This window comes from Polyangium mundeleinium, from assembly GCF_028369105.1.
Classification (GTDB): Bacteria; Myxococcota_A; Polyangia; order Polyangiales; family Polyangiaceae; genus Polyangium; species Polyangium mundeleinium.
In genome coordinates this window covers 8,249,286-8,364,628 of the sequence record NZ_JAQNDO010000001.1, presented here as the reverse complement: position 1 = coordinate 8,364,628, position 115,343 = coordinate 8,249,286, and the positions used below count along the sequence as shown (strand labels likewise).

The following is a 115,343-nucleotide window of genomic DNA, read 5'->3' as shown; positions in this document are numbered from 1 at the left end:
AGCAAGGCTCGAACCCTTCGAGCGAGTGCACGACGGGGCAGACCGACCCCACCACGCCCGACGATTGCGTTCGCAAGGAATGCCAGGGGGGGAAGTTCGTCTCGGTCCCGAACGACATGGAGGTGCCGGACGACGCGAATCCCTGCACGCAGGACACCTGCTCGGCAGGCGCGCCCCAGCACACCGCGGTGAACGGGACGACGTGCAAGCTCGGCGACGGCATGGGCGAGTGTGTGTCCGGGCAATGCGAGATCCCGTGTACGAAGTCGGAAGAATGCGACGACAAGAACCGGTGCACGGTGGATTCGTGCGTCGGCGAGGTCTGCATGTTCGCGGTGACCGGCGACGCCGATCCCGACGACATGAACCCGTGTACGGTCGACGCCTGCGAGGGCGGCAAGGAGACCCACACGCCGGCGAACGGGGCGCCGTGCGGGATGAACGGCACGTGCAACGACATGGGCGTCTGCATCGGCTGCGGCAGCGAAACGGATTGCCCCGTCGACGATTTCTGCAGCGATTGGACGTGCACGAACAAGCAATGCGTCGTGACGCCGCTCAATGAAGGCGTGCAACTGCCCTCGAGCGACCAGTCGAGCGGAGACTGCAAGGCCAAGGTTTGCCAGAGCGGGAAGGTCGCGACGATCGCGGACGCGGCGGACCCCTTCAATGACGGCAACTCTTGCACGGCCGATCAGTGCAACGAGATGGCCCCCGTGAACCCGCCGCTCCCGACGCTCTCGCAATGCGCGACGTCGAACAACCCGACGGGGATGGGCAAGTGCGACGGCGTCGGCGTTTGCCTCGGATGCTCGCAGACGGCCGACTGCGGAGGGGGACCTCCGTGGCATACGTGCGACGTGACCGTCAACACTTGCTTTAGCTGCAGCGACAACACGCAGAATGGCACCGAGACGGACGTGGACTGCGGCGGCGAATGTATCGAGCGGTGCGAGCTCGGCGAGAAGTGCGTCGTAACCTCCGACTGCGAGGGGGAGTGCGACAACAAGGTCTGCGTGGATTGCTTCGACAACGTCAAGAACGGCACGGAAGGGGACAAGGATTGCGGTGGCGTTTGCGTGCTGAAGTGCGCGACCGACGCCTCGTGCAATGTGAACGCCGATTGCTTCAACGGCGTTTGCAAAAATGGCACGTGCGCCGCGGCTTCCTGCAGCGACCTGGTCCAGAACGGCAGCGAGACGGATGTCGATTGCGGCGGCTCGTGCCCCGACTGCGGACCCGGAAAGAAGTGCATGGGGAACGGGGACTGCACCAACGACTGCGTCAACAATATTTGCAACTGACGTCACCTGCTCCGAAAGAGATCCGTCATGCCCCGCCCTCGCTTTTTATCCGCCCTCCTCGCCACGGCGTTCGTGGCGTCCGCGCTCGTGCAGGCTTCCTCCTGCGCGCTCGACACGAACGGCTCGGAGCCTGTGAAGACCCAGGAGCCTTGCGAGTCTGCCGCCAACTGCAACGACAATAGCTCGTGCACCGTCGATACGTGCAGCGACGAAAAGATCTGCGTCTACACGCCGATCGAAGACGGGCCGAACCCGGCGCAGACCGTCGGCGATTGCCAGCGGATTGATTGCGCGGTCGGCAAGGAAGTCACCGTCACCGACAACGCGGACATCCCCGACGACAACGAGCCCTGCACGAACGACGTCTGCACGGCCGGCATGCCGAGCAATGCACACGCGCCTGAAGGCGAGGCGTGCCAGCGCGGCAACCAGAGCGGCACGTGCGAGATGGGCGTCTGCCAGATCTCGTGCGACGCGCAGAACCCGTGCAACGATGGCAACCCCTGCACGGACGACTTCTGCAACATTGCCACGAGCAAGTGCGTCTTCACGAACATCGACGGCTTGCCCACCCCGGGCGCCACGCAGAACCCGGGGGATTGCAAGCAGAAGCTCTGCGTCGGGGGCAAGGACACGGACGTCACCGACGACACGGACGTGCCCGTCGACGTGAATCCCTGCACGGAGAACATCTGCACGAGCGGCGCCCCGTCGAACCCGCCCACGACCACGGGGACGCCGTGCACGCCCGAGGACACGGACGTGTGCGACGGCGCGAGCCACTGCGTCCAGTGCACCCAGCCCAGCCATTGCATCGGCATCATCACCGAGGACGAGTGCACGAAGGCTGATTGCGTGAACAATGCCTGTGTCGAGAAGTACATGGGTACCGACACGCCGGCGAGCCCGGCCCTCCAGACCGCGGGCAACTGCAAGATGATCGTCTGCAATGGCAACGGCGGCACGACGGAGGTCGTGGACGACACCGATAAGCCGAACGACGGCAAAGCATGCACGACGGATACCTGCTCGAACGGCGTGGGGAGTTCCACGCCCGTCTCGCAAGGCACGGCCTGTGGCATGGCCCAGGTCTGCAATGCGACCGGCGCTTGCGTCGGTTGCAACACGGCCGCCGATTGCGAGGGCACGGACGATTTCTGCAAGAAGCGCACGTGCATCAACAACGTGTGCGGCGTCGACTACACGGCGAACAACACGGCGCTCCCGAGCGGACAGACCGAGGACGACTGCAAGCGCCTCGTCTGCGACGGCGCGGGCAACACGGTCACCGTCGCGGATTCCACGGATCCCAAGGTCGACGGCAACGACTGCACGCAGGATACGTGCAATGGGACCACGCCGTCGAACCCGAACCAGCCCGCCGGCGCGGCGTGCAACCAGAACGGCGGCGACGTCTGCAACAGCGGTGGGCAGTGCAAGAAGTCGCCCGGCAAGAGCTGCGCGGCCAACGGCGATTGCGCGAGCACCTTCTGCGTCGACGCCGTCTGCTGCTCCTCGAACTGCACCGGGACGTGCCGCGCGTGCAACCTCGCCGGGAGCCTGGGCACGTGCAACCCCGTCCCGAAGGGGCAGGAGGACGCGCCTTCGTGCACGGGCGCGAGCTCGTGCGACGGCACGAACAACGGCAACACCGCCTGCAAGAAGGACGACGGGCAGGGGTGCGGCGGCACGAGCGAGTGCGTGAGCAACTTCTGCGTCGACGGCCGGTGCTGCGAGTCGTCGTGCACCACGACCTGCCAGGCGTGCAACGTCTCGGCGAACGAGGGCAAGTGCGTCAACATCCCCTCCGGTCAGCCCGACGTCAGCGCGAGCATGACGTGCACGAACGGCAGCGTGTGCAATGGCTCCGGCGGCTGCAAGGGCTCCAACGGGACGAACTGCAACGGGGCGGGGGATTGCCTCAGCAACTTCTGCGTCGATGGGGTCTGTTGCGGCTCGTCGAGCTGCGGGGCCTGCCAGGCGTGCAACGTCCCGGGGATGCTGGGCTCGTGCTCGAACGTCCCGTCGGGGCAGGATGACGGCCCCTGCTCGGGCGATCAATCGTGCGACGGCAACGGCGCCTGCAAGACGGACCTCGGGAAGACGTGCATGATGGGGACGCAGTGCCTCTCCACGAACTGCGTGGATGGCGTTTGCTGCAACAGCACCTGCACCGGGACGTGCCAGGCGTGCAACGTCTCGGGGAACGTCGGCACGTGCTCGAACATCCCGCCGGGCAACGACGATAACTTCCCGGCGAATGCGTGCGTCGGCAGCGACAAATCGTGCGATGGCATGGGCGAGTGCAAGAGCGACCTGGGCACGCCCTGCGGAGCCGCGGTAGATTGTATGAGTGGCCATTGTGTCGACGGCGTGTGCTGCGAGAACGCGTGCAACACGACGTGCATGCAGTGCAACGCGTCCGGCTCCTGCATGGCCGTCCTGAAATACTCCGAGGACACCTTCCCCGCGAATGCATGCGTCGGAAACAAGAGCTGCGATGGCACGAACGACGGCGCCAATGCGTGCAAGCTCGACGACGGCCAGGACTGCGACAGCGACAGCGACTGCGTGAGCAACAAGTGCCCGGGCGGCAACAACTGTATGCCGTGACATCGCAGAGGCCGCCGTCCTGCGGGGGATGACGGCGGCCTCGTCCCCCTCGAAGACCGATTGCAGAACGAACAGAACACCCGACCGATGCCCAACCGCCCCCGCATCCTCGCCTCTCTCCTCACCACGCTCCTCTCCGCCGCCCTCGTCTCGCCGATTGCCTCGTGTGGGCTCGATACCAATGGGTCCCGACCCATCGAGGATACGAAGGCCTGCCTCGTCAACGAGAACTGCGACGACCAGAACCCCTGCACGGTCGACGTCTGCGGGAACGACGGGACGTGTGTCCTCGTGCCGGTCGACGACGGGCCGATGCCGGGACAAATCGCCGGGGATTGCCAGCGGGTCGATTGCGTGGCCGGCGCCGTCGTCACGACGAACGACGACGCCGACATCGAGAACGACGGCGAGAGCTGTACGAACGATGCGTGCGCGATGGGCGCTTCGGTCCACACGCCGGCGCAGAACGGGACGAGCTGTCTCTTCGGCACGGCGCAGGGGACGTGCCAAGGCGGGGCGTGTTCGGTCGAGTGCAGCGCGCAAAAGCCGTGTGACGACGGCAATGCCTGCACCGAGGACACCTGCAATGCGGGCGCGGGCACCTGCCTCTTCACGGATCTCGACGGATTGCCGACGCCGGGGTACGTGCCCGTGTCCGGCGATTGCTTGCAGCACATCTGCGTCGCGGGCGAGGACACGGCCGTCGTCGACGACACGGACATCCCCGTCGACATGAACACCTGCACGCTCGACGTGTGCACGATGGGCGCGGCGATGAACCCGCCCGTGAGCGCGGGCGAGCCCTGCGAGCCGGGCAAGCCCGAGGTCTGCGACGGCGCGTCGGGCTGCGTCGAATGCAACGAGCCCGCCGATTGTGGCCACCTGCCGCCGGATGACGTCTGCCAGCAGCGCACGTGCGAGAACCACATCTGCGGGCAGACGTTCGCGCCGGACGGCACCATGTTCTCCAGCCAGGCGGCCGGCGATTGCATGCGGGTCGTGTGTGACGGCGCGGGCGCGACGAAAGAGATCGTCGACGATACCGACCTGCCGAACGACGACAACGCCTGCACGAAGAACGTCTGCACGAACGGCGCGCCGTCGTTCCCGAGCGAGGCGCTCAACACGGCGTGCGGCGCCGGGCTCTACTGCGACGGCGGCGGGACATGCGTCGGCTGCAACGAGGCCACGCAATGCGACGGCACCGACGATTTCTGCAAGGTCCGCACGTGCATCAACAACCAGTGCGGCGTGAGCTACACGCCCGAGGGCACGGCTCTGCCGGACGACCAGACGGCCCTCGATTGCAAGGTCGTCGAATGTGACGGCCAGGGCCACATCGTCACGTCGCCCGACACGGCCGACAAACCCGTCGATGGCAACGAGTGCACCGACGACGTGTGCAGCGCGGCCGGCGTGCCCTCGAACCCGGACCGGCCCCTCAACGCCGCGTGTGATCAGGACGGCGGCACCGTGTGCAACGGCGCCGGCGTGTGCAAGAAGGGGCCCGCGCAGACGTGCGGCGGGGCCGTCGAGTGCTTGAGCGGCCATTGCGTGGACGGCGTCTGCTGCGACGCGGCCTGCAGCGACACGTGCAAGGCGTGCAACGTCGCGGGCAGCGTCGGCACGTGCACGAACGTGCCCGTCGCGACCGAGGACGCGCCGACCTGCACGGGCGCGAACGCCTGCGACGGCGCGGGCACGTGCAAGAAGGACAGCGGCCAGACGTGCGCGGGCGCAGTCGATTGCGTCAGCGGCTTCTGCGTGGACGGCGTCTGCTGCGGCAGCGCTTGTGACACCGCGTGTTTCGCCTGCAACCTCATGGGCAGCGTCGGCACGTGCACGCCGCTCGTCTCCGCGGAGGACACGAATCCCACGAACGCGTGCGCGGGATCGCGGTCCTGCGATGCGACCGGCGCCTGCAAATCGAAGGACGGCGGCCTTTGCCTGGCCGCCGGCGATTGCCTCAGCGGGCATTGCGCCGACGGCGTCTGCTGCGACACGGATTGCACCGACTCGTGCAAGTCCTGCAACCTCGCGGGTTCGGCCGGCGTCTGCTCGTTCGTCGCGGATGGGCAGGACGACATGGGGACGTGCGCAGGGGCCACCCAATCCTGCGACGGCGCGGGCATCTGCAAGAAGGTCGCGGGCGAAACGTGCGCCGGGGCCGTGGAGTGCCTGAGCGGGTTCTGCGCCGACGGCGTCTGCTGCAATGCGGCCTGTGGCGAGACGTGCAAGGCGTGCAACGTCGCGGGCAACGTCGGCACCTGCACGAACGTGCCGATCACGACGAACGACGCGCCGGGGTGCGTCGGGACGAGCTCCTGCGACGGCGCGGGCGCGTGCAAGAAGGATCCGGGCGAGCCCTGCCAGGACGGCGGGGAGTGCGTGCTCGGGTTCTGCACCGACGAGAACGTCTGCTGCACGAGCGCGTGCGCCGGCACGTGCCAGACGTGCAACCTCGCGGGCTCGGCGGGCACCTGCACGAACGTCCCCGCGGGGCAGGACGACGCGGCCACGTGCGCGGGGATGAACCAGTCGTGCGACGGCGCGGGCGCTTGCAAAAAAGAGAGCGCGGCTGCGTGCGTCGCCGACGCGGAGTGCATGAGCGGCCATTGCGTGGACGGCGTCTGCTGCGACACGGCGTGCGCGGGCACGTGTTTGGCGTGCAACCTCGCGGGCTCGGCGGGCGTCTGCTCGTTCGTCGCGAATGGCCAGGACGACCCGATCACGTGCACGGGCATGAACCAGTCCTGCGACGGCGCGGGCGCGTGCAAGAAAGAAAACGCGGCCACGTGCGTCGCCGACGCCGAGTGCTTCAGCGGCACCTGCGTGGACGGCGTCTGCTGCGACACGGCGTGCGCGGGCACGTGTTTGGCTTGCAACCTCGCGGGCTCGGCGGGCGTCTGCTCGTTCGTCGCGAGTGGTCAAAACGACGCCGGCACGTGCGCCGGGGCGGACGAGACCTGCGACGGCGCCGGCGCGTGCAAGACCTTGCAGGGCAAGCTCTGCGGCGTGGATGCGGAATGCCTGAGCGGCCATTGCACGGACGGCGTCTGCTGCGACGACGCCTGCACGGGCATCTGCGAGGCGTGCTCGGCGGGGAAGAAGGGCAGCGGCGTCGACGGCGTCTGCGCGCCCATCACGAAGGGCACCGATCCGGACATGGAGTGCACGATGCCGGGCACGTGCGACGGCGCGGGCATGTGCATCGGCGACCTCGGCGACACGTGCACGGATGGCGCGGACTGCGCGAGCGGCCATTGCGCGGACAACGTCTGCTGCAACATGGCCTGCGCCGACGATTGCTTCTCGTGCGGGCTCGGCGGCATGGAGGGCCAATGCATGCCGGTCGCGGCGGGCACGACCGACGGGACGTGCGTCGCGGCGGACCTCGAGGTCTGCGACGGCGCGGGCGTGTGCCTCGGCGACACGGGCTTCGCGTGCAACGACAACGCGCAGTGCTTCTCGAACAACTGCGTGAACGACGTGTGTGAGCCGTGAGCGACGATTTTCCCGAAAAAGCGCCCGCCCGCCCGTCCGCCTCCCCGTAACCTGACCCACCCTCCCACGCAGTCCCCTCGCCAAGACGTTGCCCGAGGCGCGCGTTCGTCCTAAGCAGCGCCGAACCTCCTCGATGTCCCCGCGCGCGCGTCCCTCCCGAAGGCCAGCGCTCCTCGCCCTGCTGCTCGCTCTCCCGAGCTGCGGTAACGTCGAGGATCCGCCGGGGCGCGTCCTCGATCGGGCCCCCCCGGGCGCGACGCTCAAGCGCCCCGACAAGCTCGAAGGCACCCCCGCCGCGGACAAACGCGCCGAGGAGGACACCGAGCCGGGCCGCGGCGCCAAGATCGGCAGCATCGCGATGCGGACCTGGATCTACGTCGCGCCCGACGATCGCTCGACCAAGCTCGGTTACCTGCGCGCCGGCGCCGTCGTCGACCGCGCCGAGACATCCGCCGGCACCCGGCGCTGCGAGGGCGGCTGGTACCGCATCGTCCCGCGCGGCTACGTGTGCGTCGGCAAAGGCGCGACGCTCGCGCTCGATCACCAGGTCATCCAGGCCGCCCTGCGAGGCCCCGACCGCGCGGCCACGTTGCCCTACGCCTACGTGATGTCGCGCTCGCCTGCACCCCACCTCTACTTCCGTCTGCCGACCGACAAGGACCAGCGCCGCGTCGAGGGGCCCACCGTGCGTGAGCACGTCCGCCTCGCGATCACGCCGAACGTCCCGCTCGACACCGTGCCCGCGTTCCTCGGCGAGGGCCGTGATCTGCCGAAGCCCTACGGCGCCGTCGAGCCGCTCCGCTACACCGTGCACGCCGGCCGCGCGAAGGAAGAGTCGGCCTTCGGGCTGATCACGGCCTTCGAATGGACGAGCCGCAAGTTCGGCCTCACGACCGAGCTCGATCTCATCCCGCTCGATCGCACGAAGCCCGCGAAGATCAGCGCGCACCACGGCGTGGTCGTCGACAAACCCGGCCTGCCGGGCATCGTCGTCAGCCACGGCGCGTCGAAGCTCGTCGAGGGGGCCGACGGCCGGATGCGCGAGCAGGGGATCGCGCCCTGGCGATCGGGCTGGATCCTGACGGGCAACACGAAGGGCGGCGAGCGCGGGTTGTGGGAGACGACCGAGGGCTTCTGGCTGCCCGCCGAGACGATGCTGATCGGCACGCCGCGCGAGGATCCCGTCGGGCACGCGCGCGCCGGCAAGAAGTGGATCGACGTGTCGATCAAGAAGCAGCTCCTCGTGGCGTACGAGGGGACGCGGCCGGTGTTCGCGACGCTCGTGTCCACCGGGCGCGGCGGGATGAGTGATCCCGAGAAGACGACCGCCACCATGCGCGGGGTCTTTTACGTGCACGCGAAGCACGTCTCCGGGACGATGGACGGCGAGGAGGGCTCGGACTCGTTCGATCTACGCGACGTGCCCTACATCCAGTACTTCCACGAGGGCTACGCGCTGCACGGCGCGTACTGGCACGACGAGTTCGGCAAGCCGCGCAGCCACGGCTGCGTGAACCTCGCCCCGGCCGACGCGAAATGGCTCTTCGACTGGACCGACCCCGTCGTCCCCCCCGAATGGCACGGCGCCGTCAACCTCGAAGGAGGGACGCTCGTCTGGACCCACGGCGGTTGATGCAGGGTTCTAGAACGTAAAACGCGCGGACGCGCCAAACGGCCCGAGCGAGACGACGGCGGCGGGTTCGCGGGAACGTTCGACCTGCCCGAGGACGAACACGGGGATGCCCGCGACGAACATGGCGCCGCCGATCCCCATGAGCACGGTCGGGAAGATCCAGGACGACTTCGCGCAGGGGACACACGCGGCGCGATCGGCGTTTTCGTTCGCTACGTAGAGCCCGGCGCCGAGGCCGGTGACGACCGCGCCGCTCACCATCAAGGCGATGCCGGAGGTGATCTTCGTGCGACCCGGCGGGGGTTCGAGCGCGTTCGCGTCGCGGGAAGGGAACGAGGCGGCGACGAACCCGAGCGCTGCAGCGAGGGCCACGCGACGCGCGCGCGGGCTCGCCTCCGCTGAAATGCGGGCTGCAGCGCTCGGGAAGCGCGGGCGTCTCACTTACAAGCTGCGGGTGCGCCGGCGCCCTTCAGCATGTTGCGGACCGCGGTGAGCGCCTGGCGGCCCTCCGGCGAGTTGACGAGCCCGTCGCACATGCCGGCGGCGGCCAGGTACGAGGCCTTCTGATCGAGCGGCGCCGAGTTCGCGTTCTGCCGGAGCGCGGAGCAACAGGCGCGGATGCCCGTCGAATCGCCCGTGCCGACGACCTTCTTGCCCGCGTCCGCGTCCTCGCCGGCGTCCGAGGCGTCCGAGCCTGCATCCTCCTCGACCACGAGCGGCGTCGGCGTCGGGGCCGGCGTCGGCGTCGGCGCGGGGATGGCCGAGGGCGCGGGCGGAACTTCTTCTTCCTTGTTGCCGCAGCCATTGGCCACGAGGGCCAGAGCGAGGGGCAGCACGGCGGCGCAGAGAGCGGTGATGTAGCGCGTTTGGTTCATGGTGTACCTGGAAGTATCCCGGTCGCTCGGACCTGGCGAACTTTCTTGGCGTCCGTCCGCCGAACGATGTTTGGACGAAACTCCAAGGGACCGCAAGAGCTAGGTGAGTCCCGAACGTGCCCGACGTACCAGCGTCGTGGACGATCTGTCCCACGCATCGCAGCGGAGGCGCACGTGCGGGCCAAAGTCAAGCGCGCGCGACGTAGGGGAGCCCGCTGGGTACGGCCTCTCCCGGACGAAGACGGCCCCGCGACAGCGCAACGGACCCTGCACCCCGTTCGCAGCGAGGCGTGTTTATCATCGAACGAGCCCCGTTCACCGCGTCGCATTTTCTATCACCAAACACTCGCCAAGGAGCCCCATGGCACGCTTGAACCTGTTCGACCCCGCGTACCGCAAGAACCCGTATCCGTACTTCGCCGAGCTGCGCCGGTCGGCGCCGGTGACGCAGGTCGATCCCGGCGGGATGTGGGCCGTGAGCCGCTACGACGACATCGTGGAGGTCTTCAAGCAACCCACGCGCTTCTCGTCCTATGGCCAGCGCGCCGCGGCCATTCAGCCATGGATCGAGCGCAACCCGCTGGCCGACTCGATCGCCATGATGGACCCTCCGCAGCACGGCAAGTACCGCGCGTTCGCCACCGACGCCTTCAAGGTGCGCGTCCTCCCTCGCATCGAGCCGCTGGCCCGCGCCGTGGCCCGTGATTTCGTCGTCCGTGCCCGCGAGGGCGGCGAGATCGACGTGTGCGACGACATCGCCTCGGCGATGCCCATGGGCGTCATCGCCAACCTCCTCGGCATCGAGAGCGCGCACCGCCAGCGCGTCCGCGCATGGAACGACGATATCATCGCCATCAATCCCGGTACGCCCCCCGAGGCCCAGCCGCGCATCCGCGCTTCCATCGCGGAGCAGGAGCGCTACCTGCTGGAGGTGATCGAGGAGCGGCGGCGCGCGCGTCGTGATGATCTGGTGAGCGACCTGCTCGACGTCCAGATCGATGGGCACCACCTCACCGACGACGAGATCTTGAGCTTCCTCTTCGTCATCATCGTCGCGGGCTACGAGACCTCGTCCCACATGCTCACCTACGCGCTGCGTATCCTCGCCACGTACCCCTCGCTGCTCGACCGCCTGCGCGCCAATCCCACCGAGATTCCGAACTTCATCGAGGAGCTTTTGCGCTTCGAGTCGCCGGTGCAACTGGCGGTGCGCCTCTCGGTCGCGGAGGAGGAAATCGCCGGGGTACGTGTCCCCGCGGGCGCGATTCTGCTCTTGCTCGTGGCCTCGGCCTGCCGCGACGAGCGCTACTTCGAGGACCCGGACCGCTTCGACATGGACCGCAAGCAGCGCGCGACCATCTCCTTCGGCCACGGCATTCACTATTGCCTCGGAGCCGCGCTGGCGCGGGCCGAGGCGCGCTTCGCGCTCGAGGAGATCCTGCCGCACATCCGCGGCGTGCACATCACGCGTGAACCCACCTGGAACATGTCGTTGACCGCGCGCGGACCGCTCACTTGCTGGATGAAGTTCGATCCGGCCCAGGAGCGCTAGCCCAGCGCCCTACCTCCTCGCCCCTCTCGCATCGACGTCCCCCGACACCGCCCTCGCCGATCTCCACCTCAGGGTTTCGCCGGCTCCTGCGTCGGCAGGTCTTGTTCGATCTCGCCCGTCTCCGGGTTCACGTCCTCGATGGGCTTGCGCTCGCGCAGATAACGGCGAATCGCTTCATTCTGCACGAGAATGGGCTCGAGCAGCGCGCCGCGCGCCGTCCGATCGGCCTCGCTGTCGGAGGGGTATTTGCCCAGGATCATCGCCACGGCTTGCAGCAGGAGGGATTGCCCTTTGGCGCGCGCGTCCTTCACCTTGGCGAAGGTCAACGCGCCGCCCGGCCCCTCGATGGCCGCACGATATTGCTCTTCGAGATCCCTGAGCCGCGCCACCTGCCGCGTGAGGCCGAGCTCCGCCACGAGCGGTTTGTAATCGGGCTCGTCGACGCGCGACAGGATTCGCTGGACCTCCGCCAGCTCCTCCACGAACGGGAGGGAGGTGATGGCGCCCGCGCCCTTCGGGAGCAGGACCGCGATCATCTTTTGCGCCGCGTCCGCGAGCGGATCGCCCGGCGCGGAGGCCCGGATCTGCGCGTCGGCGCCGTCGCGGAATGCCGTGATCGCGGCGTCCACGTAAATGTCGATTTGCCTCGCCTCCGGCGAATAGGTCGTGAGCTTGCGGCCCGCCCACTTCGCCTCGAGCGCGCGCGTCTCGGTGTCGTGCATGATGGCGTGGGCCGCGTGCGCAGCGAGATCCACGTGCGACGCGGCCACAGCAGCCTTCCGCACCTGGAAGAGGGCGAAGAGGCGTCGGCCGGTCGAGAATGCATAGAAGTTGAAGAGGGACGCGAGGAGGGGCTCCATGCGGGCAATCCTTTCGGAGGTCGAGCCTCCGCCTGGGTGGTGGTGAGGCGGGTCGCATGCTGCACGAGGCGCGGTGAGAAAAGCAAGGGGGTTCCGTAGGCGGGACCCCAGCGTGAGCGAGGGAAGGGGTGGGGCTCGTGGGCTGGGGCGTCGACCGCGAGGAAGGAGGGCGCGGGGGTCCTCGTTTGGAACATGCGCGCGGACCGAAGTGGGCGCGGAGGTCGTCACGTCCTGCTCGACCCGCGCGCGAGGAGGCCCGGGGGCTCTCGGAGCACGACGCGAGCGCCGATCGAGGAGGCTCGTGCCCTCCTGCCTTGCCGCGCGCGTCGCGATGAAAGCGCCCTTCGCCCTCCTACGCTCGCATCGAACCGCGAGGGGAAGAGGGGCACGGGCGTTTCGATCGGGATCCGTGGTGCAAGGTTCGAGCGTGGCGGGCAGCGGTCGTCGGGTTCGGGTCGGCGCGTTCGAGGGGGGAGAGCTCCGAGGTTCGCGCGTGAGAACGAGGCGGCGAGGGGCGCAGGCGTCTCGGCTGGGGGTCGAACGGGATTCGGGGTGGGGTCGAGGGTCGGCGGAGGGGGGTCGACGGGGGAGCTGAGCATGGGTCTCATCTTGGGGGCGCTGCGCTGGGGCTTTGCCCCAGACCCCACCGGGGCTATCCGCCCCTGGACCTGGACCAGCGCAAGCGCTGGACCCGGGGTCGATGAACTGCGCAACGCGCAGTTCATCGAACAGGCCAGGTCAAGACCCGCGACGACCCTGCCCATCAAGACCGCGGCGGTGACGATTCAACAGGCAACGTGCCCGTCGCCAGCGTGCAACGCACCTTGGCGCGGCGTTACTGCGTCTGCGTATTCTGCACGATCGTGCATCCATTCGCGCTGCAGTTCAGCAGTGCGTAGCTGGCACGACGCCCGCATCCCGTCGCGCCGAACGTGTCCTGGCCGAGCCGCGTCAATTCGATCGTATCGTCGCACTTGAGATCGAAGCCAGCTTGGCGCCGCAGATCGCGCGAGACGACGACGTGCGTCTCGCCGACACACAACCCGTTCGGATTGCACTGGGCCACGTACCGGACGATCTCGCCGCAGCCACTTGCATAGATGAGACCGGTTTCGCCCATGCGCTCGTAGGTCAGCTTCTCTCGAGGGCATGAGAGCTCGCTCGCCGGGTGTTCCTGCACGTACACCAGCGGCCCCGCGCCACAGGCAGCGAGGACGAGCGCGAACAGGGGCAGCGTGGGCAGCACGCGTTTGGACTGTACCATTGGGCGTTCACTAGCCGGTTCTACGCGGCGTTGTCAATGGCGCCTCCACCGAGCACGATGCTCAGAAGGCGCGCGGGTGCGACTGCCGTGCGGGTACGGGGGAGGGCACGCGCGGGGGGCCGGCGGCGATGCTGCTGCTGCGCGGGGCGATTGTGGTGCGGCGGGGGCGGCGCTCCGGGACGCGGCCGCTCAGATATTGATGCTCTGCGGGATCAGCGGAGGGTCCAGGTACGGATAGGGCCCCAGCCGGCTCGCGTTGCGGTCCTGGATCACCGCGCTGATCTTCTTCAGCTCCTCCTGGAACGCGAGAAGGTGTGGCAAGACGCGCAGGTCACGGAAGTGCAGCGGCCCGTAATCCCCGAGCTTCGTGTAATGGACCGAGCCGAGGAGCGTGAGGAAATCGAGCTGCGTGGCTCCCATGTCCAGCGGCGGGAACTGATCCAGCAAGGGGTTTTGCGCCGCGTCCTCGCGTGACACCAGGGCGGCCCGGTAGCCCGCGCCCGGGGCGAGCGGGGTGAAGGTCATCAGCCCTCCCTGCGCGAAGTTCACGGCCGCGTGCTGCGCGCTGCCCGTGAACACCAGCATCGTCAGCGCCTCTACCAGGTACGAGACCGTCGTCAGCTTGCCGGCGACCCCACCCTCGCCAAACCCTTTCACCCGACCCCCGTCGTTGGCCACCAGCTCCGCGCTCCACGCTTGCAGGGCCGCGTCCGCCTGCACATCCGCATCCGAGTGATAGTGCACGCCCACGTAGCTGCGTACCCACTTCTCGATGGCGCCCCACACCAGCAGCGCGTCGTCCCGGTAGGGATACTCCAGCGCGGGATCGTTCACGTCGCGGCGGGCGAGGTCCTGCGGGAGCATGCCTTTGTTGAAATCGAAATCCGGGTCCGCGATCAGCGAGGCCACGGCCACCGCGCGGCTCGCCTGGATGGTGCCGCCCAGCAGCTTGTCCACCTGATAGCCCGGCGCGATGAGCGTGGACTGCGCCGCGTTGTTGATGAACAGCGTGCCCTCGAAATGCGGGCGCAAGAGCTGGCTCACCGGGTGGTCGTCGGGGAGGTTCCGGTGGGTGGCGACGACGAAGGGCTCCACCAGGAGGTGCGTGTGCCCCAGGTGGGCGACCATCTCGTGATCATTAAACGCCGCCACCTCCACGGCCGTCTTGGCCTGCAGCCAGGCCTCGCCGTCGGCGGGCGTGAAGAGGGGGAAGAGCGCGTCGTCCTGGCCCCAGCGGATACCGAGCGGCACGAGCCTGCGCCGCCCCTTGCCCTGGGGCAGACCGAAGAGCGCCCGGGGCGCGAAGCAGTACTTGGGCCCATCGGGGAAATTGCCGTTGACCACGCGCGCGAGCCGCGCATAGTCCGCGATGTAAAGCCGCCCCTCCGCGAGCGCCGCCTGCACCGCATCCCCATCGCCCAGCGAGGCCGCGAGCTGCGCGTCGGAAATGCCGAGCGTGCTCCGGGGATCCGTGACCTTTTGGAGGACCAGGGGATTGAACCCTGCCACCTGCATCCACGCGAACGTCGCGTCCTCTTGGAAGCTCTGGGCAGCCCACGGCAAGGGCAGCGTGACGAAGAGGTCCTGATACGCCTGCAGCGATTGGGGCCTGCCTTCGGGCTTGGCCAGCAGCGAATCCAGCACGAGCCTCAAGAGCTCCAGCGGATCCTTGATCTCCTGCTCGATGGCCTTGCGGGCGAGGCGCTTGCAGAACGTGATGGCATCGTCCGCGCTTTGCGCGTCTGCCTCCAGCCCCCCCGCGTTCGGGCTGAGCTTGTCGATGATGGAGTGATCGCTCGGGATGCGCGAGAGATCCACCTGCCCCAGGCCGAGGTGACCGAGATCGAGGATCGACGCGCGCTCTGCCTCCGTCGTGAAGGCCTGCACGCCGTTCGGCTGCTCGCTCAGGCCCTGCTTGACCTTCCAGGCGAGGCGGTTCTTCGCGATGAGCAGCACCTCCCAGGCGACCTTGATCCACCAAACGGGGGTAGGCTGTTGGCTCTTCGGCACGCTGTCGGCCATCGCCAGCGGCGGCACGTAGGTGTAGTTGTACTGGTAAGAAGCGCTGGACGCCGGAGAGCTCGGTTCCATGGACATGACGGCTCCTCGGGGTGTGCGCGCGAAATGCGCGGCGGTCCCCCCCGCGCCATCATCGCCGAAGCGCGCGCCCGAAGCTACAGGCTCGTCCATCCCTGTCGCAACCACGCGAACGGGAAGCGCAAAATCGCGACCGGCGCGGCGCCCTCGCAGGTGTACGAGCACGATCCACAGGTGCCGCGCGGGTCACCTGACGGTTCGACGCACGTGCCCGTTGCAAGCGCGCCTGCGACCCGATGCGCAATGCGCTCGACACCTGGTACGCCTGTCGCGCTCCTTCTTTCTTACGTCATCCACCACGACCCAAGAGCTTTCCTCATGAACATTCTGTCGAAGATTGCGCTCGTGCTTGTCCCGGCGATCGTCCTCGGCTGCGGCAGCAGCAACCCACCGGGCACGGGCGGCACGGGCGGCGCGGGCGGCACAGGGAGCACGAGCAGCGCGAGCACCGGCAGCGGTCCTGGCAGCGTCTGTGAGGCGCTCTGTCAGCACCTCGCCGCGTGCGAGGTGAACATCACCCCTGAGGAATGTGCCGCGAGCTGCGCGGACGCGGACGAGGCGTACCTCTCTTGCGTCACCGGCTGCGATCAGGAGGTCTGCTCGGAATGGATGAACTGTTCGACGTTGTGCCACAACGGCGGCAACCCCGGCGGAGATCCTTATGGCTCTTGTGAGGTCTCCGTCGAGGTCGACTGTCCGCCCGGGGTGGTCATCTGCATGGCCACCCAGAGCCCAGCGGGCGACGAGCAGCAGTCGGTCTGCGCGCCGTATTGCTCGGCCGACAAAACATGCCCCATCCCGGCGACGGGCAACGCCGTGCCGACGTGCGGCACCGAGGACCATCCGCCGCTCTGCACCCTCGACTGCAGCGGGGGCAAGACCTGTCCGGATGGCATGATCTGCTCTTTGGCCAACGACCGCTGCATGTGGGCGGCGCCCTGAGGCGGGAGCGGGAGCGGCAATTCAGTCGCGCGCGGCCCGCAGCCCTGAAGGGACGGGGATCTCCGGTCGTCCTTCCATCACGGAGCCTTTGCGCTCGGCGATCCGCACGCATCGAGCGCACGCTGGGTGAGCTCGCGAAGCGGTCGCGGCAGCGACGATAGCTTCGAGGTCGCAGGCAGTGGCCAGACGTCGCTGACCGCCGTCGCGCGCAAGCCCGTGCGTTGAACTCTCGACATCGTGGCTGCTACCATGCTTCGGTACCTCGGATGAGCCGCGCGAATCGAGCGGAAAGCATGGACGGTAGCGCTCGCACAGCGTGAAACGGAGCTTTGGAGAGACGATGAGCGCGAGGGATGGAAGGAAACCCGACGACAGGCGTGGGCACGGCGCGATGGCCCTCGAGAGCGCATGGGCGGAGGCTGAACAGTTCAATCAAAAAGTCAATCAACTGTACGGCGAGGGTAAGTTCGACGCAGCCATTCCGTTCGCCGAGCGCGCGCTCGCCATCGCGGAGGACGCGTTCGGGTCGCACCACCCGATGGTGGCCACCACGCTGAACAACCTCGCGTCATTACACGAGGCGAAAGGGGACTATGTCAAGGCAGAGCCGATCCTTCGGCGCGCGCTGACCATCTTCGAGGAAACGCTGGGGCCAGAGGACCACAATGTGGCCACCGCGCTCAACAACCTCGCGAGGGTGTACCATTCGAAGGGGGACTCTTCCAAGAGCGAGTCGCTCCACCGGCGCGCGCTCGCCATCCAAGAGAGGGTTCTGGGGCCAGACCACGTCGACGTGGGCGAATCCCTCAACAACCTCGCGACGATCTGTTTGGCGAAGAAGGACCACGCGACGGCGGAGCGATACATTCAGCGCGCGCTCACCATCTGGGAGAAGGCGCTGGGGCCGGCGCATCCCTACGTAGCCCTCGCGCTTCGCCACCTCGCCTTGGTGTACAAAGCGAGGGGGGACTACACCGAGGCAGAGCCGCTCTATCAGCGCGTGCTTTCCATCGAGGAGCGAGTGCTGGGACCCCATCACCCCCGCCTTTCGGGCTCGCTCCTCGGTTTCGCGACGCTTCGAAGCCAAAGAGGAGACCACGTAGCGGCAGAGCCGCTTCAGCAGCGGGCATTGGCGATCAGAGAAAAGGCGCTCGGGCCGGACCACCCTGACGTGGCGGACGCGCTCGCGCAGCTCGCCAGGGTGTATCAGGCGCTCGGTCAACACGAGAAGGCCGTGGACAAGCTCGGCCGCGCGGTCGCCATCCAAGATCGCAATGCCGCGATGTTGCTGAACACGGGCTCGGACGAGCAGAAGCAGGCGTACATGTCCACGCTGCGCGGCCGCACCGATCAGGCGATCTCTTCGCATGTGCAGGCCGCGCCTCATGCCGAGGAGGCAAAACGCCTTGCGCTCGCCGTGATTCTGAACCGCAAAGGACGGGTGCTCGACGCCATGACGGACAGCTTCGCGGCGATGCGCCATAGCCTTGCCCCGTCGGATCGGGGGCGACTCGAAGAGCTGAGGTCCATCAGCGCCGAGTACAGCGCGCTCGTGTACCGAAAGCCGGCGCGGATGACCCGTGGTGAGTATCGCGCGAGGTTGGAGCGCCTCGCGGCGGAGCGCCATGAGCTCGAGGCCGACATCAGCCGTCGTAGCGCCGAGCTCCGCGGCGATTTGCGGCCCCTCACGGTCGACGAGGTGCGCGCTGCCATCCCGGAAGGAGCCACGCTCGTAGAGTTTTTTATATACGCTCCATTCGACACGGACACGTGGAGCTATCGCGTGGGCGAGCCACGTTATGTGGCGTATGTATTGCATCGGAGTGGCGAGATCGCCTGGGCCGATCTCGGCCCCGCCGCGCCCATCCATGCGGCGGTCACTCGCTTGCGGCAGGCGCTCTCGCGGAAGGCCGCCGGACCGGGCCCCATCGGCGCCCATGGTACGGCCCGCGAATTCCTCTCGCATGCCGAGCCGTTCGTCGACCCGCGGCCCGCTGCCCGTGACCTGGACGCGCTGGTGATGCAACCGATCCGCCGTCTCCTCGGTCCGGGCCGCCGGATCCTGCTCAGTCCGGATGGTGTTCTCAACCTCGTACCCTTTGGCGTCCTCGTGGACGAGGATGGGCATTACCTCGTCGAGCGCTACGCATTGACGTATCTGGCGAGCGGTCGAGATCTCTTGCGCCTCGGGACCAGCGTGCCCTCGCAGCAAGGTCCGGTCGTCGTCGCGGCGCCGGACTATGACACCGCGCGAGGTGCCACGCCCGCGGGCCAAGCCGGCACCCGCAGGCAGCGCTCTGCGGACGCAAGAGGAATGCGGTTTTCCCCGCTTCACTTTGCCGCAAACGAAGGCCGCGCCATTTCGACGAAGCTACCCGGCTCCAGGTATCTGACGGGCGTTGCAGCGACCACGGATGCCGTGAAAGCTCTCGCAGGGCCGCGCGTGCTGCACATCGCGACACACGGGTTTTTTCTCCCGGACTTGCCTGGGCTTCACCTATCCCCTTCCAGTGACCTCGAACCTCTACCCAAGCTGGATATCATGGAGAACGCCCTTTTGCGCTCGGGTATCGCGCTCGCCGGCGCAAATCGCGGCCATGAGGAAGAGGGCGATGGCCTCCTGACCGCGCTGGAGGTTTCGCAGCTCGACCTGGTTGGAACGAAGCTCGTGGTGCTCTCCGCGTGCATGACCGGGGTAGGCAAGGTTCGTATCGGAGACGGCGTCTACGGCCTGCGGCGCGCCATGGTCATGGCAGGCGCGGAGACCCAGGTGATGAGCTTGTGGAGCGTCGACGATGCAGCGACGCGCGAGCTGATGGAGGCCTACTACGACAGGCTCCTTGCCGGGTGCGGCCGGAGTGAAGCGATGCGCCTCGGGCAGCTCGAGATGCTCGACCGGCCCGACCGCGCGCACCCCTACTACTGGGCAAGCTTCATCGTCTCCGGCAGCGATGCCCCCCTCGGATCGACCTGAGCCCGCCGGGCGCGAGAGGCCGTTCGCGCGCCGCAGGTGCCGCGCGGTGACGCCGAGCGGGCGAGAACGGAAGCGGGAGCGGGAGCAGGAGCAGGGGCGGGGGCGGAACGGCAGGCGCGGAAAAACGCGCGTACGTCGTCGCCGTCGCTGACGCGCGGCCCCCGGCAGGCTAGGGTCACGGCGCCGTGACCATCGTCCAGATCCGCAAGAGCGCCCATGCGTCGGGGCGTGATCTCCGTCGTTTCCTGCCCACGACCCGCGCCGAGATGGAGGCGCGTGGTTGGGACGAGCTCGACGTGCTCCTCGTGAACGGCGACGCGTACGTCGATCACCCCGCGTTCGGCGCCGCCCTGATCGGCCGCTTCCTCGAAGCGCGCGGCTTCCGCGTCGGGGTCATCTCGCAGCCGGACTGGCGCACGACGGACGACCTCCTGCGCATGGGGCAGCCGCGGCTCTTCGTGGGCATCACGGCCGGCAACATGGACAGCATGTTGAACAAGCTCACGGCGCAGAAGAAGGTCCGGAGCGAGGACCAGTACTCGCCGGGCGGGCGCACGGGGCTCCGGCCGAACCGCGCGACGATCGTGTACGGCAACCTCTGCCGCCGCGCCTTCCCGGGCGTGCCGCTCGTGCTCGGCGGGATCGAGGCGTCGCTGCGGCGGATCGCCCACTACGACTACTGGTCGGACCAGGTGCGCCGGAGCGTGCTGCTCGACGCCAAGGCGGATCTGCTCATTTTCGGGATGGGCGAGCGGCCGGTCTGGGAGGTCGCCGAGCGGCTGCGGCGGGGCGAGACGATCCGTGACCTCCGCGACGTGCGGGGCACGGCCCTCGTGCTGCGCAAGGGCGAATGGGAGGACATCGAACCGAGCCGGTTCGTCAGCGACGGCAAGACCGTGATCCTGCCGAGCTACGAGGAGGTCGTCCGGGACAAGGAGGCGTTCGCCGAGATGAGCCGGCGCTTCCAGTACGAGACGAACCCGGGCAACGGGCGGCCGCTCGTGCAGCCGCACGGCGAGGAGGCGGTGTATTTCAATCCGCCCGCCATCCCGCTCGAGACGAAGGACATGGACGAGCTCTACGACCTGCCCTTCGCGCGCGCGGCCCATTTCACGTATTCGGAGCCGATCCCGGCGTTCGAGACGGTGAAGCATTCGATCGTGACGATGCGCGGCTGCTTCGGGGGCTGCACGTTCTGCTCGATCACGGAGCACGAGGGTCGGGTGATCCAGTCGCGCTCGGCCGAGAGCATCCTGAAGGAGATCCGCGCGCTTCGCCGGATGGGTGATTTCCGCGGATCCATCTCGGACCTCGGCGGCCCCACGGCCAACATGTACATGATGAAATGCAAGGACCCCGCGATCGAGAGCAAATGCCGCAGGCTCTCGTGCGTGCACCCCGGGGTCTGCGAGAACCTGGAGACGGATCACGAGCCGCTGCTCGATCTGATGCGGGCCGTGCGCGAGAGCGAGGGCGTGAAGAAGGTCTTCATCGCGTCGGGCATCCGGTACGACCTCGCCGAGCGCTCGCCCGAATTCATCGAGGAGCTCGCGAAATGGCACGTGGGCGGTCAGCTCTCGGTCGCGCCCGAGCACTCGAAGAAGGACGTGCTCGACAAGATGAAGAAGCCGGGCATCGAGAGCTACGAGCGCTTCGCCGAGCAATTCCAGTGCGCGAGCGAGGACGCGGGGAAGAACCAGTTCCTCGTGCCGTACTTCATCTCGGGCCACCCGGGATCGGCGCTGAAGGACATGGTGGACCTCGCGCTCTGGCTCAAGAAAAAGGGAATGCGGCCGAGGCAGGTGCAGGATTTCATTCCGACGCCGATGTCGATGGCGACGTGCATGTATTACACGGGCCTCGATCCCTTCACGAAGGCGCCGGTGTACACGGCCAAGGAGATGCACGAAAAGCGGCTCCAGAAGGCGCTCTTGCTCTACTGGGATGCGGCCCACCACGACGAGGCGCGCGAGGCCTTGATCAAGGCCGGGCGCGCGGATCTCATCGGGTCGAAGCCGCATTGCCTGGTGCCGCCCGCGTCGGGGAAGGGCTCGATGCCCATCGCGATGAAGCGCGCCCGCGCCGAGCGTGGCAAGTGCAACAACAAGGGGCGGAAGCCGCACGAGGTGCGTCGCTAGCAGCCTGGATTCGCGAGGGACCCCTTGCAGATCCGTTCGTTCAAGCTGCGCGTCGCGGATCGCCACGTGCGCGTGGTGCCGAAGACGGATGCCGAGGGGTGCCCCTTCGCGGGTCCCGGGGTCGATCTCCGCGGGGAGCGGGCCGAGCAGGCCCTCGCCGCGGCGGGGCCGCTCTTCGAGGCGCTCGCGTCGTTCGAGCCCGGCGTCGTCCTCCGTTCGCTCTCCTTCGACTTCGAGCGGGAGCGGCTCCTCGCGACGCTGGAGTCAACCACCCCGGACACAGATCCGCGGCCGCGCGTGGTACGCATCGACGGGGGGCCGGCATTACGAACCTTCTTGCCCCTGGCGGCCACGCTCGCGACATCGCTCGCCGCGCTCGCGGCGCCGGTGCTGGCGGAGCGCCCGAAGGATCCCGTCGAGGAATAGGGTGGAGTGATGACGGAGGCGCTGGCGACGACGCCCGAGAAGACGGCCGGAGAGCGCGCCTGGGGCGAGCTCGGGCGGCTCTTGCATCGGCGGCTGATCCTGATCTACCTCACCGCCTCCCTGGCCGCGACGGGCACCGGGGCGCTTTTTTTCCTGTTCGGCCTCGACTTCAGCGCCTACCAGAAGCAGCTCGTCCTCGGTCTGCTCGCGCCGCTGGCCTCGCTGCCGCAGATGATCGCCGACATCCTGGTGATCGGGCGGCACGTCGCGCCGATCCGCGCGTTCTTCGCGGCGCTGCCGGGGCCTTCGGCGACGTCGCTCGCGGCGCCGGCGCTCGCGCGCGCCCTGAACCTGCCGCTCTACACGGCCGCGCGTGTGCTCTTCCTGCACGCGCCGGTCCTCGCCATGGGTCTGACGGTGGCCTGCTTGCTCGCGAACGCGCGGCTCGGGCTCGGCCTCGCGCCGTGGCAGTTCGCCCTCGTCTACGCGACGGTCGTGGTCTTCGCCTCGGGCCACGCGATCTACGAGTACCTCGCGGTGAAGTCGGCCGTGAAGCCCGTGCTCCCGCACATCCGCGCGCACGTGGACGAGGCGGTGCGCGACGCGGTGCCCAAGGTGCTGCCGCTCAAGATGCGCTCGCAGCTCCTCTTCGTGTTCGCGTTCGTCGCGTGCGTGCCGCTCGCGGCGCTCGGGTACACGGTGCTGCTCAAGCTCGATCGCCTGCTCGCGAAGGCGCAGATGTTCGACTTCGGGTGGATCGAGGATCCGCTCGAAGTGTGGGTGCTCCTGCTCGTGATCGGCGGATCGAGCTTGGCGCTCTTCCTCGCGACGATGCTCTCGCGCGACATCGCGTCGTCGGCCGGGGATCTCGTCGAGGCGATGCGGCGCGTCGAGCGAGGCGAGGTGTCGGCGGAGCTCGTGGTGGCCTCGACGGACGAGTTCGCCGAGGCGTACCGGGGCTTCAACCGGATGACGCACGGGCTCGTGGAGCGCGAGCGGCTGCGCGACGCGTTCGGCCGGTACGTGGCGCCCGAGCTCGCCGAGCAGGTGATGAAGCACGGCGTGTCCATGGGCGGGAGCCTCGTGCGCGCGACCGTGATCTTCGCCGACATCCGCGGCTTCACGTCGCTCTCGGAGGCGATGTCACCCGTGGAGGTCGTGAGCCTGCTCAACCGGTACTTCGCCGCGGTGAGCCCGCCGATCCGCGCCGAGGGGGGGTTCATCAACAAGTTCGGCGGTGACAGCCTGCTGGCGGTGTTCGGCGCGCCCGTGCCGGCGTCCGATCACGCCGAACGCGCGGCCCGCGCGGCGCTCGGGGTGCGCGCGGCGCTCGCCCGGTTCAACGAGCGCGAGGTGGCCGAGGGACGCGCGGCGGTGCGCATCGGGATCGGGTTGCACACGGGCGAGATGGTGGCCGGGAGCGTGGGGAGCCCCGATCGGATGGAGTACACGGTGATCGGCGACGTCGTGAACGTGGCGGCGCGGATCGAGGGGCTCACCAAGGAGCTCGGGACGGACATCCTCCTCAGCGAGGCAGCCCACGAGCGGGTGAAGGACATCGTGACGGCGCGGCCGATGCCGCCCGTGACGGTGCGCGGCAAGGCCGAGCCGATCGTGGTGTACGCGGTCGTCGATCCGGCCTGAGCTTCGAAACGGATCGGCGCGCGTCGGAATGGAGCGCGGCGCGGGGCGGGACGCGGGCCCTCTGCCTCGCAAACACGCTGGCTGCGCGTGATTTCGGCGCTGGCGCGGCGATTGCTCCCTCACGCCGGCATGCGAACGATCCCGAACTTCGGCCGTGTCACCGCAGAGCCGCACGAGTTTCTCATCCTGATCCGCGACGGGAAGGTGAAGCGCTCGGGCCAAGGCGTGAGCGTCTTCAAGTGGCCGTCGGACAGCGTGACGCTGATCCCCACCACCATCCAAAAGCTCCAGTTCCGCGCCGATCAGGTGACGCTGGAGAAGGCCGGCGTGGAGGTGACGGGCCTCGCGGTCTACCGCATCGTCGAGCCGCTGCTCGCCTACCGGATGATCGATCGGGATCACCACGCGCTCACAGACATCCTGCGCGAGATGTTCGTCGGCGCCACGCGGCGCATCGTGGCGGGCCTGCGCCTCGAAGAGTGCCTCACGCACCGCAAGGAGCGCGTCGCGGCCGCGCTGATGGCCGAGATCGCGCCGGTGCTCGCAGGCGAGGGGAGTTTGCAGGATGGAACGAGCACGGGCTGGGGCGTGGTGATCGACACGATCGAGATCCAGGACGTGAAGGTGCTCTCGCAGGAGGTGTTCACGCGGCTGCAGGCGCCCTACCGCGAGAAGCTCGCGCTCGATGCGCTGCGCGCGAAGGAGGAGGTCGCGGTGGAGGAGAACCGGCTCGCGTTCGAGCGCAAGCGAGCGGCCGAGGACGCGCGGCGCGCGATCATGGCCGAGGAGGAGGCGCGCATCACGGCCGAGCGCAAGCGCGAGATGGAAGCGCTCGAGCACAAGCAGGCCCTCGCGCGGAGGGCCCACGAGGAGGAGCTCGGGCGCGCCCACGAGCGAGCAGAGGCCGAGCAAGCCGAGGCGCGGATCGCGCTTTCGACGCGTCGCGCGGCGGCGGAGCTCGAGGCCGAGATCGAGGCGAAGAAGCGCAGTGTGCCGGAGCTCGGTGAGGCGCGGCTGCAGGAGATCATGCTGACCGAGACGCTGCCCTCGATCGCGAACGCGTTCCGCGCTTCGTTCGATCGCGTCAACGTGACGACGACCGACGGGAGCTTGTTCTCGTTCCTGTCGGCGGGCCTCGATCAGGTGATGGACGTGGCCCGCGCGCGGGGTGCTGTGCTGCCGGGCCTCGTGAAGAGCGACGAGGCCAAGAAGGATTGACCGCCGCGGGCCTGGTCTGCTCCCTTGAGGCAAGCTCCTCGAAGCATGCGGCTCTCCCCCGACGACGTTCGCCGCTCCCTCGCCGGTCTGCCGGCGGAGGAGAGCCCCTGGATCTCGATGCTGCAGACGAACGCGCGCCCCGCGGCCGTCGCGATCCCGATCCGCTTCACGCCCGATCCGGTGGTGATCGCGATCCTGCGATCGGCGGAGCTACGCGAGCACGCGAGCCAGGTGGCGTTCCCCGGCGGCAAGCGAGAGCCGAGCGACGTGGATCTCTACGCGACCGCGCTGCGTGAGATGGACGAGGAGGTGGGGCTCGCCGGGGAGGGGATCACGCATCTCGGCGAGCTCACGCCGACGCCGACGTACAACGGTCGGTACTTGATCCACCCGTACGTCGTGGCCGTGGGCGAGGGGCTCGCGCCGATGGCGTGCTCGGGCGAGATCGCGCGTCTGCTCGAGCTGCCGCTCGGCGCGTACCTGCGCGGGGAGGCGCCGCGGTACGGGGTGATGCTGAACTGGCGGGGCGCGGAGATCCTGATGCCGCACTTCCGGCTCGACGCGTGCGTGCTCTACGGCGCGAGCGCGGTCATCTTCCACGACCTCGTCGAGCGGATCGCGGCCGGGATCGGGGCGACGTTGCCGCCGCCGATCCTGGAGCGCGAGATGCCTTGGGGGAATCGAGAGCCCGTTTGAGGGCGAACGGGTTCGTTAAAACGAACCGTGGACGAGGACGCCGCTCATGCCGGGACCGACGCTCGGCGTGACGTGCACGCGGCCCGACTTCTGCTCGTCCTGCGGCACGGGCTTGTTGAAGAGCAGCTCCCACACGAGGCCGCCCGCGACCGCCGCGCCGCCGACGCCGAGGGCGATCTTGCCGACGAGGGTCTGCGTCTGTCCGAGGACGGCCTGGTCGTACGAATCCTTGTCGTAACAGAACCACTGGCCGCCCGAGTCCGGGACCTGGGTTGGCGTGAGCGGATTCGTCGCTTTGGCGGGGTCGTTCACCCGGAAGCACCCCGTCGGGTCACCGACGTTGTCCCTGCCCTTCTGGACGGCCGATACGTTGCCGAGGCCCACGGGCAAGAGGATCGCGCCTGCGATGAGCGCCGCGCCGCCGACGCCGACCGTGATCCACGGCGCGATGCCGAAGGGTTTGACGGGGGGAGGCGGCGGGAGCTCGGGGCGGATCGCCGAGCTCGTGGGCGGCGCAGAGACCGTCGCCGATGCGGAGGCCGTCGGCACCTGGCTCTGCTGCAGATCCTTCAGGTTCTTCACGCGCGTCTGGATCTTCGACGCGTCCGGCGCGTCCGGCGCGCGTTCGAGGTACGCCTCCAGCGCGAAGATCGCGTTCTGCCGATCGCCGAGCTTCTCGTATGCGTTGGCGATGTTCAGCAGCGTGCCGACCGCGTTGCAGTCGAGGTTGAAGACATCGCGCCAGTACTGGATCGCTCGAGCGTACTCACCACGCTCGTAAAACTGCCGTGCGGCCTTGTGAGCGCCTTTGGCGCCTTCGACATCCTCATCCGTCGCCGTTCGGTTGCACTTGCCGGCGAACGGGTTCTGCGAGCCATCGGCCATGGCCATGCCCGTCGCCAGGGTCACCCCGACGACAAGCCCGACCAGAGATACCCCCTGCGCGCGCGTTCCCCACATGCGGTATTCGTCCTTCGTACCGAGCATAATGGCATGTGCTGCCGTCCGCGAAAAAAAGCGCGCACACGGTGAGCAGGATGCCGGCGATCCCGCTTCTTTCCCCGTCCTGGCCCCCCTCCGGCCCCCCCGACCCCCGGCCCACGGCCCGGTCCCGGCCCGTCCGATCCCGGGGCCCTGCCGCCGATCCCCCGGGCCCCGGGCTCTGGTAACCTCGCTGCGTGCTACCTGAAAAGAAGCAGATCCTGGTCGTGGACGACGAGGCCAACCTGCGCCGCGTGCTCAGCGCGCAGCTCGGTCGGGACGGCTACGAGGTGCACACCGCCGAGGACGGCGAGGAAGCCCTCGCCTTCCTCAAGGAACACCACATCGACCTCGTGATCACCGACCTCCGGATGCCCAAGGTGGACGGGATGGATCTGCTCCGCGCCGCCATGCGGGACGATCCGACGCGCCCCGTGGTCATGTTGACGGCGCACGGGACGGTCGACAACGCCGTCGAGGCCCTGAAGACCGGCGCCTTCGACTACATCACGAAGCCCTTCGATCAGCACGAGGTGCGCCTCGTGGTGCGCAAGGCGCTGCGGACGCGTGACCTCGCGAGCGCCGACGCGTCGCGCGACGTCGCCGCCTCCGCCTCCCCGCGCGAGGGCTCGGCGCGCTTCGGCATCATCGGCGAGAGCCAGCCGATCCACGACCTCTACGCGATCATCGAGCGCGTCTCGGACACGCCCACGACGGTGCTCATCACGGGCGAGAGCGGGACGGGCAAGGAGCTCGTGGCGCGGGCGCTGCACGAGAACTCGAGCCGGCGCGATCGGCCCTTCATCAAGGTGAACTGCGCCGCGATCCCGAAGGATCTGATGGAGTCGGAGCTCTTCGGCTACGAGCGAGGCGCGTTCACGGGCGCGGTCGCGTCGAAGCCGGGCCGCTTCGAGCTCGCCTCGGGCGGGACGCTCTTCCTCGACGAGATCGGCGAGATCCCGAACGAGATGCAGGTGAAGCTCCTGCGCGTGCTCCAGGAGAGCGAGTTCGAGCGGGTGGGCGGCATCAAGACGATTCGCGTCGACGTGCGGCTCGTGGCCGCGACGAACCGCGATCTGAAGCGCGAGATCGGCGCGGGGTCGTTCCGCGAGGATCTGTTCTATCGCCTCAACGTGGTGTCGATCGCGCTGCCCGCGCTGCGCGAGCGCCGGACCGACATCCCGCCGCTCGTGTCGTACTTCATCGCGAAGTTCAACGCGCGGCTGCGCAAGAGCATCGAGGGTGTCGAGCCGGACGCGCTCGAGCGCCTCGCGTCGTACGGCTGGCCGGGGAACATCCGCGAGCTCGAGAACGTGATCGAGCGCGCGGTGCTGTTCGCGGACGGCGCTCGCATCCGGCTCGAAGATCTCTCGGAGGAGGTGCGATCGAACGCGGGGCCGTCGTCCGCCGCAGCCGCGAGCGCGCCCGCCTCCGCGGAAGGCACGCGCGCGCCGTCGCCGTCGTCGCCCGATCCGCAGCAAGGCGAGTCGGCGTCGATCGCCGACGGCCTGAAGGAGCAGGTCAAGGCCGCGATGAGCAGGCTCGAACGAGACCTGATCGTGCGCGCGCTCAAGCAGACGCAGGGCAACGTGACGCACGCGGCGCGGCTGCTCAAGATCTCGCGCAAGGGCCTGCAGCTCAAGATGAAGGAGCTCGGGCTCCGGGAGCGCGAGCACGAGCCGACGTGAAGAGGGCCCTCGTCGCCGCGGCCCTGCTCGTGATCGGCTGCCAAGGCAAGAGGCTCGCGCCCGAGCCGATCGACGCGGGTGACGAGGCCGATCCGCCCTGGGTGACGGCGGCTCGCGAGCCCGATCCGCGGCCGGGCATGGCCTGGATCCCGCCCGGATCGCTCATCGCAGGCACGCCGCCCGAGAAGCTGCCGCGTGTCCCCGACGAGGAGATGGCAGGCGAGCAGGTCGTGATGAGCGGCTTCTACATCGACCTGTTTCCGTACCCGAACGAGCCCGGCGCGATCCCCACGACGAACGTGTCGCAGGCCGAGGCGGCCGAGCTCTGCACCGCCCAGCAGAAGCGGCTCTGCACGGAGCTCGAGTGGGAGCGCGCGTGCAAGGGGCCGCAGAACGCGGCGTACCCGTACGGCGACACGTACAAGCCGACGACGTGCATGACGGGCTCGATGCGGAACCTCGTGCCGAACGGCGTGAACGCGGGGTGCAAGAGCGCGTTCGGCGTCCACGATCTGCACGGCGGCGTGTGGCAGTGGACGTCGAGCCAGTGGCGGCGCGACGGGAGCAAGACGAACCTCGGGACGACACGCGGAGGGAACGCGCCGCAAGGCGAGCTCGTGGGCCGATGCGCGAACGGCCGCGGCGTGCGATCCGACCTGCGCCGCGCGGACGTGGGCTTCCGCTGCTGCGCGGGCGAGCCGAACAGCTTCGAGGTGGTGCTCAACGTGAGCCGAGGCGCGCCGCTCACGTTCCACCCCGCGGACACGAAGGTGCAGCTCGCGCTCGCGCTCGCGTTGCTCGTGCCGGAGGAGATCCGCGAGGTGGTGAAGAAGCGGAAGGCCGACCATCCGTTCGAGGTCGAACGGATCTGGACGTGGCATCCGCTGGGCAACGAGGAGCTCGTGCTCGGCGGCGGCTGCGCGAAGGCCGCGGGGCACGCGCGATGCGGGGTCGTCGTGGCGCGCATGCGCTTCGACGCGCCGGTCTCGATGGCGTTCGTGCCGACGGAGCTCTGGCAGCCGACGGTGGGTGAGGCGGATACGCCGCGCGAGCTCTTCGTCTACGGGGGCGATGACAACGGCGCGTTCCGCCGGCGCGTGTCGTACGAGTGGGGGAAGATCGGGATCGGGAACAAGGAGCGCAAGAAGAAGCGCAAGGGCAAGAAGGAGCCCACCTGGTGAGCGTCACTGCGGCGCGGGCGGGACGAGGAAGAGGATTTCCTTGGGCGCGCCGAGCAGGAGCTCCGAGGGCGCGATGCCGTTCTGCGCCTTGACCGTGAGCGTGGCCTTGAAGATCTGCGCGGTCTGATTTTGCGGGATCGTGGTGTTCGGGATGGGCACGATCTTGAAGCAGACCTTTTGACCAGGAACGATCGCGAGGGCGGTCTCGTTCACGCCGTCCTGCGCCTTGACGAGGCCCTTCGCGCCCGACCAGACGTCCTTGAGCTGCTGGACCGCGTTCAGGGAGAAGCACGGGACGCCCGGCTCGGCCGCGTCCTCGCCGCCCGACGCGTTGACCGAGATTTGCGCGACGAACGTGTCCACCGCGTCGATGGGATCGGCGAGGCTCGCGGTGGCGAGGGAGCGGATGTCGAAGCGGATCGATTTGAGGAGGGCCTTGATGCCGTTGTCGAGCGTGACGTCGTTGAGCCCGGTGCCGTCGGTGCTGATGTCGAAGATGAGGCGGCAGGTGCCGCCGGGGTTGTCCGAGGTCGCGGGTCCGTCGGGGACGAGGAACGCGCCGTTCGGGCCCGTGCCGCACTGCATGCCGCCGAACGCGGAGGGCGGGACGAGCGAGCTCGTCTGATCGGCGATGTACGCGAGGTCCTCGTACGGATCGCCGCCCGAGCGGACGCCGTTCGACGAGGAGATGCCGATGAGCCGCGCGCCGCGCTGCTTCATCGCGGCGATGAGCGTGTCGACCGTGGGCGTGGGGAAGGGGGCCTGGCCGTTGAAGTCGTAAGCGTCGTGGAGGTTGGCCGCGTTGAGGGCGCGCCGGCCGTTGTGGAACGGAGCGTCGGTGATCGGCACGAGGATCGGCAGCGCGCCGTCGCGGAAGCGTAACGAGCCATAACGGCCGGCGGGCGCGCCCGCCGGCGTGAGCTGACCGCCGGGCCAGAGGAGGAAGGCGTCCGTGAGCGCACGTTGCATCGCGGCGATGTGCGACTCCGGGTTGTCGCCGCCGTCGTGCACGTTGAGCGAGAGGACCGCGGCGAGGTTGTCCGCGAGGGCGGTGCTCACGTAGCCCGTGCTGCCCGCGACGTAGAACGGTTGATCGACGCCCGTGGTGCCGTACGTGCCCGTCGGGAAGTCGTCGAAGCCAGCGATGCCGACGGCGAGATCGGGGATCGACGCCTTCAGCTTCGTGATGATCGCGCTGAGGTTGCTCTTGAGGTTCTGGATCTCGCCGCTCATCGTCGCGGTCGTGTCGACGAGGAAGGCGACGTCGCCCTGGTTCAAGTTCGTACGAAGCGGAACGATGTTCTCGGCCGGCGAGGGCGCGCCGAGGTAGGGCAACACGAAGTAGAACTTGCCGAGCGTGCCGGGCGTGACGAAGGGATCCCGCGGGTTCGAGCCGAGCTCGCGCTCGATGAGATCGGAGGTGCCGTCGCCGTCCGTGTCGGCCTTCGTGCGATCGGTCTCGAGCGTGTCGAGGAAGCAGTTGAGATTGACGTCTTCGTCCTTGTCGAGGATGCCGTCGGCGTCGGCGTCGAGATCGAGGAAGTCGTACTTGCCGTCGCTGTCGGCGTCGGGCGGCGGATCCGCGACCATGTGCAGCGGCCCGGCCTCGCAGGCGTCGGAGAGCCCGTCGCCGTCGCTGTCGGCATCGCGGAACGCGGGCACGCCGTCGCCGTCGGGATCGGCGAACCCTTCGAACGCGTCGCCGAGCGTGTCGTTGTCGCTGTCGGCGTCGCACAGATCGGGGAGCGCGTCGCCGTCCGTGTTGACGGCGACGCCCATCGTGAGCTCGACGGTGTCCGGCAACGAGTCGTCGTCGTTGTCGGGATCGGCGTAGTCGGGGACGCCGTCGCCGTCGGTGTCCGCGGGGTTTGGCCCGGGTTTCTGCGGATCGTAGGGCGTCTGGTCGGGGTAGATCTCGAGCGCGTCGGGTAGGCCGTTGTCGTCGCTGTCCGTGTCGCGGAAGTCGGGCGGCCCGGTGCCGTCGGAGTTTTGCGGGTGCGCACAGCCAACCGCGGCCGTCTGGCCTTCGAACGCGTCGGGGAGCGAGTCGTTGTCGCTGTCCGTGTCGAGGTAGTCGGGCGTGCCGTCGCCGTCGGTGTCGACGCCTTGATCCTTGCCCTCGACGTCGTCCGAGATGCCGTCGAAATCCGCGTCGGGCGGGCAGGGGCTCACGGGGTTTCCGCCCGCGCCGCCGGAACCGCCGACGCCGCCTGCGCCTCCCTGGCCGCCGGCACCACCGACGCCGCCTGTGCCGCCGCTCCCGCTGGACGAGGCCGACGACGAGCTGCTCGACGAGCTCGTGCTGGAGGAGGCGCCGGCATCACCGCCCGCGCCGGCATCACCGCCCGCGCCACCTGTGCCGCTGCTGGAAGTGCTCGTGGGTCGAACGATGTCGGAGTCCGGCGTGCAGGCGACGCCGAGCGCACCCCCCGCTAGCAAGAGCCCGAGAACAGAAGCCCATCGCCCCCGGCGGATTTTCAGGTCAAGCACAGGACTGCGCACAGGATATCCTTGCCGCCGCCCGCGCGAAAGGGCAGCGGGGATGCGGATCCTCGCGTTCACCCTCGTAACCATCGTGACGACATCGACTCCCCCGAGCCTCCCCGGTGCGCCTGCCGCGCGCCGTCCTCCTGGGCCGCCTCGTGGGCGTCGCAGGAGGCGTTTGTTCGCCGCGGTGGCGTTGTCCCGCGCGCGCCTCGGGCGCACGACGCTCTCGCGGATCGGGCTCGCCAGCGGCGCGCTGCTCGGTGCGTCGTTCGCGATCCTCGCGATCGTGCTGCGGGCGACAGAAGGAACGAGCGCGCCGCTCGAAGGGCTCGTCGGGCTCGGGGCCGCGTCGATCACGCTCTTGGCCGCGGCCCCGACGACGCTCGCGGCAGCGAGCGATCGGACGGCCGAGGATCGCGAGGCCGGGATCGAGGCGCTCGCGGCGACGCACGGCGTGCACGCGCAGAGCCTCCACGTGGTGCGGTGGATCGCGTCGATGGTGCAGATCACGCGGGCGATCGGTCTGCCGCTCGTCGGGCTCGCGCTCGTCACGGTGGCGCTGTCGAGCTCCGGAGCGATGGCGATGCGCAGGAGCGTGTTCGCGCTCGGGCTGTTCGTGTTCTCAGTGATCGCAGGGGCCACGCTCGGGACGATCGCCACGTTCGCCGCGCGCATGGGCGGGCGTCGGGGGAGGGTTCTCCTTGCGGCGATCGTGATCGTTCCGTGGATGCTCGCCGAGCTCGCGGGGCGCGGCTCGTACTCGGTTCCGGGCGCGCTCTCCGCGCTCCTCTCGCTTCTCGTCGACGCTGGACGCGGAGCAGGGACATGACGATGCCGCGTCCGTTGCCGCCGCGGCTCTTGCTCGAAGCCGTCCATGCGCGTGACGCCGCAGCGCCGCGCGGCGCTTCACGCGGGAGCCTGACGGGTGTGAGCCTCGCGCTCGGCGCAGGGGTGTTTGCGGTCGTGGGTGCGCCCGAGGATGGGACGCTCGCGCTCTCCGAGGTGATGACGGGAGCACGTGCTCCTTTGCAGGGGCGCGTCCTGGTCGAAGGACAATCCCCCGCGCGTTCGCCTTTGCTGCGGGCTCGGATCGGCGCGCTCGCCGCGGAGCCCGCGCTGCCGGACGCGCGCACGGTCGAGGCGTCCGTCGCGCTCGCGCGGGGGGCGCGTGGCGAGTCGACGACGCGCGCCGGCGATGTGCTCGATCCCTTCGGCCTCGGTCACCTCGCGCGCCGGGAGCCGCGCTCGCTCTCGTTCGCCGAGGCGCGCGCGGTGGAGCTCGCGCTCGCGCTCTCCACGCCGTCGCCGCTGCTCGTTGCGCTGCACGAGCCGCTCTCCGACGTCGCGCTCAACCTGCTCGGCCTCGTGCGCGAGCGGATTCGCGAGCTCGCGCTCGGCGGCGCGTGTGTCGTCGTGACGACGTCCTCGCCAGCGGATGCGCGCGCGCTCGGGGATCGTGTCCTCGTGCTGCACAAAGGGCTCGTGCTCGGAGAGGCCGACGCCGCGGAGCCCATGCCCGGCGGCGAGCCCGCGCTCGTCGCGTGGGTGCGTCCCGCGGACGATACGAGCGAACGAGCGCCGGTGCGCGCGCTCGCTCGTTTGCTCGCCGATCGAACGGAGGTGCGGGCCGTCGCGTGGAGCGAGGCCGAGGGGCCGTATCCGCGCGCCGCGGAGCTGCGTTTGTCCGGGGCTGACCTCGACGCTTGCGCGCTCGCGCTCACGGACGCAGCGGTGGAGGCCGGCGTCGTGATCGAAGCCGTCGCGCCGGCGTCGCCCGGCATCGTCCAGGTGCGCGCTGCGGCCGAGGCGTTGCTCACGTTCCGCCGCGCCGCGGGGCTCGCGCAGAGGCGGCCGGTCGCGCTCCCGGCGGCGAGGAGCGCGCGGGTGCCAGGTGCGCTCGCGCCCGTCGCGCCGCAGGAGCTTTCGGCCGTGCCGAACGAGGCGCCGGCTGCGGAAGCGCCTGCCGTCACGAACGACAAAAAGCCGGGCGAGCCGGGGGATTCAGGCGAGCCACGGGGAGGAGCATGACGTCGCAGCATCGACCAGAGGCCACGTTGCCTCGTGGCGCGGGCGCCTTCGGGGGTGTTTCGCTCGGGGCCGCGATGGGCGCTCGCAGGCTCGCGGGGCGTGGCGTCGTGCTCACCACGATCCTCGCGCTCGCGCTCGCGTTCGCCGGCGGGCTCATCGAGCGCCGCGTGACCACCGCAGGCGCGGTCGATCGTTCCCTCGCCGCGACGTTCCGCCTCGTCGTCCCGCTCTTCTGCTTCGCGCTCGCCGCGCGCGCGTGTGATCGCGCGAAGCTGCGTGATGCCGCCTGGCCCCTCGCGCGGTACGGTGCTTCGCGTCGCGACGTCGCGCTCGGGATCGGCGTGGCGCTCGTGCTCGCTTCGGCCGTGAGCGGCGCGTTGCTCGCCATCGTCGCGGTCGCGTCCGCGCAGTCGGCCGCGGCGCCGCCGTTCGCGCGGGATGTCTTCACGAGCGGCTGGATCGGCGCCCTCGTCGGCGCGGCGTATGCCGGCTGGTTCGCGTTTGGCGCGACGTTCCTCGAACGGGGCCGGGGTCGCCTCGTGCCGCTCGTCCTCGACTTCCTCTTCGGCAGCGGCGCGGGCCTCTTTGCGGCCCTCCTGCCACGCGCGCACGGACGCGGCTTGCTCGGCGGTGAGGGCCCGCTCGGGCTGTCCCAACCGCAGAGCTCCGTGGCTCTCCTGCTCATGGCGATGCTGCTTCCCGTGGTCGCCGCGCTGAGGTGTCGCGAGTGAGTGCATCCGAGCTGATCGTCGATCGTTCGTCCTCCAAGCTTCTCGTCCACACCCGTGCCAGTGGGATGCTGGCGCGGCTGGCGCACGATCTCGAGCTCGCGGCCTCCGCGTTCAGCGGCCGCGCGACGCTCGAAGGCGAGGGGTTTTCCGCGGAGCTCGTCGTGCCGGTCGCCGCGCTGCAGGTCGTGGGGACGCTTCATGGAGAGCGCGTCGACACGTCGGCACTCTCGACCTCGGATCGATCGGACATCGAGCGGAAGATCCGCGACGAGGTGTTCCCGGGGACGAAGGAGGTACGCGTCCGCGCGAAGGGCACGTCGCGGGAGCGCGCGGAGGTGACGGTCGAGGTTTCGAGTGGCCGGATCTCGCTGCCGGTCTCGTTACGCGTGACGGAGGAAGCGGATCGCACGCGTGTCTCGGGGCGCGCGGAGCTGTCGATGAAGCGGCTCGGCCTTCGCGAGGTGAAGGGGCCACTCGGCGCGTTCCGTGTCCGCGACGACGTCGAGGTGTTGTTCGACGTTATTCTGCGTCCGGAAGCGTAGGCGGAGAGACCTCGGGTGCGGCTTGCCCGCGCTCGCAGGGGCCGTGGATCTGGTAGGGCGTGCCCGAGATGCGCTTCATGAGCGCCTTGCCTTGCCAACCGAGGTAGCCCTTGCTGAAGCGTATGGCCTCGGAGGGCGAGAGGTACGGGTTCTTCGTCTTGCCGAGCTCGACGAGCGTGAGCACCTGCTCGGCCACGCTGACGGGGCAACCTTCGAGGCGCAGCGGCTCGGTCGGATCGCTGGTCGCGAACTTGCGGATCACGTGGACCATCTTCGCGAAGATGTCGTCGTGCTTGGCGTGGTACGGGTCCTTCTCCGCGCGGTCTTTGTAGAGGCTCTCGACGCGCACGAGGCGGCCGTGGAGATCCCCCGACCACGTCGCGCAGTCGCCGATGAACACGACACGCTCGCCCGGCTTCGCGTCGATCTTCCCTTCGTAGGCCCCGAAGACGATGTGCATGCGCGGCATCTTCTCGTCGCACTGATCGTCGTAGAGACGAAGGATCTCGATGGCCTCTTCGAGCGCGCCCGGACAGCCGCCCCAGCAGTAGTCCGTGCGCTCCGGCTCCGGCGGCGGGCCGGCGTACGCCGTGATGTGCGAGCCCTCGAAGTACTTCTCGACGCGCACGAGGCCCACCTTGAAGCCCTTGGCCATCGCCTGCGCTTCTTCGAGCGTCACGTCGCCGCTGATGTCCATCGAGCTGAGGTCGAGCGAGCCGAAGCCACGCTCGGAGGCGAGGCGGAGGTGGTCGACCGTGTACGGATCGACGCCGATGATGTTGCAGCAGAGCGCGTCGAACGCGGCCTGCGAGTTGCCCATGATGATGAGCCCGAGCTTGCGCGGGATGGGCGTGAGCATCCGGCCTTCGCCGGCCACGATCGCGTCGATCGCGATGAACTGCGGCTGAACGATGTACTGCAGGTCCGCGATCTTCTCGTCGAGCCGGTGGTCGTGGTCGATGAGGCGGTGCCGATCGTCCTGGATGCCGATGTAGTTCTTCATGGAGAACGTCACGGTGGTCCAGGGGTGGCTCTTGAACTTGGGGCAGTTGACGAAGAAGTCGGCCTTCGCGACGGGCTCGGGCGTGAAGACGTAGTCGCGCAGCCGCTCCTTGTGGGTGAGCCGGATCTCGACCTGCGGCTCCTCCTCGAAGTGGTAGTGCTTCACGCCCGTGCGCTTGAGCATCGGGTAGTACTCCGCGCCCTCGAACGTCGTGCGCGTGGGGAGGGTGATGCCGCAACGCTCGCCCAGGGCGAGCTCCCGGACGCGGCCGTCGTCCCGGTCCTGCAAGGCGCGCAGCACGCCCTCCAAGAACTCAGGCCGCGTGTACGCGTGCGGGAACGACGGGCCCGACGCCACGCAGTTCGGCTTGACCAGCGTGCGGCCGTGCGGCCGGAGATCCAGCTCCTCGAGCCCCTCCTGAATGATCCGGCGGATCTGCTCGACGTCGTAGGTGGGGCAACGGCGAATGATGACCCGGGGGCGCGACGTGATCTTCATGCCTTCCCAGCCTAGGGGGGCCCGTCGGATCGGGCAATGCCGGCAGCCGAGGCGCGCAAGGCCCGAAAAACGCCACACATTTCGGCGCCATTCAACGTTCGATCGCTAAACGGCTTTACATTTGTTCATGGGTCTGGAATACATCCGCGCGGTGGGCGCGAAAAACCCCGACCCGAGGCGCATGGCGACGGCGTTGATCCAGGATGGAGCGGCGACGTTTACGGCGAACCCGCGTCGCCCGAGCTCCCGCCGGCCGACGAAGCGAGCAGGGCGGAGAGCTCCTCGCGAAGGGCTCGTGTCGCGTCGACGAGGCGGCCTTCGACCAGGAAGGCGTCGTCCTGCTTTCGGCAGCGATGCACCTTCACGCGCACGAGCGAGGTCGTCTCCAGGTGGCCGGCGAGCGGCGCTCCCGGCGCGAAGGCTTCGGTCGATCGAAGGCTCACCCGATCGCCGTCGAGGGCCACGAGATCGGCCGAGCCACCCTTCAGGAGCTTCATGTGCGGCATGTTCACTCCCCCCGGCGGCCCCGGCCCATCGCGGCACGGGCTTCACGCTCGGCCTCGCGTTGCTTGACCGTCTCGCGTTTGTCCGCCTGCTTCTTGCCCTTCGCCAGCGCGAGCTCGACCTTCGCGCGACCCTTCTTGAAGTAGAGCCGCGTGGCGGCGACCGTCATGCCCTCGCGCTCCACGGCCTTGCGGATCTGATCGATCTCCGTGTCGTGCAAGAGGAGCTTGCGCGTCCGCTTCGCGACGTGTCCGAACGCGGCGCCCGGCATCTCCGGGATCAGCATGCCGTGCAGGAATGCCTCGCCGTTCGTGATCGTGCACCACGCGTCGGAGAGGTCGGCCTTTCCGTCGCGCAGCATCTTGACCTCGCTGCCGATGAGCACGAGGCCGGCTTCGAAGCGCTCGCCGAGCTCGTACTCGAAGCCGGCCCTCCGGTTTCGCACGATGAGCTTCTCGTCGCTCGCTTCTTTCCCGCTCACGTGGTTGACACCCTTGATCGCTGTCGCTACGGCCAAGCACCGCCCGAAGAGCCGCTCTCCAGGCAGACGCCAGCGTAGGGCTAGCGCGCCGTGCGTCCTGCGTCCATAGGTCGACGAGCAACCGTTCCGCGACAAACCCGCGCGCCGTGCTAGTACGCCCGCGCTTCGGTCCGAGTCGTCTCCGCATCACCCCTCACCGCTGAGAGCGAAGCCATGCAACCCATCCGCATCCGCGGCGCGCGTACCCACAACCTCCAGGGGATCGACCTCGAGCTCGTCCCCGGGCAGCTCGTTTGCTTCACGGGCGTGTCCGGTGCCGGAAAGTCCTCCCTCGCGCTCGATACGCTCTACTCGGAAGGACAACGGCGCTTCGTCGAGAGCTTCAGCCCCTACGCGCGGCAGTTCCTGGAGCGGCTCGAACGGCCGCCCATCGACGAGCTCGATCCGGTCGCCGCGGGCGTGGCCGTCGATCGCCGCGCGCCCGTGAAGAGCTCGCGCTCCACGGTGGCCACGATGGCCGACCTCGAGCCGTACCTGTCGGCCGTGTTCGCCCGCGAGGCGACGCCCGTGTGCCCGACGTGCCAGATCCCGGCGACGCGCGTCGACGCGGTGACGGCCGCGTCGAAGGCCGTCGAGAGCCACGACGGCGCGACCGCGCTCGTGACGTACCGCGTGCCCGTGACCGGCACCGAGGAGCTGCTCGACGTGCGCGAGACGCTGCTCGAAGCGGGCTACCGGCGTCTGCTCGTGCGCGGCGAGGTGCGCGACATCGACGAGGTCGGCCCGAGCGACGCGCTCGGCGCAGGTGGTGGGGTCGAGGTGATCGTCGATCGCGTGAAGATCGGCGCGCGCGACGCGCGGCGCCTCGGTTCGGCCATCGAGGAGGCGTGGCAACGGGCCGAGGGCGGCGTGGCCTTGTACGTGGGCGCGTCGGGCGCGAATGGGGCGGGTCGGCGTGTGCTCGTGCCGCGTGGGCTCGCCTGCCCGTCGTGCGCGCGGAGCTTCGACGCCGCGCGGCCGGGCCTGTTCTCCTACCAGTCGCCGATCGGCGCGTGCGCCGGATGCCGGGGGTTTGGCCGGACGATCGGCGTCGACTGGGGCAAGGTCATCCCCGACGAGGACAAGACCCTCGAAGGCGGCGCGATCCGGCCGTGGACGGGGTCGAGCACGTCGTGGGAGCGGAAGGTTCTTCGGAAGTTCTGCGAGAAGAAGGGAATCCCGCTCGACGTGCCGTGGAAGGAGCTCACCGAGGCGCAGCGCGCGCAGGTGCTCGACGGCGAGGGCAGCTTCCACGGCGGCAAGTTCCCGGGCGTGCGCGCGTGGTTCAAGTGGCTGGAGACGCGCACGTACAAGATGCACATCCGCGTGCTGCTCGCGCGGTACCGCTCCTACGATCCATGCGCGACCTGCGACGGCAAGCGCCTGTCGCCCGAGTCCTTGCTCTACCGCGTGGGCGGGCTCGATCTCGCGAGCTGGCACGGGCTCGAATTGCGCGAGGCGCGCGCACTCCTGGATCGGTTGAAGGCGACGACGGGGCAGGGTGAGATCGCGCGGAAGGAGCTCGCGCAGCGGCTCTCGTACCTGGAGCGCGTGGGGCTCGGGTACCTGACGCTCGATCGGCAAGCGCGCACGCTCTCGGGCGGCGAGGCGCAACGCGTGACGCTGACGGGCGCGCTCGGGACGTCGCTGACGGGCGCGCTCTTCGTGCTCGACGAGCCGACGGTGGGGCTGCATCCGAGTGACGTGCCGCCGCTCATCGAGGCGATGCGCGAGCTCGCGGCGCGCGGAAACGTGGTGGTCGTCATCGAGCACGAGCCGCTCGTGATCCGGGCCTCGGATCGCGTGGTCGAGCTCGGGCCCGGCGCGGGCAAACAAGGCGGGCGCGTGGTGTTCGACGGCGCGCCGACGGAGCTCGCGCGGCGGGCCGATCTGCCAACGGGGCGCGCCCTCGCGCGAGGCGCGGCGAGTGTTGCTTCGGCGGACGAGCGGCCTGCACCACGCGGATCGATCTCCATCGTGGGCGCGCGCGCGAATAATTTGAAGGACGTCAGCGTGCGCATGCCGCTCGGGCAGGTCGTGTGCGTGACGGGCGCGAGTGGCTCGGGCAAGAGCACGCTCGTGGAGGACGTGCTCTACCGCGCCCTCGCGCGGGCCCGCGGCTACAAGGACATCGAGCCCGCGGGCGCGCACAAAAAGATTGAAGGCACGAGCGGGATCAAGATCGTCACGCTCGTCGATCAAGCGCCGCTCGGGCGCACCTCGCGTGGCAACCCCGCGACGTACACGAGCGCGTGGAACCGCATCCGCCAGAAGTTCGCCGCGGAGCCCGAGGCCGGGGCGCGGCAGCTCACGGCGGGGCACTTCTCGTTCAACGTGGCGCTCGGTCGGTGCGAGTCGTGCGCAGGGGAGGGCGCCGAGACGATCGAGATGCAGTTCCTCGCCGACGTTTCATTGACCTGCCCAGTTTGTCAAGGAAAACGTTTCCGTGACGAGGTGCTCCAGGTCAAGGTCGACGGCCGCTCCGTGGCCGACGTGCTCGCGCTGTCGATCGACGAGGCGCTCGAGGTCTTTGCGCGCGAGCCGGCGATCGTGCGCGCGCTCGGGCCGCTTGCGCGCCTCGGCCTCGGGTACCTCGCGCTAGGCCAGCCCCTCTCGACGCTCTCCGGCGGCGAGGCGCAGCGGCTCAAGCTCGCGCGCGCCCTCGGCGAACGGACGGCGGGCGCGCTCTTCCTGCTCGACGAGCCGAGCGCGGGCCTGCACGCAGAAGAGGTGCTGCTGCTCAACCAGGCCCTGCGGGACCTGGTGCGCGGCGGCGGGAGCGTCATCGTCGTCGATCACGATCTCGACGTGATCGCGGCCGCCGACTGGGTCGTGGATCTTGGCCCCAGCGCGGGCAGCGACGGCGGGCAGATCGTCGCCGAGGGGACACCCGAGGAGGTCGCGCGCACGAACACGCGCACGGGACACGCGCTCGCGACGCACCTCGCGAAACCCTCGTCGTCGCCCTCGTCGTCACGCCGAAAGGGAAAGGCGAACGGAGATGCGTCGCGCCGCGGATCGTCGGCCTATCCGCCCGCGCCGTCGGCGATCGAGATCGTCCACGCGCGCGAGCACAACCTCGCCGAGGTCTGCACGTCGATCCCGCATGGCCAGATCGTCGTCGTCACGGGGCCGAGCGGCTCGGGCAAGAGCACGCTCGCGTTCGATGTCGTCTTCGCCGAGGGGCAGCGGCGCTTTCTGGAGACGCTCACGCCGTACGCGCGTCAGTTCCTCCCGTCGATGCCGCGTCCCGATGTCGATCGTGTGACGGGCGTGCCGCCTGCAATCGCGCTCGAACAGCGCACGACGCGCTCGGGGTCGAACTCGACGGTCGCGACCGTCACGGAGATCGCCCACTACCTGCGGCTTCTCTTCGCCAAGGTCGGCGAGCCGCACTGCCCGACGTGCGACGTCCCCATCACCGCGCGCGCGCCCGACGAGGTGTATCGCGCGCTGCTCGCCACGCGGGGCGCGCGCACGTTGCTCGCGCCCGCGGTCGTCGCGCGCAAGGGCACGTACCTCGACGTCTTCACGGCGGCGGCGCGCGCGGGCATCACGGACGCGATCGTCGACGGCACGCGGGTGAGCACAGATGATCCGCCGCGGCTCGACAAACGGCGCGAGCACTCGATCGATCTCGTGATGCACGAGGGCAAACTCGACGGCCTCGATCGCGCCACGTTCGACCGCGCGCTCACCTTCGGCAGGGGCTCGCTCAAGCTCGTCAATTCGCGGGGCCAGGAAGAGCTCCTCTCCACCACGCGCACCTGCCCTCGCTGCGGCGCGGGCGTCCCCGAGCTCGATCCGCGCTGGTTCTCGTTCAACACCAAGCAAGGCCGCTGCGAGGCCTGCGAGGGGACGGGCGTGCTCGGCGGGAGCGAGGACGCCGATCTCACGGATGCCTCGAACGAGCCGTGCACGGCCTGCGGCGGTTCGCGCCTCGCGCCCGTCCCGCGCTCGGTGCGCCTCGCGGGAGACCGATACCACGAGGCGACCGCGCGCTCGGTGTCCGAGGCCGTGCGCTGGGCGAAGGCGCTCCGCTTCGACGGAGAGCGCGCGCTCATTGCAGAGGCGCCGCACCGCGAGCTCGCGCGGCGGCTCGCGTTCGTCGAGGAGGTCGGGCTCGGCTACCTCGCGCTCGATCGCCGCGCCGCCACGCTCTCCGGCGGCGAGATGCAGCGGCTCCGGCTCGCCGCGCAGCTCGGCAGCGGGCTCACGGGCGCACTCTACGTGCTCGACGAGCCCACGATCGGCTTGCACCCGCGCGACACGCATCGGCTGCTCGACAACCTGCGCAAGCTCGCCGGCATGGGCAGCACCGTGCTCATGGTCGAGCACGACGCGGACACGATCCGCGCCGCCGATTACCTCATCGATCTCGGTCCCTCCGGGGGTCGCGGCGGCGGCCGCATCGTGGCCCAGGGGACGCCCTCGGAGGTGCTACGCACGGCAAACTCGCCCACCGCGAAGGCCCTCTCCGGGGAGCGCGCGCTCGCCTCGGCCCGCGTGCGACTCGGCCCTGCCGACGCGTTCCTCGAGATCGAGGGCGCGCGCGCCCACAACCTGCGCGTGGATGCGCTGCGTGTTCCGCTCGGACGCATGACCGTCGTCGCAGGTGTCTCCGGGTCCGGCAAGAGCACGCTCGTCCGGCACGTGCTTTATCCAGCGGTGCGGCGCGCCCTCGGCCTCGCGGGACCCGATCCCGGTCCGCACGACAAGCTCCACCTGCCGCCTTCGCTCGCGCGCGCCGTCGCCGTGGATCAATCCCCCATCGGCCGCACGCCGCGATCCATCCCCGCCACCTTCCTCGGCGTATGGGACGAGGTCCGCAAGCTCTTCGCCGCGACGCCCGACGCGAAGATGCGCGGCTACGATCCCGCGCGGTTCTCGTTCAACACGGCGAAGGGCGGTCGTTGCGAGACGTGCGAAGGGCAGGGGGTCATCTCGCACGAGATGTCTTTCTTGCCCGACGTCGTGACGACCTGCGAGGCTTGCGGCGGAACACGTTTCGAGCCAGCCACGCTCGACGTACGTTACCTCGGCATGTCGATCGGCGATGTCCTGCTCCGTACGGCCGAGGAGGCGGCCGAGCTCTTCGCGGCGCACCCGAAGATCCGCGAGCCGCTCGCCACGATGTGTGATCTCGGTGTGGGGTATCTGCGGCTCGGCCAGGGCTCGCACACGCTCTCGGGCGGCGAGGCGCAACGGCTCAAGCTGGCGGACGAGCTCTGCAGCGGCACGCGCGCCAAGCCCACGCTCTACGTGCTCGACGAGCCCACCACAGGCCTGCACCTCTCCGATGTCGCGCGCCTCGTGGCCGTCCTCGATCGCCTCGTGCAGCGTGGCCACTCGCTCCTGATCATCGAGCATCACCCCGCCGTGATCGCGGCCGCAGATCACGTGATCGAGCTCGGGCCCGAGGGCGGCAAGGGCGGTGGTCGTGTCGTGGCCGAAGGATCCCCCGAGGTCGTGGCGCGGCGCGCGACTGCGACTGGACGTGTCCTCCGCGCTCTCTTCGAGAGGCCCGCGTCGGACATGGCCCTTGCGGCGGAGGCTTGACGCATGGCGGGCACGTTCACCGTTGGAGCCCTCGCCCTCGCGGCCGAAGGTGCGAACGCGGTGGGCGCCGTCCGCTTGACGCTCCTGCACGACGTCCTCGAGATCGAGCTCGTGCGCGCGGCCGGCTTTCGCAGCGGCTTCGTGCCGGGCAGCGTCGCGGAGTCCGTGGAGATGCGCGTGCCGTACACGGCGATCCGCGGGCTCGTCCGGCGTGGCCGCGCGCTTTGCCTCGCGCTCGATCCCTCGATCGCCGCGCCCTACACGCGCTTCACGCTCGCGCGCTTCACCTACGATCCACGCGAGGCCCTCGCCCGTGCGTACGAAGCGCGGAGGCACGCGGCGCTCGCCGTCGTGATCCTGCCCGGACCGCTCGGCCTGCTCGCCGCGCTCGTATCGCCTGCTTCGCTCGTGACGGGGTTGCTCGGTCGGCTCGCGGTCGGGCTCGTCGTTGCGTCAGGCTGCTGGCTCCTTTTGCGGGAGCTCCTGCGATTCGCCACCTGGGGCGGGCCCGGCTCCGATCGCCTCGCGGAGACGTTCGAGGTCGCGCTTTGTCAGCGCCTCGGGTTCGTCCCTGTCGCGACTGCCCCCTTCGCACCGCCGCCCGCGCCGCCCGTCCCCGAGGCATCGCTCCCTGCGTGGGCGCGTGCGCCGCTCCTCGTCGCGCTCGTGGCCGCGCTCTCCGTGCTCGGCATCTCGTTCTTCCAGCGTTACGGCAAACCCCCCGAGCCCACGGCCGTCGCGCCAAACGTGCCGCTCCTCGTCGCGCGCCTCGGCTCCGCGTTTCCCGCGCCTTCTTCCGTGGACGCACCTTCCGGCGAACAACGCCTCCCTCGTTGTGTGTGTGCGCGCGCCGCGTCTCCTTTGTGGAACGAGGGGCTCCCGGTGCTCGAAGTCCTGCTCGCGTCGCGACCTGAGGACGGCTCCGGCCGCGTGGTCCCTTCGGAGCGACGTGGGTACGACTTCGATCTTTCAGTCGTGAACAATGGGGGGACGCAGCTGCGTGACGTCAGCGTCCTCGTCACGTTTGCTCGCCGCGACGATCAGAACCGCCGCGTGGGCGCGACGGATCGTGGGCTCTACTGGGGAAGGCCGCTCGCCGCGGGCCGCGCCATCAAATGGCACCTCAAGGCGCCGGGCACCGAGATGCGCATCGATCCGCCGCGCCTCGGCCTCCTCGAAGCGGGCCGCGAGTCTGCGCCCCCGGATGCGTTTTTCGAGCTTTCGCGCGCGCGCCAGCGTGTCGTGCGCATCCACGCTGCGAAGATGCTCGCGTACCACCGGGATCCGCGCGCGCTCGACGTGCTCGCCTCGCTTGGCCCGTCGAGCTCCGACGAGGAGAGCGTCCTCGCGCGGATCACGCGTGCTGCGCGTCCGGTCGTCGCGTGTGACATCAAGCCCACGTCTGCGTCCCTCGACGTTTGTCTCTTCAACGACTCCCTGTCGCCGCAACGCGTCGTCGCTGCGCGCACCGTCGCCGAGCGCGACGCACCTTCCCAGCGTGCGGCCTTGCCGGTCGTCGTCCCGGTGCACGATGGCGTGCGCGTCTCGGTCCCGCTGCCGCCGCAGCCCGTTCCACCCGAGCTCGAACTGGAACTGGAACCTTCGCCCTGAGACAGCACGACCCGCTGCTCCTTTGCATCGACCGCATCGACCGCACCGCGGTCGATGCACCAGCGGTCCAGGGCCGTGCCCTGGTCCGGGTCGAGGGGTGGATAACCCCTCGTCGGGTCCGGGGTGAAACCCCGGCACTACGTTGTGGAGCTCCCCCCGATCCGTCAAAAAGCTGCGCGTCAGGAAGTTGCGCGTGCACGTTTGCCCACGATGAACGCGAAGCTCATCGAGTCTTCGCACTGCGCCACGCTCACCACGCCGCGCGACTGCCAGGCCACGAGGTACTCGCCTGGCTCGACGAGGGTGGCTGCGATTCTCGCTCGTGCGCTGTAGGCGTTGCATACGTCGAGCGCGGAGAACGCCCACCGGCCGAGCGACATCACCTGGCGGAGCGTGAAGTACGCGCCCGGGGAGCGGTAGATCGGCACCGGCGTGTTCGATTGCGGCGCGCGCGCGAACGACACGGCGTACACGCCCGAGCGCAAGAGCCCGTCGAAGTCGAGACGCGCGCGCCCTGCGAGATCCGGGTGGAAGACGCCGCCTACGCTCACGATGAGCTCACACGGATCGAACGTGAACTTCGCGTCGTATCCTTGATGCTTGTGCGGCGCCCAGTTCGGCGCTTCCCGGAGGGGCTCGCGTGTGAGGGCGATCAGCGCTTCCGACGTGTGCTGCCGGATCACCTCTTTGAGCCCGTCGAGCGACACGAGCCCGCTGTCGACGAGCGCTTTGACGACCGGGATCTGGTCACGCTTGCAGCGCTTGTAAACGTCCTCGATCCGCTTCGACTCCGGGGGTTCGTCCGCGTAGGCCCGGAGCAGCTCTGCGAGGCGACGCTCCATGCCGGATGCCGCGGCCCAGCAGATCCGACCGTTCTCGACGAGCACCGTGCCTTGCGTCGGGGGGCCGAAGACGAGCGCGCCGGTGGCGCTCTCGGGCAGCGCTTCGATCTCCTCCAGCAGGGGGATCACCGCCGCGGGATCGCCGGAGATGCCTGCCGGGTCGGGCATCAAGCGCAGACTCTTTCCACTCTGCATGGCTGGTTCCTGGGCTCCTCGAGAGGGAGGCGGTCGCTTGGCTCCGTGGTCCAGCGGGCGCTTCCGGGTCCTAGGATATCCCCGTTCGTCGCACGGCGCGAGCGCCGCGGGTTTGTCCCGTGAACACGAGTTCGCGGTCCCCCCCGCGAACGCACCCCGGGCCACGTGCATGGACGTGCACGTTGGGGGATGTGCGATGTTTCCATACTCGACATACTCCGGGGGGGGCGCACGGGTGGGTTCAGGGACGGCAGATGTTGTAGCCGTCCGGGAGGATCGTGCTCGGCTGGCAGGTCGTCTGCACCTGCCCCTGGTTGGTCTGGACCACGGGGCAGTCCGTGTCGGGGGCTTGCGGGTCGCAGAGGACGCGCTGCTGGGGGTACGCACAGGTGGCGGCGCAGCGGAGGAGCGGATACCAGTTGCCGTTTTGCGTCTGCGTGAGGTCGCCGCAGCAGACGGTGCCGGCGGGGCAGTGCTCGGGGAGCTGGCATTCGATGCGCGACTCGAAGCCCGACTGGCCGGCTTCCGTGTTGCAGTTGTCGTTGTCGTCCGGGCCGCTCACGCACTCACCCTGGGGCGGGTCGCTGAGCTCGTATTCGTCCCAGCAGCAGGCGCCCTGGCCCTGGACGGGACAGGCCACGTCGCCACACGCGACCATGACGGGCGGGGGCATCGGCCCGGACGACGAGCTTTGCATGCTGCTGCTCGACGAACTCGACGGGCCGTTGCCTGCGCCACCTTGACCGGAGCCGCCGTTGCCTGCGCCGCCTTGACCCGAGCCGCCGTTGCCTGCGCCGCCTTGACCCGAGCCGCCGTTGCCTGCGCCGCCTTGACCCGAGCCGCCGTTGCCTGCGCCACCCTGTCCGCCTGCGCCGCCCGAGGCGCCGGCTGCTTCCCCGCCGGAGGCAAACAGTCCCGTGGTGTCCGTCCCGCAAGCGGCCATCGTGGTGCCCACGATGAAGAGGGAGGCGAGGCCGAACGATCGCAACGAAGCTCGTTTCATGGATGACTCCTCAGAGAGGCCCGAAAGGTACACGCCGGAGGTAGCCTGCGGGGCTCGAAACGCCAGCCATTTTCGTCGTGACGGAGACGCGCTGGGCGCGCTGACTTTCCAGTCGGAAATCAAATTTGGATCATCGCTGGACACGGGCGGCCCTGCGCGTGGGGGTCGCTTTACACGCCGAGCGACGCTTGGCATGGTGGAACGAAAGGCCGAAGCGGCCCGGATCGAGGAGGCACTTCATGAGCTTCAGAAAGTATTTGGCCGCGCTCGCGGCCATCGTCCTGCTCGGCGTCAGCGCCGTGGCGGACGCGACGACCATGCTCTTCCTTTCGCGTGAGGAGCTCGTTAACCGCTCGGACCTCGTGGTCCGCGTGCGTGTGAGGAGAGCGGTCACGGACGAATCCGAGGATGGCCGGGGCCTCGTGACCCGCACCGAGCTCGACGTGGTGCAGCCCCTCAAGGGGAAAGTCGAGGGACGTGTCGTCGTCCAGCAGTTCGGCGGGACACACCGGGGCAAGACGCAGAAGGTCCTCGGTGACGCCGCGCTCAAGGCGGGGGAGGACGCGGTGGTATTTCTGCGTCGCGACGAGAAAGGAAAAATGTATTTCACGGCGCTCGCGCTCTCCGTGTACCACGTGGATGCCAAGGGAATGGCGCGTCGCGAGCTCGACGGCGTCGAGCTCGTCCGTTACGTCGGCAAGAAGCTCGAGCCCTCGGGGCACGTGGAGCAGCCCGAGCCGGTCGAATCTCTCATGACGGACGTGGTCCGCCTCGCCGGAGGAAAATGAAATGAAAACCCTCCGAAAGGCCGCCCTCCTCGCCGCATTTGCTGCCGGGATCCTCTCCGCGCCGACCGAGGCGCGCGCCTGGACGGGCCTCGAAGGCCCGCCGTATCCGGTATGGGGGATTCTCCCGGTCAAGTTCTACGTCAATGCGTCCACGTTCCCGCCCGAGATCGCCGCGACTGCGCAGCAGCGGCTCGTCGACGGGTTCGGCGCCTGGGCGGCCCCCGAGTGCACCGATTTCGCGACGCAGCTCCTCGGGGATCTGCCGGACGGGACGTGGAATTCGAACGACAACAAGAACGTCCTGATGTGGATCAACAGGCCAGACAACTGGCCGCTGGAGCTCGGACCGGTGGATTCGGTCATCGGCGTCACGCTGCCGGTATGGTCGCCCGACGGCGACGGCAATCAGATCATCTCCGACGCGGACATCGTCTTCAACAACGTCGGGTTCTGCTGGTACGACACCGCCACGAACCCGAACGGCAATTGCATGGGAGGCAGCCCCGTCGATACGCTCTCCATTGCTACGCACGAGCAGGGCCATTTTCTCGGCCTCGGCCATACCGACGTCACGGGCTCGACGATGGAACCCTTCTACGACGGCGGCAATGCCATCGCGAGCATCGAGCAGGACGACATCGACGGCGTCTGTACCCTCTATCCCCCCGGCTCCGGCATCCCGAGCTGCAGCGCTTGCACCGTGAACGCCGCGAAGACCGAATGCAAGGCGCTCGCCACTGGCTGCAATGGCCAATGCATCGGCATCTACAACTGCGAAATCTCCTGCCCCGTCGCCAAGACCCCCGCCGACTACAAGGCCTGCCTCGACGCCTGCAAGATGCAATTTCCGGACGGCGTCGAGGCCTATGAGGCGTATGCGGGCTGCCTCTGCAACCTCTGCTCGAAATCGTGCCCCATCGAATGCCCCGGCGGCTCCGGCGCGGGCGGAGGCGGCTGGGAAGAAGAGGAGCCCGAGGGCCCCCGGATCGAGGACCCCGGCGGCTGCGGCTGCTCCGTCGAGGGCAAGCACGGCAAGGTCGGCGCCCTCGCCGCCCTGGGCCTCGGCCTCGCCGCGATCACCCGCCGGCGCCGCCGGCGCTGAGCCGCCCCCCCGAACGTCACCAATTCCAACACTTTACGCCTCTCCCGATCCCTGGCATGGCTCGCCAGCCATGCCGCTCCACCCCCGAACGGAGCTCGATGCGGACGTATCGCGCGCGCTGTCCGCCCTCGGCGCCGAGACGTCCGAGCCTGCCCTCGACGCCCTCGTGGCCCCCGGCGCAGCCGCCGCCGCCCTCGAACGCCTCCCACCCTCGGCGCCCTTCCTCCTGCGCGCCGCGCCGCCTCTCGGCAGCGTGTCGAGCCGCCACGGGCCCGATCCCGAAGCGCCGGTCTGGATCCGCGGCACCCTCGGCGGCGCCGACGTCCGCATCGCCCCGCTCCGCCTCGCCGAAGGGGAGCGCCCGACCGCCGCCCGCGTGGCCCGGTTGGTCGTGACCACCGAGGAACGTCCCTGCTGTGACACGACCTCGTGCACGAACCGCCGCACGCTCGCCGCGGCCTGGGTCGAGCTCGAACGCGCGGACGAAAACGCCGCCCCGCGCCGCATGCTCGTCGCGGCCGCGGTCGATCTCGACGGAGAGCGCGCGCGCGCCCGTGTCGTTCGGGCCGCGACGCCGCTCGCCCGCGCCTTCGCCGCGCCGCTCGATGCCGAGGGCACGACGCTCCCCCCGCCCGCCGAGCCGGACGCCCAGCCTGAAGAGCCCGTGTTGCCCGCCGGCAAGCTCGCGCGGTTTGCCCTGCGTCTCGAAGGAGAGCGCCTCGTGCTGCGGGATCACGAGAACCAGGGCCCGCGGACGAACGCCCGCCGCAACACCGCCCTCGGTTCGATCCTGCTTGCCGTCGCGCTCGGCCTGTGGCTCCAGACGGCGCGCGCCTTCCACGCGGGGGATCGCAACCTGACGATCGGCTTCGCGGCGGCCGCCGCGCTCGTGACGCTCACCGGGTACGCGTTCGTGAGCGTGGCGCGTTTCGGGGCTCGCTACCGCGCCCTGTCCGCACCGCTTTTCTGGGCCGGCCGTGATCGTTTCGTCATCGCCCCGTGGGTGAGCCGCACGGGGGCCGTGGATCTGCTGCCGGAAGGGCGCCTCGGCGCGGCGATCGCGATGGAGGAGGTCCGCGGCGTGTCGACGCCTCGGCGCGACGACCTCGTGGCCGTGGAGATCAACAGCGATCACGGGCCGATGGACGTCTTCCTCACGGACGACGCAGCGCTCGCCGCGTACTGGGCCGCGGCGCTCCGCCGCGCGCTCGGCGACATGGCGCACCCGGGGACCCGCGCCTCCGCCCGCAAACGCGCGCGCGAGCGTGCAGCCGGGGACGCCCCGGCCGCCGTCGCGATGAACGAAGTCACTCGATGAACGGATTCGCCGAGAGCGTGTTCGAAAAGGCCGACGTCTCCTCGCCGCGCACGCAACGCAGCCGGTACGTGTAGGCCTGATCCTCGTTCGCGCCCTCGTCGACGTGATCGGTGTCCGTGCCCTCCGCGGTGAAGGCGAGCGCGAACGTGTCCGCATCGGTGCGTCGCTCGGCTTCGACCTCTTCGCAGGGCGAAACCAGGCTCCAGCGAACGCGGAGGACCTTCGACATCGGGATCACGTCCTCGAGCACGGGCGCTTCGAGCGGGCCGCTCCACGAGGGGCCCCCCGCGGCGTCTCCCGTCGGCTCCGAATCCGCAGGGTCCACCTCGCTCGCGCAAGCGCCCGCGAGGAGGACCAGCACACATGAGAACGAAGAAGCAAAGCGTTTCATCGGTCCCTCTCGATGTCCGTCAGCCGTCGCCGTCCTTGCCCGCGCCGGTGAACCAATCCTCGCGATCCGCGAAGAGGACGTTGAACGTCGTGAGCGAGCCATAACAGGCTGTGATGTACGCCTGGAGCTGCACCTTGTCCGCGTCGGGCAGCCCGTCGTGCGCGTTGAGCTTGGCCTCGAGCAGGCGGAGTTTGTCCCGGACCATCACGATCTTGTGAAAGAACGTGTCGAGCGGGATGCGCTTCTCCGCCGTGCCGGTCTTGCCCGGCTTCAAGACGATCTCGCCGCCTTGCCAGCGCGCGCCCATCTCCGAGCGGCCGAGGCCAAGCTCCTCCGAAAGCACCTCGCGCAAGACCCGCCTGAACTCGTCGATATCCATGTCGATGTCGATCTCCCTGGGCAGCGAGGGGCCCGCATTCACGGCCCGCGCGCCCTGCGTGGTCCCGGACGGCGAAGGCCGCGTGGCCTCCGCGTCGCGCCGCCGCGGCTCGATCGCCGAAGAGCGCGCCCTTCGAGGCTCGCCCGCCGCTCGCGGCGGAGGCGGCGGCGCCGGGGCGCCCTTCGGTCGGTATCGCGAGCACGTCGACGTCTGCCGGATCGGCGAGGGATAAATCTCGAGCGCGCAGTCCCCCACGCGCCCGAGGCGCGAATCCTCGCGCGGGCGCATGAACGCCGCACAACTCCCGCAGCGGCCCTCGAGCTCGCTCATGAAGGCTCCACCATAACGCAATCCGTCGCCGGGGCGAGCACGCTCTCGTTCGGGCGAACGCGCCCGCCCGGCACTACACTCGGCGTCATGGCCCGACCTCGCTCCCTGTTCCCAGCGCTCCTCGTCGCCCTCGCCGCCGGATGCGGGGCCGCCCCGCCGCCCGGCCCCGACGCACCCACCACGGCCGAGGTCGGCCCCACGAACGGCGCGGCCGGGACGAACGGCGCCACGAAATCAGGCGAGCCCACGAAGCCGGATGGCGCGTCCGCCGGAAAGGACGCGGTCGCTCCGCCGCTCGTGTTCATCGAGGACGACCTCGACGGCGCGATGGCGCGCGCGCGCGCCGAGAAGAAGGCGCTCTTCGTGGATGCGTGGGCGCCATGGTGCCACACGTGCCTCAGCATGAAGAACTACGTGCTCGTCGATCCGGCGCTTCGCCCGCTCGCCGATCGCGTGGTGTTCGCGGCGATCGACACGGATCGCCCTTCGAGCGCCGCATTCCTCGAACGATACAAGATGAGCTTCTGGCCGACGTTCTTCGTGATCGATCCCGCGAAAGGCGACGTCGTCGCTTACTTGCCGGGCGCGGTCTCGGCGCGCGAGATGCGCAGCTTCGTCGAGGACGCGGTGCGCGTGATGGATGCCTCCGCGCCTCCCTCGGATCCGCTCTACACGCTGGCGCAAGCGAGCGCCGCGCGCGCGGCCGGCGATCATCGCAAAGCGCTCGCACTTTATGACGAGCTGCTCGCGAAGGTCGACGCGCGCTGGCCTCGCCGCGACGACGCGCTCGCCGGAAAGCTCTCCTCGCTCGCCGGGAGCGGGGACGTCGATGGCTGCGCGCGATTCGGCGCCGAGCACGTGGACGAGATTCGCGGCGCCGCCGCTCCCGCCGATTTCGCGGCCGTTCTCTTGAGCTGCGCGAGCCGGCTCGCGAAGAGCTCCACGCAGGATCTCGTGCGTCGCAAGGCGATCGCGAAGCTCGAAGCGCTCGTCGCGTCGCCGCCGCCCGAGTCCACGGTCGACGATCGCGCCGACGCGCTCGCGATCCTCGCGGGCGTGAAGAGCGAGCTCGGCGACACGGACGGCGCGCGCGCGGCGCACGAAAAACGACTCGTGATCATGGAGAAGGCCGCGGCCGAGGCGAAGTCGCCCGAGATCGCGGCGACGTACGATTACGGCCGGGCGATCTCGTACATGGCGCTCGGTCGCGGCGAGGAAGCCGTGCGGATGCTGGAGCAGCGCGAGCGCGAGATGCCGAAGTCGTACGATCCGCCGGCGCGGCTCTCGAACGCGCTCGCGAAGATGGGGCGACTCGACGCCGCGCTCGCGGCGAATGGCCGCGCCGTGGCGCTCTCCTATGGGCCGCGGCGGCTCGCGTACCTCAAGCAACGCGCGGATCTGCAGGCCAAGACGGGCGATCGAAAGGGGCAGATCGCCACGCTGCGCGAGGAGGTCGCGGGGCACGAGGCGCTCGGCCCGGGGCAACGCAATGAAGCGGCGCTCGCGGACGCGCGCCGTCGCCTGACCGAGGCGCTCGGCGAGGGCAGCGCACCGCCGAAGCGATAATCGCTACGTCGGCAGGGCATAACGAAGCCCCCCGCCGTGCTGCGAAGCGCGGCGGGAGGCTCGTGTTGCGGTTCTGGAGGGGGAGGGGACGAGAGACTACGGCTTGCCGGTGAGCGGATCCTCGGAGAGGATGCAGTGCAGCGTCTCCGGGTCGCAACGCACCGGGAAGTCCGGGTTGATGCCGGAGCCGAACACGCGACCCTTGGACGGGTCGGCCTCGGCCAGGCAGGCATCCGGATCCGGCTCGACGCCGATCGGCGTGTCAGGCTTGCTCGGATCGTCGTCGTCGTTGGCGGCGTCGGTGTCCGGGTTGTTGTCGTCGTCGGCGTGGACGTCCTTGTCGCAGGGCACCGACGGGAAGAGCGCGATGAACTTGTACTCGGCCGAGCATCCGGCCAGCACGTTCTCGTAGCGCATGTCGCCGACGAGCTGCGTGCCGGGCACGGCTGCGGTCACGTACACCTTGATGTTCTTCCACTCCTGCCGGTGGTGCTCGGCCGGGAGGATGACGGGGTTGCCCATATCATCCACCTCGCCCGTATCGAACTCCTCGATGTTCATGTCCGCCGACGCGATCGCCGCCGTGCCGTTCGCGCCGGCCGTGTAGCAGATGTTGTTCGCGTCCGGGTTGGTCGTATACGCGCCGAACGCGTACGGCTTGTCCGTCCCGAGTTCGTACCCCGCGCCCTCACGCTCGCGAGCGAGTGCCCCGAGCTTGGACGACTGGATCGCGATGCTGCGGGCGTTGTAATCGGCGAGCGACTTGTCCGCGTTGGGGGCGAGATACGTCGACAGGCCGATGTCCTCGCCCTTCAGGCCGAGGCACGCTTCGTCACCGCTCACGAACTGGTACTTCGCGAAGTACGGTCCGTGCCCGACGACGCATTGGATGGTCGGCTGCGAGCAAGAGGCCCCGGAGAACGCGAAGAATGCCGCGCTGGCGAGCCCCATCGCGCCGACCAGAACACTGTGGATTCGGTGCTTCATGGTGAGCTTCCTTTCCCTTCCAAACATCAGAAGGTTACGCGCGCGTTGATGCGGATCTGCCGCGGCGTCTGATAAGCGGTCGGGTTCTTCCAGTTGGGGTTGACGTCCGCCGGATCGAAGTCCGAGCCGTCGGAGTAGAGCAGCTTCTTGCTCGTATCCGTCGGCGCCTCGCCCTTCTTCCCGTGGAGGTTCGCCTCGGACCCTTCCGCGATCGGCAGGACGTCCGCCAGGGTGTACCTCTGGTCGAAGCCCGTGGCCTGCTGGAAGTTGAACAGGTTGAAGACGTCGACACCGACGGTCAGCGTGCTGTCCTTCGAGAAGCGGTAGCCGAACGTCACGTTCGTGTCGATGCTGTGGACCCAGGGCGTACGGCCTCCGTCGCCGCGGGGCAGGATGAACACCTCGGAGTCGCCGTAGAGCACGTGCGAGCCGAGGACGTTCAGCGGCGTGCCGCTGCGGCCGAGGTAGCCGAGGCCGAGGTTGATCGTGACGTTCGCCGGGAGCTGGAACTCCTTGGCGCCGAACACCTTGATCACGTGGCGACGGTCACCGGGCAGGTCGCCCGTCCGGTTCGCGAGGATCGAGACCAGGTCGAAGTCCGAGTTGATGTTCGGATCGAGCTGGCCCGTCTCCGGCCGGAACAGACCCGCGAGGTTACCGCGGTTCCACGAGACGGTGTAGTTGACCTGCGCGAGCCACTGGTTCGAGAAGGCCTTCTGGAAATACACCATGAAGGAGTCGTAGTCGCGCGTGGCCTTGGGGAAGTCCTTCGCGATGCCGTACCCGGGGTTTCCGATGAAGTACGTCGACGCCTCGTCGCGGCTCATGTCCTCCATGGCGTAGTTCAGCCACTGGCGCGTGTAAGCGCCGCCGATGCGCGCGTCCGTGATGATCTCGTACTCGCCGCCGACGACGATTTGATCCGACGACTGCGGCTTGAGATCCGGATCGACCGGGACACGATCGGAGCCGGTGATGAGGTACTTCTGGTTCGGGTCGTAGTCGAGGGTCGCCGTCGCCAGGTTGTCGATGCTGTTGCACTCCGGCCCGCGGGCCTGCACCGGATCGAGCGGGTTGCAGACGCCGTTCTTCGGCGGGTTGAAGTTCGGCGCGTTGAGCGAGCGGTTCTTCTGGAGACCGAGCTCACCCGGGAACGAGCGATCGACCATGTTCAGCGTGATCGCCTGGTAGAACCGAGCGAAGTTCGCCGTGATCTTGGCCCGGCCCTCGCGGGTCGGATCCCAGATCGCGCCGATACGCGGCGACCACTGGTTCGGCAGCGCGATGCCGACGTTGCCGTCGTTGCCCGTCACGACCTGCGCGTCGTAACGGACGCCGAGGTTCACCGTGACGCGGTCGAGGATGTTCCACGAGTCCTGGATGAAGCCGCCGACCGTCGTCGAGGTCGAGGTCGCCTCGAACACGTCGAGGTTGACCGCGTCGTCGGGGCCCTGCAGGAACCCGTAACGACGGAAGTCCGCGACGAAGTTGCCGCTCGTGCTCTCGCGGAAGAACACGCCGCCGCCGTAGCCCTTCGTGTTCGTGTAGTTCAGGACCTCGAAGTCCACGCCGGCCTTGATGACGTGCTGCCCGAGCGCGTTGAGCAGCGCCGTCGCGATGACGCGGCCCTGGTAGCGGTTGCTCGTGGCGATGTTCATCAGGCCCGGACCGCCGGTCCGGTACGATGCGACGGGGCAGAAGTTGCTCACGAAGCGCCCGTCGCCCGTCGGATCGCATTGTGCGGCCGCCGTCGCCGGGAGCGACTCGAAGTCGCTGATCGGGTGCGCTCCGCCGGTCGTGCGGCGCCACGTCATGCCCGGCATGTACGCGAGCTTCGTGGGGTCGTTGATGTCGTTGACGTTCGAACCGTCCGCCGCGCCCTGCGCGATGCTGTTGTAGACCCAGCCGAGGGTCACATCGACCAGGAACTTCTTGTTCGCGAACGCCGACGAGCTCTTGAGCACGACGCTGTTGTTGAACTGGTCGACCGTGCCCGCGAGCGAGTTGTACGGGCCGACCAGGTTGCCGACCGCCACGCCGCCGTCCTGCGCGTCGAAGCCGAACGTGCCGTTGCCGCCGGACGTCGACGGCGCGCCGAACACCGTCACGCTGATGTTGTGGTCCTGGTTGATGTTCCAGGTCAGCTTGCCGATGTACTGCATCGTCTGCTGATCGGCGTAGTAGATCTGCGGATTGACGCCCTTGAGCGGACTCGCAGTCTGGTAGCCGGTCGCCGGGTCGAGCACGGGGACCGCCGTGTCCACGACGCCGTCCTGGCCCGGGATCTGCGGGCCGTTCGGGTTCATTGGATCCGGCATCGTCCGGTCTTCGAGCGTGTTGTTCAGGCTGCTCAAGACGCGCTCGAGGCGGTAGCGCTGCATCGCCACGCTGAAGCCCGCGAAGAACCAGAGCTTGTCCTTCACGATCGGGCCGCCGATCTCGAAGCCGAAGTCACGAACCGAGCCGAGCGTCGGATTCGTGTTGATCGTGTTCCCCGCGCGGGGAATCAGCGTACGCTGACCCTCGAACGCGCCGGGCGTGATCGCCCCGAAGACGGAGCCGTGGAACTCGTTCGAGCCGCTCTTCGTGACGACATCCATGACGCCGCCGATGCTGCGGCCGTACTCTGGCAGGTAACCCGCCGTGATGACGTTGACCTCTTTCACGAACTCAGCCGAGAGCGGCACCGCGAGGATGCCGAACGCCGGGTCGTTCGCGGAGACGCCGTCGATGATGAAGCCGTTCTCGGGCGACGACGTGCCGTTCACGGACACGCCGTACGCGTCGGCGTTGGCGCCGGGAGCGACAGCCGCGAGGCTCTCGAAGGAGCGCGTCGCGCCGCCCTTGGCGGCCGGGGGGTTCACGGCCACGCGGCGCGTGAACTCGCTGTCGATGGTCACCGCGACGCGCGAGGAGCCGACGTCGATGACCGGCGGCTTGCCGACGACGACGATCTCTTCGCCCGCCTGGATGTTCTCCGGCAGAAGCTCCAGGTTTACGCGGATCGTCGAGCCGCTGGTGAGCTTGATACCGCCGCGCGAGAAGGGCTTGTACTGCTCCTTGTCTGCGCGAACGGTATAACCCTCACCGGGGGCCAACTGCGGAACGCGGAAGTTACCCCCCGCATCCGTCACGACGATCTGCTCACCCTGCAGCGCGGGGGACGTCACTGTGATGACGACGTCCGCAACGGGTGCTTTTGTAGCCGCGTTACGCACCTGGCCGGTGATCACGCCGTCGGCTGCATACGCCGATCCGGCGACCATGACGACTGACGGCACAATCGCGGCCAACAGGCCTAGTCTGTCTCTGAATATCACGAGCCCTCCATCCCTCCAGAAGTGGGCCAAGTGTCGAAAAGGCGGCCGACTATACTCATGTTCCGTGACCGTCAACAACACTTTCTGCGGCCTCCACGTAACTCTTTCTGTGAGACGCCCGGACACACCCCCCCGACGAGCCCCCGCGTGGACGTTCCAAGACGCACCCTGACGTGCCCCGCTCACGGGCCACTGCGCGGCGAAGGTGGGCGCGACGCACCCTCGCGCGTGTCGCGGTTTGCCGCCGTCACCCCCCGTTCGGAGGGCGTCTGGAACCGGGAAGGACATGCAACGACCCATCCCCGGACCCGGCGCTGGGGGGCTCTCTAGAATTCGTTTCCCTCCCAACCGCAAGAATTGCGGGGCCCCCGTCTTCTTTGGCTCGCCCCGGCAGACGATTTCGACTATCAGGGCTCAAGGCTCATGTTCGACTCGGTTCTAGGCCGCGACAACATCCCCAAGAGCCGCCTCGGCACGGGCGCCGTGCTGTCGGTGGTAGTCCACGCCCTCATCTTCGCGCTCGTCCTGTACATCACGACGAGACCGGCGGAGAAGAAGACGGATCTGCCGGAGGTGACGTTCGTCGCCCCAGCGCCGCCTCCTCCACCTCCGCCGCCACCTCCGCCGCCGGCAGGTGGCAAAAAAGTCAAGCCGATCGAGAAACCGAAGCCGGTGAAAAAGCCGGACACGATCGTCGAGACGAAAGAGGAGCCCAAACCGGAGGAGAAGCCACCGGAGAAGGAGCCCGAGCCCGAAGCCAAGGAAGAAGAGGGCGAGGGCGAAGAGGGCGGCGTGCCCGGCGGCGTGCCCGGCGGTGTGCCCGGTGGCGTCGTTGGTGGCGTCGTCGGTGGTGTGCTCGGCAATCCGGCACCTCCGCCCCCGCCGCCGCAGAACGTCACGATTCCGTTCGGGGCGGGAATGACGCGCCCATCGAAGGTCTCGGGCCCCGAGATTCGCCACACGTCCGAGGCTCTGGCCGCGCGCGTGGAGGGCGTCATGATCGCGCGCTGCGTGATCACGGAGTCGGGGAGCGTGGAGGGGTGCGCCATCATCAAGGGGTTGCCCCACATGGATGCGGCCGTTCTCCGGACACTCGCCTCGCAGCGCTATACGCCGGTCATGTTCAACGGCAAAGCGCAGAGGGTCAACTACACCTTTACGATTCGCCTGGTGATGCCCACCCGCTGAAGACACGGGCCACGCACGGAAGTGCGGGCGATCTCCAGAGCACCGAACACTCGAGTCACCAAGAGAACGCGCGAGGGAGGCGCGACCGAAACCATGGATTTTTCACTGAGTGGACTTTGGCGTGAAATGGGGCTTTTTGCCCGCCTGGTCGTGATCGTGATGGGCGTCATGAGCCTCACGTCCCTCCTCGTCCTGGGCGAGAGGCTCGTGATGTCTTTCAAGTCGATGTCCGACTCGAAGGTGTTCGCTGCGAAGATGGCCTCCCTCCTGGCGAACGGCGATCTCGACGCTGCGGCGGACGCCAAGTTCGGCAAGGATATCGGCTACCTCGGCCGCACGATCCGCGCGGGCCTCGTGGCCTACAAGGGCTCGGTTCACGGCGAGAAGGACCTCTGCTTCGAGTCCGTCGCGCGCGCCCTCGAGCGTCAGCAGGCCCGTGAGCTCGCGGTCCTGAAGCGTGGCCACGGCTGGTTGGCGACGGTCGGCTCCACGGCGCCGTTCGTCGGTCTGCTCGGTACCGTCATGGGTATCGTCACCGCCTTCGAGAAGATGGCCGCGAGCGGTTCCGGTGGTCTCGGGACGGTCTCCGCCGGTATCGCCGAGGCGCTCATCACGACGGCCTTCGGTCTGCTCGTCGCGATTCCCGCCGTCATGGCGTTCAACTTCCTCGCCGGCTGGGTCGACGCGCGTGCGGTCGACATCTCCGAGTCCTCGAACGAGTTCCTCGATCTGGTCGCGCGTCGCCTCGCCGAGGGGCCGCGCGAAGAGGAGGAAGAGGGCGAGGAGAGCGAGGCCGCGGCCTAGAAAAGCCCGCCCTCGTGGAGCGGGCGCGCCTTTTCCGGCGCGCGCGGCTCTGGCGAGGGCGACCCCTGAGAGGGAGTAGGTGTTCTCATGGGAATGGCAGTCGGCCCGAAGAAGGGCAGCGTAAAGAACGACATCAACGTCACGCCGCTCGTCGACGTCGTCCTTGTTCTTCTGATCATCTTCATGGTCATCACGCCCATGCTCCAGCGCGGCAAGGACGTGAAGCTGCCCCAGTCCAAGTCGATCGACGAGGAAAACAAGGACAGCGATCCGATCATCCTCTCGGTCACGACGGACAAGCACATCTACATCGAGAGCAGCGAGTACGACAAAGAGGGCTTTACGCCTGCGTTGAAGGCGGTCCTCGACGCGAAGCCGGGGCGGAAGATCCTGCTCAAGGGCGACCAGACGCTGACCGTGGGCGACGTGCGCGAGGTCATGGAGCTGTCGCGGAAGGCAGGCGCGAAGAGCGTGGCCCTCGGTGTTGAAGAGCAGAAGTAGAGCCAGCGGAGCCGAACGAGATGAGCAGAAAGACGAGAAGGGTGGCGATCAAGCCCGCCAATCCGCCGAACTCGGACATCAACGTCACGCCCCTCATCGACGTCGTGCTCGTGATGTTGATCATCTTCATGGTCGTCACGCCGCTGCTCGAGAAGAATCTCGATGTACGCGTGCCCGAGACGGAGAAGGTCGAGACGGTCACGGAAGTGCCGCCTGATCAGCTCGTGGTTCGTATCGGGACCGAGGGTGAATTCAAGATCAACTACGACAAGGTCACGAACGAAGAATACGTCGACAAGCTGAAGTCGAAGCTCGAACGGCGGAAGGAGGACGACAAGATCGTCTTCTTCATCGCCGACGACAAAGCGAACTACGCGCGTCTCATCGCCGCGTTGGACGGGGCCAAGCAGGCCGGCGCGAAGGTGCTCGGCATGATGACCACGCCCCCCGAAGACGAAGAGAAGAAGTAAAGCGTCTTCGTGTGGTTCGACGAGCCCCGATGTGCCTGTGCACGTCGGGGCTTTCTCTTTTTCGAGATTATTTCATCAATCCCGCAATTCAAGCGGTGGTCATTGCAAAGACCATCTCCGCCAAACCATCCATTGCAGGATAATTCCGTGCATACGGCTATTTCCCGCGACCGACGCGGTGACGTTCGAGCCGAATTCGCTCATTGTCGCGCGGAAAGGGATTGACACACGACCGTCACACGTGGTTGACGCGGTCGTCACGGACGCGGCGGGCCGGCGGACGTGGGGCGCGCCTCAGGGGAAGCCGAGCAGCGCGCGGCAACTGTCGATCGCGTTCGTGCAGCCGCCGGCAGCGCTGCAGGTCTCGCATTGCGCGACGCAGTTGTTCATGGCGGTGTCGAGCGCGGAATCGCACGCCGAGCAATCCCCGTCGAAGCTGCTCCCGTTCGGCCAGCTTTTTTCGCACTGCGACACGCACATGTTGCGCTGCCCCGCGGCCTGCTTCGCGCAGGTCTCGACGTCGCTCGCACATTTGGGCGTGGCGGGGCACGCGGGGCCTTCCCCGCCGCTCTCGTCCGGCTCGGCGTAATCAATCGCCGGGAACGTGCACGCAGAGAGGCCGAGGAGCAGACAGCAGAAGAACACCAGCGGAGAGCGCTCGTGGCTCGTTCGCAGCATCAGAACCTCCCTTCGACCGATACAAAGGTGACCCCCGGCGCGAACACAGGGGTCAAACGCAAGGTCGCGCGTGGCGCGCTCGCAGCAGGCGCCGGCGCTGTGAGCAAGAGCGCGACGCCCGCGACGGCGGCCGCCCCCGTGAGCCCGGCAAACACGTTGACGAGCGTCGCGTAGGTCGCGCCCTCGTTCGCGATCGGCGCGACCGCGGGATCACAGCCGATGTGCGTCGGACAGGCGGCCTCGACCGTCGCGAGCCGGTCCGCGCGCAGGCCGATGAACACGCCCATGGTCACGAGCGACGCCGCCGAGACGCCGACGGCAGTCCAGCCGAGCGTTCGCTGGATCGAGCCCGGCGCGTGCCCGCCGCCCCCGCCCCCCGTGGCCGAGAGCTCGACCCGCAAGCTCTTGCCCTCTTCGAGCGTGACGCGTTGCTCGCTCACGACCGCGCCGTCCCGCCGCAACGTGAGGGTGTACCCTCCCGGATCCATCCGAAGCGCGGACCCCGCGGTGACGCGCCGCCGACCCTCCAGCGAGATCTCGTCCCCCGGGCTCGCGTTCTCGACCACGACCGTCAGCGTCGGCACGCGCCTCTCGAGCGCTTCGACGTGCTGGTTCGCTTCGGTCACGACGTTCGGTGCGCTGGGGGTCGCTTCACGGGCGGCGATCCGGAACGTCTCCAGCGCCTCGGCCAGCTTGCCGAGGTGCTCCAGGCAGAGCGCGAGGTGGAAGCGCACCTGCGGGGTCATCTTCACGTGACCCACGCGCTGAAACAGCACGAGCGCCTCGGCGAATTTGCCCTCGTCTTCGAGCTGCCGCCCCCGCGTGAACTGCTCGCGCGCCTCCTTCAGCTCCGCGGCCGTGGGAGCTTCGTCCGCCCACACACCCGTCGGCCACGAGGTGCCAGCGAGCAAGGCGATCCCCACGCAGGCTGCCTGAGAGTGAAACCGACGCAAAACGGATCCTCGGCCAAGATGGTACCACGCTTCGCCTCGGGTCGGGGTCGCGTGGGCCTCAGAAACCCGGGTCGTTGACGTTCGTCGTGGGGCGTTTCCCCGCAGGACCCGAGGCCTTTCCCGAGGTCGATCCCGAAGGCGTGTGCGTCACGGTGTTGGCGGTGCGCGGCGTCCCGGGCGCGTGCGTCGTCGTGGTCGTGGGCGCAGCGCTTGGAGCCGCGGTCGGGAGCGCGGTTTGTTGCGGCGTGGGGAGGGCCTCGGCCTTCGGCGCGCTCGGAGGAGGTGAAGGCGCAGGGGGCTCGGCGTCGTCGCGTCTTCCGCCGAGCCCGACCGCGGCGAGACCCGCGAGCAGGGCCGCCGCAATGACGGCAGCGACGAGCGCGGGGCCACGCTTCGAGGGAGAGGCGTGTGTGGTGTCGGCGCTCGCGGGCGGGCGCAACGAAGGCAAGGCGCGCGGGCGCTCGATCGCGACGTCCCCCGAAGGACCGAGCCTGCCGAGCGCGTCTTCGAGCGCCGTCGCGAGGGCGTCGGCGTCGGCGTACCGATCGGCGGGGTTTTTCTGGAGGCACTTCGTCACGATGCCGCGCACGACCTGGGGCACCGACGTGTCGAGCGGCGCGGCGGGCGACTCGGCGATCTTCGTCATGAGCGCCTGGTAGTTCGGCGCGACGAACGGGTGCTTCCCGGCGATCATCTCGTGCAGCACGACGCCGAGCGACCACACGTCGGAGCGGTGATCGACGTCGAGCTCGCCGAGGGCCTGCTCGGGGCTCATGTACGCGGGGGTGCCGAAGGGCACGCCGTTCAGCGTGGAGGGGGTCTCGTCGGCTTGCTGCTGCTTGCTGATGCCGAAGTCGAGGAGCTTGGGGACCAAACCGCCGCGCATCCCACGGGCGAGGAAAATGTTCTCGGGCTTGATGTCGCGATGCACAATGCCGGCGGTGTGCGCGGCGGCGAGCCCACGCGCGATCTCGGCCGCGACCGCGACGGCCTCGGCGGGGCGGAGCGCGCCTTGCTCTTCGATGCGCGCGGCGAGCGACTGGCCTTCGAGCAGCTCCATCGCGAGGTAGAGGCCGCCGCCCGGTGCGACCTCGCCGAAGTCCGCGACGTCGACGACGTTGGGATGGCGGAGGCGGCCGATGGCCTGCGCTTCGCGGAGGAACCGCGCGCGCGTCTCGGGGCCTGCGCGGAGCGGCAGGCTCGCGAACTTGAGGGCGAAGTCACGCCCGAGCAGCTCGTGCCGGCCGGCCCATACGGTGCCCATCGCGCCCCGTCCGATGGGGCGGAGGAGTCGGTACCGTCCGGCGACGAGGTCTCCTTCGTTCACGTGGTGCTGGCGAAGCTGGGGTCGGGGTACGGGGAGGGGCGGCGGCCCTGGTCCACGAGCTTATCACTCCCCCTGGTAAGTGCCGAACACAGCCCGGCTGGAGCCCGAAACCTGGGGTGTGGCCTGTCCGACCTGAACGACGACGGAGAGGAAAGCCGCGGGCTTGAGGCCTTCGTCGGGGCCGCTCTCGTTCGTGATGTAGGAGAGGCCGAGGCCGGCGAGGAAGCCAAACGAGGTGGTGTTGCCTCCGTCGCCGAGGACGGGGATGGTGGGGGCGACGCCGAGGTAGCCGAGCAGGCCCACGCGGCCGTCGCCGAGCTGCTGGATGGAGCCGCCGAGCTGGCCGGCGATGGGGAAGGCGCGGCGCCGGACGGGGTCATAGCTGTCGACGGCGAGGGCGACGCCGACGGCGCTGAGGACGCTGCGCGTGACGAGGGGTCGTTCCAGCCAGGGCGCGCGCGTGATCTGGAGCGTGGCCAGCATGGCCGGGATCGTGAGGTAGGCGCGGAGGCAGCTCCCGGCGGCTTCGAGGGTCTCGAAGTTCGACTCGCCGCAGAGCGGGACGGAGTGGATGGTGGCCGAGCCGATGAGCCTGCGCGCGGCCTCGGGGGTGGCCTCGCCGCCCGAGCGCAAGGAGGCCGCGACGCGCGTGGCGTCGGAGACGAGGACGACCTTTCCGTCGGTGTTCAAAGGATCGCTGTAGACCGCGAGCCGGAGGCGCGAGTCGCCGTCGAAGTTCTCCGCGAGGGGCGGGAGCTGGAACTCGGCCGTGTTGGGCGTGACGATCCACTTGTGATCGTTCAAGAGCTCGATCGGCACGCCGTTCGAGGTGCGATCGGTGCGCGTGAGCGAGACGTAGAGCGCGAGCGGGGCGACGAGGCGGCCCTTGGTCGAGCCGGAGAGGCGGACGCGACAAACCCCTTGCCGGAGCGGCTCGGGCGCGATGACGAGCGACATGTGCGCGAGCGGCTGCGGCCCGGGGCCCGCGGGCGCCGTGGCCTTCATCGGGAGCGACGGCCGCGGCGGCCCCATCGGCGAGGGCTTGGGCGCGACGGGGGATGCCTTCGGCGCAGGCTTTTTCGCGGAGGCCGTGACAGCGGGTTTGTCCCCGGGCTGCGGGGCCGCGCGCGGCGCGAGATCGGCAGCTTCCGGCGCGCGAGGCGTGGCGTCCTCCGGCGCGTCGTCCTTCGGCGCAGCTTTCGGCGCGGCGTCGGGCAGAGGCGCGGCGGCGGCCCGTTTGGGCATCACGCCGGGCGGGGGCGCGGAGGGACTCGAGGGCGGCGCGGACGGCAGGCCGGAGGACCTGCGCATGGCGGGGCCGCAGTCGACCTTGAGGTCCTCGAGCTGCGGATCGGGGAAGAGCATGCGCGCCGGGTTCGACTCGACGAGGTTCTCCAGCGGCGGGACCGAGACGCGGTAGGTGGCGTTGACGACGGTGCCGGCGGCGGTGTTGTCGAGGTTGAACGCGGTGACGCGGAGCCAGCCGCCGCTCGGGAAGATGCGAAGAACCTTGCCGTCGGCCTTGCCGCAGCCGCCGGAGGCGACCTCGAAGACGGGCACGGTGAAGGTGCGCTGGAAGGGCTGGACGCGGGCGTTGCCGCAGCTATCGACGATGGCGAGGTAGCGGAAGTCGGCCATCTCGGACTGCTTGGGCCACTGCATGCCGAGCAGGACCTCGGCCGAGTCGGGCAGGGGCGGGACCGGGACGTCGTCGCGGCAAAGCGGGGCCTTTTCGACCTTGCGCGGCCCGGGTTTGTCGTTCGGCGCGACGGGCGGATAGGCGCAGACGTGGCGGTAGTCCCTGCGGCCGAGGAGGACGGGGTCGAAGTCGAGCGTGCGCCGGCCCTGTTCGTCGAGGCGTCCCCAGATCGTGAGCGGCAAGGGGAGCGTGGGCGTTTGGAGCTTGATCGAGCGGAGCATGTCGTCGCCGATGCGGCTCTGGCCGGCGTCGCCGAGCGTCGTTGAGCACTGCCCCGTGGAGCAGAGCCACGCGCCGCCGCGGCGCGCCGTCTCGATCGGGACGGGGTCGGTGTCGCGGACGCTCATGAAGACGCGGCTCGCCTCGGGGAAGATCTCGGGCGCCGTCCCCGGCGTGGCGCCGCCGTTCGCGGTCGCCGGGCCCCGCACGATCTGCAAGCTGCCGCTGAAATCCGCGGGCATCGGCGCCGAGCCCGTGGGCGTGTTGACGCGCGTCGTCGTGGGCTCGGGCGCGTCGGAGCCGTCGTCGCCGCCGCCCGTGTCGTCGTCCTCGCTCTGCGCGGCGACGGGGCCCGCGAGCGAGAGCGATGCTGCGACGCCGAAGAGCGCGAGGAAACGGAGCAGCGACGCGCGGGAAGGGCGGGCACGCGAGGCGCTTTCGTCGGGGACGCGAGAGGCGGCGAGGGGGGCTTGTCGCATGGGGGTCATCGCTCGGGTGGAGGCGGTGCGAGGGTCAGGGCGCTTCGACGACGCTGATCGGATCGGAGGCGCAGTCGGGGCTCGAGAGGAGCCGCGGCGTGACGTGGAGGCGGGCCGTGCCGGGGTAGTTGGGCGTGGCGGAGATGACGGTCGCGGGGTTCGGCTCCTTGTCGAGCGTCACGCTGGCCTGGCCGATGGAGAGGTACTCGTTGCCCTCGATGCGGAGATCGACGGGCATGACGATGCGGACGCGGTTCACGTCGAAGGCGCTGACCTCGAAGAGATCGACCTCGCCGCCGGCGCCGGTGCCGACGACGCTCTGCAGCGCGCGGACGCGGAGCAGGCGCGGCTCCGGATCGACGAGGACCGACGGGCCGGGATCGAGCTGCTTCTGGCCCGAGGTGACCGCGAAGTCGGCCTCGCCGCCGATGTCGCTGAAGCAGAGGAAGAAGCGCTCGCTCTCGCCCGTCGAGCCGAGCAGGACCCGCAGGCGCGTCTTGCGTTCGGCGCAATCGGACGTGGCGGAGAGGGCGGCCTCGCTGAAGAGGGACTCGACGATGACGGGCGCGTTTTCCACGACGCCGGGCGCGTTCGAGGGCGGCGTGGCGCGGACGAACGCCTCGCGAGAGCGGATGGCGCCGGGCCGCCACTTGGAGCCCAAATCATCGGGCAGCGGGCCCACGGTGCACTTGAGCGCGAGGAAGGTCGGCAGGACGCGCGCGCCGTCGAGCGACTCGTCGAGGCCTGCGACGAGCATCGTGAAGTTCGTGGCGGAGTCGGGCAGGCCGGCCGGCAGGATCTGGATGTCCTTTTCCTTCATCTGTTCGGCCCAGTTCACGATGAGCGTCGCGCTCCCGGACCAGTCGCTCTGCGAGGAGACGACGAAGCGCGCGTACCCTTCGCTCGACGCAGTGCATCGGAACGCGCCCTCGATCTCCTGGCACGTGGGGTCGGACTCCTTCGGGTAGGGACCGAGGACGAGGGCCTCGGGCGGGTCGACGCGTACCGTGACGAACCCGCCGTACGCCGGCGCGCCGCCCTCCGCGAGGAACAAGGTGACGCCGGTCTCGAAGGGCTGCTGGCGAGGCAGGACGGGCTTTCCGGCTTCGTCGAGCGTGTCCGCCGCGAAGAGGGAGCCCGCGACGTGGACGCGGATGTCGACCTGCCCGCTCGGGGCCAGCGGATACCCCGGCGTGAGGCAGGCAGGAAATACGAGCGGGACGAGGAAGGAAGCGCCGAGCGCCACGCGCAGCAGGCGCCCTGGCCGGCGAGGCTCGGGGGAGCGAGGGGTCGAGCTCACTTCTGGTAGATTTCGGTGTACTCGTTGCCGAGCGGGTGGCGGTGCCATGCGTAGGCGGACTGCGGATAGCCGTTCTCGTCCTTGTAATCGCATTGCCCGAGCTCCCAGTCGGTGTGCCAGACGCTGGCGCCGGTCGTGGGGTCGACCGACATCGAGTGCGCGGTCACGTCTTCTTCCTCGGACTCGGCGCCGTGCGCGAGCCGGGCGGTCGGGTCGACGTATTGCTCGAGCACGTCGATCGGCACCCGCGCGACACGACCTCCAGGCAGGGGGATCGAGAAGACCAAATCCTTGTGCGTGTCTCCCATACGGCTCCTGACAGCGTGTGCGGCGTGCGCGTTCCCTTCTCGCCGCCTTGACCGCGAGAATACCGGACCCGACGCCCGGATCCGCAAGGGAGATGCCGGGAAGCGGTGTCTCGTTCGGCGCCCCACGAACGCTCGCGCACCCAAGGCACTTTCCGCCCCCCGGCGAGCGCTGGCGTCAGACGGAGAGGTACCGGAAAGCTTCACGGGCGCCCCGCAGATCCCGGGAGATCGTCGGCCCGATCGCGGGCGATGGTGAATGACCGTTGACCTCTCCGGGCGATGGTGGCCCGATACAGAGTGGCGGCACGGAGCCGCGCAGGGACGGGCCTACGTGTGACGGGCGCGGAGAGCAGCGGGACGGACCCTCGAATCGGCACGCTTGCCGCCGGGAAGTACAGGGTCCTGCGCCTGATCGGGCGCGGCGGGATGGGGAGCGTCTACGAGGCGCAGAACGTCGCGATCGGCAAGCGCGTCGCCCTCAAGTTCCTCCGTACGCCGGCAGGCGCGGATGCATCGGTGCGGGCGCGTTTCCACCGCGAGGCGCGCGCGGTGTCGGCGATCGAGAGCGCGCACATCGTGCAGATCTTCGACACGGGAGAGACGGAGGCAGGCGAGCCGTTCCTCGTGATGGAGCTCTTGCAAGGCGAGGATCTCGCGACGCGCCTGCGGCGTCTCGGTCGGATGAACGTGCCGCAAGCCGCGGCGATCGCGGCCCAGGCGCTGCGCGGGCTCCGGCGCGCGCACGCGGCCGGCGTGGTGCATCGTGATCTGAAGCCGCAGAACGTCTTCCTCGTCGACGCCGATGACGGAAAGACGCACGTCAAGATCGTCGACTTCGGTCTCTCGAAGGTGCTCGGCAGCGAGGCCGAGCTCGTAGCGGCGTCGAGCCTGTCCGCGCAGGATCCGCTGACGCGGGTCGGGACGCCGGTCGGGACGCCGTTCTACATGTCGCCCGAGCAGATCGAGGCGCTCGACGACATCGATCCACGCACGGACATCTGGTCGATGGGCGCGATCCTGTACGAGGCGCTCGCCGGCGCGCCGCCGTTCTCGGAGCCGACGTTCGCGCGACTCGTCATCGCCATCTGCCATCGAGATCCACCTGATCTCGGGACGCTCGTGCCGGGGCTGCCAGAGGCGCTGCATCGCGTGGTGCGGCGCGCGATGACGCGCGATCGGGGCGAGAGGTTTTCCGCGGCCGAGGAGTTTCTCACGGCCTTGCTCGAGGCCGTGCCGGATCTCGAGCGCTCGCAAGGCGCCGGCTCGATGCGCGTCGAGCCGGCGCCGGCACGCCCGTCGCTCCCGACCCTGGATGCGGATACGCCGATGAACATGAGGCCGGGACCGACCGCGCCGGGCGACGTCGAGGCGCCACGCGAGAAGAGCGACAGCGGCGCGGAGGCGCCCGGCGCGGAGCTCCGCACGTACACCGTGGGAGGCGCGACGTTGTGGTTGAGCGCATCGCCCGCGTTCTCGCTCTGGCGCGGCGAGGTGAACGCGCCGGATCGGCTGCGCGTGGAGACGCGGGACGGCGGCTTGTTCGAGCTACGGCTTTCGCCGGTGGGCGTGCTGCGGCTCGGGCGCGTCGAGCGCGTGGGCGACGAGCGCAACGAGCTCGTCTACCCGGACGTGGCTTCGCGCCTCGCCGTGACGCTGCGGCACGACGGCGTGCGCTGGTGGCTGCGGCGGCGCACCGAGTGCAGCGTGCCGGTGCAGGTCGGCGCGCACTCGCTCGCGCGAGGGGAGGAGGCGGCGCTCGTCCACGGGACGTTCGTGCAGGTCGGAGGCATGCGGGCGACGATGGTGGATCGGCGTTACGTGACGCCGACCGTGCCCGCGGGGACCGTGGACGCGACGACGGGTCTGCTCGGGCGCGCGGGGCTCGAACAGGAGATCGCGTCGTTCCTGCAGCGCAAGCGCAGCGGCGCGCTCCTGCTCGTGAAGGCGCAGCCGTCGGCGGTGCGCGCGGGCGGCGCGGAGTATCCGGCGGGGGCGCTCGCGGCGGTGGCGATCCATCGCGCGTCGTCGAGCGTCGCGGTGGGGCTCGTCGAGGAGACGGCCGTGGTCCTCGTGGCCGGCGAGGCCGCGGAGGTCGCGGAGAAGGGGCGCGCGTGGGCCGCGTCGGCGCGCACGGCGGTCGATGGGCGGTCGTTCGCCTGCGGGTACTGGACGCTCTCGGGTGACGGGAGCGACGCGGGGCGCGAGCTCGAGCTCGCGCTGCACGCGATGAGCGCATTCTCGGAGACGTCGGGGCAGGCGGTCGCGGCGCTGCGTTCGAGCGTGCCGGGCGCGCGGGTGTCGAGCGTGCAAGAGGTGCTCGGCGCGTCGATCGACACGAAGCGGACGACGCTGCTTTTCGCGATCGAGGAGCAGAAGGCGCTCGAAGCGGTGGGGCCGCACGTGGTCGCGGCGCTGGAGAAGGAGCTCGCGGCCGTGGCGGCGACGCACGCGGGGCAGGCCGCGTTCGTCGCGCCGATGGCGCCGGGCGTGGTGGCGGCGTGCGTGACGCGGAAGGTCGACGCGGTCGCGCTCGGCAGCGCGGTGCAGTGCGACTGGCACGCGCGGCCGCCGATCCTCGACGGCAAGGTGGAGCTGCCGCGCACGCTCTCGTGGGAGGTGCTGCACGGCGACGTGCAGACGCGGGCGCAGGAGCTCGCGCGCGAGTGCGCCGATCCGCACGGGGTGCTCTCGGCGTTGAGCGGCGGCCTGCCCTATCCGATCTCGGGGCGCGTGCACGCCGCGATCGCCGCGTCGAGCGCGATCGAGCGCGTGAAGATGCTCTTCGACGTGCTCGAAGGCACGTGGCGGTTCATCGCGACCGTGCTGCTCTCCGCGTACTTCGCGCGGCGGCCGGCCGAGGGCGGCAGCGAGGTCGCGCCGGGGTTCGACGCGATGGTCGAGCTCTACAAGCGGCACGGCTCGCGCGACGGCTTCGCGCTCGGGACCTGGCGCGAGATCGCGCGGGCCGCGGCGAAGGGTTTTGAAGGGCGCGACGATCCGATCGGCGCGCTCGTGCGTGACGTGCTCGGCGTCCGGCTCTCGCAGAACCAGACGTTCGAGACGCTCTCGAACCTGATGCAGGTCGAGCGCAACAGCTTCGCGCACGGCCACTACAACGAGGCCCGCGCGGCGGCCGATCTGCCCGAGTTCGAGCAGATGACGCGCACGCTCCTCCGGGCGCTAAGGCCGCTCTGCGCGTGGACGCTCGTCACGGTCGAGAAGACGGAGCCGGATCTGTATGGCGATCTGCAGACCGTCGAGTTCATCGACCACACGGGCCCGTTCAACACGGGCACGCGGCGGCGGCTCGGGCTGAACAGCCCGATGCGGCTCGCGAACGTGACGTACCTGGCGCGGTGGCGTGAGGGGCTCGTGCTGCCGCTCGAACCTTTCTTGCGGCGCGTCGCGCACGAGGACAAGTTCGACGTGTACTGGATGGAACACCTGCCGCGCGCCGGGACGTGCGTCATGAGCTCGGTGGTCGGCGGCCCCTCCATCAAGGTGCCGGGCGACGTGCGAAGGCTCCCGCCCCTCTTGCGGATCGTGATGGAACGGTCTTCTTGAGACGCGCGGGCGGCCATCACGAGACGAGGACGAGGTAGGGATGCGGCTTCATGCGAATGTCTCGATCTGGCAGAGAGAGCACGACGGGACCTACGTGGCCGAGCTGAACGGTTACAAGCTCAAGCTCACGTGGAAACCCGAGGCTCCGGGAGAGCGGCGCGGCTTCAGCTGGGAGGCCGAGCAAGAGGGCAAGGAGCCGGTCAAAGCGGACGAGCTCCACGAGGAAGCCGAGATCGCCATGGCGCAGGCTGAGGCGTTCGCGCAGGGCAAGCTCCCCTCGTAGCCGCGCCGCGCCACGCCTTCGCGGGCGGTCGTGGTAGCCTCGTCGGCGCATGAGCGCCAAAGCGCCGCGGGACTACGCGCCGGGGGAGCTCCTCGACGGCCGGTTCTTGCTCCTCGAGCGGCTCGGTCGTGGCGGGTTCGGCGACGTCTGGCGGGCTGAGGAGCTCCTGCCGGACGGCGTGCCGCTGCGCACGGTCGCGCTGAAGCTCCTGCAGCGAACGGCCTACGACGCCGCGCACTGGGCCGAGGAGGCGAAGCTCCTCGCCTCGTTCCGGCATCCCTCCCTCGTGACGATCTACGCCGCGGGTGTGCTTCGGGCGCCCGAGGTGATCCCGTTCGTCGCGATGGAGCTGCTCGAGGGCAAGAACCTCGCGGACGTGCTGCGCGATCGAAAGCGCGTCCCCTGGCGGCGCGTGCTCGGCTGGGCACGCGCGACGGCCGCGGCGCTCGACGTGATCCATGTGCGGGGCGTCGTGCACCTGGATCTGAAGCCGGCGAACCTGTTCGTCTCGAACGACGGCGCGCTCAAGGTGCTCGACTTCGGGATCTCGCGGCGGGCTGGATCGAAGGCGCCCGAGATCACGCCGCCGGCCTTCGGGGGCGGGGATGCCGCGGGGCTCGAGACGGCGGCGTTCGTCGCGGCGCAGGACGAGCGATCGTCGCACCCGACGCGCGCGCAGAGCTCGGGGCGCGCCGTCGTGGGCACGCCGGGGTACATGGCGCCCGAGATCCTCGAGCTCGCCGAGCCCACGCCCGCGGCCGACGCGTACGCCCTTGCCGCGACGATCGTGAAGCTCGCGACGGGGCGCATGCCGTACGAGGACGTCGCCGACGAGCCGATGGAGCTCTCCGATGCCGCCGCGATGAGCGCGTGGTGGTCCGATCTGCGCGACGCGACGCTCCGCGGCCATCTGCGGGATCTCGCGGTCGATCCGGCCGGTCTGCCGCGTGGGCTCGTGGCGCTGCTCGTGCGCCTCCTGTCCGTGGATCCGCTGCAACGAGGGGTCACCCCGGGCAAACTCGCGGCGCTCTTCGACGAGGCGTGGGAGCGGCCGTTCGGCGTGATGGATCCGCCGTACGCAGGCCTTTTGCCGCTGCCGAAGGAGGCCGAGGGGCAGCTCTTCGGCCGGGACGACGACGTCGCGCGCCTCGGCCGCGAGCTCGCGTTCGAGCCCGTGGTGGTGCTGTACGGGCCACGCGGGGCGGGGAAATCGTCGCTCGCGTGGGCCGGCCTCGTCCCGCACCTCGCGCGCGCCGCGGTCGACGGCAAGGACGACTGGATCGCGGTGGCCGTTCGTCCCGGCGAGGATCCCGATCACGCGCTCGACGCGGCGCTCGGCGCCGTCGCCCCGGCGCTCGTGGGCGCGTCCTCGGCGGAGATCACGCAGCATGCGGCGAGCTCGCCCGTCGGGCTCGTGTTGCTTGTCGATCCGCTCGAAGAGGCGCTCTCCGCGCCGGAAGGCACGAACACGCGGCTCGCTCGGCTCCTCGCGGATCTCGCGGAGGGCGGCCAGCGGCCGGGCCTGCGCGTGCTCTCCGCGCTCGGCGAAAAACACGCCGCGGGCCTCGCGGATCCCGCGGCGCCCTTTGCGTCCCTGCGCGCCGCGCTCCGCTTCGTAGGGCCTCCGCCGGCCGCGGTCGTGCACGACATCGTGACGGGGCCGGCGCGGATCGCGGGCGCCCGGATGATCGGCGCGGACGCGATCGTCGCCGACGTGCAGCGCGAGCTCCGCGGCGCGGATGATCGGTTGCCACTCATCGCGCTCGCGCTCGCCGCGTTGTGGGGCAAACGCGCCCTGGAGGCAGGCGCGCGCGCGGGCCGCGTGCTCTCCGCGGAGACGTGGCGCGCGCTCGGCGGGCTCGTCGGCGCGCTCGCGATGCACGCCGAGAAACTCTTCGTCTCGCTCGACGACGCGCAGCGTGAGGTCGCGATCGAGGCCGTGTTGCGGCTCTCGACGACCGATCACAAGCCCGTCCGCTGGGACGAGGAGGAGCTCGTCTCGGTCCTCGGCGAGGACACGGCGCTCGTACGGCGCGTGCTCACGCGCCTCGAACGCGAGGGCCTCCTCCGGCGGCGCGACGGCCGCGTCGAGCTCTCGCACCCTTCGATCGCCGTGCTCCCGCGGATCGAGCAGGTCCGCAGCCGTGAGGCCGAGCGGCTCGTCTTGCTCGAACGGCTCCGCGAGGCGGCGACCGCCTGGGATCGGGCGGCCGCGCACCCGGATTTTTTACTTACTGGCTCGCTCTTCGAGGAAGTCCTGCGCAGGCCCGCGTGGACGCGCGCGTCGCTGACCACGCTCGAACGTCAGCTCGTCGCCGAGAGCCATCGCCTCGCGCGGCGGCGAACGATGCGGAAGGGCGCGTCGATCGTGCTCCTCTTCGCCTTGCTCGCCTTCGCCGTCGTGGGCAAGCGCGCGATCGACGACCGGCAAGCGCGCGCCGAGCGGGCGCGTGTCGAGGCCGAGGAGCGCGCGTACGTCGCCGAGGTCCTCTTCCGATCGCGCCGCGTCGACGACCCGTACCATCGCGCGGCCTGGATCGCCGAGGCCATCGAGTTCGGCGCCGAGGATCCGGCCCTCCCGCTCGATCTGCTCCGCGCGGGCACGGGCCTGCCGCGCGCCCAGTTCCTCACGCTCGAACCCTCGACGAATCCCTCGTTCCCCTGGGACGATCGGTGGCTCGTCGCGACGCAGGGATCCACGCGCCTCGTCGTCGTCGATCTCCGGTACGACCCCTTCTACAACGCCGCGCCGACCGACCACCCGGACACGCCTGGTTCCTCGGAGCTGCATCCGCGCACGCTCGTCGTGCGCCCTCATGACGCGCCGTTCGTCGAGCGTGTCCCGCTCCCCTTCGACACCGCGCTCGCGACGCGATCGGTCACCGGCGAGGTGCGGATCTTCCGGCTGCGTCCCGACGGCGAGGTCATGCTCGCGGCCATCGCGCCGCGTCGTTGCACGGGCGCGCTCGAGGTCGCGGATGCGGCGCCCGTGCTCGCGTGTGCCTCGGAGAACGGCCTCCTCCGCTGGGACCTCCGCCGCTCGGGCGAGGTCGACACGCACCCGTTCCAGGGCATCGTGCTCGACGTCTCGCCGGACGGGTCCCTCGTCGCGGCCGCGTCCGGATCGAAGCTCGTGGTCTGGCGGCCGGGCGACGGCAACCTCACCGAGATCAAGCCGACGAGCGCGGCTGTGCTCGCTCGCTTCGGCCCGCGCGAGCCTTTGCTCGCCCTCGCCGAGCATGGCGCCTTCGAGATCCTCGATCCGGCGCGGCCCGATACGCCTCTCTTTCGAGGCCCCAGCGTGGAGGCGCCCTCGTTCCTCCGCTGGGACGAAGGCGGCCTCGATCTCGCGGTGTGCGGCACCGACCCCACCGGCCCCGACAAGGCGATCGTCGGCGGGTTCCACTACCTCCGCCCCGGCCGCCGCGCGCCCGGCGACGCTCTGCCCCAAGGCGCGCCTTGCTCACCTGCGCCGCGCCCCAAGCGCCCCGCGCCCATCACCTCGCCCGACGAGGTCCCTGCGTTTGCGCGTGTCCCCATCGGCCCGCGGGATCTCCTCGGCGGCCATCGCCTGGAGAGCGGCCACGTCGTCACGGGCGACCTCGTCCTCCTCTCCGGCGCCGGCGGCGCGATCGATCCGCTCGTGCGTTTCCGCGGCGGCGACGACCCTGCGCCCTCGTCGACGAGCTCGGTGCGCGCCGTGGTCCGCGAGAGCAGCGACGTCATCGCGTTCCAGCTCGACGAGGAAGTCCGCTTCTACCGTGTGGCCGACGGCAAACGCGAGCTCGGCCGCAAGGGCAACCTCCTTCGCCGTTGCCAGGACGGCCGCGTCGCCGCGTGGGCGCCCGAGGGCGAGGCGTGGCACGTGTTCGACGCCCGCAGCGGCGCCACCATCGGCAAGATCCCGCGCGAGCCGGGCCTCGTCCTCGCCGTCGACGAGGCTTGCCGCACGCTCTTCATGCAGCGCCTCGACGGCGCGCTCGTGGCGACGCCCCTCGACAGCGCCGCGCCTGCTGCGCCCCGCGTCATCGCCTCGGCGGACGGCTACGTGTACGACGTGCGCCTGAGCGCGGCGCGTGGCGGGATGGGCGCGGGCCTGTGGATCGCGCTGAGCTCCGGCGCGCTCGCGCGGATCGACGAGGCGACGTCCGCGGTTCGGGTCCTCGGGTATGCGAGCCCGCGCGCGACGGCCTTCGGCGACGGCCTTCTGCCAGGCGAGCTCGTGTATGCCGACGACTCGGGCGTCGTCGTCCTTCGCGCGCGCGGCCCCGAGCGCTTGCTCGAAGCTTCGGGCGCGACCGTATGGGAGGACGTCTCCGTCGCGCCCGACGGCCGCTCCATGCTCCTGCTCTCGGCCGATCGCGTCGCGGCGCTCGACGTCGGGCGCCGCGAGATCGTGGGCAGCATGCCGCTCCGGGGACGCACGCGGTTCGTGCCCTGGGATGCGGCGGGATCGGTGCTCGTGTGGTCGTTTGATCGTCCGGGGGACGTGGAAGGCGAGGTCATCCCCCGGGGCCGGCCTCTGGCGGACGTGGTCGCGCGGACCCTTTCGAATCTACGCGTCGATCACGGCCGGCTCGGCCTGCAGCAATGATGCGCGCTTGGCTTCAGGTCACGTTGATCAGCTCGACCTCGAAGACGAGCGTCGCGTCCGGCGGGATGAGCCCCGGGTACCCGCGCTTCCCGTAGGCCAGGTGCCCCGGGATCGTCAGCTTCCGCAACTCGCCCACCTTCATGCCGGCCACGCCCTGGTCCCAGCCCTTGATCACCTGCCCGCCGCCGAGCTGGAACTTGAAGGGGCTGCCCCGGTCGCGGGAGCTGTCGAACTTCTTGCCGTCAGTGAGTGTGCCCACGTAGTGCACATGGACCGTGTTTCCAGCCTGGGCCACTGCGCCGTTTCCTTCGCGGAGCGTCTCGATTTCGAGGTCACCGGTCGCCATGTCGATATCTCCTCTCCCGGGGTCGGCCGGTATTCGACCGATCGGCGGGGCGCTCGTCAAGCGAATCGAGCGCGCGCTTCGACGAACGAGGTGTCTTTTTCCGACCTCGCGCAACACCGGGCGCGCGGCGGGCTCGCGGGCGGGGTAGGATCTTCGCATGAGCGAGCAGCAGCACGGGCGTATCGCGCTCGTCACGGGGGGCGCGGTGCGTGTGGGGCGGACGATCGTGGAGGCGCTCGTCGACGACGGATACGAAGTCCTCATTCATTATGCGGCGAGCGAGGAGAGCGCGCGTGAGGCGCGGGAGCACTTCCTTTCGCGGGGCGCGCGCGTCGAGCTTTGCCGGGCGGATCTCTCGGATCGAACGGGGGTGAGCAGCCTCGCCGCGCGGGCGCGCCGGTTCGGCGCGGGCAAACTCGACCTCCTCGTGCACAATGCCGCCAATTTCGAGCGCGTCTCTCCCGACGAGCTCGACGCGGGCGCCTGGGATCGCGCGATGGCCTTGAACGCGACGGCGCCTTATCTGCTCACGCTCGCGCTCGCGGCGGAGCTCCGGGCTGCGCGGGGAGCTGTCGTGGCGATCGGCTGCGTCAGCGCCGATCGGCCCTTCAAGCATTACATTCCTTATTCGATCTCGAAGGCCGCGCTCGTCTCGGCCATGCAGGGCCTCGCGCTCGCGCTCGCGCCCGACGTGCGCGTGAACGTGGTTTCGCCGGGCACGGTCCTTCCGCCGGCCGACGTCGACGACGAGCGGCGTGAGCGGTTGCGCCGGAAGATACCGCTCGGGCGGATCGGCGACCCTGCCGACGTGGCGCGCGTGGTGTTGTTTTTTGCGAAAAACCACTTCGTGACGGGCCAGGTGCTCGCCGTGGACGGTGGACGTTCGATTGTGTGAGGGTTCGTCGGGGCTGGATCATACGCCGTTTTTCCGAATTCCCTCACCCAGCGGTTTTTCCGTTTCATGTTAGGTTTCGCCTTCATGAGAACCGATGTCCGCCTCGCCATATCGATGACGTGTTTGCTGGCCGCGTGCGGGGAGGACCCTCCGGTGACCGAGGTCCCCGAGGTGGCCGAGGATCTCTCGTTTCCCGAGGGATTTCTCTTCGGGACCGCGATCGGCGGGTTCCAGGCCGACATGGGCTGCCCGACGCCCGGCCTCGACGGTTGCGTCGATAACGGATCCGATTGGTATGCGTTTGTCACTTCCCCCGCGACGAAGATCTCTCCCATGGCATACCTGTCCGGGCAGGACCCCGCTGTCGTCGGCCCAGGCTTCTGGGAGCTCCACGAGATGGATCTCGACCGAGCGCGGGGAGATCTCCACAATGGTGCATTCCGCTTCAGCATCGAGTGGAGCCGCATCTTTCCCAACTCGACCGATGGCATCAGCGGGTATGAATCGTTGCGGTCTGTCGCGAACGAGGCGGCGCTCGCGCATTACCATGCAATGCTGAATGGGCTCCGGGTGCGTGGCATGTCCCCGATCGTCACCCTGCATCATGGTACGCTCCCTGCGTGGGTTCATGACGGCGTCGGGTGCCACCTGAATCTCGCCGCGTGTTCGCCGCGGGGATGGCTCGATCGGGAGCGAACGGTCGCGGAGATCGCCAAGTACGCGGGGTTCGTCGCGCGCGAGTTCGGCGCGGACGTCGATCGCTGGGCCACGCTGGACGAGCCATTCACCGTCCTCCTCGCGGGGTACCTCGCGCCGAGCGCCGAGCGCAGCCATCCGCCGGCGGTGGTGCACCCGTCGAGCGCCGCCAAAGAGGTGTTCGTCGCGCTCGTCGAGGCGCACGCGCGCATGTACGACGAAGTGAAGGCGAACGACACGGCCGACGCCGACGGCGACGGAATCACCGCCGACGTCGGCCTCGTCTATGCAATGACCCCGGCGTCCCCGGCCGACCCGACGAGCTCGCTCGACGTGAAGGCGGCCGAGAACATGTTTTACCTGTACAATCTGGCCTACCTCGACGCGGTCGCGAAGGGGGAGCTCGACGCGGAGCTCGCGGGCAAGAGCGCGAAGCGCGCCGATCTGGAGGGTCGCATGGATTGGCTCGGCGTCAATTATGGAACACGCGCCACGGTGCGGGGCACGAGCGGCCCCATGTTGCAGGAGTTCACGCCGCTCGGCACATTTGATCCGCAGGACGTGCGCCTGGGCCAAGAGGATCCGCGGGGCCTCTACGAGATGCTCGAGCTCGCTTATCGAACGTATGGTTTGCCCCTCTATATCACGGGAAATGGACTCGATCACCCTCTCGACGACGAGGACGCGGGCCCGAGCTTCCTCGTCCGTCACCTCGCCTGGGCGAGCCGCGCGGTGCAAGAAGGAATCGATCTGCGCGGGTACTTCTTCTGGAGCCTCGTCGACGATTATGAGTGGAATCACGGCATGAGCCGGCGCTTCGGGCTCTATGCGGTCGACGCAGACGATCCGCAGAAGAACCGCACGCCGCGCAAGACGGCCGAGACCTATGGCATCATCGCCGAGGAGCGCCGGATCCCGCCCGAGCTCCTCGTGGCCTATCCGGCCCCGCGATGAAGGCCGGCCCACCACCACCGCCGTTCACAGCAGACGCGCTTTCCGCATCGAGGCGCGTTAAGATGAGGCGTGCTCCACGCCTTGCTTCGCACTCCCTCTCAGGAAGGCGCCCGCGTTCGGGGGTGGGGCCCATGAGCCTCGTCGCGCAGAAGCTCCGGGTTGCCGCCGTGGATCCGGCCGAGCCTTGCCTCGACCGCCCCGTCGTGCGGGTCCGCGCGCGCTTCGGCAAGACCTGGGCGGCGTCGGGGACCGGGTTCTTCATCGCGGACTGGCTCTCGTCGATCGTCACGGCCCGGCACGTCGTCGCGCTCGCGGACGGCGCGGCGCCCGCGGAGGTCTCGGTCCGCGTCCTCGCCGGCGGGCGCTGGGTCGAGCTCGAGGCCGTCGCCGTCGCGTATCCGTCGGGCGGCGTCGCGGCCGACGACGTGGCCATCGTCCGCGTGAACGCGCGGTGTACGAGCGAACTGCGCATGGCCACGCTCGACGCATCCGTGGCGGGCCAGATCTGGGGGTATCCGCTCGGCAACGAGGCGCCGCGCCCGCCTGCGGTCGTGCCGGCGCGGGCGCGGCCGAGCGAGGGCAAGGTCTTGCTCGATCGCCAGGGCCGCATCGGTATGAGCGGCGGGCCCGTGGTCGCCGTCGTCGGCGAAGGCCAGCCCACCGCAGTCGTTGGCATTTACCTCGGGCCTTCCCCGAACGGAGGTGGCCGGGCCCAAACCCTCGCTGCCCCTTCGGTGCTCGCCAGCATGGAAGCCGCGATGGGCTGTGCTTGATTGCTTGCAAAGAGACGCCATGAGGACGAGGACCAAACATTCGATCGTCGGATTCGGGCTCGCGCTTTCGGGCTTGGTCTTGCTCCGAGACGCGGGCGCCGGACAGGTCACGCCCGTCGTCGTCCCCTCGGATCAGCCTGCGCCGAGCACGACCCCGGCGCCTGCTGCGCCTCCCGTGACGACGTCCGCCGCGATGGCGACGGCGCCCCAGGGCGAAGCGGGAGATCCGATTCAGGTCCACGTCGGCCGCGTCGAATCGCTCACGTCGCTCGCCCGCGTCTTGCGGGCCTCCTGCGCGGCGCCGGCGGGCGAGGATCCGAAGGCCGCGCTCGAAAAGGCCGCGGCGCGCCTCGTGGCCCAGCGAAAAGGAATCGAGGCCGTCGAAGCGCGGCAAAAGAAGCTCGAGCAAGAGGTGGCCGCGAAGCCCTTCGACGGGCGCACGATCGCGGCCTTGGAGCCGGTGAAACGCGAGCGGAAGGCCATTGAAGACGCCGCGCGGAGGGACGTCGCGGGGAGGCTCGACGAGCCCGCGCGCAGCCTCGCCAGCCTGCGCACCGAGCTTTGCGCCGAGCTTTGCGCCGGGGGGGACACGGCGTCGTCGCCGGTCAACCTTTGCGCCTTTTCGGCGCCCGCCCTCGCGAATGCGGCCGTCATCGCGGATCAACGTTCCGTCGAGGCCGTCGCCCGATACGTGGCGCGCAAATTCGAGCCGCTCCGGGTCGTCCTCGCGGATCGGACCGTGCTTTCCCTCGCCGAGATGGGCGAGGCCGATCCGCTCCTCGCCCGCACATTCCCCCTTCTGGACGTCCCCGCGGCGGCGACGCGGGTCTTCACCGTGCAGCATACCGGTCTCGAAGTGGCCGCGTTCACGGCTGCCACGCTCGACGTCGGCGTCCGCGCGCTCGCGAGCTTCGTGGGCGACCGAGCCCGGCGTGAGGCGCTCGTGTGGTTCCTCGAGCGATTGCACGAAGACGCTTGTGGCCCCGCGATGACGCCCTCCGGCGCGCAGGGTGATTCCTACCGGGAGATTCGCGGTTTCTGGTTGCCCACGACCTGCGCGCTCTCCACGCGCCGCCTCGATTTTGCGCAATATGGCGGCGGCGAGAGCCTGCTCGGCGCGCTCCGGGGCGCCGTCGCCTCCGACGTGAAGAGCTGGCCCGGCGTCGCGCTCGGCCTCGGCATCGGCGCCTCGTTGTGGGCGGACGTGAACCTCGGCGGCACCCTTTTCGCGTGTGCCGAGGACGCCTCGGCCCCAGGTGTCTGCGAAGCCACCGACGCCGATCGTTTCACCTGCGAGACCCGCGTCCAGCGGCGGCTCGCTTGCGGCGCGGAAGTGCGGCTGCGCGGGGCTGCGTCGAAGCTCGTCTCGGACCTCTCGACCGGCGCGAATGCGGCCCTGAGCCTCTCCCATTTCGGCGACGAGCTCGACGGCGCGAACGGATATCGTGTCCTGCGCGGCGGGCCCCGGCGCCTCTTCAGCCAGCGCCTCGAAATCGCGGCCTGCGCCGCTTCTCTCCCGCATGTCTTCCAGGAGTACGGCGAGCTCGTCCGCCAAACCCGGCCCGGCCGGGCCGAGGAGACCGAGGCGCTCCTGCTCGCCGCGCTCACCACGTCCCCCGCGTGTTTCACCCTCGTCGGCCGGGGTTTTTCCCGGAACGATTGCCCCGCATTCTCCGAACGCCCCGACGCGACCGGATCCCGCGCATGCCACCAGAAAAACCCGGCCGTCGCCGGGGACGTCGATGCCGCGCTCCTTTCGACGCTCGAAGCCACCGCGCCCCTCGAAAAACTCTCGACGATCGTGCGGTGGTCGAATTTCGTGCGGTTTCCCGCGGCCGAGATCGGCACCCGCTGGAGCGCCGTGCTCACGGCGTTCGAGGCCTACCGCGCCGCCGCCGAGGCGCTGCGCGCGCCGCTCGATCCCAAGCTCGTGAGCCCGCCGGCCCTTCAGATCGGCGTCGACGTCGACGGAAAGAAGATCGGCGAGATCGTGCGGGCCCTTGAAGGCTACGCCCGCGACACCTCACGATTGGCCAGCCAAACCCATTCCATCGCGCTCCAGCGCGCCGCGGTCGTCCTCGCCCGCGCGTCGCTCGATCTCGCCGTCGCCTTCGTCGCGGCCGGCGAGCAGTTCTCCGAGGCCGTCTCGTTCCCGGGCCTCTGCAAGGCCGCGACCTGCTCGCCCGGCGAGATCACGCCGATCTTCGCCGCGGCGCGGGTCGAGCTTTTGCGCCTCGCGGCGAGCCTCGAGACCCTCGAGGCGGCGCTCGCCGAGGACTGGGGCAGGGTCGTCGCGCGGGTCGTCGCGGCCGCGCGCGCCGACCTCACGCGCATGTGCACGGACGAGGCATGCAAAAAGCTCTGCGCCGCGGGGAAGGGGCCGTGCCGACCCCTCGATGCCATTGCACGCCACAGCGGCCTCTTTGCGACCATTGCCTTCGAGTCCGACCCTGCGCGGATCGCCGAGGCCCTCGACGCGGCTGCCATGCCCATCGGCGGCTGGCGACGGAAAAACCTGCCCGGCGTCACCACGATTTCGCTCGGCGCGTTCCCCGGCATGTTCGTCGGCGGCGAGCTGCGCTTCGGCACCTACGGAACCACCACCGAGCGCGGGAGCGTGCCCCACTTCGTCGCGCCGACCCTGACCATGCCGATCGGCCTCGATTTCGCGACCGGGCGCGGCGATTACAACCTCGGCGCGTTCGTCTCGTTGATCGATCCGGCGGCCTACCTGCAATACGACGTCGCGCAGAACGGCCGTTTGCCCGGGGCGCAGGTCCTCACGTTGCTCTCGCCCGGCGTGTACCTGCGCGCGGGCCTGTTCGACAGCCCCTTCAATCTCGGCGTGTATGGCGTCTTCCGGCCTGGGCTCCGCGCGTGGGAGTCCGGGCTCAGCATGCCGGGCGCGCACGCCTTGCAGTTCGGCGTCGCGGCGAGCGTGGATGTCACGCTCCTGGATCTGTTCACGGGCGCCGCCCCGGAGTGATCACCAGGGAATCGTATCGCCGCGGAAATGAAAGAAGCCGCCCGAATCGGCGCGGGAGAGGCGATCGACGAGCGCGACGATGCCGGCCACCGACGCCTCGACGGACGTCGGCGCGTTCGGCCCGCCCATATCGGTCTTCACCCAGTCGGGGTGGAGGGAGATCACCGTGAAATCCTCGCCGCGGAGGTCGATGGACATCGACTTGGTCGCCATGTTCAGCGCCGCCTTCGACATGCGATAGGCGTACGCCCCGCCATCCGTGTTCTCGGCGATGGAGCCCATGCGGCTCGACATGTTCACGACCTTGCGCACCGAGCTTCGCCGGAGGTGCGGGAGCAGTGCTGACGCGACGCGCAGCGACCCCACGGCGTTCGTATCGAAGGTCCGCGTCACGTCCGCGAAATCGAGGTCCGCGAGCGAGAGCCATTTGCCCATGACGCCCGCGTTGTTGATGAGCACGTCCACCACCACGTCGCCGATCGCGGCGGCGAACGCGCGCACGCTCGTATCGTCCGCGACGTCGCAGGCGAAGACGCGCAGCCGCCCGCCCGCGTCTTTTCCGAGCGCGACGAGCTCGCGGGCGGTTTCGGGGTTTCGGACGCCGGCGTCCACGTGGTCGCCCCGCTCCAGATACCTACGGGCGAGCTCCAGGCCGATGCCTCGGTTCGCTCCAGTGATCACGATGCGCATGTTGTGGGCTATAGCACGGCCGCTCGGTCATTTCCCGACCGATTTGCAGCAACGGAAACCGAGATGGTAATTGCCGTGGCTGTTGGGATCCGTCACGCGGGTCCCGTGCCAGTCGGGCGCGCGCCACCGGCAATCGTCCGGGTGGGCCTCGAAGTCCGAGAAGATGAACCAGCTCCCTTTCATCTCGGTCTGTCCCGTGCCCCCGCGGCTCGTCATCTCTTCGGGGCGGAGTGGCAAGTTCATGTGCTCAGCCACGTTTCCATGCTGATCGTACACGCCGAACGGGCTCTTGCACTCCGGGAACGAGCCGGCCGGGAACGTGTTCGTCCCGCAACGCTTCCATCCGCTCGACGTGCACCCTTTCGTCTTGCGGCTCTTCGTCGCGCACTTCGAATGGTCCTTCCCGCGACCGTACGCCCAGACGATCTCTCGATCTCGGTTGTGCAGATCCTTCGATTCTTTGCGCGCCTTGCCGAACGAATACTCCTGCTCCGGCGCGTGGACGGCCCCGGCACACGCGCCCTCCCATTCGTGGGCGTCGCAGAGCCGCTTGCCGATTGCCGAGCAGAGCTCGGCCGCCTCCTTTGCGGTCGGGCCCGTGACCGGGTGCTCGCACGGGATACCAGGGAATTCGTACCGATCGATGCAGACGCGCGCGTCCGCCTCCTTTTCGCCCGCGAGCGCGTCGTAGATTGGCGTCATGAACGGCGCGCTGCAGGCCGGTTCGTCCTGCTCGAATCCCCCGGCCGTGTTCCGCGCCTCGCGGCATTCCTTGCGGGTCATCGGGTGTTTCGTGACCTTGGGATTGCCCTGGCCGAGCACCGGCGAGCGCTCGAAAATGGCGCGCACCGCCGCCATTTGCTCGTCCGTGACGTGGAGCATCGACACCATGCGCCGGAAGAGCGCCTCACGTTGCTCCTCGATCGTGTCCGGATACAGCTCTTCCTCCGGCAGCGGCGGCAGGGGCGCGAATACCTTCGGCGCGGGCGGCGGCTCGGGCTCCTTGACGCCCGGCGCAGGCGCGGCGGCCGAAGCGGACGGGGAGGGGAGCGACGAGGCGCCTGGGGCGACGTCGTTCTCGCTGGTCTCGGGGGACGAGCACGCGGCGAGGGCCGAGGCGAGGAGCGCCGGAGCGGCGCGGCGGATCAAAGAAACGAGCAGGGGCGACATGCGGCACGTCAGACGCGTGGGCGGCGCGGTCGTCTTCCCGGCGCCACGGCGGGGCAAGCTATACCCCGAGCCGCGCCGCTCGTCACGGGACGTCGAGGTCGAGGATGAGCATCGCCACGAGCGAGGGCCCACGGCCCTTCACGTTCGTCACCGAGACCTTGTACGTGTGCCCTTTCGTGGGTTTGAGCGCGACGACGGGCGACGCGTCCTCGGCCTCGTCGCGGCCGGCGATCTCGTTCGTCGTCACGTCGAGGACCTCCAGATTGATGTCATCGGTCCGACCATCGGCGCCCGCGAGGACCACGCTGAGCGGCGCTTCGAGCTCGAGCCCGCCCGTCTGGATGCCCTCTTCCTCGGCGAGGATCGTCCCGAAGAACGACCACTCGCCGTCGGCGTGGAACGCGAGGCCCTGCGAGCCCTCCATCTTCCGCGCGACGAGGTGCGAGGCGCGCGCCGCGTTCGAGAGGGTCTGGCCGAACGAGTCGACGAAACGACGCACCGAGATCGACTGGCCGCCCTCCCGCATGATGGCGACGACGCCGAACCCGCCGCCTTCGCCTTTTCTCGCGTTCGCCAGGCGAATGCGGTATTTGCCGTCCACGGGCGGCGTGAGCTCGACGACCGGCTGCGCGTCGTCCATCGTATCGGCCGCGATGACCTTGCCTTCGGGGCTCTCCACGGCGAGATCGAGATCCTCGACGCCGTCCGAGCCGCCGCCGAGAATCACGTAACGCACCCCGGCCCGGAGCGGGCGCGTGACCGACACCTCGCGGCCATTTTCGAGGAATGCGCCGAGCACGCAGGAGGCGTCCTCGTCGAAGCCGAAGCGTGATTGCCGCTCGAATCGTTGCGCGGCGCCCGTCACGAGCCCGACGGCCTGCGTCATGAATCGACCGGGCCGCCAGGCGGACTTGTCGTCGTCCTCCGCGTCGCTCGACCCCGTGTTCGTCCGCTCGCCTTGCGTCGCGGGAGGTGGCGCGGGCCGCGTGGCCCATGCGTGTGGAGGCAGGCTCCCTCCTCCGCCGCCACACCCGGCGACACAGGCAAGGACGATCGGAAGGGCGGCCCGGTTCACGAGCCCCCCGTGCAGCAACGGAAGCCCGTGTTGTCCTCGGCCGCATCGATGGGCCGAGAGCTCCTCGCGTCGCAGCTCATGTATTTCGCCGAGCTCGAAAACGATCCGCCGCGCCGCCGGCATTCGGGGACGCCGCCGTCGCCCTGAATACACGCGTCTTCCCATTCCCATACGTTGCCGCTCATGTCGACGAGCCCCTCCGAACCGCCCCCGCAGCCCGGGAGCACGAACGCGACGAGGGGGGCTCCGTATTTGGCATCGCCGCCATTGCACGCATTCGGATCGTAGGTCGAGCCGTACGGGAAGGGCATCTCACCGCCGTGCGTGCAGGCGCTGTGCCACTGGCTCTGCGCGGGGTCGTCGTGCCCGAAATAAGGCGTGGGCCCGCCGGTGATGCGCCCGCAGAGGCGCTTGCCGAAGGCCGCGCAGAAGGCGACCGCGTCGCAGAAATCGACATTCACCACGGGATAGTCGTTCTTCGGCGGCGCCCCTGACGAAGGCACGAACGTCGCATTCCCGGCGCAATCGGGGCGCTGTCCGCTCGTGTCTGGAGACGTCTCCAGCCACGCGGCATAATGTGCGTTCGTCACCTCGATCGTGTCGATGCAATACGCCCGGCCGTCCCAGCCGCCGAGCGCGATCATGGGCGGCGTCCCGGGTACGTCCGGGCACGTCAAGGCGCCCGCGTCGTCGACGAACGTGCCCGTCGTCCCGCCGCTCGCTTCCGTTCCGCCCTCGCAGCCAAGGGCCGCGGCGACGAGCCCGAGCGCCGAGGCGGCGAGGATCAATCGGCGCAGCATCGGAAGCCCGTGTTCGCCTCCGCGGCGTCGCGCGGCCGCGAGCTCGCGACGTCACAATCGACGTTGTCCGCCGAGCTCGAGAACGATCCGCCGCGGCGACGGCAGACGTCCACGCCGCCCTCCGCGGGGATACACGAATCCTCCCATTCCCACACGTTGCCGCTCATGTCGACGAGCCCGTCGAACCCGCCCCCGCAGCTCGCGAGCGTGCCCACGGGCAGGACCGCGCCATAGGCCGCGTCCTTCACGTTGCAGGCGTTCGCGTCGTACGCCGGACCATAAGGAAACGCCTGCGTGTCGCCGTGGCTGCACGCGCTGAACCACTGGTTGCGCGAGGCGTCATCGTGCGCGTAATAAGGCGCCGGGCCGCCGCCGATGCGACCGCAGAGCCGCTTGCCCACGGCCTTGCAATACGCGAAGGCGTCACACCAGTCGACGGATCCGACCGGATAAACGTCCTTCGGCGGGACGCCGGAGGAGGGCGTGAACGAGACGTTCGACGCGCAGAGCGCGCTCTGGTTCGCGAGGCTCGGACTGCTTTCGAGCCAGCTCGCGTATTGAGCGTTCGTCACCTCGGTGGCGTCGATGCAATACGCCTTCCCGTCCCACCCCGGCACGGCGACCATGGCCGCCGTGTTCGTGATGGAGGGGCACGCCTTCGCGCCTGCGTCGTCGATGAACATCCCGCTGCTGCTGGAGCTCGTGGCGCCGCCCATGCCGCCGGCGCCGCCCATGCCGCCGTTGCCCGCGCCGCCCGTGCCCGCGCCGCCCGTGCCCGAGGAGGACGAGGACGAACTCGCGCCGCCGTTGCCACCGTTGCCGCCGCTGCCGCCTGTGCCGCCCGTGCCGGTCGTGGAGGACGACGTGGTGGCTTGTCCGATGACGTCGGGGGGTTCCTTGGAGCCGCACCCCGCGGCGGTCTGGCTCGCCACGATGGCGACGGGCAGGGTGGCGAAGCCCAGGATCAGGGCACGACGTAGAAGGTCTCTGCGCATCGATCCCTCGCGCTGCAAAAGCATAGAGGCAAGCCCGATGGATACCCCATCAGGGACGCGGCGAGAAGGGCTTGTCCGCGAGGAAGGAGGAGGAAGGCCGCGCGGGCCTTCCTCGGGGAGGGAGGGACGTCAGGGGATGACGCTGAGGATGGGCAGCTCGGTGACCTCGAAGGTGAGACCGGCGTTTGAACCGGCACCATTGAGATCACAATAGGTCCAGCTCGACCCGGCGTTGTGGCTGAAGCGATAGACGTACCGGTACGAGCCGGGCGTCGCAGGCGCCGTGAACGAGGCCTGGTACTCGTCGTCGTTGCCCACCTGGATGTTGAACGTCGCCGGGACGAAGTTATACCCGCTCTGCGTCGTCGGGTTCACGTTCGCCGGGCCAAACCCGAGCTCGGCCACGATGGCGGCGTTCGCGCCGGCTGCCTCCGTGAAGCCGGCGTCGAAGACACGACCGTAAATCGTCGGGCTCACTTGACCGGCGGCTACGGTGGCGCTCGCCGGGAACTGGACGTTGCAATAATCGATTTCCGTCGTGGCGCCCGACTCGTTCGCCGTCCCCACGATGGGGCAGCCACAAACGAGCACAGCCGACGCGGAGTTGCGGGGGGCCGGCGCGGCCGCCGTGAAGTCGGCCGAGTTGTTGCCCGTGTCCGTGCAACCTGCGCCATTGCGCTGCGCCGATTGCGCATTGGACAGGACCGAGGCCACGGCGGTCTCCGAGCAGTTCGCGGTGGGACCGAACCCAATGAAGTCCACGACGGCCCCGCCGATCGGGCAGGCCCCCGAAAGCGCCGTCGTATTGCTCACGAGCGCCAGCTTCCCGGTCGTGCCGGACAGGTTCATGGTGCTGTTTGTCTGATCGGGGGTGGGGAGGGCCGCTCCCACCGCTCCGCCCGTGGCGAGTTGCACCAGGAAATATCCGCCAGCCTGGATCGTCCCACTGAGCGCCAGGTTGTTGTTCGACCAGGTCGTGCCCGTCGCGCTCGTGTATTGCAAGCTCCACCCCGTGAGGTTCACGGGCGTCGCTCCACGGTTGTGCAGCTCCACGAAATCGTGGTTGTACTGGGCGTTCGCGTTTCCGCCGCCACCATACACCTGGCTGATCACGATCGAACCCACACACGAATTCGCCGGCTCCGCCGTCAAGAACCCGTCTGGTGTCGTATACGCGGCGGCGAGCGGCGTACCCGCTGCATTCTGCGCGCCCGTCGTCACGCGGATCTTGTATGCCGAGAAGTACGAGAGGGCCGGCGCCGGGACGAGCGTCGCGACGGTGTTGCCCATGCTCATCGTCGGCGTGGCCGACGCGAATCCGAGGCACGAGGCAAAATTGTCCGTCGAGATCTGGATCGACCCGGTGCAAGCCCCGGTCTCGGTCGCTGCCGTCAGCGTGGCCGGGTTCATCGCGGTGCTGAAAGTCACGGCGATCGTCGAGCCCACCGGCACGTCGAGCGCCCCATCCGCGGGCGTCGTCGCCGTGACTGTCGGCGCCACCGGCGCGACGCAGATCCCCGCGCCGTCGCATTGCGTGCCCCCATTTTGATTGCACGCCGTACCCACGGGGACGGGCGGGTTCGACGGTATGCCGTTGGTGCAGACGTCGAGCGTGCACTGGTTCCCGTCGTCCGGCAGGTCGGCGTTGTCCTGCACCGTTGTCGTCCCGCCCATGCCGTTGCAGACCGCCGACGTGCAATCACCGGGCATCTGCGTCACGAGTGGCGTGCCGGAAGGCGCGAACGTCATACCGCAGACGCCGGCATTGCAAACCGGCGCGCCGCACTCGGTGACCTGGCCGGGGCAATCCGCGGCCGTGGTGCAGCCGACGCACTGGCCCATGCCGTTGCACTGGTTGCCATTGCCGCAGTCCGAGCCCGCCGGCAGATTCGTGTGGGAGACGCCGGTCGCCGGGTCGCACGTGTCGGTCGTGCAAACGTTGTTGTCGTCGATGGTGACGGGCGTGTGGGAGACGCCGGTCGCCGGATCACACGCGTCGGCCGTGCAAAGGTCGTTGTCGTTGATGTTGACGGGCGTGTGGGAGACGCCGGTCACCGGATCACACGCGTCGGTCGTGCAAAGGTCGTTGTCGTTGACGACAACCGGATTCTGCACCGGTCCATTCGTCGGATCACACGCCGCCACGGTGCATGCGTTGTTGTCCTCGGCCGGCAGATCCGTGGCGTCGTCCACGGGGACGATGTTGCCATTGCCGTCGCAGATATCCCGCTTGCAATCGCCGTCCGTCGGATCCCCCGCGGCCGTGCCCTGCGAGGCGTTGTTGACGCCGCAAACGCCGGTCGTGCAGGTGCGGGTCTGGCAGGCCGTGTCCTGGCCCTGGCAATCGGCCGTGGTCACGCAGCCGACACACGCGCCCATTCCGTCGCAAAGCAGGTTCATGCCGGCGCCGCACGCCGCGCCCGCCATCACGTTCATGTAGGTCGGTGTGCCATTCGCGCAGGAATCGCTCGTGCACTCGTTGTCGTCGTCGGGCAGGTCGGTGTCGTCGGAGACGCTGACCACATTCCCGGCGCCGTCACATTCATCGACCTTGCAATTGCCGTCTTGCTGGGTCGCGACCTGCGTGCCGGCATTCACGAACGCCGTGCCGCACGTCCCCGCATCGCAGGTGGCGACCACGCATTCGCTCCCCGTGGGAGGGCAATTTGCAGGGACGGTACACTGCGGGCTGCCGCCGCCGGCCCCGCCGGCGCCGCCCATACCACCGGCGCCACCCATACCGCCGGAGCCGCCCATACCGCCGGTGCCGCCCATACCGCCGGTGCCGCCCATACCACCGGCGCCACCCATACCACCGGCGCCGCCCATACCACCGGTGCCACCCATACCGCCGAGGCCGCCCATGCCGCCGCCGCCCATACCGCCGAGGCCGCCCATGCCGCCGCCGCCCATACCGCCGAGGCCGCCCATGCCGCCGCCGCCCATGCCGCCGCCGCCCATGCCGCCCGAACCCGGGCCCATGCCGCCGGAGCCGGGGCCCATGCCGCCAACGCCCCCGGTCCCTCCCGTGCCGGTGCCCGTCGACTGGTCGATCTGGCTCCGATCCACCGCGGCGATGATCTCACAGCCTGTGCCGGTGGAAAGGAGGGCGAATGCCATCAAGGTCAGCTTCGTGGTCCTGCGCATGATTGTCCCTCTGCGCCGCGTCTACCACGGAGGCACGCCGGGACGAACGCAAAACCAGAGACGCCCCGAGCGACTTCACCCGATCGGCACGCAGAAGGACGAACCGCCCGCATGTCCCTGGTGAAACCTGTTCGGAGCCATGTTTTTGGCGGTTTGCACTGTGACAAACTTAACGAACGAGGGTCGGTCGCGGCCGCTTTCGCGCGCCATCCTCGAACCGCCCGGTCTTTTCGGTGAGGTGGATGCGAAAGAGGTGTGCGTCCGGGTGAACCGCGCCTTGACGATGAGGCCCGAGAGGTCCGCGCGCGGTCTCGCTCGCCTCACGCGAGAAATACCGCTCCAGGAGGACCTGCAGCGCATGCGCAGCGTCCCGCCCGGCGAGCTCCTCGAACGTGCCCCACGCGATCACGCTCCGCCAGTGCGCGGGCCCGTCGATCTTCTCGACCTCGACGCAGACCTCCGGGTTTTCGCGCATCATCGCGAGCTTCAGGCCCTCGCCCGTGTGGCCGTAGATGTAGTCGTCCTCGTACGCGTACGTGATGGGCACGACGTACGTCCGGCCGCTGGCATGGCAGCCGAGGTGGGCGATCATTTCAGTCCCAAGGACCCGTTCGATCTCGTCCGAGCTGAGCTTGCCGACCATGAGCGCGCGCGCCTCCTCTCGCAGCAGGGCAGCGGCTCCTTTGGGCTTTCGGGGAGGGACGTCAACAACCGGGGCCGCGTGGGCCCCGCTTGCTCATTCGGCAGCGGGCGCGGGCTCGGCGTCGCCCTTCACGATGCCGCGCGCCCGGAGCCACGCTTTCGCATTCTCGATGGCGAGGTACAGCGCGGGGATCACGATCAGCGAGAGCAACGTCGAGCTCACGACGCCGCCGATGACCGCGATGGCCATTGGCGCGCGGAACTCGCTGCCTTCGCCGTTCGAGAGGGCGGTCGGCAGCATGCCGAGCACCATCGCGGCGCTCGTCATCAGGATCGGACGGAGCCGCTCCGGCCCCGCCTCCAGGATGGCCTGCAGCGGCGTCTCGTTGTTCTCGCGCACGCGCACGATCGCCCGGTCGACGAGCAAGATCGCGTTCTTCGTGACCAGGCCCATGAGCAGGATGATCCCGATCATCGCGCCCATGGCCATCGACGTATCCATCAGGAAGAGCCCCAGGATCGCGCCGACGAGCGCGAGCGGCAGGGTCATCATGATCGTCAGCGGGTGGATGAAGCTCTCGAACTGCGACGCGAGCACGAGGTAGATGAAGATCACCGCGAGCAAGAGCGCCGTCCCCATCGAGCTGTTCGTGTCGTTCATCTGCTCGATCTGCCCGTCGTAGGCGAGCGACGTGCCCTTCGGCTTCTGCAGGGCGTCGATCTTCGGCATGAGCTCGCCCACGATCTCGCCGAGCGAGCGGCCCCGCGGCGACGCCCACACGGCGATCTGCCGCTGCCGATCCTCGCGCTCGATCACTTGCGGACCCTCGCCCATTTCGAGCCGCGCGACATCCGCGAGCGCCACCGCGCCCCGCGGCGACCACAACGTCAGCCGCGAAAGCTCGGCCGGAGACGCCCGATCCTCCTCGCGCATCTGCACGCGAATCGGCACCTCGTCCTTGCCTTGCCGGAGCTTGCTCGCCTCCTCGCCCTCGATCGCGGTGCGCAGCGTCATCGCCACCTGCGCCACGCTGATGCCCTGATCGGCCGCGCGCTGCCGATCCACCTTCACCCGCATCTCGGGCTTGCCGGGCGAGAACTTCACCTGCACGTCCGTCACGCCCGCCGTGGTCTGAAGGGCGCCGGCGACCTGATCGGCGAGGGTGCGGATGTCGTCGTACGAATCGCCTCGCACCAGGATCATGATCGGCGCCTGCACGCCCGCGCCCTCCACGAACTCGGGATCCGTGATGACGACGTTCGCCCCCGGCACGCTCTTCGCAATCGCGCGGACCTCGTCCTTGATGTGGTCGATGTGCATCGACCGCTCGTGTTTCTTCGTGGTCAGGATGCGGTAATGCGCCTTGTTCACCTCGCCGCCTGGCCCGAGCGTCACGTAGAGCGTCTTGACCTGCGGGTGCGCGAGCAGCTTCTTTTCGGCTTCGAGCGATTGCGCGGCGAGCTCGTCGAGCGCCGTCCCCGCGGGCAGCTCGATCTCGACCATCATCTCGCCGCGATCCTCGGGGTTCACGAAGTCCGAGCCCATGAGCGCCATGAGCTGCCCCGAGCCGATGAGCGTGCCGAACGCGAGCAGCCCCACCACGAGCTTGTGCTTCACGACCCAGCCGAGGAGCCCTCGATAGGAATCGTCCATCGCGCGGAAGACCCACTCGAACGGCCGCTTGAGCCAGGCGAATGGATCCTTTGCCCCGTGCTCGATCGATTTCGAGAACCGCGACGAGAGCATCGGATCGAGCGTGAAGGCCACGAAGAGCGACACCAAAACCGCCCCCGAGACCGTGAGCCCGAACTGACGGAAGAACTGGCCCACGATGCCGCCCATGAACGCCACGGGCACGAAGACCGCCACGATGGTCAACGTCGTCGCGAGCACGCTGAGCGCGATCTCCTTCGTGCCGTTCAGCGCGGCTTCCATGGGTGGTTCACCGCGCTCCAGGTGCTTGAAGATGTTCTCGCGCACCACGACCGCGTCGTCGATGAGCAGGCCGATCGCCAAGGACAGGCCGAGCAGCGTCATCATGTTCAGCGTGAAGCCGAGCACGTACATCAGGAAGAACGTCGCCACGACGCTCGTCGGCAATGCGACCGCGCTGATCAGCGTCGAGCGCAGATCGAGCATGAAGATCAGGATGATCAGGATCGCCATCGCGCCGCCGAACCAGATGGCGATCTGCACCTCGTGCGCGTTCTCCTCGATGAACGTCGACTGATCCATGATCAGCGACGTCTTGAGATCCTCGGGGAACTGCTTTTCGAGCGTCGCGAGCCGGGTCCGGATGCCCTGGCAGATCTCGACCGTGTTGCGGCCGCTCTGCTTGACGACCTCGAAGGCCACGGCTTCCTCGTTGTTCACGCGAATGCGCGTGCGCATGTCCTCGAAGCCGTCTTGCACGTCGGCCACGTCGCGCAGCCGCACCGACGAGCCGTCGCGGGCCATCGACACCACGAGATCACGCAGCGTATCGACCGCTTCGAGCTCGCCCATCGCGCGCACGCTGATCTCGCGCGTCCCCTGCTCGTAGCGCCCCGCGGGCACCGTCAGGTTCGCGCCCCGGATCGCCGCCACGATCTGCGAAGGTTGCACGCCGAGCGCGTCGATCCGCGCCCGATCCAGCAGCACCTTCACCTCGCGCTCGGCGCCGCCGCGGATGTTCACTGCCGCCACGCCGTCGACCTGTTCGAGGGACGGCCGGATCACGTCGTCGGCAAAATCCCGGATCTGGCTCAGGGATCGTTTGCCGCGGAGCGTGTAGACGAGGACCGGCGCCGCGCCCGTGTCGAGGCGCGAAATGACTGGCTCCTCGATGTCCTTGGGCAGCTTGAAGCGGGCTTGCGCCACGCGCTCGCGCACGAGCTGCGCGGCCTCCTGAATATCCACGTCGAGCTTGAAGATCACGACCGTGGTCGACACGCCTTCCCGCGAGAACGAGCGCACGCGATCGATGCCGTTCAGCGACACGACCGCGTCCTCGATCGGCTTCGAGATCTGCGTCTCGATCTCGGCCGGGCTCGCGCCCGGATACACGATCGTCACGCTTGCGACGGGGAAAGAGACGTCCGGGAAGAGATCCGTGCCAAGGCGCTTGTAGCCCACGACGCCGAGCACGAGCAGCGCCACCGCGACCATCACCGTGAAAACGGGACGCTTGATGGCGATCGCCGAGAGGTTCATGAGATGTCCTCGTTCGCCTGGTAATTCAGCCGATCACTTCGCGGGCGCCGCCGCCGCGGGTCCGAGATCGAGCGCTTCGCCTTCCTTCACCTCGGGGCTCGGGTTCGCCACGACGGACGCCCCGGCCTCGAGCCCCTTGCGCACGTAGAGCGAGCCGTCGGGCGCGATCGTGAACGAAACGCGCACGAGGTGCGCCTTGCCGTCCTGCACCACGACGATCTCGTCCTGCGCCCCGGGCCGAAGCGCCGAAGCGGGGAGCCGCAGCACCTCGATCGTCTCTGCGGCCACGATCTGCGCGCGAACGAACGAGCCCGAGAGCATCCCGACCTCGGGCCCATTCGGGATCTCCGCGATCACCGGCACCCTGCGCGTCTGCGGATCGAGCGAGCCGAGCACCGCCGTCACCTTGCCCGTGGCCTTCGGCGCGCCGTCGATCGACACCGCGGCGCCGACCTCGAACACGTTCGCGTCGTTCTCGGAGACCGAGGCCGAGAGCTTCAGCACCGACGTGTCTTCGACGTGATACAGCGGCTCGCCCGGCGCGACGATCTTGCCGATGCCGTTCGGCGCGCGCGTCACGAGCCCGCCGAAGGGCGCCGTGAGCGTCGCATTGCCGATCGACACCGACGCGAGCCGCGCCTGCGCGCGTGCCTGTTCGAGCTGCGCCGCCGCGAGCAGCGCCCGCTGCGTCGCCGTCGTCTTCTCCGCCTCGGGCACCGCGTTCTGCTGGAAGAGCGTATCCGAGCGCCTTTGCGCGTCCTTCGCCATTTCGAGCGAGACCTCGGCCACGCGTACGCCCGTCTGCGCGACGTTCGCCTGCGCCGAGGACTCCGACGCGTCGACCACGCCGAGGACCTGCCCCGTCTTCACGACGTCGCCGATCTTCGCCTTGATCGCGAGCAGCCGCCCGCCGGCTTTGAAGCCCACGTCGGCCTGCTGAATCGGCTCCAGCGTGCCCGTCACGGCGACCCTCGGCTGCCAGCGCATCGCCTCGGGCTTCGCGATCAGCGTGCCTCCGCGCGCCGTCACCTTCGGAGGCGCCGCTGGATTGCCGGGCGCCGCGGCGTGCTCGGCCGTCACGGCCGATTGCGCCTCGATGGCCTTTTTCTGGTCCATCTTGGCCTTGACCCGGACCCCGATCAGCCCCCCGGTGCCCAGCACGATCGCAAGGGCGATCAGCTTGCCGGCGCCAAACTTTTTCGTCGTACCCGTCGTTGCCACGGTGCTCATCCTGCCTTCGCCCTCGACCTGGGTTCTCGCGGGCCTTCTTCCCGCTCCCGGTTCTTCGTGACCGTCCGGTCAACTACCGCGCTCGCCGCCACGGAGAAGAGCCCGCGCGTGAGCAAATCCTGCGCTTGACGCGCCCAGCCCTCGATGTCCGGGCGCCGCGGCTGCTTGATGATCTCGCGCACCAGCCGCTCGTGCGTGCCTGCGATGAGCCGCGCGCAGATCGCCGGCTCGATGTCGTCACGGTAGAGCCCCACCTCCACGCTGTGCCGCAGCCACGTCTCGCTCTGCCGCTCGATTCGATCGGTGAACGCGTCGATCAGATACGCGTACGGCGTCCCGCCTCCCCCGGTCAGGATCATCCCCAGGATCCCACGGTTTTGCCAGCAAAACTCGAGCAGCTCGACGACGTGGGCGAGGCGGCTCTCGAGGAGCACCTCGAGGCTCTCGGCCGGCGGACACACGTCGAAGCGCCCGCCCTCCACGCACGACGCGAGCCGCGCCACGACGCCCTCCACGATCTGCCGGAAGCAGTCCTGCTTGCTCTTGAAATGCAGGTAGAACGCGCCTTTCGACACGCCTGCTCGGATCGTGATGTCTTCGACCTTGGCTGCGGCGAGGCCGTTCTCGGCGAAGATCGCTTCAGCGGCCCGGAGGAGGTCGATGCGCGCGCGTGGATCGGCGATACGAGGCATTACTGACCGGTGGGTCACTATGGGGGGATGCCTCTTTCCGGTCAAGAGGGCTCGGGCCCCCTCGGCTTCCGCGATACGATGGGGCGTCCTTGCTTCTCCGAGGAGGCTTCCCATGCGTATGCTCCCCCGTTTGTCGCTTGGTCTCGCGGCGGCTTTTGCGCTCGTCTTCGCGGCCCCACAGCCTGCCGACGCCTGCACGCCCCCGCTGCCGGGCCTCTACAACCACATCCCCGAGAACGGGGCAACGTACCCCGTGAACGCGGCGCTGTTCTTTTCAGGTCATTCGATCTCGCTCGACGCCGTCACGGTCACCGTCGACGGCTACCCCGCGTCGTTCGTGCCAGTCGCGGACGCGGCGCTCCAGGGCCTCGGCGGGTTCGTCGTGCGCATCGACCCGACCCCATCGATCGGCCAGGTCGTGAAGGTCAGCGGCGATTTCTGCACCCCGGGCGCAACGTGTGAACCGGTATCGATTTCGTTCACGACGAGCGCGCCGGACACGACGGCGCCGGAGCCCGTGAAGGGCCTGCTCTTCAACGTCTACGACTACCCCGATTTCAAGGCGAGCGTCGGCGATTGCCAGTCCGACAGTGATCTCGCGTATTTTCTGCACGCCGACGCGGCCACGGCAGCGGCGGATGCGGCGCCCGAGGTGTGGCGCATCGAGGCGTTCCGGGACGCGGCGATGCAGGACCTCGCATTCACCCGCTCGGTGTTCGCGGGCAGCGCGCTCCGGTTCTACAAACTCGCCCAGGAACTCAAAGGCGCGGAGCCCGCGACGGCCTTCACGTTCCGCGTGACGACCCACGACGCGGCGGGACAATCCAGCGGATCCATTGTGGTTTCGCAGCCTTGCCACGTGCGCGTCGACCCGCCCGGCATGACGCAGTGGACCCCCGACGAGCCGATGTGGACCGCGGCCGACGTCCACCCCGGCGGCGTCTGCGACGAAAGCGGGAGCGGCGGCGGAGGCGGAAGCGGCGGCGGAGGTGGAAACGGAGGCGCAGGTGGAAGCGGCGGCGGAGGTGGAAGCGGCGGCAGTAGCAGCGGCGACGACGGGTCCTGCGCGGTCAGCGCCCCGGGCGACGCGCGTTCCGGGGTCGCGGGACTCGGACTCCTTGGCCTGATGTGGGGTGCTTCACGGCTTCGCCGTCGACGCTCCGCAGCATCCTGACCCCATCTCGTTAGTTATCCCCCCAAATACACAGATTTGCTGCGAACGCTCGTTGCCTTCGTTCAAAAGATGAGCGACGGTTCATCCCGTGAGCAACTCGTCCGCACGACGAACAACGCTTCCACGTCGCCGCGACGAGGCCAAAGCGCTCTTCCGCAACGCGATCCTCGACGCCGCCGAGCACGTCTTCGCCAAGCAGGGCTTCCACGGCGCGCGCATCCAGGACATCGCCGACCATGCGCGGATCGCCGTCGGCACCGTCTACAACCACTTTGAGCAGAAAGAAGACGTGCTCCACGCGCTGCTCGAAGTGCGCCTCGAGCAGATGATCGGGAGCCTGCGGCCGCATCCCACGGATCCCGAGCCCTTCGAACAAAAGCTCCGGTGCTGCATCGTCCGGACGCTGCGGTTCGTCGACGAGCACCGCGACTTCCATCAGGTCGCGCTCGACTGCGGGCTCTTCGCGAAAGGCACGGCCTCGGCGTCGAGCATCCTCAAGGAAAAAGCCGTGGAGCACTTCGAAAAGCTCCGCGCCACCACGTTCGCCCTCGTGAACGACGGGATCACGTGCGGCGCGCTCCGGCAGATGGATCCTGTGCCGCTCGCGCGCATGCTCGGCGGCCTGATCCGCGCCTCCTCCATCGGCATGGTCATGGAGCAGAGCCATCCGAACCTCGAAGCCGAGGCCTCGCTCCTCGTGGATCTTTATTTGAACGGCGCGGGCAGGGCCGATCGCCCCGAGCGCCCGCGTGATGAAAGCGATCTTGGAGAACGATGATGCGTCTTGATCAACCCGCGTACGCCGCCGCGCTCGCGCTGCTTCTTTCGCTCACGCCCTCGTGCGCCAAGAAGAACGCCGAGCAGAAGGCCAAACCCGCGGAGAGCGCCACCGCCGAGCCCGCGCCGGCGGTCAAGTTCGCGAAGGTCACCGAGCGCAAGCTCTCGCCCACGCTCGAGCTGACCGGCACGCTCGCCGCCGACGAGACCAGCGAGGTCGCCTCCGCGACCTCCGGCATCGTCACGAAGGTCGAGATCGACGTCGGCACGCGCGTGAAGAAGGGCGACATCCTCGTGCAACTCGACAGCCGCGATCCGGCCCTGCGCGCGCAAGCCGCCGACGCGTCCGCGACCCAGGCATTGGCCAAGCTCGGCGTGAAGGCGGGCCAGAAGTTCGATCCGAACAACGTCGCCGAGGTCCGCGCCGCGAAGGAGGGCATGGACCTCGCCGTGTCCGAGGCCGACCGGACGAAGAAGCTCTACGAGGGCGGATCCATCTCTGCCTCGCAGTGGGATCAGGCGCGATCCCGCGCCGAGCAGGCCCGCGCGCAGTACGAGGGCGCGCTGAACGGCGCGATGCAAGGCTGGGCAGGGCTCGCGGCCGCGCAGTCCCAGGCGAACCTCGCGCGCAAATCGGTCGCCGACACGAGCATCCGCGCACCCTTCGACGGCGCCGTCGCCGAGCGCCGCGCCACGGTCGGCGAGTTCGCGCCGATGGGCAAGGTCGTCGCCGTCGTCGTGCGCGACGAGACCCTGCGGCTGCGTATCGACGTGCCGGAGACGGACGCGTCGAAGGTCACGGCTGGCAAGGAGGTGACGCTCACCGTCTCGGCGCACCCGGGCAAGACCTTCAAGGGCACCGTCAAGCGCGTCGGCGCGAGCCTCAAGGCGCAGTCGCGCACGCTGCCGATCGAGGCGGAGGTCGCGAACGCGGACGGCCAGCTCAAGCCCGGCTACTTCGCGCGCGCGTACGTCGAGCTCGGCGAGGCCGACACGAACGCGATCTTCGTCCCCCGCGCCGCCGTCGGATCCAGCGGCAGCGCGAGCCGCGTCTTCGTTCGTTCGGGCAACCGCGTCGTCGAGCGCATCGTGACGCTCGGCCGCGAGATCGACGGCGAGGTGGAGATCCGCGGCAACGTCGGCCCGAACGACGAGGTCGCGACCGAGCGAGTCGACCTCTTGCAGGACGGCGCCGACGTGAACGTCGCTGCGTCCGGAGCGAAGTAACCCATGCAATGGCTCGCAGCGATTTGTGTACGAAGGCCCGTCTTCGCGACGGTGATCGTGCTCATCCTGACCGTCGTCGGGCTCTTCTCCTACGTGCAGCTCGGCCTCGATCGTTTCCCGAAGGTCGACTTCCCGGCCGTCGTGATCACCACGATCCTCCCGGGCTCGGCGCCTGAGGAGATCGAGACCGAGATCAGCGACAAGATCGAGAGCGCCGTCAACACGATCAGCGGCATCGACGAGCTCCGCAGCTCCTCCTCCGAGGGCGTGAGCATGGTCATCGTCACGTTCGTCCTCGAGAAGGACGTCGACGTCGCCTCGCAGGAGGTCCGCGACAAGGTGAACGCGGTGCTCAACGAGCTGCCGCCGGGCATCGAGCAGCCCGTGATCGCGAAGATGGATCCGGACGCCGCGCCGATCCTCACGCTCGCGCTCTCGGCCCCGGGCAACGTGCGTGACGTCACGGAGACCGCGGACAAGGTCGTGCGCCGGCAGATCGAGTCGATCAACGGCGTCGGCCAGGTGACCTTGATCGGCGGTCGCCCGCGGCAGATCAACGTCTGGATCGACCCGGAGAAGCTCCAGAAGTACAGCATCTCCGGCCCCGAGGTCGAGCGCGCGCTGAAGACGCAGAACATCGAGCTCCCGAGCGGGCGCGTCGAGCAAGGCGCCCGCCAGCTCACGCTCCGCACGCGCGGCCGCGTGGAGTCGGTCCGGGAGATGGGCGAGATCGTGGTGGCCACGCGCGACGGCTACGGCGTGCGCCTGAGCGACATCGGCGAGGTCGAGGATGGCACGGCCGAGCCCGAATCCGTGGGCTTCAAGGGCCAGCGCGCGACGGTCGTGCTCAACGTCCGCAAGCAGAGCGGCACGAACACGGTCGAGGTCGTCAATACGATCAAGGAGCGCCTCGAGGAGCTCGGCAAGCGCTTGCCCCAGGGCTACACGATCGACATCGCCCGGGATCAGTCCGAGTTCATCGAGAACTCGATCCACTCGGTGAAGGAGCACCTCGTGCTCGGCGCCATCTGCGCGGCGCTCATCGTGTTCGCGTTCCTCGGCAATGCCCGATCCACGATCATCGCGGCCATCGCCATTCCCACCAGCGTCATCAGCACCTTCGGCGTCATGCGCGCCGCGGGCTTCACGCTGAACTCGATCACGCTCCTCGCCCTCACGCTCGCCGTCGGCATCGTCATCGACGACGCGATCGTCGTCCTCGAGGTCGTCTTCAAGCGGATCGAGGAGAATGACGAGCGGCCCATGCAGGCCGCGATCAACGGGACGAAGGAAATCGGCCTCGCCGTGCTCGCGACGACGCTCTCGCTCGTCGCCGTCTTCCTCCCGGTCGCCTTCATGGGCGGCATCGTCGGCCGCTTCATGAGCTCGTTCGGCTTGACCATGTCGTTCTCGATCATGGTGAGCCTCCTCGTCAGCTTCACGCTGACGCCGATGATGTGCGCGCGGTGGCTGCGCAAGCACGCGAAGAAGGGGAGCGACGGCAAGGAAAAGGCCGCCGCGGCCCCGAGCCAAGGGCACGGCCACGGACACGGGCATGGCCACGGCGAGGCGAAGGGGATCTACGGGGCGATCGAGGGGGCCTACGTCCGGGTCCTCCGCTGGTCGATGTCGCACCGCTGGGTGATCGTGGTCTCGTGCCTCGTCGCGCTCTTCTCGATCCCGGTCCTCGCGGGCCGGGCGAACACGAACTTCCTCCCCGACGAGGATGAGTCGCAGTTCCAGGCGAGCATCCGCGCGAACGAGGGCACGAGCCTCGACGAGATGCGCCTCATCGCGACGCGCATCGTCGGCGATCTCGAAAAGATCGAGGGCGTCGCGTACGCGATCACGACCGTCGGCGACGACGCGCAGAAGACCCCGAACCTCGCGAGCCTCTACGTCAAACTCCTTCCCGCGAAGGAGCGCAAGCTCTCGCAGCAGGAGCTCATCGACAGGGCGCGCGCGGAGCTCTTGCCCAAGTACGGCAAGAACTACCGGATCTCGATCGGCCCCGTGAACTCGATGGGCGGCGGCGCGAACTACCCGGTCATGTACCAGATCACCGGCCCGGACATGACGAAGATCTCGTCCTACGCCGAGGCGCTGCTCGCCAAGATGAAGACGCTGCCGGGCGTCGTCGACGCCGACACCTCGCTCATCCTCGGCAAGCCCGAGCTCCGCGCGCACATCGATCGCGAGAAGGCGTCGGATCTCGGCGTCAGCGTCGCCGACATCGCGAGCTCGCTCCGCCTGCTCGTCGGCGGCTACGAGGTGACGAACTACAACGAGAAGGGCGAGCAATACGAGGTCCACGTCCGCGCGGTGCCGAGCTACCGCTCGAACGTCGAGGGGCTCAAGCGGCTCACGGTGCCCTCGATGCGCCTCGGCACGGTCTCGCTCGAGAACCTCGTGTCGTTCACGGAGGGCTCGGGCCCGTCGAAGATCGACCGCTACAACCGGCAGCGGCAGGTCATGATCATGTGCAACCTGCAGAAGGGCTTCTCGGAGCGCACGGTCATCGAGGCGCTCGACAAGGCCGCGAAGGACCTCGGGATGGAGCCCGGCTACAGCGCGAGCGCGACGGGCCGCTCCCGCGAGCTCGGCCGCGCCGCGAAGAACTTCGGCCTCGCCTTCCTGCTCTCGTTCATCTTCATGTACCTCGTGCTCGCAGCGCAGTTCGAGTCGTGGCTGCACCCGATCACGATTCTGCTGAGCCTCCCGCTGACGGTGCCGTTCGCGATCCTGAGCGTGATCATCTTCAAGCAATCGCTGAACATCTTCTCGATGCTGGGCATCCTCGTGCTCTTCGGCGTCGTGAAGAAGAACTCGATTCTCCAGATCGATCACACGCTCAAGCTGCGGGAAGAGGGCCTGCCGAGGCTCGAAGCGATCCTGCTCGCGAACAAGGATCGTCTCCGCCCGATCCTCATGACGACGGCGGCATTCGTGGCCGGCATGGTCCCGCTCGTCGCCTCCAGCGGCGCGGGCGCGGGCACGAACCGCGCGACGGGCTTCGTCATCATCGGCGGCCAGTCGCTCGCGCTCCTGCTCACCCTCCTCGCGACGCCGGTCGCGTACTCGCTCTTCGACGATCTCTCGGTCTGGGCGCGCAATACGTTCAAGTTCGGCAACTCGAACGACGACGAAGAGTCGCCCGCCGCCAATCCGGCCCCCGCGCCGGGCGGCGAATAGCAGGGGGCTGATAAGCTTGCTGCGCGCCTCGAATCGTCGGTCGGGCTCCTCGGAATACGGGAGTATTCCTGCGTCGCCCTCCCTAGCTTCGAGGCGCTCGCTGCGCTTCTCAGCCCCCTGCTGATATCCCCGCCTCTACGCCTTCGGCAGGGTGTCGTTCGCGACCGAGCGTCCGACGAGCCCGAGCAGCACACACATCAGCCAAACGACCCATCCGGCGACGCGCCATCCCGTGTGCTCAGGGACCGTCGCGGCGACGACGCCTACGACGAGGCACGGAACCACGATGCAGCCGACGTCGCTCGTCTGCGCCTTTTCCGGCGGAGGGTTGATCTCGAATCGATCCCCCACCGGGAGCAGCACCGCCGCGTCGTCGGCCTGCCGAAAGGGATGGTTGCCGGCCGAGGCTTCGGGGAGCTTGCAGGCGAGGACGAAGCTTTGCGCGGGGCCGACCTCGAAGGAGAAGCGCTGATGGACGCCCCCGTCCTCGGTGGTGACCGACTCGGTCAGATGGCGGCGCGCGCCGCCGAAGGCGTAGACCTTGAGGCGATGGCCGGCGGGCAGTCGAAACGTGCGGCCGCTGTCGTCGGCGAGGAGGACGTCCACGGTTTCGAGCTCGGGTGCGCCCGAGAGGTCCTCGGCAGACTCGACGGAAGTGCCCAGGTTGACGCGCGCAGCGCTGCCGGCGTCGATGACGCGGACGCGGAGACGCGCGAAGCCCGGGCTGAGATCGCCGGGCACGCGGACTTCGTTGCCGACCTTGGCGCGCCGCTCGTTTTCGCGCTGGACGCGCTTGGATTCACGGAACGACGCGAGGGCAAACGCCACGCCGACGAGGACGGGGATGCCGACGCCGATGCCGTTGCGGAGCAGGCCGGTGAGGTCGTGCACGAGGGGGAGGATAACCTGGGAGGGGGCGGGGACGACGGCGAGGAGCTCCGCCTCAGCCCCTCGTGTTATCCTGACCGCATGCTTCCTTCTTCTCGTACTTCCTTCCTCATCCTCCTCACTTCTCTCGCGCTCGCCTCCGCCGCTTGTGACCCCGGCGGCACCGGGGGCGTGTCCCCCGGCGATGGCCCCGGGCCCGTGCCGAATCCGCCCGGCCCCGAGCCCCTCACCGAAATCACCCTCCCCATCGCCGACCTCCTCCACGGTCACGACGGCGTCCTCGATATCGTCCGCCTCTTCCCGGACCAACCCGCCGTCGAAGAGATCCTCCCGGTCTCCGCGGACAAGAGCTCGATCACCCTCCCGCTCGCGCAGGCCGGCGCCCTCTCGTTCTCCGTCCTCGGCACCCAGGGCACCCTCTTCGAGTCGCATGGCGCGTCCTCGTATTGCTTGCCGCCGATCGGCAAGGGGGTGCCCGAGGTCCTCGAAGTCCCGACCGCGTTCGCCACGATCCAGGCCGCGATCGACGCCGCCGCGCCCGGCGATCGCGTGTACGTCCACCCGGGCACGTATCACGAGCACCTTCGCCTGCGCTCAGGCGTTCGCCTCGTCGGTGCGGGCGCGTTTCAGACCATCCTCGACGGCGACGGCCTTCTGCAGAACCTCATCGATTTCACGGGCGCCGAGGACGTCGTCGTCCGCGGCTTCACCCTACGCAACGTGGGGCAAGGCGAGGGCTGCGGGCAGCCTGACGATCCCTTCGCATGCTCCGGCGATTGGTATCGCGCCGCGATCTACGGCGATGGCCACGGCTCGTCCGCCGACACGTTCGGGGAGCCCGGCCCCTGCGCCGAGACGAGCATCCAGGTCACGCAGAACATCATCGAGGGCAACGACATCGGCGTGATGCTCTATTTCCACGCCCGCGGCATCGTCCACAACAACCTCTTCCTCGGCAACCGCGTGGCCTTCGCCGGCAATCACCTGCAGGATTACGCGCTCCTCGCGAACAACGTCTTTTACGACAACCCCCAGCTCTCCATCGGCAGCCAGGCCGCGTACCTCGACATCCTCAACAACATCGTCGTCAAGTCGAGCTTCGGCGTCGATCACGAGGCCGTCCAGACCGGGCGTATTCGTTGCAACGTCTTCTTCGACGTGGACGAGGTCGGCGAACGTGTCGTCCTCGGCAAGGATGGCAACGTGATCCTCGATCCGGCGTTCCCCTCGCCCGACGATAACGATTTCCGCCTCGGCGTCGACCTCGGCGCGGCCGGCCTCGGCTGCCCCATCGAGGGCCTTCACAACATGGAAAACGCGAGCCCCGAGCCCGGCGCGTTCGGCGGCGCCATGGGCGGCTGGTTCATGCAAGGGATCAAGCCTGAGGATATCGTCCCCGGGCTCTGATCCGAGCCTTCACTCCGCGCACGAGGGCCACGGCACGTTGCGGAGGTAATACTCCCACGTCTGGAAGTTCGACGTGTTGCTCCGCTGCACCTGCCCGCTCGTGCACCAGCGATTCTCGGTCCAGGACGTCCCGCGCGCGAGACACTGGTATTGCACCATCGCCCGCTTCGACCCGGCGCAGCCGTGGAACTTGTACTGCAGGCAGCTCTCCATGTCGGGCGTGACGTTCACCTTTTGCTCGGAAATCACGCTCGCCGCGTCGCACGCGTCGCCGCTCCCGTCGCCGTCGCAATCGGATTGCGACGGATTCGCGACCTGCGGGCAGTTGTCGGACATGTCCGAAATGCCGTCGCCGTCGCTGTCGATGGGGCCGCGGACCTGGCCCGCAGAGGCCACGTCGATCGTCCCGGACATCGTCCCGAGCGCGGCGAAGAGCACCGCAATACGAATGGCTCGCCTTGTTCCACGCATGTGATCCCCTGCGGAGCAGGAAGTGCGCCGAGCCTAGTCGTGCCGCCGGAGGCGGGCCAAATTCCAGAGGGCGGCGCCTCGCCAGCGGGGGGTTTGGAGGCGCAGCTCGGCTCGTCCGAGCGTAGCCCCCAAGCGCTTCGAGAGAAATCAGGCGGGATCCAGGAAAACGTAGCGACGTTGCCTCGCGGCCGCGAGCAGATCCGCGCGGTGGTCTGGATGCGCGATGTCGATGAGCGCGAGCGCACGCTGGCGAATGTTTTTGCCCCAAAGATCCGCGATGCCGTGCTCGGTCACCACGTAATGGACGTCGCCGCGGCTCGTCACGATGCCCGCGCCGGCCTCCAGCGTCGCCGCGATGCGGCTCACGGCGCCTTTTTTCGCCGTCGAGCGCATCGCGATGATCGGCTTGCCCCCGCGGCTCCGCGCAGCTCCGCGGATGAAATCCACCTGGCCGCCGATGCCCGAGAAGAACCGCCCCGCGAGCGTGTCGGCCGCGACCTGGCCCGTCAGATCGATCGCCAGGGCCGCGTTGATCGCGATCATCTGATCGTTGCGCGCGATGGTGAACGGGTCGTTCGTGAAGCTCGACGAGCGCATCTCCACGAAGGGGTTGTCGTGCACCCAGCGGTAGAGCGCGTGGCTGCCCATCACGAACGAGGTCACGATCTTCCCCGGCAAGAGCGTCTTCTTGCGACAGGTGATCACGCCTTGTTGCACGAGCTGCATCACGCCGTCGGAGAACATCTCCGTGTGGATGCCGAGATCGTGGTGCCCGTCGAGCGCCGCGAGCGCCGCGTCCGGGATCTTGCCGATGCCCATCTGCAACGTCGCGCCGTCCGGCACCAGGCTCGCCACGTGGCGGCCGATCGCCCGGTCGACATCGTCGAGCGGCTCCGCCTGGCGCTCCGGCAGCTCGTCGTCGACGGGCACGAGGTGGGCGATCCGATCCACGTGCAGGAACGAGTCCCCGTGGGTCCGCGGCATGCGCGGGTTCACCTCGGCGAGCACGAGATCGGCCGTGTCGATCGCGGCGCGCACGATGTCCACCGAGACGCCGAGGCTCACGTAGCCGTGCTCGTCCGGCGGCGAGACCTGCACGAGCGCGACGTCGATCTTCACGCGGCCCGAGCAGATGAGCTGCGGGATCTCCGACAGGAACACCGGCATGAAGTCGGCGCGCCCCTCGGCCACCGCGTCGCGCACGTTCGCGCCGATGAAAAATGCCGTGTGACGGAAGCGTTTTTCGAGGCCCGGCTTCACGTACGGCGCGGGGCCGAGCGTGAGCAGGTGGACGATCTCGTTGCCTTCGAGGTGCGTCCCTTGTTCGGTCATCGCCTCGACGAGCCGCGCCGGCTCCGCCGCGCCCGAGCCGATGAGGATGCGGCGCCCCGGCGGGATCGCTCGGATGGCGCCTTCGGCTGTCGTGACCTTGTCCGCGAAACGCTCACGCCAATCCATTCCGTTCCCTGCCATCTAGAGCGCCGACCCGTTCGGCGCTCTGCGAGATCGCGAAGCGAGCTCGCCTCGGGGGGTGAATCGACCGGGCTTTGCCCGGGCGAGAGGGGGACGCGAGGCGTCTCCCTCGGGACAAAAGAGCGAGAACATCGAGCGGTTGTCAAACCGATCGATGTTCTCGTCACGCGTTTTCGCGCATGAGCGCGCGATACGCCATCTGATCTTCGTACATTCGCAAAAAGACCCGGTGTTTCCGGTCGTGGAAACGCGCGACCTCGCCGCCCGTGGGCGTGACGACCGCGCCCGCCTCGCTCATCGCGCCCATCGCCGCGAGCACCGTCGGCTGATCGCCCGAGGCCACGGCGCCGAGGATCGCCGCGCCGAGCAGGACCGCCTCGGGCTCGCGGGGCAGGATCACGCGGCAGCCCGTCACGTCCGCGTGTTCCCGCACGAAGACCGGGTTCTTCGTGTCCCCGCCCGTCGCGTAGAGCGCCTCGATCCGGTAGCCCGCCTGGTTCATCGCCGCGAGGATGTGCCGCGTCCCGTGCGCGAGCGCCTGGATCGACGCGAGGTACAGGACCGCGAGCGCGTCGACGTCGTCCGCGAGCCCGAGCCCGCTCACCATGCCCTTGAGCGTCGGATCGGCCCGCGGGGAGCGGTTGCCGTGGTGGTCCGGCAGCACGTGCACGTCGCGCGTGATGGCTGCCGGGAACGCGTGGTTCGCGGCGAGCGCGTCGAGCCGCTCGTTGAGCAGCGCGTACACCGTCGTCCCGCGCCGACGCGCTTCCTCCGCGAGCTCGGGCCCCCGCGCGTGCGCATGCACGACGTGATCGATCAACGCGCCCGTCGCGCTTTGCCCGCCCTCCGTGAGCCAGAGGCCCGGGATCATGGCCGAGTTGTAGGGGCCCCACACGCCCGGCACGAAGCGCGCTTCGCGGGACGACGCCATGTGGCACGTCGATGTCCCGCCGATGAGGGCGAGCCGCTCCTCCATCGCGGCCTCGTCGGGCGTCGCGCCCTTCGTTGGTATCCCAAGCAACCCGAGCCCGCCGGCGTGCGCGTCGATGATCGGCACCGCCACGGCCGTCCCTGCGCGGAGGCCCAGCTCGGCCGCGGCGCGCTCGGTCAACCCTCCGGCGCGCTCGCCCATGGGCCGCACGCGTTTGCCGATGCGGGCAAACCCCTCGTCGACGAGATCGCCGAGGCCGATCGACCTGAAATACGAGCTGTCCCAGCGCCCGATGCTCCCGTCTGCGCCCGGCTCGTGCCCGAGGTAGGTCCACTTGCACACCGTCGTGCAGAGCGAACGCACGTCGCTCCCGGTCGCGCGATAGGCCAAAAAATCCGGCAGATCCAGGAAACGCGCGGCGCGCTTGTAGCTCGCGCCGAGGTGCGCCCGGAGCCAGAGCAGCTTCGGCGTCTGCATCTCCGGCGAGATCACGCCGCCCACGTAGCGCAGGACCTCGTGGCCCCCTGCGTTGATGCGCGCGGCCTCCTCGATCGCGCGGTGATCCATCCACACGATCACGTTCCACCGATCGTCGCCCGTGGGGCTCACGGTCACGGGTCGATCGCCCTCGTCGAGCAGCACGAGCGAGCACGTCGCGTCGAACCCCACGCCGACCACGAATTCAGGGCGATCACCCGCCTCGCGGAGCGCGCTTCGCGTGGCCTCGCACGCGGCCGTCCAGATCTCGTCGGACGACTGCTCGACGAAGTCCGGCGCGGGGCGATGCAGCGAGATCGGTCGTACACCGATCCCGAGCTTGCGTCCTTGGCCGTCGAAGAGGGCGGCGCGTACGCTGCCCGTGCCCACGTCGATCCCGAGATAGTGACGGTCTTGCATCCTGGCCGATTATACTCGGCGCCCATGTTTGGCCGGACCCTTCGTTTCGCCCTCACGCTCGTCGCCGCGCTGCTCCTGCTCTCGTGCAATCGAAGCAAGGAGGGAGGCGCGACCAAGATCGCCGTCATCCCCAAGGGCACGACGCACGAGTTCTGGAAGGCCGTGCACGCGGGCGCCGTGAAGGCTTCGCGCGAGATCGGCGTGGAGATCGTGTGGAAGGGCCCGCTCGCGGAGGACGACCTCAAGGGCCAGATCGACGTCGTGCAGAGCTTCGTCGCCCAGGGCGTAAGCGGCATCGTGCTCGCGCCGCTCAACGACAAGGCCCTCGAAAAGCCGGTCGAGGGCGCCGTGAAGGCGAACATCCCCGTCGTGATCTTCGACTCGGATCTCGCGGGGAGCGCCCACAAGAGCTTCGTCGCGACCGACAACCTCGCGGCTGGCCGGCTCGCCGGCGAGAAGCTCGCTGCGCTGCTCGGGCAGAAGGGCAAGATCGCGGTGCTCCGCTACCAGGAGGGCTCGGCGAGCACGCAGAAGCGCGAGGAGGGGTTTCTGGAGGCCATCCGGAAGATGCCCGAGATCAAGATCGTGAGCGACAACCAGTACGGCGGCGCCACCACGGAGAGCGCCTTCGAGAAGGCCGAGAGCCTGCTCGCCGCGCAGAACGCCGGCAGCGGCGGCGTGGACGGTGTTTTCTGTCCCAACGAATCGACCACGTTCGGGATGCTGCTCGCGCTGCGGAAGGCGGGGCTCGCCGGGAAGATCAAGTTCGTCGGGTTCGACGCGTCGGAGAAGCTCGTCGGCGCGCTTCGGGATGGGCACGTGGACGCGCTCGTCGTCCAGGATCCCTTCAAGATCGGCTACGAGGCGGTGCGCGTGATGGCCGAGGTCCTCGCGGGCAAGCCCGTCGCGCCGCGCATCGATACGGGCGCGGTGGTCGTCGACAAGGCGAGCCTCGACAAGCCCGAGACGAAGGCGATCGTCGCGCCCGATCTCGCGCCGTGGCTCGGGAAGTGACCGGCGTCGCCGCGCGCGGCGTGACCAAGGCGTACGGCGCGACGATCGCGCTCGCCGGCGTGGATCTCGAGGTCCGCGCCGGGGAGGTGCACGCGCTGCTCGGCGAGAACGGGGCAGGGAAGAGCACGCTCGTGAAGATCCTGGCCGGCGCGGTGCGGCCGGACGGCGGGCGCCTCACGCTCGACGGCGCGCCGTTCGCTCCGAAAGATCCCGCCGCCGCGCGCGCGGCCGGCGTGCGCCTCGTCAGCCAGGAGCGCGCGCTTTGCCCGCACATGACCGTGGAGGAGAACGTCCTGCTCGGCGGCGAGCCCACGCGGCTCGGCGTGCTCAAGCGCGAGGAAGCACGGGCGATCGCGGCGCGCGCGCTCCTCGCGATCGATCCTTCGGGCGCGAAGAAACATCGCCTGCGGCCGGACGTGCTCGTGCGGGACCTCGGCCCGGGGGAGCGGCAACTCGTGGAGATCGCCCGCGCCATCACCGAGCCTCGTTGCCGCTTGCTCCTGCTCGACGAGCCCACGTCGAGCCTCGGCGCCGACGACGTCGAAGCCCTCTTCGCCGTGGTCTCCCGCCTGCGCGAGGCTGGCCTCGCCATCGTGTACATCTCGCACCACCTCGACGAGATCCGCCGCATCGCCGACCGCTTCACGGTGATCCGCGACGGCCGCACGGCCGGGACCGGGCGCGTCGCCGAGGCCACGCCTGCGGACATCGTGACCATGATGGCCGGTCGATCCATCGAGGACCTCTATCCACGATCGCCGCGTGTCCCCGGTGACGTCGTCCTCTCGACGCAGGATCTCGCCGGCGCGGGGTTGCCCGTGCGCGCGAGCCTCGTGCTTCGCCGCGGCGAGGTGCTCGGCATCGCTGGCCTCGTCGGCTCCGGCCGCACCGAGCTTTTGCGCGCGATCTTCGGCCTCGATCGTGTGCGCCGCGGCGAGGTGCGCGTGGGCGCGTACGTGGGCCCGGCTTCGCCTGCGGCCCGGCTCGCGCAGGGCGTGGGCCTGCTCAGCGAGGATCGTGGCGGCGAAGGCCTCGCGCTCGGGCTCACGATCGCGGACAACGTCACGCTCTCGCGACTCTCGGGCCTCGGACCGCTCGGGTTCGTCGTGCCTGCGCGGATGCGCGCGGCGGCCGCGCGGTTCATCGAGAAACTCGGCGTCGTTTGCGCTGGGCCCGACGCGCCCGTCGGATCGCTCTCGGGCGGCAACCAGCAGAAGGTCGCGCTCGCGCGGCTGCTCTACCACGACGTCGACGTGCTCCTGCTCGACGAGCCCACGCGTGGCGTGGACGTGGGCGCCCGCGCCGCGATCTACACGCTCATCGACAGGCTCGCGTGCGAATCGAACAAGGCCGTCCTCGTGGTGTCGAGCTCGGCCGAGGAGCTCGTGGGGATCGCGGACCGCATCGCGGTCATGCACAAGGGCGAGCTTGGCCCGGCGCGGCCGGTGGGTGAGCTCGACGTCCGCGCGGTGATGCTGGAGCAGGCAGGGGCCTCATGAAGTACTTGCGTAAGTACCCGTTTCTCGGCCCCCTCGTGGCCGTCGTCGTCGTCTACGTGATCTTCGCGAGCGTCGCGCCTGGCTCGTTCACCCGGGCGGAGAACCTCACGACGATGGCCGGCCAGACCGTGGTCGTGGGCATCGCGGCGAGTGGCATGACGCTCGTGATGCTGCTCGGCGGGATCGATCTCTCGGTCGGCTCGAACGTCGCGCTCTCCACGGTCGTCTGCGCGCTTTGCATGCGCGCGGGCGCGCCTGCGATCCTCGCCGCTGCGGCTGCCATGGCGAGTGGCCTTCTGGCGGGGCTCGTGAACGGCGCGCTCGTCACGACGCTGCGGATCACGCCGTTCATCGTCACGCTCGGCACGATGCGGGCGCTCCGGGGCCTCGCGAAGGGGCTCGCGGACGAGCAGAAGATCGACGCGCCCTCCTCGGGCCTCGACGCCCTCGTCGCGCCGCTCCCGCCTGGGTATGGCTGGGCCCTGTTTCCGCCGGGCGTGTGGATCATGCTGGCCACGTCGGGGCTCGTGGCGGCGATGCTCGTGTACACGAAGGGCGGGCGGCACATCGTGGCCATTGGGTCGAACGAGGCCACGGCGCGGCTCTGCGGCGTGCGCGTCGAGCGCGTGAAATGGCTCGTCTACGGGCTCGCGGGGCTCTTCGCCGGGCTCGCGGGCGTCATGGAGTTCTCGACGCTCACGGTCGGCGATCCGACGGACTCGGTGGGTCTCGAGCTCGAGGTGATTGCGGCTGTGGTGATTGGCGGCGGCTCGCTTGCGGGCGGCGAAGGCTCGGTCGCGGGCGCGCTCTTTGGCGCGCTCCTCATGACCGTGATCCGTACGGGATCGACCTACCTCGGGATCGACAACTGGGTGCAGGACATCGTGACCGGCGGGATCGTCGTGACGGCGGTCGCGCTCGATCGCGCACGTCGCGCGGGCGAAACGCGGAGGTGAGCGGCTCGGGAGCGCCTCGCCGCTCGAAGAGCTGGAACATCAAGCGGTTTGCCACGACGCAGAGATCGTGGATTTCTTGCGCCGCAGCGCCAAGCCTGGCGATGTCGCTCGCCGCGGCGGGAGCACCCCGCGTGCTCCTCCTTGGAGCTCATGGTCCGGAGGAGCTGGGGCAGCGGACGGCCCATGCCTCGTCCGCGAAGGAGCCGAGGTGCTCGATGAAGAGCTCTACTTTCGCCGCGTCCGTGGGACCGAAATACACGCGGTGCTGCTCGTCCTTCCGGAGATCGACCACCGGGGCCTCGGAAAAAAACGCGCACGAGGTCGGCGTCGTCGTCTCGACGATCGGCAACGTCTCGCCGCTCGCGGCCCGCTCGACGCGCAAGGGGACCGCAGGATGCACGAAGATGGCGTGCTCGCCGTCGCGCGTCGCCAGATAGCCGACGACGCCCGAGCTCTCGCCCCCCTGCGACGGCAGCGCCACGCGAAATGCATCGTGGACGTCGTCGACGCTCGGCAGCGCCGCCGCATCGTCTTTCGCCGCCACGACGTCCGTCGGCTCGCCGTGCTCGACGTGGCTGCAAGCGTGGGCCACGGGGAGCTCGCCCAGGCGAGGAACACAAGCCTTCTCGCCCTGCTCGACCACCACGTGGCTGCCGCATCCGGCGAGCAGGAGGAGCGCCGCGACGAGCGCGAGCCGCGAGGGCGCGGCCGATGAGCGGCGACGGCGCCGCGCCATCGAGAGCGCCAGCGCGGCCAGAGCGAAGCGAGCTCCCTCGCCGTCCTGCGCGCCCACGCGACAACCGCAGCCGGATTCGACCTCTCGGTCTCCGTCGAGGGCAACGTCCGCCGCGCAGCGCGCCTGTGCAGCGTCGCAATGGGAGCCCTCCGTGCAATCGGCGTCGGTCGCGCAGCCGCAATGGGACGAGCCCAGCACCGAGACGCACCGCGCCCCGCCAGCGTCGCCATTGCATATCTCTTCTTCGTCTCCGTCCGGCACGCCGTCGCAATCTTCGTCGACGCCGTCGCACAACTCGGTGGAGGGCTCTTTCGGTACGGCCGAGCATACGACCGGCGCGCCGTCTTCCTCGCAGGCGTACGTCCCGCTCGCCTTGCAAGCGCCAGCGCCCGCGTCACAAGGGAGGCCGACGTCGTCGGGGACGCCGTTGCAGTTCGTATCGACCCCTTCACAGACCTCGGTCGCGCCGGGGTGAATCGAGGGATTCGCGTCGTCGCAATCGTTGTCGTTCGGCGCGTATCCTTCGGGCGGGGCGCACATCGTCACCACCGTATCGCTCGGATCGCCAAATCCGTCGCCGTCGACGTCGCGCCCGTTGAACGTGACGAAATCCTCCACGCTCTCGATGACGAGCGGGGCTTTGGCCCTGGAGGACGGGCCGAGCACCACCCGATAGCGGACGAAATCGAGCTCGTAAACCGCCGTGCGTTCGAGGGGCCCGCAGGGGGTGATATCGTGGAGCAGGAGCGGCGCGAGCTCGTTGCCCGCCGGATCGAAGACGCGCAGCGTGACGTCGGGGTCCGAGAAGAACGCCCACGGGCCGGCGCGGCTCTCGTCGGCCACGCGGTACGTCACCGTATTCGCTTCGAGCGGCGTGGGCAGCGTGATCTCGTAGAGGGTGTGCACGTCGTCCACGTCCGGCGCCGAGGCGATTTCGGTGAGCCCCGGCGCGGCTTCGACGGCCTCGTAGGGGCCATGCTCGGCGTGGAAGCACGAATGCCCCACGAGCGCGGGGCCGAGCTCTTTGCAATCCGGAGGCAGGTCGGCCGAGGCTGCATGCGGACAGAGCAGCGCCGACAGCCCCGCGAAGAGGTACGCGCCGCGGCGCCGCGACGAGCGTCGCGTGATCGTCGCCATTTCAACCGTTCCTTTCGTGCGCGAGCGCGTCATGGCACCACGATCTCGCGCTCGAAGATGACCTCGAAGGTCGGCTCGCCCCCGGCGGAGAAGCGCAGCGAGTATTCGTGATCCTCGCCGAGCACGGCCGCCCGCGCGTTCCGGATGCGCGCGCACACGGGCGGCGCCTCGCGCACGCTCACCGGGACGTCCTCGGCCGAGCCGACGTCGACGATCCCGAGCCCGACGTCGGCGCTCAGGAAGAACGTATACGTGTACGCGTCGATGGTATTGCCTGCGAGAGGGACCTTCTGCGACGCGTGCCCCGCGTAGGATCCAGCCATCCCCGACGACGGCAGGTGAACCACGTACAGCTTGTGCGTCGTCCCTACCGCGGGCGCGGACGCAGGCGTCTCGGTGGCGACGATGTTTGCGTGGGGCTCCTCGAACGTATGCCCGCAAGCGTGTTCGAGGAGCGCGTCCTTTGCCGCCGTCGAGAACACGAGCCGGCCTGCATCGAGCCCATCGTGCGTGTCGTCGAGCAGCACGCCCGAGGCGCTGCGCAGCGCGCCGAGGTCCACCGCGTACGTCGACTCGTAATCGAATGGCAGCGAGCCTCCGTCGGAAGGATCGGGTGGACCGACCGCGAGAACGAGCTCACGCGCGTCCTCGGACCATTGCGCCGGAACCGTCCGCGAAGCGCCTCCCGAGCCGGTGATTGAAGCGGTCTCGACGCTCGTGTCCATGGGCACGCTGAACGTCACGCGGACGATCTTGCGCCGCAGCGTGACTGCGTCGTCGCGGTAGAGCTCGAATGGGTAGACCGCCACCGCGCCGTGCGGCGGATCCGTGGTCTTCACGAAGGGCCGAGGCTCCTCCACGGCGGCGTCGGGAGCACCAGCGTCGCCCGTCGGCTCCGCGCCGTCGCCGCAGCCGGCGACGAGCACGCTCGCGAGAATGACGACCAGATGTCCGAGCCAATGGTTTTTCGTATGGGTTCGTCCGCGCATGGCCGCCGCTCCTCAAAATACGGTGACGTCGGCCATCGATGCCGGAGATTCGTCGTCGCCGACGTCGTCGGTCGAGCCCGAGCCGAGCGCGCCGTTCTGGCCCTTGCCCCAGCACCGTATCGCCGCGGATTCGAGCCTGACGCAGACGTGCGAATACCCCGCCGCCACCTCGCTCACCGGCGACGCTCCGCCCACGGCGACGTCGGGAGGCGGCAGCTCGCCCGGCATGTCGCCCACGTACGTCGTCGCGCCGCTACCACATTGGCCTGCGCTGTTGTGGCCCCAGCAGCGCAGCGAGCCCTCCGCCGTTCGAACGCAATTGAATCGATGGCCCGACCCGATCCCCGTCGGTGTGCCCTCGCCGATCGCCACGTCGGGCGGCGGCATCTCCCCCGGGGCGTCTCCGATTCCATCGACGTCCGGATGGCCGAGCTGAAATCGCTTGTTCGTCCCCCAGCAGCGCACGGCGCCCGACGTCAAGAGCGCGCAGGTGTGCTCGTCGCCGGCGCCGCCCATGGCGATTGTCCCTCCCAGGAGCACGTCGGGCGGCGGCATTTCGCCCGGCTCGTCGCCGACGCTGTTCGTCGAGCCGAGCCCGAGCTGCCCGGACTCGTTCTTGCCCCAGCAGCG

Annotated in this window: 83 protein-coding genes (2 of these 83 cut by a window edge); 43 read left to right on the top strand and 40 right to left on the bottom strand. The window is 69.2% G+C overall.

The features are described from left to right. From POL67_RS33230 to POL67_RS33215, 4 genes are all read left to right on the top strand, one after another. Positions 1-1,304, top strand: the 3' portion of a protein-coding gene (locus POL67_RS33230) for a hypothetical protein (RefSeq protein WP_271924553.1). It extends 106 nt beyond the left edge of the window; the window shows 1,304 of its 1,410 coding nt (coding positions 107-1,410); the start codon falls outside the window, past its left edge; it ends in the stop codon at positions 1,302-1,304. Between the two features lie 27 nt (positions 1,305-1,331). Continuing rightward, positions 1,332-3,917, top strand: coding sequence for a hypothetical protein (locus POL67_RS33225; protein WP_271924551.1), 2,586 nt, complete (start codon positions 1,332-1,334; stop codon positions 3,915-3,917). Positions 3,918-4,004: 87 nt separating this feature from the next. Continuing rightward, entirely contained in the window at positions 4,005-7,421 is a 3,417-nt protein-coding gene (locus tag POL67_RS33220) for a hypothetical protein (protein WP_271924549.1), read from the top strand. A 133-nt stretch (positions 7,422-7,554) separates the two neighbouring features. Beyond that, on the top strand, positions 7,555-9,054 hold the full coding sequence (locus POL67_RS33215; RefSeq protein WP_271924547.1) for a L,D-transpeptidase: 1,500 nt from the start codon (positions 7,555-7,557) through the stop codon (positions 9,052-9,054). Positions 9,055-9,063: 9 nt separating this feature from the next. Here the strand turns inward: POL67_RS33215 and POL67_RS33210 are convergent, their stop codons facing one another. Both POL67_RS33210 and POL67_RS33205 read right to left on the bottom strand, forming a co-directional pair. After that, positions 9,064-9,426 carry a hypothetical protein gene (locus tag POL67_RS33210; RefSeq protein ID WP_271924545.1) on the bottom strand — a complete coding sequence of 121 codons (363 nt, stop codon included), beginning with the start codon at positions 9,424-9,426 and terminating at the stop codon, positions 9,064-9,066. A gap of 65 nt (positions 9,427-9,491) precedes the next feature. Further along, positions 9,492-9,929 carry an acyltransferase gene (locus POL67_RS33205; RefSeq protein WP_232379388.1) on the bottom strand — a complete coding sequence of 146 codons (438 nt, stop codon included), beginning with the start codon at positions 9,927-9,929 and terminating at the stop codon, positions 9,492-9,494. Positions 9,930-10,290: 361 nt separating this feature from the next. On the opposite strand from POL67_RS33205, the gene POL67_RS33200 reads away from it, so the two are divergent. Next, on the top strand, positions 10,291-11,481 hold the full coding sequence (locus POL67_RS33200) for a cytochrome P450 (RefSeq protein WP_271924542.1): 1,191 nt from the start codon (positions 10,291-10,293) through the stop codon (positions 11,479-11,481). Positions 11,482-11,549: 68 nt separating this feature from the next. Here the strand turns inward: POL67_RS33200 and POL67_RS33195 are convergent, their stop codons facing one another. The 3 genes from POL67_RS33195 to POL67_RS33185 form a co-directional block, all read right to left on the bottom strand. Continuing rightward, positions 11,550-12,341 carry a hypothetical protein gene (locus POL67_RS33195; RefSeq protein WP_271924540.1) on the bottom strand — a complete coding sequence of 264 codons (792 nt, stop codon included), beginning with the start codon at positions 12,339-12,341 and terminating at the stop codon, positions 11,550-11,552. An 835-nt stretch (positions 12,342-13,176) separates the two neighbouring features. Then, positions 13,177-13,605 carry a hypothetical protein gene (locus POL67_RS33190; RefSeq protein ID WP_271924538.1) on the bottom strand — a complete coding sequence of 143 codons (429 nt, stop codon included), beginning with the start codon at positions 13,603-13,605 and terminating at the stop codon, positions 13,177-13,179. Between the two features lie 189 nt (positions 13,606-13,794). Beyond that, entirely contained in the window at positions 13,795-15,702 is a 1,908-nt protein-coding gene (locus POL67_RS33185; RefSeq protein ID WP_271924536.1) for a lipoxygenase family protein, read from the bottom strand. A gap of 318 nt (positions 15,703-16,020) precedes the next feature. On the opposite strand from POL67_RS33185, the gene POL67_RS33180 reads away from it, so the two are divergent. The 7 genes from POL67_RS33180 to POL67_RS33150 all read left to right on the top strand — a co-directional run bounded on the left by POL67_RS33180 (position 16,021) and on the right by POL67_RS33150 (position 25,740). Next, positions 16,021-16,644 carry a hypothetical protein gene (locus tag POL67_RS33180; RefSeq protein ID WP_271924534.1) on the top strand — a complete coding sequence of 208 codons (624 nt, stop codon included), beginning with the start codon at positions 16,021-16,023 and terminating at the stop codon, positions 16,642-16,644. A 340-nt stretch (positions 16,645-16,984) separates the two neighbouring features. Next, on the top strand, positions 16,985-19,618 hold the full coding sequence (locus POL67_RS33175; protein WP_271924532.1) for a tetratricopeptide repeat protein: 2,634 nt from the start codon (positions 16,985-16,987) through the stop codon (positions 19,616-19,618). 185 nt (positions 19,619-19,803) lie between these two features. After that, complete coding sequence (locus POL67_RS33170; protein WP_271924530.1) at positions 19,804-21,756, top strand: YgiQ family radical SAM protein; 1,953 nt, start codon at positions 19,804-19,806, stop codon at positions 21,754-21,756. A gap of 24 nt (positions 21,757-21,780) precedes the next feature. After that, positions 21,781-22,182: a hypothetical protein gene (locus POL67_RS33165; RefSeq protein ID WP_271924528.1), complete on the top strand. Its 402-nt coding sequence runs from the start codon at positions 21,781-21,783 to the stop codon at positions 22,180-22,182. A 9-nt stretch (positions 22,183-22,191) separates the two neighbouring features. Beyond that, positions 22,192-23,826 (top strand): adenylate/guanylate cyclase domain-containing protein, encoded by a 1,635-nt coding sequence (locus tag POL67_RS33160; protein WP_271924526.1) that lies wholly within the window; start codon positions 22,192-22,194, stop codon positions 23,824-23,826. A gap of 129 nt (positions 23,827-23,955) precedes the next feature. Continuing rightward, entirely contained in the window at positions 23,956-25,044 is a 1,089-nt protein-coding gene (locus POL67_RS33155) for an SPFH domain-containing protein (protein ID WP_271924524.1), read from the top strand. Positions 25,045-25,089: 45 nt separating this feature from the next. Next, a complete protein-coding gene (locus tag POL67_RS33150; RefSeq protein ID WP_271924522.1) occupies positions 25,090-25,740 on the top strand; it encodes an NUDIX hydrolase in 651 nt (216 codons plus the stop codon). 15 nt (positions 25,741-25,755) lie between these two features. On the opposite strand, the gene POL67_RS33145 is transcribed toward POL67_RS33150, so the two are convergent. Beyond that, positions 25,756-26,727: a tetratricopeptide repeat protein gene (locus POL67_RS33145; protein WP_271924520.1), complete on the bottom strand. Its 972-nt coding sequence runs from the start codon at positions 26,725-26,727 to the stop codon at positions 25,756-25,758. 191 nt (positions 26,728-26,918) lie between these two features. On the opposite strand from POL67_RS33145, the gene POL67_RS33140 reads away from it, so the two are divergent. Together POL67_RS33140 and POL67_RS33135 are read left to right on the top strand one after the other, a co-directional pair. Beyond that, a complete protein-coding gene (locus POL67_RS33140) occupies positions 26,919-28,409 on the top strand; it encodes a sigma-54-dependent transcriptional regulator (protein ID WP_271924518.1) in 1,491 nt (496 codons plus the stop codon). After that, positions 28,406-29,590 carry a formylglycine-generating enzyme family protein gene (locus POL67_RS33135; protein ID WP_271924516.1) on the top strand — a complete coding sequence of 395 codons (1,185 nt, stop codon included), beginning with the start codon at positions 28,406-28,408 and terminating at the stop codon, positions 29,588-29,590. Before POL67_RS33140 ends, POL67_RS33135 begins: the two co-directional genes overlap by 4 nt. A gap of 3 nt (positions 29,591-29,593) precedes the next feature. On the opposite strand, the gene POL67_RS33130 is transcribed toward POL67_RS33135, so the two are convergent. After that, positions 29,594-32,029: a vWA domain-containing protein gene (locus tag POL67_RS33130; protein ID WP_271924514.1), complete on the bottom strand. Its 2,436-nt coding sequence runs from the start codon at positions 32,027-32,029 to the stop codon at positions 29,594-29,596. A gap of 235 nt (positions 32,030-32,264) precedes the next feature. Here POL67_RS33130 and POL67_RS33125 point away from each other — a divergent pair, with 235 nt between their 5' ends. The 4 genes from POL67_RS33125 to POL67_RS33110 are packed head-to-tail and all read left to right on the top strand — an operon-like array spanning position 32,265 to position 35,378. Continuing rightward, the gene (locus tag POL67_RS33125) at positions 32,265-32,906 is read left to right on the top strand and encodes a hypothetical protein (protein ID WP_271924512.1); all 642 of its coding nucleotides are present in this window, start codon (positions 32,265-32,267) and stop codon (positions 32,904-32,906) included. Positions 32,907-32,908: 2 nt separating this feature from the next. Continuing rightward, positions 32,909-34,105 carry an ATP-binding cassette domain-containing protein gene (locus POL67_RS33120; protein ID WP_271924510.1) on the top strand — a complete coding sequence of 399 codons (1,197 nt, stop codon included), beginning with the start codon at positions 32,909-32,911 and terminating at the stop codon, positions 34,103-34,105. After that, positions 34,102-34,836, top strand: coding sequence for a hypothetical protein (locus POL67_RS33115; protein WP_271924508.1), 735 nt, complete (start codon positions 34,102-34,104; stop codon positions 34,834-34,836). Before POL67_RS33120 ends, POL67_RS33115 begins: the two co-directional genes overlap by 4 nt. Then, complete coding sequence (locus POL67_RS33110; RefSeq protein ID WP_271924506.1) at positions 34,833-35,378, top strand: hypothetical protein; 546 nt, start codon at positions 34,833-34,835, stop codon at positions 35,376-35,378. The genes POL67_RS33115 and POL67_RS33110 overlap by 4 nt, the downstream gene beginning before the upstream one ends. On the opposite strand, the gene POL67_RS33105 is transcribed toward POL67_RS33110, so the two are convergent. From POL67_RS33105 to smpB, 3 genes are all read right to left on the bottom strand, one after another. Further along, positions 35,356-36,879 (bottom strand): DUF362 domain-containing protein, encoded by a 1,524-nt coding sequence (locus POL67_RS33105; protein ID WP_271924504.1) that lies wholly within the window; start codon positions 36,877-36,879, stop codon positions 35,356-35,358. The genes POL67_RS33110 and POL67_RS33105 overlap by 23 nt on opposite strands. 218 nt (positions 36,880-37,097) lie before the next feature. Beyond that, complete coding sequence (locus POL67_RS33100; RefSeq protein WP_271924502.1) at positions 37,098-37,376, bottom strand: hypothetical protein; 279 nt, start codon at positions 37,374-37,376, stop codon at positions 37,098-37,100. 11 nt (positions 37,377-37,387) lie between these two features. After that, positions 37,388-37,864: an SsrA-binding protein SmpB gene (gene smpB, locus POL67_RS33095; protein WP_136927832.1), complete on the bottom strand. Its 477-nt coding sequence runs from the start codon at positions 37,862-37,864 to the stop codon at positions 37,388-37,390. A gap of 213 nt (positions 37,865-38,077) precedes the next feature. Here smpB and uvrA point away from each other — a divergent pair, with 213 nt between their 5' ends. Beyond that, positions 38,078-43,462: an excinuclease ABC subunit UvrA gene (gene uvrA / locus POL67_RS33090; RefSeq protein ID WP_271924499.1), complete on the top strand. Its 5,385-nt coding sequence runs from the start codon at positions 38,078-38,080 to the stop codon at positions 43,460-43,462. Between the two features lie 3 nt (positions 43,463-43,465). After that, the gene (locus POL67_RS33085) at positions 43,466-45,073 is read left to right on the top strand and encodes a hypothetical protein (RefSeq protein WP_271924497.1); all 1,608 of its coding nucleotides are present in this window, start codon (positions 43,466-43,468) and stop codon (positions 45,071-45,073) included. 179 nt (positions 45,074-45,252) lie between these two features. Here POL67_RS33085 and POL67_RS33080 read toward each other — a convergent pair whose 3' ends face one another. Further along, positions 45,253-46,110: a hypothetical protein gene (locus tag POL67_RS33080; RefSeq protein ID WP_136972204.1), complete on the bottom strand. Its 858-nt coding sequence runs from the start codon at positions 46,108-46,110 to the stop codon at positions 45,253-45,255. A 241-nt stretch (positions 46,111-46,351) separates the two neighbouring features. After that, positions 46,352-47,113 (bottom strand): hypothetical protein, encoded by a 762-nt coding sequence (locus POL67_RS33075; RefSeq protein ID WP_271924494.1) that lies wholly within the window; start codon positions 47,111-47,113, stop codon positions 46,352-46,354. A 239-nt stretch (positions 47,114-47,352) separates the two neighbouring features. Between POL67_RS33075 and POL67_RS33070 the strand changes: the two genes are divergently transcribed. From POL67_RS33070 to POL67_RS33060, 3 genes are all read left to right on the top strand, one after another. Beyond that, complete coding sequence (locus POL67_RS33070) at positions 47,353-47,901, top strand: hypothetical protein (protein ID WP_271924492.1); 549 nt, start codon at positions 47,353-47,355, stop codon at positions 47,899-47,901. A 1-nt stretch (position 47,902) separates the two neighbouring features. Then, on the top strand, positions 47,903-49,003 hold the full coding sequence (locus POL67_RS33065) for a matrixin family metalloprotease (RefSeq protein ID WP_271924490.1): 1,101 nt from the start codon (positions 47,903-47,905) through the stop codon (positions 49,001-49,003). Between the two features lie 70 nt (positions 49,004-49,073). Further along, complete coding sequence (locus POL67_RS33060; RefSeq protein ID WP_271924488.1) at positions 49,074-50,321, top strand: hypothetical protein; 1,248 nt, start codon at positions 49,074-49,076, stop codon at positions 50,319-50,321. On the opposite strand, the gene POL67_RS33055 is transcribed toward POL67_RS33060, so the two are convergent. Together POL67_RS33055 and POL67_RS33050 are read right to left on the bottom strand one after the other, a co-directional pair. Continuing rightward, positions 50,311-50,712, bottom strand: a complete 402-nt coding sequence (locus POL67_RS33055) for a hypothetical protein (RefSeq protein ID WP_271924486.1) — start codon at positions 50,710-50,712, stop codon at positions 50,311-50,313. The two genes, POL67_RS33060 and POL67_RS33055, sit on opposite strands and share 11 nt — an antisense overlap. A gap of 19 nt (positions 50,713-50,731) precedes the next feature. Then, entirely contained in the window at positions 50,732-51,421 is a 690-nt protein-coding gene (locus tag POL67_RS33050; protein ID WP_271924484.1) for a DUF8685 domain-containing protein, read from the bottom strand. 87 nt (positions 51,422-51,508) lie between these two features. On the opposite strand from POL67_RS33050, the gene POL67_RS33045 reads away from it, so the two are divergent. Then, positions 51,509-52,987 carry a thioredoxin fold domain-containing protein gene (locus POL67_RS33045; protein ID WP_271924482.1) on the top strand — a complete coding sequence of 493 codons (1,479 nt, stop codon included), beginning with the start codon at positions 51,509-51,511 and terminating at the stop codon, positions 52,985-52,987. Positions 52,988-53,083: 96 nt separating this feature from the next. Here POL67_RS33045 and POL67_RS33040 read toward each other — a convergent pair whose 3' ends face one another. Both POL67_RS33040 and POL67_RS33035 read right to left on the bottom strand, forming a co-directional pair. Beyond that, complete coding sequence (locus tag POL67_RS33040; RefSeq protein WP_271924480.1) at positions 53,084-53,974, bottom strand: hypothetical protein; 891 nt, start codon at positions 53,972-53,974, stop codon at positions 53,084-53,086. Between the two features lie 26 nt (positions 53,975-54,000). Continuing rightward, positions 54,001-57,240: a TonB-dependent receptor gene (locus POL67_RS33035; RefSeq protein ID WP_271924478.1), complete on the bottom strand. Its 3,240-nt coding sequence runs from the start codon at positions 57,238-57,240 to the stop codon at positions 54,001-54,003. Positions 57,241-57,717: 477 nt separating this feature from the next. On the opposite strand from POL67_RS33035, the gene POL67_RS33030 reads away from it, so the two are divergent. The 4 genes from POL67_RS33030 to POL67_RS33015 all read left to right on the top strand — a co-directional run bounded on the left by POL67_RS33030 (position 57,718) and on the right by POL67_RS33015 (position 60,257). Beyond that, positions 57,718-58,482, top strand: a complete 765-nt coding sequence (locus POL67_RS33030) for an energy transducer TonB (protein ID WP_271924477.1) — start codon at positions 57,718-57,720, stop codon at positions 58,480-58,482. Between the two features lie 168 nt (positions 58,483-58,650). Next, positions 58,651-59,286, top strand: a complete 636-nt coding sequence (locus POL67_RS33025) for a MotA/TolQ/ExbB proton channel family protein (protein ID WP_276076074.1) — start codon at positions 58,651-58,653, stop codon at positions 59,284-59,286. Between the two features lie 87 nt (positions 59,287-59,373). After that, positions 59,374-59,787, top strand: a complete 414-nt coding sequence (locus POL67_RS33020) for an ExbD/TolR family protein (RefSeq protein ID WP_271924473.1) — start codon at positions 59,374-59,376, stop codon at positions 59,785-59,787. Between the two features lie 20 nt (positions 59,788-59,807). After that, positions 59,808-60,257 carry an ExbD/TolR family protein gene (locus POL67_RS33015; RefSeq protein ID WP_271924470.1) on the top strand — a complete coding sequence of 150 codons (450 nt, stop codon included), beginning with the start codon at positions 59,808-59,810 and terminating at the stop codon, positions 60,255-60,257. Between the two features lie 294 nt (positions 60,258-60,551). Here POL67_RS33015 and POL67_RS33010 read toward each other — a convergent pair whose 3' ends face one another. The 6 genes from POL67_RS33010 to POL67_RS32985 form a co-directional block, all read right to left on the bottom strand. After that, positions 60,552-60,935: a hypothetical protein gene (locus POL67_RS33010; protein WP_271924468.1), complete on the bottom strand. Its 384-nt coding sequence runs from the start codon at positions 60,933-60,935 to the stop codon at positions 60,552-60,554. Continuing rightward, on the bottom strand, positions 60,935-61,858 hold the full coding sequence (locus POL67_RS33005; RefSeq protein WP_271924466.1) for a tetratricopeptide repeat protein: 924 nt from the start codon (positions 61,856-61,858) through the stop codon (positions 60,935-60,937). Before POL67_RS33005 ends, POL67_RS33010 begins: the two co-directional genes overlap by 1 nt. 88 nt (positions 61,859-61,946) lie before the next feature. Beyond that, the gene (locus tag POL67_RS33000) at positions 61,947-63,215 is read right to left on the bottom strand and encodes a serine/threonine-protein kinase (RefSeq protein WP_271924464.1); all 1,269 of its coding nucleotides are present in this window, start codon (positions 63,213-63,215) and stop codon (positions 61,947-61,949) included. Between the two features lie 63 nt (positions 63,216-63,278). Further along, positions 63,279-65,612: a hypothetical protein gene (locus POL67_RS32995; protein ID WP_271924462.1), complete on the bottom strand. Its 2,334-nt coding sequence runs from the start codon at positions 65,610-65,612 to the stop codon at positions 63,279-63,281. A gap of 34 nt (positions 65,613-65,646) precedes the next feature. Next, a complete protein-coding gene (locus tag POL67_RS32990; protein ID WP_271924460.1) occupies positions 65,647-66,912 on the bottom strand; it encodes a hypothetical protein in 1,266 nt (421 codons plus the stop codon). Then, positions 66,909-67,220, bottom strand: coding sequence for a hypothetical protein (locus POL67_RS32985; protein ID WP_271924458.1), 312 nt, complete (start codon positions 67,218-67,220; stop codon positions 66,909-66,911). Before POL67_RS32985 ends, POL67_RS32990 begins: the two co-directional genes overlap by 4 nt. 279 nt (positions 67,221-67,499) lie before the next feature. On the opposite strand from POL67_RS32985, the gene POL67_RS32980 reads away from it, so the two are divergent. From POL67_RS32980 to POL67_RS32970, 3 genes are read left to right on the top strand one after another with little or no spacing between them, the layout of a single operon-like run. Beyond that, complete coding sequence (locus tag POL67_RS32980) at positions 67,500-70,784, top strand: serine/threonine-protein kinase (protein ID WP_271924456.1); 3,285 nt, start codon at positions 67,500-67,502, stop codon at positions 70,782-70,784. A gap of 40 nt (positions 70,785-70,824) precedes the next feature. Then, positions 70,825-71,067, top strand: a complete 243-nt coding sequence (locus POL67_RS32975) for a hypothetical protein (protein WP_271924453.1) — start codon at positions 70,825-70,827, stop codon at positions 71,065-71,067. A 49-nt stretch (positions 71,068-71,116) separates the two neighbouring features. Beyond that, positions 71,117-75,661, top strand: coding sequence for an nSTAND1 domain-containing NTPase (locus POL67_RS32970; RefSeq protein WP_271924451.1), 4,545 nt, complete (start codon positions 71,117-71,119; stop codon positions 75,659-75,661). Between the two features lie 13 nt (positions 75,662-75,674). Here POL67_RS32970 and POL67_RS32965 read toward each other — a convergent pair whose 3' ends face one another. Next, positions 75,675-76,007: an FKBP-type peptidyl-prolyl cis-trans isomerase gene (locus POL67_RS32965; protein ID WP_271924449.1), complete on the bottom strand. Its 333-nt coding sequence runs from the start codon at positions 76,005-76,007 to the stop codon at positions 75,675-75,677. Positions 76,008-76,164: 157 nt separating this feature from the next. On the opposite strand from POL67_RS32965, the gene POL67_RS32960 reads away from it, so the two are divergent. The 4 genes from POL67_RS32960 to POL67_RS32945 all read left to right on the top strand — a co-directional run bounded on the left by POL67_RS32960 (position 76,165) and on the right by POL67_RS32945 (position 82,311). Continuing rightward, complete coding sequence (locus POL67_RS32960) at positions 76,165-76,902, top strand: SDR family oxidoreductase (RefSeq protein ID WP_271924447.1); 738 nt, start codon at positions 76,165-76,167, stop codon at positions 76,900-76,902. A gap of 84 nt (positions 76,903-76,986) precedes the next feature. After that, positions 76,987-78,552: a glycoside hydrolase family 1 protein gene (locus POL67_RS32955; RefSeq protein WP_271924445.1), complete on the top strand. Its 1,566-nt coding sequence runs from the start codon at positions 76,987-76,989 to the stop codon at positions 78,550-78,552. Positions 78,553-78,683: 131 nt separating this feature from the next. After that, positions 78,684-79,325, top strand: coding sequence for a S1 family peptidase (locus POL67_RS32950; RefSeq protein WP_271924443.1), 642 nt, complete (start codon positions 78,684-78,686; stop codon positions 79,323-79,325). A 19-nt stretch (positions 79,326-79,344) separates the two neighbouring features. Further along, complete coding sequence (locus tag POL67_RS32945) at positions 79,345-82,311, top strand: hypothetical protein (protein ID WP_271924441.1); 2,967 nt, start codon at positions 79,345-79,347, stop codon at positions 82,309-82,311. On the opposite strand, the gene POL67_RS32940 is transcribed toward POL67_RS32945, so the two are convergent. The 10 genes from POL67_RS32940 to POL67_RS32895 form a co-directional block, all read right to left on the bottom strand. Further along, positions 82,312-83,001 carry an SDR family oxidoreductase gene (locus POL67_RS32940; RefSeq protein WP_271924439.1) on the bottom strand — a complete coding sequence of 230 codons (690 nt, stop codon included), beginning with the start codon at positions 82,999-83,001 and terminating at the stop codon, positions 82,312-82,314. Between the two features lie 27 nt (positions 83,002-83,028). Then, positions 83,029-84,171, bottom strand: coding sequence for an SUMF1/EgtB/PvdO family nonheme iron enzyme (locus tag POL67_RS32935; RefSeq protein WP_271924437.1), 1,143 nt, complete (start codon positions 84,169-84,171; stop codon positions 83,029-83,031). A gap of 82 nt (positions 84,172-84,253) precedes the next feature. Next, positions 84,254-85,246: a PPC domain-containing protein gene (locus tag POL67_RS32930; protein ID WP_271924435.1), complete on the bottom strand. Its 993-nt coding sequence runs from the start codon at positions 85,244-85,246 to the stop codon at positions 84,254-84,256. Continuing rightward, entirely contained in the window at positions 85,243-86,046 is an 804-nt protein-coding gene (locus POL67_RS32925) for a formylglycine-generating enzyme family protein (RefSeq protein WP_271924433.1), read from the bottom strand. The genes POL67_RS32930 and POL67_RS32925 overlap by 4 nt, the downstream gene beginning before the upstream one ends. Continuing rightward, on the bottom strand, positions 86,031-87,041 hold the full coding sequence (locus POL67_RS32920) for a formylglycine-generating enzyme family protein (RefSeq protein ID WP_271924431.1): 1,011 nt from the start codon (positions 87,039-87,041) through the stop codon (positions 86,031-86,033). Before POL67_RS32920 ends, POL67_RS32925 begins: the two co-directional genes overlap by 16 nt. A gap of 129 nt (positions 87,042-87,170) precedes the next feature. Continuing rightward, entirely contained in the window at positions 87,171-90,188 is a 3,018-nt protein-coding gene (locus POL67_RS32915; RefSeq protein WP_271924429.1) for a lamin tail domain-containing protein, read from the bottom strand. Positions 90,189-90,357: 169 nt separating this feature from the next. Next, positions 90,358-90,831: a pyridoxamine 5'-phosphate oxidase family protein gene (locus tag POL67_RS32910; RefSeq protein ID WP_271924427.1), complete on the bottom strand. Its 474-nt coding sequence runs from the start codon at positions 90,829-90,831 to the stop codon at positions 90,358-90,360. A 93-nt stretch (positions 90,832-90,924) separates the two neighbouring features. Further along, positions 90,925-94,023 carry an efflux RND transporter permease subunit gene (locus tag POL67_RS32905; protein WP_271924425.1) on the bottom strand — a complete coding sequence of 1,033 codons (3,099 nt, stop codon included), beginning with the start codon at positions 94,021-94,023 and terminating at the stop codon, positions 90,925-90,927. Between the two features lie 33 nt (positions 94,024-94,056). Next, positions 94,057-95,244: an efflux RND transporter periplasmic adaptor subunit gene (locus tag POL67_RS32900; RefSeq protein WP_271924423.1), complete on the bottom strand. Its 1,188-nt coding sequence runs from the start codon at positions 95,242-95,244 to the stop codon at positions 94,057-94,059. A gap of 5 nt (positions 95,245-95,249) precedes the next feature. Continuing rightward, positions 95,250-95,945 carry a TetR/AcrR family transcriptional regulator gene (locus POL67_RS32895; protein ID WP_271924421.1) on the bottom strand — a complete coding sequence of 232 codons (696 nt, stop codon included), beginning with the start codon at positions 95,943-95,945 and terminating at the stop codon, positions 95,250-95,252. 112 nt (positions 95,946-96,057) lie between these two features. On the opposite strand from POL67_RS32895, the gene POL67_RS32890 reads away from it, so the two are divergent. The 4 genes from POL67_RS32890 (at position 96,058) to POL67_RS32875 (ending at position 102,315) form a co-directional block, all read left to right on the top strand. Further along, a complete protein-coding gene (locus POL67_RS32890) occupies positions 96,058-97,119 on the top strand; it encodes a hypothetical protein (RefSeq protein WP_271924419.1) in 1,062 nt (353 codons plus the stop codon). 88 nt (positions 97,120-97,207) lie between these two features. Further along, entirely contained in the window at positions 97,208-97,897 is a 690-nt protein-coding gene (locus POL67_RS32885; RefSeq protein WP_271924417.1) for a TetR/AcrR family transcriptional regulator, read from the top strand. Continuing rightward, a complete protein-coding gene (locus POL67_RS32880; protein ID WP_271924415.1) occupies positions 97,894-99,123 on the top strand; it encodes an efflux RND transporter periplasmic adaptor subunit in 1,230 nt (409 codons plus the stop codon). Before POL67_RS32885 ends, POL67_RS32880 begins: the two co-directional genes overlap by 4 nt. 3 nt (positions 99,124-99,126) lie before the next feature. Then, on the top strand, positions 99,127-102,315 hold the full coding sequence (locus POL67_RS32875; RefSeq protein WP_271924413.1) for an efflux RND transporter permease subunit: 3,189 nt from the start codon (positions 99,127-99,129) through the stop codon (positions 102,313-102,315). A 135-nt stretch (positions 102,316-102,450) separates the two neighbouring features. Here the strand turns inward: POL67_RS32875 and POL67_RS32870 are convergent, their stop codons facing one another. After that, the gene (locus tag POL67_RS32870) at positions 102,451-103,206 is read right to left on the bottom strand and encodes a hypothetical protein (protein ID WP_271924411.1); all 756 of its coding nucleotides are present in this window, start codon (positions 103,204-103,206) and stop codon (positions 102,451-102,453) included. A gap of 78 nt (positions 103,207-103,284) precedes the next feature. Between POL67_RS32870 and POL67_RS32865 the strand changes: the two genes are divergently transcribed. Next, positions 103,285-104,610, top strand: a complete 1,326-nt coding sequence (locus POL67_RS32865) for a NosD domain-containing protein (RefSeq protein ID WP_271924409.1) — start codon at positions 103,285-103,287, stop codon at positions 104,608-104,610. A 9-nt stretch (positions 104,611-104,619) separates the two neighbouring features. Here POL67_RS32865 and POL67_RS32860 read toward each other — a convergent pair whose 3' ends face one another. The 3 genes from POL67_RS32860 to POL67_RS32850 form a co-directional block, all read right to left on the bottom strand. After that, entirely contained in the window at positions 104,620-105,081 is a 462-nt protein-coding gene (locus POL67_RS32860) for a thrombospondin type 3 repeat-containing protein (RefSeq protein WP_271924407.1), read from the bottom strand. Positions 105,082-105,228: 147 nt separating this feature from the next. Next, positions 105,229-106,539 (bottom strand): acetyl-CoA hydrolase/transferase family protein, encoded by a 1,311-nt coding sequence (locus POL67_RS32855; RefSeq protein WP_271924405.1) that lies wholly within the window; start codon positions 106,537-106,539, stop codon positions 105,229-105,231. A gap of 178 nt (positions 106,540-106,717) precedes the next feature. Then, the gene (locus POL67_RS32850) at positions 106,718-108,382 is read right to left on the bottom strand and encodes an FGGY-family carbohydrate kinase (protein ID WP_271924403.1); all 1,665 of its coding nucleotides are present in this window, start codon (positions 108,380-108,382) and stop codon (positions 106,718-106,720) included. Between the two features lie 24 nt (positions 108,383-108,406). On the opposite strand from POL67_RS32850, the gene POL67_RS32845 reads away from it, so the two are divergent. The 3 genes from POL67_RS32845 to POL67_RS32835 are packed head-to-tail and all read left to right on the top strand — an operon-like array spanning position 108,407 to position 111,851. Beyond that, positions 108,407-109,396: an ABC transporter substrate-binding protein gene (locus tag POL67_RS32845; RefSeq protein ID WP_271924402.1), complete on the top strand. Its 990-nt coding sequence runs from the start codon at positions 108,407-108,409 to the stop codon at positions 109,394-109,396. Further along, on the top strand, positions 109,381-110,895 hold the full coding sequence (locus POL67_RS53800) for a sugar ABC transporter ATP-binding protein (protein ID WP_271924400.1): 1,515 nt from the start codon (positions 109,381-109,383) through the stop codon (positions 110,893-110,895). The genes POL67_RS32845 and POL67_RS53800 overlap by 16 nt, the downstream gene beginning before the upstream one ends. Beyond that, complete coding sequence (locus POL67_RS32835; protein ID WP_271924398.1) at positions 110,892-111,851, top strand: ABC transporter permease; 960 nt, start codon at positions 110,892-110,894, stop codon at positions 111,849-111,851. The genes POL67_RS53800 and POL67_RS32835 overlap by 4 nt, the downstream gene beginning before the upstream one ends. Positions 111,852-111,999: 148 nt before the next feature. Here the strand turns inward: POL67_RS32835 and POL67_RS32830 are convergent, their stop codons facing one another. The 3 genes in view from POL67_RS32830 to POL67_RS32820 are tightly spaced (at most 29 nt apart) and all read right to left on the bottom strand, a layout consistent with a single transcriptional unit that may run on beyond the window. Then, positions 112,000-113,724 (bottom strand): putative metal-binding motif-containing protein, encoded by a 1,725-nt coding sequence (locus POL67_RS32830; RefSeq protein ID WP_271924396.1) that lies wholly within the window; start codon positions 113,722-113,724, stop codon positions 112,000-112,002. A 29-nt stretch (positions 113,725-113,753) separates the two neighbouring features. Then, positions 113,754-114,713 carry an Ig-like domain-containing domain gene (locus POL67_RS32825; protein WP_271924394.1) on the bottom strand — a complete coding sequence of 320 codons (960 nt, stop codon included), beginning with the start codon at positions 114,711-114,713 and terminating at the stop codon, positions 113,754-113,756. A 12-nt stretch (positions 114,714-114,725) separates the two neighbouring features. Then, a protein-coding gene (locus tag POL67_RS32820) for an RCC1 domain-containing protein (protein ID WP_271924392.1) crosses the window boundary here: on the bottom strand, positions 114,726-115,343 show its 3' portion. Its footprint extends 705 nt past the window's final position; 618 of the gene's 1,323 nt are visible here — the last part of the coding sequence; its start codon lies off the right edge, out of view; it ends in the stop codon at positions 114,726-114,728.

What these genes read in the sequence shown, in the direction of transcription:
- POL67_RS32825 (WP_271924394.1), bottom strand. Translation starts at nt 114,713, where the DNA reads ATGCGCGGACGAACCCATACGAAAAACCATTGGCTCGGACATCTGGTC.
- POL67_RS32925 (WP_271924433.1), bottom strand. Translation starts at nt 86,046, where the DNA reads ATGCTGCGCCGATTGATCCTCGCCGCCTCGGCGCTCGGGCTCGTCGCC.
- POL67_RS33055 (WP_271924486.1), bottom strand. Translation starts at nt 50,712, where the DNA reads ATGAAACGCTTTGCTTCTTCGTTCTCATGTGTGCTGGTCCTCCTCGCG.
- POL67_RS33160 (WP_271924526.1), top strand. Translation starts at nt 22,192, where the DNA reads ATGACGGAGGCGCTGGCGACGACGCCCGAGAAGACGGCCGGAGAGCGC.
- POL67_RS32910 (WP_271924427.1), bottom strand. Translation starts at nt 90,831, where the DNA reads ATGGTCGGCAAGCTCAGCTCGGACGAGATCGAACGGGTCCTTGGGACT.
- POL67_RS33075 (WP_271924494.1), bottom strand. Translation starts at nt 47,113, where the DNA reads ATGAAACGAGCTTCGTTGCGATCGTTCGGCCTCGCCTCCCTCTTCATC.
- POL67_RS33030 (WP_271924477.1), top strand. Translation starts at nt 57,718, where the DNA reads ATGTTCGACTCGGTTCTAGGCCGCGACAACATCCCCAAGAGCCGCCTC.
- POL67_RS32835 (WP_271924398.1), top strand. Translation starts at nt 110,892, where the DNA reads ATGAAGTACTTGCGTAAGTACCCGTTTCTCGGCCCCCTCGTGGCCGTC.
- POL67_RS32860 (WP_271924407.1), bottom strand. Translation starts at nt 105,081, where the DNA reads ATGCGTGGAACAAGGCGAGCCATTCGTATTGCGGTGCTCTTCGCCGCG.
- uvrA (WP_271924499.1), top strand. Translation starts at nt 38,078, where the DNA reads ATGCAACCCATCCGCATCCGCGGCGCGCGTACCCACAACCTCCAGGGG.
- POL67_RS33105 (WP_271924504.1), bottom strand. Translation starts at nt 36,879, where the DNA reads ATGAAGATCACGTCGCGCCCCCGGGTCATCATTCGCCGTTGCCCCACC.
- POL67_RS33200 (WP_271924542.1), top strand. Translation starts at nt 10,291, where the DNA reads ATGGCACGCTTGAACCTGTTCGACCCCGCGTACCGCAAGAACCCGTAT.
- POL67_RS32940 (WP_271924439.1), bottom strand. Translation starts at nt 83,001, where the DNA reads ATGCGCATCGTGATCACTGGAGCGAACCGAGGCATCGGCCTGGAGCTC.
- POL67_RS32935 (WP_271924437.1), bottom strand. Translation starts at nt 84,171, where the DNA reads ATGTCGCCCCTGCTCGTTTCTTTGATCCGCCGCGCCGCTCCGGCGCTC.
- POL67_RS33175 (WP_271924532.1), top strand. Translation starts at nt 16,985, where the DNA reads ATGAGCGCGAGGGATGGAAGGAAACCCGACGACAGGCGTGGGCACGGC.
- POL67_RS33065 (WP_271924490.1), top strand. Translation starts at nt 47,903, where the DNA reads ATGAAAACCCTCCGAAAGGCCGCCCTCCTCGCCGCATTTGCTGCCGGG.
- POL67_RS32905 (WP_271924425.1), bottom strand. Translation starts at nt 94,023, where the DNA reads ATGAACCTCTCGGCGATCGCCATCAAGCGTCCCGTTTTCACGGTGATG.
- POL67_RS32960 (WP_271924447.1), top strand. Translation starts at nt 76,165, where the DNA reads ATGAGCGAGCAGCAGCACGGGCGTATCGCGCTCGTCACGGGGGGCGCG.
- POL67_RS32875 (WP_271924413.1), top strand. Translation starts at nt 99,127, where the DNA reads ATGCAATGGCTCGCAGCGATTTGTGTACGAAGGCCCGTCTTCGCGACG.
- POL67_RS33040 (WP_271924480.1), bottom strand. Translation starts at nt 53,974, where the DNA reads ATGAAGCACCGAATCCACAGTGTTCTGGTCGGCGCGATGGGGCTCGCC.
- POL67_RS33190 (WP_271924538.1), bottom strand. Translation starts at nt 13,605, where the DNA reads ATGGTACAGTCCAAACGCGTGCTGCCCACGCTGCCCCTGTTCGCGCTC.
- POL67_RS33195 (WP_271924540.1), bottom strand. Translation starts at nt 12,341, where the DNA reads ATGGAGCCCCTCCTCGCGTCCCTCTTCAACTTCTATGCATTCTCGACC.
- POL67_RS32955 (WP_271924445.1), top strand. Translation starts at nt 76,987, where the DNA reads ATGAGAACCGATGTCCGCCTCGCCATATCGATGACGTGTTTGCTGGCC.
- POL67_RS33155 (WP_271924524.1), top strand. Translation starts at nt 23,956, where the DNA reads ATGCGAACGATCCCGAACTTCGGCCGTGTCACCGCAGAGCCGCACGAG.
- POL67_RS33150 (WP_271924522.1), top strand. Translation starts at nt 25,090, where the DNA reads ATGCGGCTCTCCCCCGACGACGTTCGCCGCTCCCTCGCCGGTCTGCCG.
- POL67_RS32845 (WP_271924402.1), top strand. Translation starts at nt 108,407, where the DNA reads ATGTTTGGCCGGACCCTTCGTTTCGCCCTCACGCTCGTCGCCGCGCTG.
- POL67_RS33205 (WP_232379388.1), bottom strand. Translation starts at nt 9,929, where the DNA reads ATGAACCAAACGCGCTACATCACCGCTCTCTGCGCCGCCGTGCTGCCC.
- POL67_RS32850 (WP_271924403.1), bottom strand. Translation starts at nt 108,382, where the DNA reads ATGCAAGACCGTCACTATCTCGGGATCGACGTGGGCACGGGCAGCGTA.
- POL67_RS32980 (WP_271924456.1), top strand. Translation starts at nt 67,500, where the DNA reads ATGGTGGCCCGATACAGAGTGGCGGCACGGAGCCGCGCAGGGACGGGC.
- POL67_RS32965 (WP_271924449.1), bottom strand. Translation starts at nt 76,007, where the DNA reads ATGGCGACCGGTGACCTCGAAATCGAGACGCTCCGCGAAGGAAACGGC.
- POL67_RS33015 (WP_271924470.1), top strand. Translation starts at nt 59,808, where the DNA reads ATGAGCAGAAAGACGAGAAGGGTGGCGATCAAGCCCGCCAATCCGCCG.
- POL67_RS33080 (WP_136972204.1), bottom strand. Translation starts at nt 46,110, where the DNA reads ATGCAGAGTGGAAAGAGTCTGCGCTTGATGCCCGACCCGGCAGGCATC.
- POL67_RS33215 (WP_271924547.1), top strand. Translation starts at nt 7,555, where the DNA reads ATGTCCCCGCGCGCGCGTCCCTCCCGAAGGCCAGCGCTCCTCGCCCTG.
- POL67_RS33020 (WP_271924473.1), top strand. Translation starts at nt 59,374, where the DNA reads ATGGGAATGGCAGTCGGCCCGAAGAAGGGCAGCGTAAAGAACGACATC.
- POL67_RS32920 (WP_271924431.1), bottom strand. Translation starts at nt 87,041, where the DNA reads ATGCGCAGAGACCTTCTACGTCGTGCCCTGATCCTGGGCTTCGCCACC.
- POL67_RS32880 (WP_271924415.1), top strand. Translation starts at nt 97,894, where the DNA reads ATGATGCGTCTTGATCAACCCGCGTACGCCGCCGCGCTCGCGCTGCTT.
- POL67_RS32975 (WP_271924453.1), top strand. Translation starts at nt 70,825, where the DNA reads ATGCGGCTTCATGCGAATGTCTCGATCTGGCAGAGAGAGCACGACGGG.
- POL67_RS33100 (WP_271924502.1), bottom strand. Translation starts at nt 37,376, where the DNA reads ATGAAGCTCCTGAAGGGTGGCTCGGCCGATCTCGTGGCCCTCGACGGC.
- POL67_RS32895 (WP_271924421.1), bottom strand. Translation starts at nt 95,945, where the DNA reads ATGCCTCGTATCGCCGATCCACGCGCGCGCATCGACCTCCTCCGGGCC.
- POL67_RS32915 (WP_271924429.1), bottom strand. Translation starts at nt 90,188, where the DNA reads ATGCGCAGGACCACGAAGCTGACCTTGATGGCATTCGCCCTCCTTTCC.
- POL67_RS32995 (WP_271924462.1), bottom strand. Translation starts at nt 65,612, where the DNA reads ATGCGACAAGCCCCCCTCGCCGCCTCTCGCGTCCCCGACGAAAGCGCC.
- POL67_RS32970 (WP_271924451.1), top strand. Translation starts at nt 71,117, where the DNA reads ATGAGCGCCAAAGCGCCGCGGGACTACGCGCCGGGGGAGCTCCTCGAC.
- POL67_RS33050 (WP_271924484.1), bottom strand. Translation starts at nt 51,421, where the DNA reads ATGAGCGAGCTCGAGGGCCGCTGCGGGAGTTGTGCGGCGTTCATGCGC.
- POL67_RS33045 (WP_271924482.1), top strand. Translation starts at nt 51,509, where the DNA reads ATGGCCCGACCTCGCTCCCTGTTCCCAGCGCTCCTCGTCGCCCTCGCC.
- POL67_RS33025 (WP_276076074.1), top strand. Translation starts at nt 58,651, where the DNA reads ATGAGCCTCACGTCCCTCCTCGTCCTGGGCGAGAGGCTCGTGATGTCT.
- POL67_RS32950 (WP_271924443.1), top strand. Translation starts at nt 78,684, where the DNA reads ATGAGCCTCGTCGCGCAGAAGCTCCGGGTTGCCGCCGTGGATCCGGCC.
- POL67_RS33115 (WP_271924508.1), top strand. Translation starts at nt 34,102, where the DNA reads ATGACGTCGCAGCATCGACCAGAGGCCACGTTGCCTCGTGGCGCGGGC.
- POL67_RS33035 (WP_271924478.1), bottom strand. Translation starts at nt 57,240, where the DNA reads ATGGTCGCCGGATCGGCGTATGCAGCCGACGGCGTGATCACCGGCCAG.
- POL67_RS32830 (WP_271924396.1), bottom strand. Translation starts at nt 113,724, where the DNA reads ATGGCGACGATCACGCGACGCTCGTCGCGGCGCCGCGGCGCGTACCTC.
- POL67_RS33180 (WP_271924534.1), top strand. Translation starts at nt 16,021, where the DNA reads ATGAACATTCTGTCGAAGATTGCGCTCGTGCTTGTCCCGGCGATCGTC.
- POL67_RS33010 (WP_271924468.1), bottom strand. Translation starts at nt 60,935, where the DNA reads ATGCTGCGAACGAGCCACGAGCGCTCTCCGCTGGTGTTCTTCTGCTGT.
- POL67_RS32855 (WP_271924405.1), bottom strand. Translation starts at nt 106,539, where the DNA reads ATGGATTGGCGTGAGCGTTTCGCGGACAAGGTCACGACAGCCGAAGGC.
- POL67_RS33085 (WP_271924497.1), top strand. Translation starts at nt 43,466, where the DNA reads ATGGCGGGCACGTTCACCGTTGGAGCCCTCGCCCTCGCGGCCGAAGGT.
- POL67_RS33145 (WP_271924520.1), bottom strand. Translation starts at nt 26,727, where the DNA reads ATGCTCGGTACGAAGGACGAATACCGCATGTGGGGAACGCGCGCGCAG.
- POL67_RS33220 (WP_271924549.1), top strand. Translation starts at nt 4,005, where the DNA reads ATGCCCAACCGCCCCCGCATCCTCGCCTCTCTCCTCACCACGCTCCTC.
- POL67_RS33185 (WP_271924536.1), bottom strand. Translation starts at nt 15,702, where the DNA reads ATGTCCATGGAACCGAGCTCTCCGGCGTCCAGCGCTTCTTACCAGTAC.
- POL67_RS33225 (WP_271924551.1), top strand. Translation starts at nt 1,332, where the DNA reads ATGCCCCGCCCTCGCTTTTTATCCGCCCTCCTCGCCACGGCGTTCGTG.
- POL67_RS32945 (WP_271924441.1), top strand. Translation starts at nt 79,345, where the DNA reads ATGAGGACGAGGACCAAACATTCGATCGTCGGATTCGGGCTCGCGCTT.
- POL67_RS33120 (WP_271924510.1), top strand. Translation starts at nt 32,909, where the DNA reads ATGCCGCGTCCGTTGCCGCCGCGGCTCTTGCTCGAAGCCGTCCATGCG.
- POL67_RS33060 (WP_271924488.1), top strand. Translation starts at nt 49,074, where the DNA reads ATGCCGCTCCACCCCCGAACGGAGCTCGATGCGGACGTATCGCGCGCG.
- POL67_RS32890 (WP_271924419.1), top strand. Translation starts at nt 96,058, where the DNA reads ATGCGTATGCTCCCCCGTTTGTCGCTTGGTCTCGCGGCGGCTTTTGCG.
- POL67_RS32985 (WP_271924458.1), bottom strand. Translation starts at nt 67,220, where the DNA reads ATGGGAGACACGCACAAGGATTTGGTCTTCTCGATCCCCCTGCCTGGA.
- POL67_RS32865 (WP_271924409.1), top strand. Translation starts at nt 103,285, where the DNA reads ATGCTTCCTTCTTCTCGTACTTCCTTCCTCATCCTCCTCACTTCTCTC.
- POL67_RS33070 (WP_271924492.1), top strand. Translation starts at nt 47,353, where the DNA reads ATGAGCTTCAGAAAGTATTTGGCCGCGCTCGCGGCCATCGTCCTGCTC.